This window comes from [Clostridium] fimetarium, assembly GCF_900111235.1.
GTDB classification, from domain to species: domain Bacteria; phylum Bacillota; class Clostridia; order Lachnospirales; family Lachnospiraceae; genus Clostridium_N; species Clostridium_N fimetarium.
Window position 1 is genome coordinate 1 of the sequence record NZ_FOJI01000006.1, and the last position, 115,343, is coordinate 115,343.

Sequence of the window (115,343 nt, forward strand, 5' to 3'; positions counted from 1 at the left end):
ATGAACAATGTAAGACTAACGTCCACACCGCTATTTGTAAAAATAAATTCCACTAGTGATGGTATAGGGGATGGAATTTAAAATTTCAATTCACGAACCAACAATAATATAGATTATGTCGGATAAAAAAATTGACAACTAAAATACTCCATGATAAAATTATAAAAACCGATGAAAAAGAGTAAGTATTTTTTGATATTTCTTCAAAGAGAGTCACAGGCGCTGGGATTGTGGTAAGCAAATGCAAAGAAGAATGGGCTTTTGAGGGCAAACTGAACTTATAGTAGGTACGCCGGAGAGAATACTCCGTTAACAAATAAAAACATATATTAGTATGTTTTGAGAGGACGTAAGATATTACGTCAAGCCGGGTGGCACCGCAGGAGTTAACGCTCTTGTCCCTGCAGTATTTTTAGCATGGGATAGGGGTATTTTTTATGCCTTTTTTCCCAATAATAGAAACATATTTTGATAGCCGCTAAATAATGCGAATTAAATTCGCGCGGCAGATGGGAGCTAAGATGAAAGAAAAAACAATTCCTTACAAAATTTATCTTGAAGAAAATGAGATGCCAACTCAGTGGTACAATGTGCGCGCAGATATGAAAAACAAACCAGCTCCATTGTTGAATCCAGGTACGTTAGAGCCTATGACAGCGCAGGAGTTAAGTGGAGTGTTTTGTGATGAATTAGTAAAACAAGAATTGGATGATGTCAATGCGTACATTGATATTCCAGAAGAAATAAGAGATTTTTATAAAATGTATCGTCCATCACCGCTTGTTAGAGCTTATTGTTTAGAAAAAAAGCTACAAACTCCTGCAAAGATCTATTATAAATTTGAAGGAAATAACACAAGTGGAAGTCATAAATTAAATTCAGCAATTGCACAAGCTTATTATGCAAAAGAACAAGGGTTAAAAGGTGTTACAACTGAAACAGGCGCAGGACAATGGGGAACCGCATTGTCAATGGCATGTTCTTATTTCGATTTGGATTGTAAAGTATTTATGGTTAAAGTTTCATATGAGCAAAAACCATTTAGACGTGAAGTAATGCGTACTTACGGTGCAAGTGTAACTCCATCACCTTCTACTTCAACGCAGGTTGGTAAAAGAATATTAGAAGCACATCCAGGAACAACAGGAAGCTTAGGCTGTGCTATTTCAGAGGCTGTAGAAGTAGCGGTTGGCTCTGAAGGATATAAATATGTACTAGGAAGCGTTCTTTCTCAGGTATTATTACATCAGTCTATTATTGGATTGGAAACGAAAGCTGCACTTGATAAATATGGGATTGAACCAGATATCATTATTGGATGTGCAGGTGGTGGTTCGAATTTAGGCGGATTAATTGCACCATTTATGGGAGAAGTGCTCAAAGGCGAGAAAAAATATAGATTTATTGCAGTAGAGCCATCTTCTTGTCCAAGTTTAACGAGAGGAAAATTCGCATATGATTTTTGTGATACAGGAATGGTATGCCCATTGGCAAAAATGTATACATTGGGAAGTGGATTTATGCCTTCTGCAAATCATGCAGGCGGATTACGCTACCATGGTATGAGTTCTGTGATATCACAGTTATATGATGATGGTTTAATTGAAGCTACCAGTGTAGAACAAACAGCTGTATTTGAAGCTGCTGAACAATTTGCAAGAATTGAAGGTATTTTACCAGCGCCTGAAAGTGCACATGCAATTCGTGTTGCAATTGATGAAGCTTTAAAATGCAAAGAAACAGGAGAAGAAAAAACAATTGTATTTGGCCTTACAGGAACAGGATATTTTGATATGGTAGCATATGAAAAATTCCATGATGGTGTAATGACAGATTATATTCCAACAGATGCTGATCTTCAACCAGGATTTGACGCGATTCCTAATATACCTGAAAAATAAATTTATATAAGTTTGCAAAAAAGAGCCGATTCATGAACGGCCCCTGCCAAGTAGACCGGGGTCAGTTCATGAACCGACTCTTTTTGATTACTATAGTTGGGATTACTATAGAAGGATAATTAATAATATATTTAAAGGTGTTACAAAGCGTTAGTAATGATTTATTCAAGTTGTTATTCATAAAAAGAATACCACTTGTCTAATTTTACTATTTTTTGTCAAATTATTAACAATTTATTATTGACTTTTCATATGTAAAGATATATATTTTTTATCATATAATATTTTTTTGTATACGATATACTTCATAAAAATATAAAAAAAATTAAGGTGGGGAATCATATGGAATTAAAAGTAATCGACAAAAGAGTAACCTTATCAGATCAGGCTTATTATATTATTAAAGATGCAATCATATCTAGCGTTTTAAAGCCGGGGGAAGTGTTAATAACTGAAAAACTTGGGGAAAAGTTAAATATAAGTAGAACACCTATTAAAGCTGCATTAACTCGTTTACAATATGAAAAAATTTTGTTTTTAAATGCTTCTAATAATTTTGTCGTAGTAGATATTACGCAACTAGATATTGAAGAAATAACGCAAGTAAGAGAAAAGGTTGAAGTATTAGCAGTTGAATTATTAGAAAATAAAATAACTGAAAATCAGATTCAAATATTAAAAGATATTATTGAGAAATATAATATTGCAATTGAAAATACTAGCTTTTGTGAAATGCTTGAATGTGAATATGAATTTCATAATACATTGGCTGAATTCTCAGAAAACAAATTTCTAATTGATACTATACGTACTGCAAATAATATTGTGAAAATATATTTAATGCTTTCTGGGACATATGAAAAATATTGTGATAATGCAAATTTAGAACACCAAGAAATTGTTGATTTTATTATAAATAAAAATTTTGGAAAAGCGAAGGAAGCAATGGCAAGGCATATTGGAAATCTGAAAAATAGAATGTTAAATCAATAGAAATATACATATAAAAAATCGAAAAAGAGCCCTTTACATAATGAACTGCCCCTTGTCAAAGTAGGCGGGGTCAGTTCATCATGAGAAGGAGCTCTTTTTATTGTGCGCGCGGCACGGGAGGGATCTTCTTGATAATGTATGTATTGTATTTAAGCAGTAATCCATGAAAAAATATACTCAGTTTGTTCGGGAACATCTAAAGTAGGTGTTTGTAATTTTTTGAATTCGCCCTTCAAATCTTTTTCAAGTGCTGCTAGATGAAAATGACAAGCGGCGATACCAATATCCACTTTTTGAATGTCATAACCAAAGCTCGTGCTGTATCCTTTTGCTTGTAATTCATAAAAGTGGTAGGTTGTACCATCTTGTAAGATTCTCCAAGGTTGTTTGTTAGAAGCAGATGGTGCAAGGCGTATCATTTCCAAAGGAAAAGCATAAGCACCAGCATCTGCTAGTGATAATAACTTAGTGAAGTTTTTGTTATAAAAAAGATCACTCCATGGTTTTCTATGATCAGATTTGGCAACCATACGGACTAAGGAATCTGCAATTCGCTTTTTGCTAGAAGGATAGCCAAAAGGTGAGATGGCAGGGAAAATCTCATTTTCTTTGATTTCAAATGCATTTTTGAAACTACTACGGTTAAAAGTTCCACCTAACCAACAAGTTCCTAGACCTAAGGAAGTAAGATACAATATCAGCTTTTCAAATTCGTATCCGAGTGCCTCAAGTGCAAGCTCACTTTTTTCGACCGTTGCTCCAATATAATTGTTTGCACCTTTAATTACACCGTAAGTTCCAAGCTTTTCAGAATTTGTCGAAGTATTTGACTCAAGCAGTTTAAAGCTTACCTTAACAGAAAAAGGGTTGGATAGTGTACTAATATAAGTGTTGATTTTTTCTTTCGTTTCCGAAGAAATCGGTTGATCTGTATAAGTTCTTGTACTATATCTAGTTTTTACAGTTTCTTCAATTGAAAATTCTAAATTCATATAGTTGCCTCCTAGACAAGTTTTTGATAGAAATTATTCTCACCGGGTTTCTCAGTGAAATCTGCGAGCATAGGAACTATTTCTAGAAAATGTTTTGCAGCCATATGCTGTCCAAGTGCTTCTTTACTTTCCCACTCTTCAATAATAGTTAGGATATGAGAATCTTTTACATCTTGAAATAATTCATAATGGATGCATCCTGCATCGTTTTTGTTAGTTTCTTGAACCAGTTTCGTTACCAATGAGATAAATTCGTTAATTTTATCTGCCTTCACATAATTTTTTGCTACAATTTTAATCATTGTATGTTTCTCCTTTAGTCCATTTTTCTAAATGAATTCTTTCAGCAATATATCGGTCGACAAACTCGTTTTTTTGACCATCTGGATAGCCAATAGCAATCATAGCAAATGGTTTGATATTTTCTGGTAAATTGTACAAATTTTTAATGTAATCAATTGCTACATCAGCAGTAGCGACACCTAGCCAAACTGCACCAAGTCCGAGATATGTTGCTTCTAATAAAATATTTTCAGTAGCAGCACCCATATCTTGTTGCCATCCAGTTGGTACTTTAAAGTTATTGCTGTTTGCCAAAAGTACAAATGTGACTGCAGAATCAGCAACTGGTTTTGAATAAGGTGTTGTTAAAGAAAGCGTCTTTAAATTTTCTTTATCTTCAACTACAATAAACTCCCAAGGTTGCTGATTTGCAGCGGAAGGGGCTTGCATAGCAGCGCGAAGTAGCTTATCAATCTTTTCCTTTTCAACGGGTCTGTCCTCAAATTTGCGAATGCTTCTGCGATTAAATATTTCTTTCATAGTTTTATTCTCCATATCTTTAAATTTTTGTTTGTTTTATTTACTTTCTAGTTTTGCAATAATCTTGTTTGCAGTTGAGATAAACTGCTCACTTTCCTCAATTGTTAGGATATCAGAGTAAATTTCATGTACATGTGCCCATGCCTTCTCGATTTCAGGCTGTAAATGCAAACCCTTTTCAGTCTTGAAAATATAGACATTTTTGCCCTCTGATTTACGTGAAACAAGTCCTTTGTTTTCCAACTTTTCAATGAAACGTGTGATTGTTGATGGCGTCATATGAAGTGCTTCACCGATTTGTTTTTGCCCAAGGCCGTCGCTTATATTTACAATATGAAGCAAAAATGCATGACTAGGGGATAAACCAGTTACTTTAAAATCCTCTTCAGCAGTTTTTCCTAATACTCGCGCTAATTTACATGATGAGAAAAACAGACATTCATTGAGTTGAGTATCAGTATTATCTATATGGTCCATAGTTCCTCCTTTTTGAATTTATAGTTGGTTGTACATACAACTATAATGCATTAATTAGAATTAGTCAATAGTTGTTATAGAAGTATTACTGATTTTATAATATTTTATTTGATGAATTATAATAGGAAACTTAGCCTTCCGGTTCTAATGGGTAGGCTAAGTTTATAAAGAACTATATTATTATGACAGCGGTTCCTGAGATATCGCTTAATGGAAAGATACTTATGACATTTTCTGAACAGAATTTTTTGATTGCCTCTTTTGCACCTTTAAAACGGAAATTATTGTAATCATGGATAAATATATAACCACCTTTTTTCAGCCGTGGATAAAAATATTGTAGGCCAGAATAGATTGGATTGAATAAATCGGTATCAATACTAACAAATGAAAACTGCTCATTCAAATCACATACAGTATCTGGAAAATATCCTTTTTTAACGATACAATTTTGTGGATACTTCATTCTTGATAAAACAAAATCAACACTTGTATTCGAGAAGTCAGAAGTAGCAGACTCCGAAAAAAAATTATTTCGCTCCGTAACTAAATCTTGTTCATTAAAACCTTCAAAAGTATCAAATAAATATAGGTTCCTATCGAAAAATATCTCATTTAAAACCTTTGCAAAATCACCACGAAAAACACCTAATTCGGCAATGTTACCTTCTATATGATTATTGTATATTTCTGCTGCTGTAAGTTCAAGTGAAGAGAGTCTTACATAATCACATGTTTGATAGATATCAGTTAATCTTTCACGACCTAAATTTTGCATACTACATACAGCATAGGGGTCAATAGTTCGCGAACAAAACTGATTTAATATTATGGTATGATGAAGTAACGATTCCTTTAACTGATTACTATAATATGGATTAAGTCCTATAATTATATCTTTATGAATGCCAATATTAGTTAGTTGATTAAAAATATCATCATAATATCTTGTAGTAATTATAATATAATCAAAGTCGTAATTTACTATAGCATCAGGTGCAATGATTTTTATATTATTTAGTTCTGTCCCTTGTATTGAGGTATTGTTATCAACATATGCCAGTATAGTTGCATTATTATAATCAATATTGGATAATAAATCCTTGCAAGCACTGCCGACTCCAAATAATAATAATTTGTACATATTCCTCCTTTATTCTAAAAACTATAACAATTATAAGTCTATAAATATATGTTAATATCAGCGTATTCACCAGAGGATAATATTGTGCATTTTTTAATAGGATATCAAATAGTAAGAAATGACTTTAATTAAAAAAATATAAGCATATTATAGATTAAAATGTTATATTAGTACCATATACTCTAGGAGGTGAATGATTTTTGAATCCAGCAATATGATTGTGTTGCTTTAATTTCGTTACATTATTTGTTGTGTTACGTGTATAATAAGCTATGAACAGTAAAAAAATATTAAGATACATAAATCTAATACAAAAGGAATAAATAAAAATGGATATTTTGGTTATTGGCGGTACAAGATTTTTTGGAATACATTTAGTAAACGAATTGTTGTCGGCAGGACATAAGGTAACAATCGCAACCAGAGGTAAGGCAAGTGATCCGTTTGGGGATAAGGTTACAAGATTGATTTTGGATAGAACGGACCGAGAAACGATTAAAACGGCAATATATTGGAAAAAATTCGATGTTGTTTATGACAACCTTGCTTATTGTTCTAATGATGTGAGAAATGTTTTGGATTTTGCAAAATGTGAAAGATATATTTTGATGTCAACAACATCAGTTTATGATAAACATTTAGAAACAAAAGAAGGTGAATTTAATCCAATAGATGAAACTTTAGTATGGTGTGAAAGAGACGAGTTTCCATATAATGAATCGAAACGCCATACAGAATGTGCACTATTTAAGCATTATAAAAAAATGCCATCGATGGCAATTAGATTTCCTTTTGTAATAGGAGAAGATGATTATACAAAACGACTATATTTCTATGTGGAACATGCAATCAAGCAGATTCCAATGTATATTGATAATTTAGGATGTAGGATGGGATTTATCCGTTCTGATGAAGCTGGGAAGTTTATGGCATATTTTGCTGACAAAGATTTTACAGGTTATATCAATGGTAGCAGCGATGGAGTAATCTCTATAAAAGAAATCTTAGATTATGTAGAAACAAAGACAGGTAAAGTTGCTATTCTTGCAGCGGATGGCGATCAAACACCATATAATGGCGAGCATGAATACAGTATCAATACGAATAAAGCTAAAAATCTAGGCTTCGAATTCACAACATTACAGGACTGGATATATGAGCTGGTTGATAAATATATTGAATTAGCTAAGGACTGATTTACGATAACTCATAAAGAAACAAAAAAAGCCCGCATGAAAAGAAGAATATTTTGTTAAAAAGCTTGACTTGAACCTTACGTATAGCTATATGATAAGCCATATTAATCAAAATAAAGGAGAATTGAAAAATATGCAAATCAAAGATGTTGAAAAGCATACAGGCCTTACCAAAAGGAGCATAAAGCTATACGAAGAAAAAGGGTTGCTAAAACCAGAAAAAAATGAAGAGAATGGATATCGAAATTACATTGAAACAGATGTTGAGTGTCTAAAAAAGATTAAAATGTATAGAAGTCTTGAGTTTTCACTTGATGAAATTAAACTGATATTGATGTCATCTGATAAAAAAGAAGAAATCTATAATTCACATCTAAAAGAGATTGAATTAAAAATCAATCGATTTCAAATGGCTAGAAGTTTTACTATGCAGCTTAAAGACGATGAGATAATTGAAGACACCGATTCAGTTAGAGAATTTATGGAAGACATTAGTGAAAATAGTAAAGATACATATTGGAATCCTCATATCAATCTTAGTGAACTGCCGCTTTGGACAGCTCTTTTTGGGGGAATAGTAGCATCATTCTTACCAAGTTACTTTTTTACATGGTATATTATTTTGGCTTTGACAATTGCAACTAGTTCGTTCACAACTGTATACTTTATATTAAAAAAAGAAAATAATATTGATAATAGCATGACAAAGAATATAGTGAAAACATTTGCAATGGCGTTGGGGCTTTTAGATTACGAATTTCTATTTTTTAAGTTATTCAATATTGGTGTAGATGCCTGTATAAAAAGACTCAGTGAAAGCGTTACTATAGTTACTACCATGCAACTTTTGGGACTTGGATTGGTAGCTATAATTTCTTGCATGCTTCCACTTGCACTGTATGTGCTGCATTTAAAAAAGAAAAAGAATAGGAATGAGTGACCTTACTTCTTATCTTAATGGAAATATCAGGAGAAAAAAAATGAAAGTATTGATCGTTTATTGTCACCCAAGTAATAATAGTTTTACTTATCGTTTAAAAGAAGAATTTATAAGAGGATTGGTTGCAGCGGGTCATCAGTATGAAGTTTCAGATCTATATAGAATGAACTTTAATGAAACACTATCTGAAAATGAATATCTTAGAGAAGGTTTCTATGATGATAGACTTACAATACCGGAAGATGTATTAGTGGAGCAAAATAAAATTAATACAGCCGATATGATTACATTTATTTATCCAGTATTTTGGACTGAGGCACCAGCAAAATTAGTTGGTTGGATTCAAAGAGTTTTTACGTTTGGCTTTGCATATGGAGATGCGCCAACAATGAAGCAATTAGATAAGGCTTTATTCCTGGTTTGCATGGGTGGAAATTTAAATGATACTGTTCGACAAGAACAAGTCAAAGCAATGAAAACGGTAATGCTTGGTGATAGAATTAGTAACCGTGCAAAAGAAAAAGAAATGATTGTATTTGATCAAATGACGAGAGAATATGGCAATGAAGGAAAGCACGAAGAGGGTAAGCAAGGAAAACGTGAGGAAAATATAATAACCTTTTTGAAAAAAACATATGAAATTGGTTACGGATTATAATTTGAACTTTTTATTTTCTTATTTGAAAGTGGGGGATTTAATATAAGATGGGAAAAAAAGCAAAGCGAATAAAACTTATAATTTTATTATTTATAATACTGTTCTTTATATCGATAACAGTTTTTTTCGTTTATATAAATCCCAAGATACATTCCCAAAAGGTGTATACAGCTGAAGAATTAGGGATAACAGTTATCGTGAGTGCTTACGATATAGATGGAGATGGAATAGATGACTATACTGATATATTACAAGGGGCACGACAGTATATAGCAACAAAGCCAAAGTATGAAAGCAATTACTATGATGGAGGATATCCGGATGATGGAACTGGAGTCTGCACAGATGTTATATGGAAAGCATTTCAAAATGCTGGATATAATTTAAAGGGAATGGTCGATGAGGATATAAAAAGTAATTTGAATGCATATTCTATGATTGTTAAGCCTGAACCGAATATAGATTTTCGGAGAGTTAAAACTTTGAAGATTTTTTTTGATAGAAACTCGGAAAATTTATCTACAGATTTTTCAAATCCAGAAGAATGGCAAGCTGGGGATATTGTAATATTTCCAAATCATATTGCGATATGTTCAGATAAACGCAATTCAAAAGGAATACCATTTATTATTCATCATGATGGCTTCGGTGCAAGAGAGGTGAATGAAATTGAAAACTATACAGTAGTAGGGCATTATCGCATGGTTAATCAATCATCCATAGAAACAGGTTCCACGGAATCAATAAAATGATACCTATATTTAAAACACAAATTATAGAATGTAAATTACCGAATACAAATTACGGAATACAAATTATAAAAAAAAAGCAATTGACCATAAACGGTTGATTGTTTTTTTTACGTAAATTAATCATTTTAGATATTGACAAATATCGAACTCATAGTACAATAAATATAACGACGGTATAATAAATGTAACCTAGGTAATAGAATACATCATTCTTACAAATTCAATAATAGAATTCATAAGGTAGAAAGTGTTAGGAGAAAAGAAAATATGGGAAATAAGAAAAAGGAAACATTAATTCAATTTAACAGAAGTAATATAATAGAATCCGCAAAACAACTGTTTAAAATCAAAGGAGTTGAACAGACAACCATGGATGATATTGCAAAGGAAGCCGATTATAGTAAATCAACAATATATGTGTACTTTAAAAGTAAAGAAGAAATATATAACAGTATTGCTTGTGAATATATGAATCTATTAAAAAAAGGACTAGAAGATTGTACAAGGGAGTTAGATGATTTTGAGGCTTGTTATTATAAAATATGTAATACGATTTTAGAATTTCAGGAACAATTTCCACTATATTTTGAAACTTTGATTGGGGAAATCAACGTGGATATAATACAGCTTGAAAAAGATAGCGTTTTGAAAGAAATATATAATACAGGTGAAGAGATTAATGACATAATTACTAAGCTTTTACAATTTGGTATTGATCATCAATTTATCCGTAAGGATATTGAGTTGATTCCAACCGTTTTTTATCTTTGGTCTGGTATAAGTGGAATTGTTTTATTGGCTCAGCGAAAGAAAAAATATTTAGAATTACGAATGGAACTTAGTCTTGAAGATTATTTAAACTACAGTTTTAAAATGTTACTGAAGTCAATCATAAACTGAATTGATTCAATGAATGAAACTGAATGAATGAAATCAAATTAAATTAATTCAAAGTAATCTAAGTGATTTATTATAATTTAAATTTATTTAAATAAATCTTGGATTATGAAATATAAAATATTTGTAAACTTGGATTTGAGTGCCGCAGAAGTGGCAGATTGGAGCATTATGATATTTGGAATTATAGCAGCAACAATTCTATTGATATTAATATCAAAGTTTTTCACAAAGAGGATTCCTATGAAAAAGCTAGATCGATTCATGGCGAAAATACATAGTATATTGGGATTTTTACTTATTATTGTATTACTAATACATCTGATACAGTCATTTTCATTATTTGATTCCAGACCAATTTACATATATATTTTGGGCGTCAGTTTAGTTATTTGTATAATAGTAGTGGCAGCAAGTTATTATTTTAGAAAGCAGTTAGGAAATAAATGGATTAAAGTACATAGAATATTTGCCTTGATTACAGTAATACTAGTAGTGTGCCATATAGGCAGTTGTCTTTATAGTGTTACGAGCTATCAAAAAGTAGTAAACAATATTGTGATTTCAGAAATTGATGTGACTCATATACCAGATGGAATTTATGAGGGGGAGTATGATGTTAAATACATATATGCTAAGGTTGAAGTTACAGTTAAACATGGGAAAATAGCGGATATCAACATACTTGAACATAGAAACGAACGTGGTGGTCCAGCTGAAAAAATTACAACTAATATAATAAATGAACAAAAAATTGATGTTGATGCAGTTAGTGGAGCAACAAATTCAAGCAGAGTAATTAAGAAAGCAGTAGAAAATGCATTAATGAATAGATAACTATCATTTGGCTCGTTTGTTTGTCGCCCAAATAAAAAATATTATTAAATAATATTTGACAAACGTTTATTAATAACTTATGATGTAGCTATAAATACTATGTAATATAGTAATAAAAAAGGCGGCTGATTATGATAAGAAAAATGTTAGAGCAAATGATAAATATAGAATTATTTGGAGATTCAATTTTAAAGGGAATTCAGGTAAATCCGATAAATAAAAAGTATTATATTAATAATGAGATTGATATAGAAACGTTAAGTGAAAAATACTTGCTTCATATTAAAAATTATTCGAGTTTTGGATGTACGGTTACGAAGGGGAATAATTTACTCAAAAAAAGACTAGAAAAAAATATTGCATGTGATGCAATTATAATGGACTATGGTGGTAATGATTGTGATTATAATTGGAGAGCTATTTCAGAAAATCCAGAAGGTAATTATTCGCCTAATACCCCTATTGAAATTTTTACAGAAACTTATTGTGATATTATTGATACATTAAGGAAAAAAGGTATTTTACCTATATTGACAACATTACCCCCATTACAAGCGCAAAACTTTTTTGATTGGTTTTGTAAAGATCTAAACAAAAAGAATATTTTGAAATGGCTTGGTGAAATCAAAAATATTTACTATCATCAAGAGATATACTCTAAGGCGGTCGAAAAAATTGCATTTGAAAAACATGTTCCACTAGTTGATTTAAGAGGGGCATTTCTAAAGGCTGAAAATATGAGTGAATTGTTTTGTGAGGACGGAACTCATCCAAATACAGCTGGTCAAAAAGTCATCGCATCATCATTTAATGATTTTGCAGATGGATTCTTATATGCTTAATATAAAAAAATATAACATTGGACGCACTCATTTTTATTATATGGGTGCGTTTTTACATGCATACAGAAATGTGTTATAATCTTCGAGGGATAAAATCCTTGATAAAATAAAAATAAAGTATTTGTTATATATAACAACGGAGGACTATGAAAAAAAAGAGCTCAATTAAGAAACAGCTAAATGTTTTTACAATTAGCACTTCTGTTATGATTATTGGATTGGGATGTTTAATGGCTATATATATTTTCTTTTCCATATATAAACAATCAGTAATAGATAGTACAAAAACCGCAGTTTATGGTTTGAAATCTAATGTTTTAGAAGAAGGTAAAGAACAAATTTCTTCTTTTTCTGAGAACTTAATTGTTCTATCGGAAACCACATTATTAGAGGATGTTAGTAAGAGGCAAACCATCTGGGATAATTACATTAATTCTGTTGGAAGTCATAATATTGAGTTAGTCCAAATTTGGAATGATAACACAATGGTTTTCGAAAAAAATACCTGTTTAGATAACAATATCGTAAATTTTATTGCTCCCGATGGAGATAATGGAGTTATTATGCTCAAGGGAAGTAATGATGCTGGAATTTATTTAATTTGTTCAACATTAATCAAAGATGAGAATGGTGATACAATTGGAAAAATCAAAATAGCACAGCAACTTTCAGATCAAAGCTTTATAAATGATACAAAAAGAATAACGGGATCAGAAGCAACAATTTTCATCGGAAACAAACGGTTTCTAACAACCATAAAAAAGGACGGTGTCTATCAAACAGGGACTACAATGGATCCAAAAGTTGAAGAAGCAGTATTAAATAAAGGCAATGAATATATAGGAAAAGTAAATATTCTTGGAGAACCTTATATCGTTTCTTATGCTCCTATTTTTGATATGAACAATCAACCCATTGGTGCTTTCTTTGTCGGAAAATCAGTGGCATCTGCCTACAAATTTCAACTTCATATTACAGTATATATGCTGATATTGGGAGGCCTTCTACTTTTCCTCTTTTATTATATTGCTAGACGTTGGCTTATTGAACATATAATAAATCCTATACAAAGGGTTTCTGAATCCATAAAAAAGATTGCGGAGGAAGATTATGAGCATTTACATGATATGCCAAAGACGAAAAGTATAGAGCTTGAAACACTACAGACATCAATACAAATCATGGGTGATTCAATTGTGAATCAAAAAAAGAAACTGGAAACAATAGCTTACATAGATGTGCTTACAAGCCTTCCCAATAGGGCAAGTCTATACGGAAAGTATAAAGACATTTCCTTGGTTGAAAATGAACATAGTTTATCTGTGATGTTCGATATTGATGTAGATAATTTGAAGTACATCAATCATCTATTTGGTCAAGTGGTGGGAGACAGATTGTTATGTCAAGTTTCTGATATATTGAAGATGATTATATATTTATACCCGGAGTATCAAATCTATAGGATTGCAGGGGATGAATTTGTTGTCTGCAAAGAGGGAGATTATACGCTAGATGAAATACGGACTATGGCTCAAAATATTTTGTCCCTATTTGAGAAAAGCTTTTCGGTGGACCAATATAACATTAGCATGACGGTAAGTGTGGGCGTGGCTTACACAAGTTCCTGCTCAGGGAAAAATTGTATCATATGTACAGGAGAGTGCAAAGATCGTCTTGAAACGCTTTTAAAAAAAGCAGAAGACGCAATGAATCGAGTAAAAACAAATGGAAAAAATAATTTCATTATATTTGATCCTTCAATGAATGCGCTTATTGAGCGTAAAGCCTTATTGCAGCAAGAGTTAAAGGAGGCCTTGAAAAATGAGAATTTAATGGTTTATTATCAACCAAAGTATAATATTAAAACAAGTTCCTATGATGGATTTGAAGCACTGATTAGATGGAAGCATCCCCAAAAAGGTTTTATATCACCAGTAGATTTTATTCCAGTGGCAGAAGAAACAAATCTGATTAATGAAATTGGGGCTTGGGTATTAGAAAAGTCCTGTGTCTTTATAAAAGAATTTAATATTAAGTTTGGTAAAGAATTTAATGTAGCAGTTAATGTCTCTGCAGTTCAATTACTCAGTGATGGTTTTGAAGAATATGTATGTAAAGTGTTAGAAAAATATAAGTTAGAACCTCAGTATCTTGAATTAGAAATTACAGAATCAGTTTTTGTTAATTCAATTGATATTGCATATGAAAAATTAAAAATTCTTAGAAGTATGAATATTAGCATTGCACTAGATGACTTTGGTACTGGGTATTCTTCATTTACCTATTTGAAGGCGCTTCCTATTACAACATTAAAGCTTGATAAAACATTTATAGATGATATTGTATCTGATGAAGTTGCCTTAAAAATCGCGGAAAGTGTAATCCAAATCGGAAAAAGTTGTGGTTTGGAAGTTGTTGTTGAGGGAGTAGAAACCGTGGAACAGTTCCAACTTTTATCAAAATTGGAATGTGACTATATTCAGGGCTATTATTTTTCAAAACCTGTTTCAGAACAAGCAATTTATTCGATATTTGAAGAAGAAAAGTAAAAACTTGTTTTGATATAAGAGGTTGAGGTTGATAATATTTTATATTAAACATTATTTATAGAAATTACTCTTGAAAATTATCAACAAACAAGTTATGATAGGCGAGTAATTGAAATGAAAATTAGCTGCACTTTTTTGATGTCTAATGTACTGTGATTATATACAGACATGAGGACGAAATTAAATGGTGTCAGCACATACATATTTATAATTGGACTTCATTATGGAAGTCTCATTATCAATAGGAATATTATAAATCAGACAGTCTTGACCTAAAAAACATAACAGGCAGGAACTAAAAAGAATTATTCCATTTTTAAGATTATTTTAGGCATAATTGGATAAAACTTTAATTTGGTTCGATATACAGCGCTTGTTTACTTTTTACAATAGATTTTTCTATTGTAGGTAAACAGGCGCTTTTTAATATTTTGTTGGAAGAAAAGGAGTTGGAAAGACGATGAAAAATACAGTAACTACAATACAAGAGCAAAAAATGATGAAAGATAAAATAACGATGCTTACAGCATATGATTATTCTACTGCAAAACGAATGGATGAAGCTGGAATTAATTCGATTTTAGTGGGTGATTCGCTTGGAATGGTAATGCTTGGATACGAAGATACTTTGTCCGTGACTATGGAGGATATGATTCACCATGCAGCAGCAGTTGCAAGAGGCTGTGAAAATGCACTTATAGTCGTAGATATGCCATTTATGTCATACCAAACATCTGTTTATGATGCTGTTAATAATGCTGGGCGACTTATGAAAGAAGGTCGTGCAAATGCCGTAAAGCTAGAGGGAGGGGAAAAGGTATGTCCTCAGATAAAAGCAATTGTGGACGCCTCCATTCCCGTTGTGGCACATCTTGGATTGATGCCTCAGTCTGTAAATGCATTTGGTGGATTCAAAGTACAAGGAAGAGATGAAGAGGCTGCAAGAAAGTTACTTCTAGATGCTAAGGCTGTTGAGGCGGCCGGTGCATTTGCAGTAGTACTTGAATGTGTGCCATACAAATTGGCAAGTCTGATTTCGCAATCTATTCGTATTCCGACGATTGGAATTGGTGCAGGAGCTGGCTGTGATGGTCAGGTTTTGGTATATCAAGATATGTTAGCAATGTTTTCAGGATTCAGACCAAAGTTTGTAAAATGTTTTTCCAATGTTGGTGAAGTGATGACAGTTGCATTTAAACAGTATATAGAGGAAACAAAGGCTGGTACATTTCCAGGAGAAGAACATACATTTCAAATAGCAGATGAAATCATTGAGAAATTATATTAACGAGTTATAATACTTAAAAAGATGAGCAGAAATGGAGAAAAGCATGAAGATCGCAAAGACAATAGAAGAAGTCAGGGAATGTATAAAAGAGTGGAGAAACGAGGGTCTTAGCATAGGATTGGTGCCAACAATGGGTTATCTTCACGAAGGACATCAAAGTTTAGTAAAGCGAGCTTGCGAAAATGATATAGTTGTAGTTAGTATTTTTGTCAATCCGATGCAGTTCGGACCCCAAGAGGATCTATCAAGTTATCCAAGGGACCTTGCAAGTGACATTCGGTTGTGTGAGGAAAATGGCGTGGATTTAATATTTAATCCCCAATCAGGGGAAATGTATGAATCCGATTTTTGCTCGTATGTCGATATGTCAGTGCTAACAGAAGAATTATGTGGTTTAAGCCGGCCAGAACATTTTCGTGGAGTATGCACTGTTGTTTCAAAACTATTCAATATTGTTACACCGGATAGAGCATATTTTGGCGAGAAAGATGCACAGCAACTTGCTATTATTAAGCGTATGGTAAGAGATTTGAATTTCAATGTAGAAGTAATCGGCTGCCCTATTATTCGTGAAAAGGATGGTCTTGCAAAGAGCTCTCGTAATAAGTATCTAAATGAAGAAGAGAGAAAAGCTGCGCTTGTTTTAAGCGAATCAATCCAACTTGGAAAGAAAATATTAGAAGAGGGCGAAAGAGATAGCGCAGTTTTAGTGAAAGCAATGAAGGATTACATTGAAGCGGAGCCGTTGGTTAGAATTGATTATCTTAAAATCGTTGATTCAGTGTCAATGCATCAGGTGGAAAAACTAGAAAGTCCGGTCTTAGTGGCGATGGCAGTTTTTGTTGGAAAGACCAGATTGATCGATAATTTTATATTTTCTATATCAGAAAATCGTTCAGATTCTTTTTATACATCAGAAAATCGTTCTTGACAGTAGTGCAAATCGATGATAACATAACAGTGTTATCTAAATACTATTTAAATTCTATAAACAGAAAAGATGGTGAAAATGAAACAAGAAACACAGACGCGGGAAAAACTATTAAAAGTTGCAAAAGAAGAATTCCTGGAAAAAGGTTATGCAGCAGCATCATTAAGAAGTATCTGTAAAAAAGCTGATGTGACTACTGGAGCACTGTATTTTTTCTTTCAGGATAAAGAAGACCTGTTTGGTTCATTAGTGAAAGAGCCGCTAGATAAGTTGTATGGAATTATGAAACTGCATTATCTAGATGAAATCGCAGAGACGAAAGAGTTAGTAATAGAAAACAATGATATGAAAAATGACTTAGAGGCATCAAAAATGGCCATTCACTTTATGTATCATTATCATGATGAATTTTTATTGCTTTTAACAAAGTCACAAGGCTCTAAATTTGAAAAGTGTTTTGATGAATTTGTAGAGATGTCTGAAAAACATTACCGTGTTTTGGCTGATAAAATATCTGAGATTTATCATTTACCCAGAGTCGATGATTATACAATTCACTGGTGTTCTCATGTTCAAATATTTACCTTTGCACATTTTATTACACATGGATTACCACAAATTGAAGCGGAAGCGCAGATAGAGGTAATGGTGAAATTCATGGTGAATGGTTGGCTTAGTATTTGGGAAAAAAAATAAATTATATCATCTCGGTAGCACTATAAGAAGGGGATATCAATTAATGGTATCCCTAATAAAAACCTAATAACATAACATCGTTATGCTGGTGAAGCATATTATAAAATATCAAGATATTTTAAACAATGTGATTTATATTCGAAAGGTACAGATACGACGAGAGATATGAAAGATTTGTGGTTGTAATACAAATTAAATATGCGCATTGTCTCGCAGAGTGAGCCGATAAAAGATGCGCAGGAATGAGGGGAATTATGTATGTAGAAGTAAAAGAGGTTGACAAATGTTACGGAAATGGAGAAAACCTAGTTAAAGTAATAGATGGTATTACAACTGGAGTTGAAAAAGGGGAAATGTGTGTTATTCTTGGCCCAAGCGGTTCTGGAAAATCAACTCTTTTAAATGTAATTGGTGGACTTGATAGTATAGATAAAGGCCATATTGTTGTGGATGGACTAGATATAACAGGGTTAAGACAAAATGCAGTATCAAAATATAGAAGAGATTACTTGGGATTCATTTTTCAGTTCTATAATCTTGTTCCAAATCTGACGGTAAGAGAAAATATTCAGGTATGTGAATATCTGACGAAGGAACCTCTTGATATTGATGAGTTAATCGATACGTTGGGAATGACTGAACATCAAAAAAAGTTTCCCTCACAGTTATCAGGTGGACAACAGCAAAGATGCGCAATTGCAAGAGCCCTTATCAAAAATCCAAAGCTGTTGCTTTGTGATGAACCAACGGGTGCTCTTGATTATAAGACATCAAAGGATATTTTGATGTTATTAGAAGAAGTAAATAAAAAATATGGAACTACAATGCTGATTGTTACCCATAACTCAGCAATAAAAGATATGGTACATAGAGTGATTCAAATAAAAGATGGAAAAATTAGTAAAGACTATGTGAACACTAACTTGGTATCTGCAAAAGATCTGGAATGGTAAAATTAAACTTTACATGCAAAGTTCATTTCAAAGCTTGTAGGAAACTGAATCATTGGAAGAACAAATGTGTTCTTTGAAATTTGGAGGATAAAAAGATGGTTTTACATAGAAGAATTATAAGAGAATTAAGACAAGGATGGGTAAAATATGGTGCCATGGCTTTTTTGCTTATTTTGTCATTAAGCCTGGTTGTTAGCTTAGCAGGTGGTGCCGATACGATCGTAAATACGATGGAATCAACGTTTCAAACTTCTCATGTGGAAGATGGGGAATTTCAGGTGCACGTGCCATTGAATGATAGCCAGTTAAATGAATTAAAAGACTTGGGAGCAAAAGTAGAAGAAAAATTTTACTTTGATGCACAATCTGAACAGGGTACTTCACTTCGAATTTTCAAAAATCGAGATTATATTAATCAAATAAAATTAGATGAAGGAAGTGATCCGCAAAACGATAATGAAATTATTTTGGAAAAACATCTTGCTGATAATCTTGGATTATCAATTGGCGATAACTTTGTACTTGCTGGGAATACATATCAGATATCAGGAATTGGAAGCGTTCCAGATTATTCCAATGTAGTTAAAAATATTACGGATGTATTGTCCGATATAAAAAAATTCAGTGTGTGCTTTGTTTCAACCGATCGATTTAATGAACTCACAAAAGACAATGACAATGTGGCACATGAATATTCCTATATACTTGAAAATGGATGCACACATGATAAGGTGAAAAATTATATTACGAATATGGATTTTGATAAAACTAAAATCACAAATCCTTATATGAAACAAATTGTGGAACAATTAGAGAGTGGAAAAGAAAATCTGACAAATACATCATTCAAATATTCAAATCTCACATTTTTCTTAAAAGCGAATGATAATCAAAGGATTACTAGTTGTGAAGATGACGTGGCAATTAATAAGATGGCTGCGTTAGTTGCTGGTGTGATTATCCTATTATTAATTGCTTATATGCTATCCGTATTTTCTGTTCATAATATAGAGAAGGAAAGTGCAATTATTGGCACCCTATATTCCATGGGATATGTAAAAAAAGAGTTGATCAGGCATTTTATGATTTTGCCTGTTGCATTAACAGTTGTTTCAAGTGTTTTTGGAACGGTTCTAGGATTTTTGCTGATACCTTCAAAAGTATTAAGTAGTTCAAATTATTTTTCGTTTCCAAAAGCAATTGGCACTTATCCTCTCTATTTGATTGCATTTGGAATCTTAATGCCAATTATTATTACAGCTTTGGTAAATTATTTTGTGCTAAATGGAAAGTTAAAAGCAGAGCCTCTAAAACTACTTAGAAAAGAGAAAAAGCAGACTAAAATTGCAAATGTGGATCTTAAGAATATGGGATTTATTAATCGATACCGTATCAGACAGTTGATTCGTGAAATTAGAGGTAATATTACATTGTTCTTTGGACTATTTATAGCGATTCTTCTTATGATGCTTGGATTTTGTATCTTTGGGAGTATTGATAATTATGTAAATGGAATCACGAAGGATGTAAATTATCAGTACCAGTATATATTGAGTTATCCAATGCAGGAAAGCCCTCCAAAAGCTGAAATCGCATATACAAAAGGATTAAATACAAAATTTGATTTAACAGGCGGTGATATGGGAGTGACGCTGCAGGGGATTGAAAAGGATAATGTATATTTTGATTTTGATGTAAAAAGCGAAAACAATGAAGTATTCATATCTGATTCAGCTGCATTGAAATTCAACTGGAAAATAGGAGATTCGATTACTCTAGAGGATACTACGGCAAACAGAAGTTATAAATTTAAAGTAAAAGATGTGGTACATTTTGCCAATGGACTATATATATTTATGGATATTAATAATATGCGCAAAGTATTTGATCAAAAAGAGGGCTATTTTAATACCTTATTATCCGAGGATAAGTTAGATTTAGAGTCGGGAAGAATTGCATCAGTAATTACAAAGAACGAGATGGAAGCAGCGGCACATCAGATGTATGCTATGATGTCGGATATGATTGTAACAATTGTTGCTGCTTCGGTTGTATTGTTTGTCATTGTAATGTATCTGTTGCTAAAAATGATGATTGATAAGGCAACATTTAGTATTTCATTAATTAAGGTTTTTGGATATTCTCAAAAGGAAGTGAAGAAACTATATCTTGGATGTAATCTTTATACTGTTCTAATAACAACATTAATATCATTGCCAATTACAAAAAAAATAATAAGTATGATATATCCAAGCTTTATCTCGAATGTGTCAGCAGGAATGCCAACCGTTATGCCAGTGTATCTATATCTAATTATGATTGGCATTATCATGGGTTCCTATTTGTTGGTTAATGTTTTATTGTCTAGACATTTGAAGAAAGTGTCGTTGGTTGAAATCCTCAAAGAAAGAGAATAGTATAAAAATAAAATTACAATACTTTTATTGATTTTATGAAAGGATAAAATTTTATTAATGAATAATAAGATAAAAACAATTAGCAAAAACACAAATAAAAAAAGAACAAATAACAAAAGAAAATTTAATTTTATGATAGGAATTTTATGTATATTTATAATTATAGGCGGAATAAATCTAGCTGAAGGCGGTTATGTTAGCAAAATAGTTAATGGGACTGAAAATAAACCATTTATTTTACAAGCAAATAGTGAAATTATTAAAAATGATTGGAGATTAATACTAGTAAACCATTGGAATCCTATTCCAGATAATTATAATATTTCACTCACAAAACTTAAAAACGGAGAGTCTGTGGATGAGAGGATATATAAAGATTTGCAAGAAATGTTTGATAATGCAAGAAATAATGGCTTATATCCTATGATATCTTCTGGATACAGAACGACACAAATGCAGAAAAATATGTTTGATGAAAAATTTTATGATATAAAATCTCAAGGCTACTCTACAAAAGAAGCAGAAACAATGACAGAGAAATGGGTCGCAATTCCTGGAACAAGTGAACACCAAATAGGATTGGCAATCGATGTTGTTGGAGAAAATAATCAAGATAATGCGAAAGTGCAACAATGGCTTAAGGTTAATAGTTATAAATATGGTTTTATTTTGAGATACCCGTCTGATAAAATAGAAATAACTGGTACTAATTTTGAACCTTGGCATTTTAGATATGTAGGAAAAGAAAATGCAGCCCAAATTTATATAAGTGGACTTTGTCTCGAGGAATATTTAGAATCGTTACAGTAAGTGGTGTTTTATGAAAAGAGTATGTCATAAAAGTTGACTTACTCTTTTTTTGAAAAAATTAGTAAAACATATTGACAACTATCGATATAAGTGATATCATCCATATATTGATAATAATAGATTTGAGAGGGGATAGAGTTATGACAAATTCAGATATTGCTAAAGTTTTCAAAGCTTTTTGCGATGAAAGTAGAATAGAGATATTGAAAGAATTATCAGATAGTGAAAAATGTGCATGCAAGTTATTAGAAAAATTAGAGATTGGTCAATCAACATTATCTCATCATATGAAAATTCTATGTGATTCAGGAATTGTAATTGGTCGTAAAGAGGGAAAGTGGACGCACTACTCAATTAATCCAGAAGGTATTAAAATAGCGAAAGATCTTTTGAAAAATATAACTAAAATGGAATAGTTTTTAAGATATATTAGTGCCATCGATTAGATGGCTTTAATATAGTATTACATATCTATACATGTAAATGCGTAGATATATAGATAGAGATGTAGATAAAGATGCAGATAAGGATATAGATTTAAAAGTAAACCAATAGAAACATTAATATAATAGGAAAGGTGTGTTGTAAAATGAAAATAGTAGAATCAATATGGTTATTTTTCCAAAATCAAATACTCGCAATGAAATGGTTAAACGAGGTGATAGGGAGTTTGTTGACAGTAGTAGGACTAGATATTCAAGGAAAGTTGGGAGGGAGTCTTCAGTTTTTTATATTTGATACAATTAAAATATTTGTGCTATTATCTATTTTGATATTTATTATCTCCTATATTCAAAGCTATTTTCCACCAGAACGAACAAAGAAGATACTTGAAAGATTTCATGGTGTAACGGCCAATATTTTAGCAGCCTTACTTGGAACTGTGACGCCATTTTGTAGTTGTTCTTCTATTCCATTATTTATCGGATTTAGTAGTGCAGGACTTCCAGTAGGAGTTACATTTTCGTTTCTTATTTCATCCCCACTTGTAGATCTGGGTTCATTAGTGCTATTAATGAGCATTTTCGGAGCTAAGGTAGCGGTGGCATATGTTATTGTTGGTCTTGTATTAGCCGTCATCGGAGGAACTCTAATCGAGAAACTTGGTATGCAAAAATACGTTGAAGATTTTATTACTGGGGTTAGTAGAGTTGACATTGATTCGCCTGATTTAACGAAATCTGAAAGAATCACTTATGCAAAAGAGCAAGTGCAGGCGACTGTTAAGAAGGTGTTTTGGTATGTATTAGTAGGTGTGGGAATTGGAGCAATGATACATAATGTGATTCCAGAAGCAATTATTCAAAGTATTTTGGGTACAAATAATCCATTTTCAGTAATCATTGCAACCGTAGTAGGAATACCGATGTATGCAGATATATTTGGAACGATTCCAATTGCAGAAGCACTATTTTCAAAAGGAGTAGGGTTAGGAACAATTTTAAGCTTTATGATGGGTGTTACAGCACTATCATTGCCATCTTTGATTATGTTAAGAAAGGCTGTAAAACCAAAATTATTAGTTGTATTTGTCGCAATTGTTGCAGTAGGAATTATTATTATTGGTTATGGATTTAATGCATTACAAGTGTTTTTTTAAAACTTGTTTAAATAAAGTGAAGTCACAAAGAGAAAGGAGAGATAATTATGGCAAAAAAGTGGTATCCTGTAATTGATTATTCAACGTGTAATGAATGTGGAGCATGTGTGAAAAAATGTTCTCATGGAGTTTACAATAAGGAAAAAGAATTAACTCCAATTGTTACAAATCCTGAAGAATGTATAGATCATTGTCATGGATGTGGAAATATTTGTCCTCAAGGTGCAATTACATATGTTGGTGAAGATACAGGATGGGTTCCAACAAATTTAGATAAAAAATAATATAAGAGTATTTTAATAAAAGAAAAAGGAGCATAATTATGTCATTATTTGGACTTGGAAAGAAAAAGGATGAAGTGAAAGAGGTAAATAGCAACTGTGGTTGTAGTGAAGCTTGTGCTACAGGAACTTGTGATACACAACCAATAGAAAATGTGAAACCTGATATTGTTAGTGGTGAATCAGTAAAAGTCTTAGGCTCAGGATGTGCCAAATGTAATGAATTAGAAGCAAATGTGAAAAAAGCACTTGAGCAGTTATCAATGGATACTTCAATAGAACATGTAACTGATTTTGCTCAAATTGCCGCATATGGTGTTATGTCAACGCCTGCATTAGTAGTAGATGGTAAGGTCGTGGCTTATGGTAAGGTTTTAAAAGTTGAGGAAGTTGTAAAATTATTAGAAAAAGTAAGGTAGTGTAAGAGATTAATCGTTTACGCACGATTTAAAAACACAAAAAAGATTGGTAGTGTACCAGTCTTTTTTGTTAATAACATTGACATTCTTAAAAGGCAAGGTTTATCATGGTTAAAATCATTTCAATTTACCTATGAAACATGGAGGACAAAGAGTGAAAGATACTTTTGAATTTAGATATGCGAACGACACAGATGTAAAATTAATATTGTATTTTATTAAGGAATTAGCAACATATGAGAACATGCTAGATGAAGTGGTTGCAACACCGGAATTATTGCAAGAATGGATTTTTGTAAAGAAAAAAGCAGAAGTAATATTTGCAGTGGTCGATGGAAAAGAGATAGGCATTGCACTTTTTTTCCATAACTTCTCTACATTTGTAGGTAGGGCAGGAATCTATTTAGAAGACTTATTCGTTTTACCTGAATATCGTGGTAAAGGCTATGGGAAGGCAATCTTCAAGAGACTTGCACAAATCGCTTTAGAGAGAGGCTGTGGACGTCTCGAATGGAGTTGCCTTGATTGGAATCAACCAAGTATTGATTTCTATTTATCATTAGGAGCGCAGCAGATGAAGGATTGGACGTTATATAGAGTTGAAGGAATAACTTTAAGTGATATGGCAGAATAAGATGTTTATGGAACAAATACTAAGAATAAATAAGTGGGGGAAATGTTATGAAAATAATATATGCTGATGGCTGTAATCCAGATTTTATTATATTGTGTCATATGTTAGATACTTACCTTAATCATATCGTTGGTTGCGAGGAGAATCGTTTACAGTACATACAATATAATAAGTTAGAAGATATTCATGATGTCATTATTGTTTATGATGAGGCTATACCAATTGGATGTGCCAGTTTCAAATTATTTGGAAATGATATAGCAGAAGTAAAACGAGTATTTATAAAAGAAGAATATCGTGGAAAAGGTATTTCAAAGGAACTTTTAAACCTCATAGAGGAACGGGCAAAAGAAAAGGGATTTAAAAAACTCATTTTGGAATCGGGCGAACCACTTGTTCAAGCTATGAGTTTATATAAAAAGTCTGGATACGTGATAATTGAAAATTATGGACAGTACAAATGTATGAAGGATTCAATTTGTATGGGGAAGACAATTATTTCTTGAGAAAAAAATAATGAAATAAAATAATGAATCGGAGGAATTTTAATCAAATGAGTATACAATCTAAGGAAGCAAAAGAATTATTTTTAGAGGGTTATAATTGTTCACAAGCAGTGCTCGCAACTTTTAGTGAAAAATATGGTTTGCCAAAAATACAAGCATTCAGCATTGCTTGTGGCTTTGGAGGCGGAGTACGTGCAGGAGAAATATGCGGTGCTGTTTCAGGAGCTGTTATTGTTATAGGACTGAAATATGGTGCTGATAAGATAGCATGTTATGAAAAGACAGTTGAGTTCAACAATGCATTTAAACAGAAGAACGGCTATATTGTCTGTCGCGATTTACTTGGATATGATATATCTACAGAAGTAGGAATGAATACAGCAAAGGAAAAAGGACTTTTCAAGACAACTTGTGTTGATATGGTTACGAATGCTGTAGAAATATTAGAGGAACTGGGTTATTAGTCTATCAAAAATTATTCGTAAAATAGTTTAATGAAACCGTCTATAAATCGAACAATATAGAGTGAAATACATAAGATAAATATGAAAGCTTATAAATAAATGTGGAGAATTAGCTATGCAACGTTATAAAATACAACCGAATGATAATTTGTTAAGTATAGCAGAAAGATCAGGGATTACACTTTCACAACTATTAGAAGTAAACGAACAGATTAGTAATCCGGACATGATTTATGTTGGAGAAAAAATAGATATACCAGAATATCAGTATATTGTACTTCCAGGGGATAATCTATATAAAATAGCACAGCTCTTTGGTATTCCAATTGAATTATTAATAGCAGCAAATCCTCAAATTTCAAATCCGTATAGTTTAACGGTGGGACAAGAAATCATTATTCCTAAAATGCAAATGCCAATGACTGCACCTAGGCAATTAGACACATTGGAATCGAATTTAGAGGATATAATCGATGATATTAATAACAATGATTGGCAAAAAGCTACAATTAAAATGAACGAAATATATAACAACTTTTATGTGTTAAAGCCTATGCTACAGGCACACATGATTTCGAAAGATATTATTACGAATATGGAAAATGAAATCATTAAGTTACAAAGTGCAGTAGAATCAAAAAATGCATATCAAACAAAAGTTCATGCCAATCTTATAACTGGGTATATTCCAGATATACTGGATTTTTACAAAGTTGAAATTCCAACGGATGTTCCTAGATTGGAATATTTAGGAAGAGCCATTATTTTAGATATAGAAAATAATGACTGGGATTCGGCAAATGCAAATTTTCAAAAGGCTAATAAGATATGGGATGTATTACAAACAAAATTAAATAATACGTATATTGATTTAATCAATTACGGTAATCAAATAATAAGTATTTTGAAGCAATCTATCATTAGTAAAGATGCGAAGAAAACAACAAGTATCTTAATAGATTTACTGAATAAAATTGATGCTTTAAAAGCAAAGATTAATGTACAAATGAATAATTAGTATGATTTAAGAGGTTGGCAGAACCACATCTAGCAGGTGGTGACTACCAGCCTTTTAATTATATTATTATAAACAATTACTTTAATACATTGACACACTTTTCCTATTCTGTTAAGGTATATTTTACTGTAAGTATTTAAACTTACGAAATGAAAGTTATCTTATAATTTGGGAATACTATAGCGGTGATACAAATAAGCATATCAAAAAAGAATGCGGCTTGAGACAAAAACTGTTATATAGGGAGTAAATAAATGGATTTAAAAGAAGTGATGAGTCAAAAAACATTTGCAGTAGTTGGAGATACTCTTAATGAAGAAAAATATGCTTACAAAATAAAAATGCAATTACTAGAGAAAGGATATCAAGTATTTAGTGTTGGAAAAGAATTAAGTTCAATCAATGATATATCGGAAGAAATAGATATTATTGATTTATGTATTCACCCGGTAAAAGGATTAAAACTACTTCAAGAGTGTGAGAAGTCTTTCAAATGTATTTTGATTCAACCAGGAGCAGAGAGTGAAGAAATTCTATCTTATTTGCAGGAAAACAAACTTCCTTACATAGAAGGATGTATATTAGTAGGTCTAAGGCTTTATTCATAATAATGAATATTAAGCGATTATAAATGAAAAATACAACGAGGTACAGATAGTGGAAAATTTTAAAAAAATAACTTTAGAAGATAGAGATATCATATCAAAATATTTAAGCTTTAATAAATACAATGCATGTGATTATAGCGTAGGAAATCTGGTTTTATGGTCATCGGTATACAACACCCATTTTACAGTTGCAGGGGATATGCTTTTTATAAGATTTTTAAGAGGTGAGGATGTTTATTTTTCATTTCCAATTGGAAATGGAGACTTGAAACAGGCTTTTGAGTGGATGCTTGCATATTGTGAGGAACAAAACATTAAATTTCAAATGAATATTATTGAACCGGATATGTTTGAAGAGATTGAAAAAATATATCCTGGCAAATTTGCAATTACTTATCTTAGAGATAGTGCAGATTATGTATATAACATAGAAGATTTGAAAAATCTTTCTGGGAAAAAATATCATGGAAAGAAAAATCACATCAATAAATTTTTGAATTTAAATGATGAATGGACATATGAAGCAATTTCAGATGAAAATACGCAAGAATGCATTGAAATGGTCAGAGAATGGTGTATTCAGAATGGTTGCGGTGAGGATAAGGCCAAATTAGCAGAGATTTGTGTAGTTATAAATGGACTTAAGAATAGAAAAGAACTTAATCTGACTGGTGGTATTATAAAGACAGCAAAACGTATTGTTGCACTGACTATGGGTGAAAGATTATCGAATGATACTTTTGTGATTCATTTTGAAAAGGCATTTTCAGATGTGGACGGGGCATATCCAATGATTAATCAGCAGTTTATTATTCATGAGCTTGCAGATTATACTTATGTGAATAGAGAAGAAGATATGGGAATAGAAGGATTAAGAAGAGCAAAAGAATCTTATAAACCTGTATTTATGGCAGAAAAAGGTATTCTTACTAAAAAATAAATCGTTCGATGGAGGTTGTAATCAATGATTTCGTATGGCAAGTATGAATATATACCAGCACTTAAAATTATGTGGCATAAAATTTTTGGGGACAGTGAAAGTTACTTGAACTCTTTTTTTGGTAAGGTTTATAAGGATGAAAATACATTAGTCGATATTGAAAATGGAAATGTGGTATCGGTTCTTTTTATGATTCCATATAAATTCATAGCAAATGGAAAAGAGACTAAAATCGTATACCTCTATGCGCTCGCAACGGACCCAGCATACAGAGGTAGAAAGATAATGGCTAAACTTATACAGAAGTCATTAGACTTAAGCGCTAAGAGAGGATATGCGCTATCTGTGCTTATTCCAGCGGATGATTCCTTGTTTGAATATTATAGACAATTTGGATTTGAAGAATATTTTGAACGTGTATTGATTACAAAGACAATTGCGGACATCGATAAAGAGCAAACAAATAAAGAGCAAACAAATAAAGGGTTTAAGATCCAGGAAATTGGAAATACATCGATGAAACTTGTTAAGGCAGATGCAGAACAGATTTGGGCTGCTTATTCTCATAGTGAGATTTTTGCCTCTGAAGGTATCATCTTGTCAAAAGAGCAAAATGAATATTACATTGAAGAGCTAAAAAGTGAAGGTGGACAGGCCTATGTCTTTAAAATGTCTGGAGATAAAGATGGATATGCGCTTTTACAATTAAGAGACAATAATCTATTAGTTTTAGAAACAAATGTAGATGCTAATAACTTGAAATTATTTTATGAGGCACTTTATAGATTATATAAATTTGAAGCAGTAACATTTTACCAGCCGATTTGTTTTGATGAAGCAGAAATCAAACCTTACAAAAAATCATTTGCTATGGCAAAGAGCTTAAATGGAATTAATGTGAAAGACCCATTTATTAATAGAGTTTTGATGTAAATAAATTAAATTCACATTATTATTTTTGTTAATATTTAGAAAAACATGCCGATGTATATATTAAGCTATGGAAAGCGTTTAAATCAAAGGATTGATTCTTTGGTTTAAGTGCTTTTTTGAGTTTAGAGATAGTTTAGAATACAAAATAATAAGGTAGTCTGCGGAGAAAAGGTTGAATATGACGAATTAAGAGATTCGGTTGCATCTTTAAACCACAGGGATGGAGGGAACAATGGTATTAGCAGGGGTAGGAGATATGAAGAAGTACGATAGCACAAAAATTCCACAAGGGTTAATCAGTAGTGAAAGTTTTATTGGTACAATGTCGGCAGCATCAACTCAGGTAGAAAATCAAGCAAAGGGTGATTTCTTAAGTATTACGATGGTTCCAAAACCAGGTACAAATATTTCTTATGGGGTCGTAGCCGCATATGCAAAGGAATCTACATCGAAAAATCCAATCATTAACGTTACAACCAATTATGATGGAAAAACAGTATCTTATAATATAAATGTGAATGAGGTTGATCCTAATCAGGCGTCAAGATTGGAAATGTTTGCATTATGTGCATATGCAGATGATGTAGGAACCGGTGACAAAAGTACGTTTGGGACCTATCAAACATTACGTACTTATCAAGAAATGGCGAAATATAATGGATATATTTCATCAGACTCTGAAGGTGACACACTGGAACAATTTAAAAACGCAAAATCTAATTGGGTTAATATGAGTCAGAAAGTGATGGATTTGCTATACAAATGTAATGATTTGGCTCAATATAACAAAGGGATGAGTATCATGAATTTGTTCTCTGATTACCCCAAAGTGGTGTGAGCGATTATATGAAACATATTGTAACGTCAAAGGATACAGCGAGTCAATTTAGCTATCATATCATTCGGATAGCTCCAAATAAAAGTATAAGGAATCATGTTCATGAAAAACGGATATATAACAACCTAATCATTAGATACATGTGTGCCAGTCTTGAAGACGATAAAACGACACTTTAAATCCTCATTTGTATGGTTGGTAGATTTCATATTTTCTTATATATTCGATATGTTAATATAATGATATTAAATTATGAGAGGGGAATAAATATGATTTGTCCAAAATGTGGAACAGAGAATGAAGACTGGTCGGGATATTGTTATCAGTGTAAAAAACGGTTAAAGCCAATAAAATTTGGTAAAGCAACATTATTTGGAATAATATTATGCATACTAGAGAGTGGAGCAATTTTTTTATTACAACTGAATTCAGGATTACGAAAAATAAACAGTTTTAGTATGATAAGTAAGATCGAGTTTATTTGTGTGTTAGGATGTATGTTATTGTCATTGATTGGAATGATTGTTTTATTGGCGGCAAAAAAGAAACGCGGAATTATTATTTCGGAATTATCATGGCTTGCTTTTTTGGGATTCAATATTTTTATGGGAGGTTCACCAATCGCCTCAACGGCGCTACTTCTTCCGGTGCTTGGAATAAGGGTTTCATTGATATCGGTCTGGAAGGATATGACAGTGTAATATATTAATTCATTGTGACGAATGTGGGGAGGAATATTGTATGAATTTACATAAAAAAAAACAACAAGAAGTGATACTTGTTTCTAAAGTTATAGAAGATTATCATGGGGCTACTGCATCATATACGGTTCCAGAAATTAAAGGAACGGCGCCGTGGGCAGGAAATGATGGCTGTTTGTATAAATTTTATTTTACAACCGTTTCTAAGCGTAAAAATTTGCAGTTTTCAGTAACAAGAGAACATTTTAATACCATTCAGGAATCGGAACAGGGTATTCTGGAATACAAAGGGAAAAAATTCTTTTCTTTTATTAAAAAGCAATATATAGTAGAAGAAAGTAGATAATTTGTTTTTGTTTGGAATTAAGTCATGGCGAAAAATTTAATATATTAAAGGGAAAATATGTTTGATTCAGAATATTGTAATGTACAATTAATATGGAAGATAAAGTGGTTCTTTTGACTTGGAAATAATTTTGCAATGGTCAAAATTATAGGAATCCCGTGAACTATAGTTAAGTTTGTGAATGTATGTGTGATTTTATGTTTAAATAAGATAATAAATGTGATTGAGGTGCTTATATGAAACTAATATCTTGGAATGTAAATGGAATAAGAGCTTGTGTACAGAAAAAATTCTTGGAATTCTTCCATGAAATAGATGCTGACATTTTTTCTATTCAAGAGAGCAAAATGCAGGCGGGACAACTTGTGTTAGAGTTAGAGGGATATTATCAATATTGGAATTATGCTGAGAAAAAGGGCTATTCAGGAACTGCAATATTTTCAAAAAAAGAAGCTATTTCAGTTAATTATGGTATCGGAATTGATGAACATGATAAAGAAGGAAGAGTAATCACGCTGGAGTTTGAAGATTTCTATATGGTTAATGTTTATACTCCAAATTCACAAAATGAATTAGCTCGTTTGGACTATCGAATGAGATGGGAAGATGATTTTAAATGTTATTTAAAGACATTAGAAGAGAAAAAACCAGTAATTGTATGTGGTGATTTGAATGTAGCACATAAGGAAATAGACTTAAAAAACCCAAAAGCGAACAGGAAGAATGCTGGATTTTCAGATGAAGAGAGAGAAAAGATTAGTGATTTACTCGATGCTGGATTTATTGACTCATTTCGATATTTTTTCCCTGAGCAAACGGATATCTACTCCTGGTGGTCCTATAGATTTAGTGCTAGAGCGAATAATGCAGGATGGAGAATTGATTATTTCTTAACTTCAGAATCGTTACAGGATAAATTATTGGGGGCTAAAATCCATTCAGATGTTTTGGGGTCAGACCATTGTCCGGTAGAATTGAGTATAGCATTATAGTTAAGTATGTGAACATAGATGAAAAAATATGAAGAAATGAGGGAGACTATGAAAAAGTTAATTGTATATTATTCGTTAGAAGGCAATACGGAGTTAATAGCGGGCAAGATTTTGAAGTATCTTGAAGCGGATGTGATTCGACTAATTCCAAAGAAAGAGTATCCAAAAGGAAATTTTAAAAAGTACATTTGGGGAGGAAGGAGTGCGACGTTTGGAGAAAAGCCAAAATTAGAGGACTATTCATTTGTAGCGGAAGATTATGACGTAATTATTATTGGAACGCCTATATGGGCAGGAACATTTGCACCACCAATTAAAACTTTTCTGGCAGATAACAAAATAAGTGGCAAAGATATTTATCTTTATACTTGTGGTGCTGGTGATGCAACCGATAAGTTTTTTGACAAATATAAAAGTGTTTTAAAGGATAATCAAATTGTAGATACAATCAGCTTTGTTGAACCTTTAAAAAATAAAATTAGTAATATAGATGAAAAAATTAAGGAATTCTGTGAGAAGATAAAGCATATATAATCAGAAAAATTGAAGACAACAGGTAATTAAAATAAATTATAAAAAAATCGTAAAGATTCATTTGCCAATTCAATCATAATTTAATATAATAATAAAACTAAGATAAAAACACGGTCCGGTAGGTAGTCCGGGCGCAATATAATATATTGTCAGTAACCTGCCTCCTTGGTTGTCCATTCTTTGTTCATTAATTTTTTAAAGGAGGGATATTAATGAACAATGAATTAAAGACTGAGTTGAATTCTGTAAAGTTACAGGTATTCTTTGAAGGGCAATTTTGGATTGGTGTTTTTGAGCGACTATATGATGGGAAATTATCTGTATGTAGGGTGATTTTTGGACCGGAGCCAAAAGATTATGAAATTCTAGAATTTATTTTAGAGAATTACTATAACGTTAGATTTAGTCCGGCTGTTGAATCAGATGTAGTGGTAAAGGAGAAAATAAATCCGAAACGTTTGCAAAGAGATATTAAAAAACAAGTTCAGAATGTTGAAATTGGAACAAAGTCTCAGCAAGCATTAAAACTTCTACAAGAAGAAAACAAATTTATTAGAAAAATTCGGACTCGTGAACAGAAGGAAGAAGAGAAAGAATTCCAATTTGAATTGAAAAAGCAAAAAAGAAAAGAGAAACATAAGGGCAGGTAGGAGTATAGTTGCATCCTTAAGAAGGATGAATTTACTTTATCTGAAAGGAGAAGCGTGCTTCTCCTTTTTTTTATATAAAATAGTAAAGAAATTGAAATAATCAATCATAATCCAAATGTTTTCATGGGATATTCTGATACTACAACAACAGAACTGAAGTATTTCCAAAACTTGAGAATTTTAAAGATTCTTTCTTAGCATTATGAAGAATAAAATAATTCCAATATGATTTGGCATATGGTATAGTAAAGGAAATATTAGTAAGAAACGAAAAATATTAACGTTATTACAAAAGCCATAATAAATTGTCATGTTTTAGGAATTATCATACCAATACTACCAGCCTTATTACTTGATCCAATTGGTGGTATTTTGCCAATGGGCTATTCTTTTTCAACAAGAACTCTATTGTAAGAAATACCATTTGTGTTGTAATTAATTGCAGAAATGAGGAAGATTATGAAAATTGATTCCATTTTCAAGAAGAAAAAACCAATACTGTCCTTTGAAATATTTCCACCCAAAAAGGAAATAGCGCTATTAAATATTGATGAGACCTTGAAAAGCCTAAGTGAATTGAATCCAGATTTTATAAGTGTAACCTTTGGGGCCGGTGGAACTACAACGAATAATTCAACGGTGGAAATCGCAAAAAAGATTAAACATGAATATAATATTGAGCCATTGGTACATTTGACATGTATAAATTATAGTAAAGCCGAGATTTGCGACATTTTAGAACAGCTTAACGACGCAGAAATCAAAAATATATTGGCGTTGCGTGGAGATATTAATCCTGAATTCCCAAGAAAAAATGATTTTACATATGCAAGTGATTTGGTTTCATTTATAAAACAATATGGCGACTTTTGCATTAGTGGTGCTTGTTATCCAGAATCTCACATCGAGGCAAAAAATGTTTCGGAAGATATTTTGAACTTGAAGAAAAAGACTGATAATGGTGTAAGTCATTTAATATCACAATTGTTTTTTGATAATAATCTGTTTTATAGTTTTAATAATAAAGTTAGAGTTGCAGGAGTAAATGTTCCTATAGAAGCAGGAATTATGCCAGTTATTAATAAAACGCAGATAGATAAAATGATTTCTTTGTGTGGTGCATCTTTACCAACAGACTTAAGAAAGATGATTCAAAAACATGAAAATAACTGTGATGCATTATTTGATGCAGGAATTGAATATGCAATTGATCAGATAAAAGATTTATTGGAACATGATGTAGAAGGTATTCATATATTTACAATGAATAATCCTATCGTAGCTAGAAAAATCTGCGAAGGAATTAGGCCATTATTATAAATTTAAAAAATCGGAGGAAATTAAAATGAACATAGGAATTATTGTACATTCTCATACAGGAAATACACTTTCAGTTGCAGAAAAAATCAAAGAAAAATTTATAGCAGAAGGACATTTGGTGACTTTAGAACAGGTGATTGCAGTAAACGAGGATCCTGGCGCCGCTGCAAATGTTGAACTAAAGACGATTCCGGACATCACAGGATATGATATGATTATTTTTGGTGCACCAGTGCGGGCCTTTTCATTATCACCAGTTATGTTACTTTATTTAAATCAATTGTCATCACTTCAAGGCAAGAAGATTAGCTGCTTTGTTACTCAGCAACTTCCATTCACCTGGTTGGGTGGAAACAGATCCATAAAACAAATGAAAAAAGCTGTAATTGCAAAAAAAGGAACTGTTAATGAAACTGGGGTTGTGAATTGGTCTAGTAAAAATCGTGAAGATTTGATTACGGATTTCATCAATAAGCTGGCAAAATAACTATAAAAGCGATTCGACCAAAAGAAGGGAATAGCTTTATACGCACATTTGCGATATAATATAATAGTTAGTACGTGAATATGTTCCAAAAGAGAGGTTTAATCTATGAAATGTTTGATTTTACATAATGAAGAAATATCAGAAGAAGATTGCAAAATTGTAACGGTTGAGTCATATAATGAAAAGTGGGGTAAGTTACTGCCAAAGAAATGCAAAAGGATTGCAGGATGGAACTGGATTTGCAAGAATTGCGCATATCATAAAAAACCTGAAAATGCAAAGAAAGCGAAATACTTTAATTATTAATAAAGGAAAAAATTAGTTGAACATTGGCAGAGGCTGATGTTCATTTTTTTGCATCAAGATTTATGTTAAATAGTATCACGGATAGTAACGAATGCCAAACATATTTTATGAAGCATAATGAATAATTCAGGCTCCATATTGTACATATTAAAGATATGCAAAGTTGACTTGATTTTTAATTTCATCTATACTATACAAATTAACACTATGAACATTCATAGTAAGGAGGAAGTATGATTTTCGAAAATAAGATATTTGAAGCGGCTATATTTGATATGGACGGAACGATGTTTGATACAGAGAAACTAAGATTTAAGATGCTAAAAGAGGCATCTTATGAACTTTATAATGAAGAGATTCTTGATTCTATACTTTTTGATTCATTGGGCATCAGCGCTGTTAATGGAGAAATTTTGGCCAAGAAGTATTATGGAGAGGAATATCCCTACAAGGAAATTCGTGAACGGGCTGATAATTTGGAAAGACAATATGTACGTGAAAATGGTGTTCCGGTAAAGGATGGTCTATACAATCTTTTGGAACGATTGAAGAAAAATCATATATTTATTGCTTTGGCAACCTCAAGCAGACGAGAAATCGCCGAAGAATATCTAATAAGGGCAAAGGTTTTACGATATTTTGATATCCTTGTTTGTGGTGATGAGGTGGAGAATGGGAAACCAGATCCAGAAATATTTATAAAAGCTGCAAGTGAATTAAGTTGCGATCCATCTAATTGTTTGATCTTTGAAGATTCGGAAAATGGTATTTTAGCTGCATCTGCTTCTGGTGGTATGCCCATTTTCATTAAGGATATCAAGGATATCAGCGAAAGCACTAAGAAATTGGCATTTAAATCTTATCATGATATATCTGGATTTGTGGAGGATATTATCCCACTTACACACAAATTCCCCGTTCCCGATCTAAATGAACAGTTTCCGTTTAGTCAGGATCATATAATCGCTGGAATTCATGGGTTTGGTGCAATTGGCGGAGGTTATTTGGCTCAGATATTTTCACATTGGGACGGTTATACAAGACCATACCAGATTATTGGTGCAACCCGAAATGAAGCTCTGCGCCAAGTAGTAAATTCAATTGGTAAATACAGTATAAAATTTGAAAGCCTTGCTTACTTTCAAACAATTGAAGATATCCATTTGATTGATATTCAAGACAACGAAGAAGTTATTAAAATGTATGAAGTGTCTAAAATAATTGGTATATCACTTCCTGAATCGGCTATTCGTTTACAAGCAAATGTCATCGCAAAGGGGCTTCTGAATCGCTACGAGAAGGAATTGGAGCCACTTACAATATTGATTATTATGAATAAAATCAATCCCGGTCGCTTCGTTAGAACGCATGTAATGAATGCTTTAAAAACAATTACGGATGAAAAAACTGCAACTGCAGTAATAAAGAATACGTATTTTTGCGAAACAGTAGTGAATCGAATGGTTTCTGCAATACCTTATGAGGTTATCATTGAAAAACTGCAGAATAATATTCAGAATCTTCATCGTAATATATTTCAATATTCTGATGATTTAAAGAAATTATTTGAATTTTCGCAGGTTTATCATGATGATGAATATTTGAAAAATGGAAAACGAAGAAAAAAGAGAACTAAAAATGCAATTTACGATATTAGTAATTTCGAAAATTTCTATGCTGTTTCCAAGTTTGCAAATGAACTTACAGATTTAAATGTAACATTGTTTAGTTCCGAACCGGATATGCCGCTTTTCGCAAGTAATAGTAGTCCTTTACTTTCTACGCTTCGACAGATAGTAGTAATTGATGATATTAAATCAATGCAGGAGATAAAAAATAAATTATCCAATGGGACTCATGCAATTATAGCTTGGTATTCTAGATTGCTAGGATATAATAGTATCGGTCAGGGGATGGGCGATATCCGCGTTGAAAAATTAGCACTAAATATTATGAAATCTGAGATTAAGCCTGCCTTATTAATAGAAAATCCTGATTTTCAAAAGTATATCACTTCATTTATCACTAATTTTATTAAACGTTGCCGCATTTCATTCAATGATAAATGTTCTAGAGTTGGCAGAGACCCTCTTCGTAAATTACAAAATGGTGAACGTATTATAGGTGCAATCCAATTAGCACAGAAATATCAAATATCAACGAAAAATCTCGAGTTTGGCGTAGCATGTGCCATTCTTTATTCCATCCGATTTGCGACGGGTAATAATACGGAAGCGGGAAAAGTGAAAGAGCTTTACGAAAAAAATCATACTGTAGCTGATATCTTAACCTACAGCGGCGATTACAATAAGTCAAAATATCCAGGCCTAGATTTAGAACAGAATCGTGAACTGATAGATCGAATACAAGAGATATTCAACAGAATCGAAGTCGAAATCCCTATAATAATTGATTGATTACAGGAGGGGTTTATGCAATTATCAACATTATGTTATATAGAACAAGATGGAAAATATCTTATGCTTCATAGAACCAAGAAAGCCAATGACCAGAGCCATGACAAATGGCTTGGTATAGGCGGCAAGTTTGAAGCGGATGAAAGCCCAGAGGACTGTCTTCTTCGTGAGGTAAAGGAAGAGACAGGCTTAACATTAATGGATTATAATTTCCGTGGAATTGTCACATTTATTTCAGATGAATGGGAAACAGAATATATGCACTTATTTACAGCAACAGGATTTCAAGGTGAATTAATAGAGTGCGATGAAGGTAAGCTTGAATGGATTGATAAAACGGAAGTTTTAGCGCTTAACATATGGGAAGGTGATAAGATATTTTTAAAACGCCTGAATGGCAATAAAGAATTCTTTTCATTAAAGCTAGAATATCGTGGGGATATGCTCATAAAATCAATAATGCAGGATTCAAACGATGCAAAGAACGAGAAAAATAATTTGCTTGGATATGAACGTATGTACCGAGAATTGAAGCAGTCTCAGGTCAAAGTCATAGCCGATATGGCAGATTTAAAGGCAAAAGGCAAGACCAATTCCGTTACTTATAAACAGCTCATGGTAAAGAAACTGAATAATCAAAGTATTATATCAATGATTGAAATATATGTTTCTTACTAGGCCAATCTTTGCTTTTTTAGAGGATATTATATTGTACATGAAATATTTTAATGATATAATTGGTAAAATATAGAATTATAATTTCGTTAATTAGTTTGAATTCGATACTAGAAGGGGGCAATTATGTTCGGAATAAAGTCTGTTAAGTTTCAACCCAATGAGTATGTGTTAATGTACAGGAATGGGAAAGTAGTAAAGGAGGGTGCAGGCATTTCGCTTTATTATTTTGCACCAACTACGTCTATTGTAGTGGTACCAATTGGAAGTGTGGATGCTCCATTTATTTATGAGGAAGTTACGTCTGATTTTCAGACAGTTACTGTTCAAGGTCAGATTACATATCGTATTGTAGATCAAAAGAAAATTGCATCATTACTTAACTACTCATTAGATTTAAAGGGAAATGGATATTCATCTGATGATTACAAAAAGCTTCCACAAAGAGTTGTAAATATCGTAAGAGTATTGACTAAAAAAACACTTGAGGCATTACAATTGAAAGATGCTATTAAATCAAGTGAGGTTTTAGCAAAGGAAATATTAAATGATATTAAACAAAACGAAGAAATTAATCTACTAGGAATTGAGATCCTAGGGCTTTCCATTCTTGCAATTCTTCCAAATAAAGAAACTGCAAGGGCATTAGAGGCACAAACGAGGGAGCAAATTCTAAAACTTGCAGATGAAGCTATTTATGTAAGACGCAATGCCTCGATTGATCAGGAACGAGCTATAAAAGAAAATGAATTTAATACAGATATCGCTGTTGAAAACAAGAAAAAACAAGTAAGAGAAACAGAATTAGAGACAGAAAAAGCTGTTCAGGTTATGCAAAATCAACTAAAAAAAGATCAATTGAAGTTTGATATTGTATTAGAAGAAGATAGAAAGAATCTGATAGAAATATCTGTTGAAAATTCAAAAACGGAAGCAGATTTAAAAGCTTACGAATTATCAGCAATTATGAAGGTACTTGAAACCATCAATCCAAATATTATTCAGTCCCTTGCAAGTATTGGTATGAAACCGAACCAACTGATAGCCTTAGCATTTAATGAATTGGCTGGAAATGCAGAAAAAATTGGGCAACTTAATATTTCACCTGATTTATTACAGGAGATTATTAAGGAGAATAGATAATAATGGAACGATTAACGGAGAATAAGATTGTTATTATTAAAAGAAAAACGCGACTTGAAGATTTGATTTCAAGATATAATACAATTGAACAAGCAAAGTTTTACATAGAACATTTAGGAAGCGATTTTTCAGATTATATGAAAGAAGATGAACAATACAAAAAGGTACTAGCAACTGCAACAAATGATTTGGAATCATTAGGCAGATTGCAATTAGTTGATAGAGAGTATGTATCTAATTTTATATTTGGTGCAGATGATATCGTGATTGTAATTGGCCAAGATGGATTAGTTGCGAATACATTAAAATATCTGTCGAACCAACTTCTGATTGGTGTTAATCCTGATCCAAGAAGATGGGATGGTGTTTTACTACCTTTTGAAGTAAATGATTTGAAATTAGTTGTCCAAGATGTGATGAAGAAAAATAGACGTATCAAAGAAGTTACAATGGCAAAAGCAACGTTAAATGATGGCCAGAGTATTTACGCGGTGAATGATTTATTTATAGGTCAAAGAACACATGTATCTTCAAGATATCATATACAATTAGGTAATCAAAACGAATATCAATCTTCTAGCGGTATTATCGTATCAACAGGACTTGGCTCAACCGGATGGATGAAGAGTGTACTTTTAGGTGCCACTAGCATAGTAAATCAAATGTCAAATAAGCTAATTTGCGAACCGCAACAAAATAATCAAAACTGGAATGCGGATTACCTGTATTTTTCTGTTCGTGAGCCGTTTCCTAGTAGAATCACGAAAGCAAATATTGTCTTTGGTAAAGTTACAAATCAATGCCCGATGAAAATCTCATCACAAATGCCTGAAAATGGGGTTATATTTAGTGATGGTGTGGAAAATGATTTCTTGAATTTTAATTCTGGAATCGAGGTTACAATTACCATGGCTGAAAAAATTGGCCATTTAGTAGTTTGATGAAGTATTAAATTATATGGAAAAGAGACAGCTGACAAAGTAGTCTCTTTTTCATATAATAAGCTAGCTGACATTTGCAAAAATGCAGTTTAGCAGCGAAGAAATATATCAATTTACAAATGCTTCTACATAGAAGAAAATGCTTGTAATAACGAATAAAAAGTTATAAAATTAATACAAGTGTAAAATATTGGGGAATACTTTGCCGTAAGGAATATAAGGGTTTGTTTTATCATAATAGGAGTGGATTTTCACTGCAGGTTTCCCCAAAGAAGTCTGCAGCCTTTTTAATATATTAGCGGATATTAAAGTAAAAATATCAGAATAAGTAAAATAAAAATCTCTAATAATAGGAGTGAATTATATGAAATTTCGCGTATTGATTCCACAAGATATAACGGAACCAGGAAAAAGATATCTAGAAGAAAATAATTGTGAAATATCCATTTTAGATGATTGTTCAATAGAAAATATTTGTAAGAACATTGTAGATTGTGATGCGATTTTGACACGAACAGCTATGCTTACGCAGGAAGTGTTTGAAAGTGGAAAAAAGTTAAAGGTAATTGCAAAACATGGCGTCGGTTATGATAATGTTGATGTAGAAGCGGCTACGCGACATCATATACAGGTCTGCTACACGCCTGAGGCAAATGCAGGATCAGTTGCAGAACATACGATGGCTTTGATTTTAGCTTGTGCAAAGAAGCTTGTTTATATGAATCGGATAACAATAAATGGTCAATGGGAGCAACGTAATAGGGTACGAACGATGAATGTGGCTGGAAAAACACTAGGCATTATTGGATATGGAAGAATTGGACATCTTGTTGCAAAGGCGGCTGCTTATGGCTTTGATATGCAAATATTAGTATTTTGCCATCATCCTGGAAAGAATAATTTGCCAGATTATGTGACTGAATGCAGTGATATTAACGACATATTTAAGAAATCAGATTTTGTATCTATCCATTCGTCTTTAACAGAAGAAACAATCAAACTGGTAAATAAAGAACGGCTACAGATGATGAAAAACACTGCATTTTTAATTAATACAGCACGTGGAGGGGAGGTGGATGAAACGGCACTGTATGAGGCGCTATATAAAGGAACAATTGGGGGGGCAGGATTGGATGTTTTCGAAGAGGAACCGGCTTCAAAAGAAAATCCACTTTTTACGTTAGACAATGTAATCGTTTCTCCACATAATGCTTCACTGACACAAGAAGCTATGGATCAAATGGGTCTTGATGCAGCAAAAGGAATTATAGAAGTGCTGTATGGGAAAAAGGTTACTTGGCCAGTGAATTAAGAATATCTTGAAGGTTTAATTCAATGTTGGAAGTACAAAAAAGTATTTTGGGGAACAACAAATATGAGAAAGAAGATTTGAAAGAGATAGGGGAATGTAAATGAATAATAGGAGAATGTTTTTTACGTTAATTATGATTTTGTGTTTTTATGTAATAGCAATTCAAATGGTTTCCATAGGAAAGACTGAGGTTTTGACAGTTATATATGGAAAAGAGTTTGATGAAATACTATTGAATGGAAAAATGTCTGATGGAGCCCACAAAGGAACGATAACAAAAATAGATTATATGAAAGTACTAGACTATTCGTATGATAAAGCCACTATCTATTGTGTGAATAGAAGTGGTAGCGGCAATGTTTGTACTTATGAAAAAAATCAAGATGACTGTTGGACGGAAACAAAATGGAAAACGGTATGGTCAGTAAGTGGAAGTGATTCCGATATGATATGGCCTTATTGGTGGGATACTATATTGAATTGTGGGTTATAAGAATAATAATGATAAAATATCATTTTGAAGCTAGGTAATATTTCAGTTAAATATTGAAAGGATATTAGTAAATGCATGATTCTATAAATGTTATTAGAAATATTTTTTTGATAATATGTTTAATGGTACCAGTTATATTACCATTACTACTCGTTGTATTTAGCTATAAATGGTATAAAAAATTATTGCAAAGAGGGATTATTGCAATTATTTTACTTATTCCAATATATGGTGGACATTTTTATGTTTATTCACAAATGAATGGCATAAGTCGTTTTGATATCACTGATTTGACTTTTCTATTAGCATATTTTTTAATGAACTGTATAATTGCAATACCTGTAAAGTCGAAAAGCACTTACATCTTAACATTATCAATCTGGGGCTGTTTGAATGGAGTGTTTTATTATGAATCGTGGAAAATCCTATCATTTTCTAATGGTTGCACGAGTGGTGATCTGAATAGAAAGGTTCTATTTGTTATGCTGTTGTGGTTCGTTTTGTCAATCGTATATACCTTTAAAAGGTACAATAAATTAAAAGAATTTTTTGAAAGTAAAGTAGTAGCGTAAAGAAAATTAATTGGAATTTAGCAATATAAAAAGGAGAACAGTTATTGAACAAACAAGACTACATAAAATCCAAACCAGTCCAATCCTTTGTAGAATGGATTGCTCCAATGCTAGACACCCCCGATTCCTTCAACCACAAATATTTCTTAAAGAAGCAAAAAAGGGACTGGGAGTGCGATTCTATTTTCTGTGCATATGAAAACTACTCATGGCAATTTAAATATACGGATGAGTTCCAAAAAGAAATCAAAGGCACTAGTTTTTGTGAGTGTGAAGAAGTATTACATTCATTATCAGTCAAACTTAGGAATGGTGTAACTCAAGGAAATAATAATATATGCAAAGAAGTAAGTCGTCAAATACTACAATGGGGTGGCGTTACAAATAGAAATATTGATAAAATAGAAAATATAGAAAACATGGGACAAGAATGGTTTCTCTATTTATTGCAGACAAAAGAGCAATTCGAAAGAAATTTGGATTCAAATGAATATTTTAGAAGTGAGATTATAATGAATTCAGGATTCACTAAAATCTATTCTTTGTTAGTGGATGATTTCTTGATATATGATGGAAGATTGGGCGCAGCGTTAGGCCTTTTGGCACGCGGCTATTGTGAAGGAAAAAAATTAGAAACAATACCGGAGGAACTCCATTTCTGTTGGGGCGCAGGAAGAGAATCTATTATAAATAGTAAAGAAAAAAGTAGACGTAATCCAAGCAGTGATAAATATAGATTCGGATCGTTATATTCACCTAAAGTACATTTGGAAAATAATATCAGAGCAAATTGGATCGTGCAAGAAGTACTATGCAATACAAAATCTAAGTTTAATTGTTTAGAAGAATCAAAGAAAATGCGGGCTTTTGAATCCGCATTGTTTATGATAGGATATCATGTGAAGGATCATCTCTTCCAGTGAAAAATCGAGATATTCTATAACCAGCTGTATTGTAATATAATGGCAGAAGAGTATGGAAAATCCGTGTCACTAATTAGAATGAATAGCATTCTATAAGCTTAATTATTAAAATTTAATGGAGGTACAGAAAAATGAGGTTATTAATAAAACAGAGGGTGTTCTCATGGACGGATACCTATGATGTGTTCGATGAAAATGAGAATCCAAAATATTTTGTAAAATCAGAGTTCTTTTCTTTGGGACATAATATTCACATTTATAACGCCGCTGGAAATGTAGAAGTAGGGGCAGTACATCAAAAACTCTTTTCATTTCTGCCGCAGTTTGTAATTGAAATAAATGGAAGCACAGTAGGAACGATTCAGAAGAAATTCTCGTTTTTTAAGCCCAGTTATCAAATTGATTGTAACAACTGGAGAGTAGAAGGCGATTTCTTCGGATGGAACTATGAGATAATGAGTCCATACGCACCAATCATGCAAATTTTTAAGGAACCATTTCACTGGGGTGATACATATGTACTAGATTTCCAAAATCCAGAGGATGAATTAATGGGATTACTTCTGGTTATAGCAATTGATGCAGCAAACTGCTCAAACGACAGATAGTCGGAGGCAACAATTATGACAAAAGAAGAAGCAATCAATTACGGGCTAACGATGCCTGATTCATATGAAGATTACCCATTCCATGATTCAAACTGGGCAGTTATTCGGTGTAAAAGTAATAAAAAGATATTTGCGTTTATATTTGATAGGGAAGGATATACCTGGGTCAACGTAAAATGTACACAAGAATGGCGTGACTTTTGGAGATCTGCGTTTGAATCCGTCATTCCAGCATATCATCTGAGTAAGAAACATTGGAATTCTATCATACTTGATGATACTGTTCCCGATGTGGATGTGAAGAGAATGATAGCAGAGAGTTATGATTTGGTTAAGGGTAAAAGCAAAATATGAAGAGCAAAATTTGCTGATTAATACATATATTCTTATTATAACTCATATGATATAAAAAAATCTATATCAAGGTATATATGGAAATCTATGTGGTTCAAGAAGGCGATGATATCTATTCAATTGCAACAAAATATATGATTTCAATAGATAGATTAATACAAGAAAATGGTTTGGTTTATCCATTTGATTTAATAATAGGGCAAGCTTTAGTGATCACATACCCTAAACAAACTTACACTGTACAACAAGGAGATACATTACAAAGTATAGCCGATATGTATAATGTAAAACTTATGCAGTTATTAAGAAATAATCAATCTTTATTAAATAGAAAGTATCTATATGTTGGTGAAACGTTAGTAATAAGCTATGAAACACTCGGGAATATTGCAACAAATGGATTTGCTTATCCTTTTATCTCAAAGGAAACACTTATTAAAACATTACCTAGCCTAACCTATTTGACCATTTTTAATTATTCTACTACAGAAAAAGGTGAAATAAAAACATATTACAATAATGATGCAGAAATTATAAAAATATCAAAAGAGTATGGTGCTATTCCGCTCATGATGATAACTACGCTAGATCAACAAGGAAAGAAAAATGAAGAAATAGCATTTGAAATTTTAAATAATGAAGTATATCAAGATAACCATATCAATAATTTCTTATCTATAATTAAAATTAAAGGTTACCAAGGTATAAATATTGTTTTTAATTATTTAAATATGGATAATCAATTTATTTATGAAAAATTCATAAATAAAATAGCAAATAAAATGAAAACTGAAGAACTATTATTTTTTATTACGATTAATTATCAATCGCAAGTGAATGATGGTAAAATAGAATTAGGGAAAATAGATTATGCAAAATTAAGTACTTATGCGAATGGCTTGATATTTTTAAAGTTTGAATGGGGGTTTAATAATTTTCCACCTGCACCTGTTATCAATATTAATAATATGAAGGTATTAATTGATTATGTCATACAAGACGTTACACCCGATAAAATCAATATTAGTATACCGATAATAGGCTATGATTGGAGTCTCCCTTATATTCCTAACGAATCAGTTGCCAACTCTCTTTCGATTAATTCTGTTTTAGAGGTCGCAAATAGTAATGATACAAAAATTGAATTTGATGAAATTTCTCAAACTCCATTTTTTTATTATACCTCTTTTAGCTTAGGTGAATCTTCTGAAAATATAATATGGTTTGTTGATGCAAGAAGCATGAAAGCAGCTTTGAAACTAATTTTTGATAAGCATATTAATGGATGTGGTATATGGAATATTATGATATATAATGCTCAAGTATGGACTGTTATTAATTCTCAATTTGACGTAGTAAAATTATAATGAATTCACATTAAAGTCGTTTTACACATAAAATATATCTACCAGAGAAAAAGGCATATAAAATCAGGAGATACCTACTCTAGATTTTATATGCCTTTTATCGATTCACTATTTCATTATGAATTAGGTTGGAGAATAACAATATTTATTATGCGCTTACCTTTTTAAATTTATAATGGAGAAAATCGGAAAAATGATTTATAATAAGCAAGATATGATTATAGTTAACAGCACATTTTGGAAAACTTAATTAGCGGGGGGATTCTATGTCATTGATACTATCACTTCAAGGATGTATGGCGGTTGGAAAAACGACTGCACTAAACTATATATATGAAAATGTTCCTTACGTAAAGATAAGCTATGATATCAATACTGATATTATGGAACAGATCAAATCGAGAAAATTAAATAAAAATCAATATGAGGATTATTTAGAGATACAAAAATTTTGGATTAACAAAGAAATTGAAAGATGGAAAATGGCGCAAAAAAATGAGTACACCTTAATGGATTTTGGCGCTGCAGAAATCGAATTTTATTCTTTGAATTATCCAAAAACCATTGGTAAAGATTGGAAAGTTGAAGGCGAACTATATAAGGAACTGATTAATCTGAGAAAGTGTATGCCTGATAGAACACTGTTCTTGGATGCAAGTGAAGATACTTTAAGAAGAAATAAAGAACAGGATACTAGATTGCCGCGGAATTCTTTTGAACATCATTTAAAATATTTGCTTCCACTGAAAAGAGAATGGTTTATAGGAAGAAAAGATGTAGATGTATTAAACGTTGATACATTAAGTCAAAAAGAGGTAGGTGTCAAGGTTAAGGAATGGATAGATAAATGCATTTATGAAATCAAGTCTTGTTATTGAACCCAGTGCTACTCCACTAGGTAAATTGTGTATTCCTATTTCAATACTCTTCCTGCTTCAAAAGCATCAGGTAACAAATCAAAGCAAACAATGCCTAGTGTAAAATCACCTAGAAGACCCAAAACAGTTCCTTTAAATCTTCTTTCCTTTGATTTCATAAAAGAGGAAGACAGAATTCCTATAAAAAGGCCAATCCAGCTAGTTAGAAATCCAGAAACACCCGAAAAAAATATTGAATTTATAAAACTACTCATGGTTACTCCTTGATAATATACTACATTTAATAGTATATTAATGGTAACTACAAAAATAGAAGAAAAAACTAAATTTAAATAGGAGTGAAGAAAATGATTAATCCAGCTAAATTATTAAAATTAAAAAGTGCATGGGATGTGTTCGCACAAAATCATCCGAAGTTTCCAAAATTCATGAAAGCGATTCATCAAAATGGTGTGCAAGAGGGGACCATCATTGAAATAAACGTCACTACGGCAGATGGTAAAACACTTAGCTCAAATATTAAGCTTAAGGAATCGGATGTAACGCTTTTTAGCGAATTATCAGAGCTATTAAACAATTAATAGGGGAAAACATGGAAAACCAGATTGAAATAACAAACTTAAAGAAAAGCTTCGGGAAAAATATAGTTCTCCAAGATATCAATCTAACCATATCAAAAGGTCAATCTATTGCATTGATTGGTCACAATGGGTGTGGAAAAAGCACATTGCTGAAGATTTTGTGTGGATTGACAACCTATCAAAAAGGGAAACTTGAATATACACAAAAGTTGAAGTTCAATTATGTGCCAGAAAACTTTCCGAAAATGGCAACAACTGCAAGAGAATATATTAATAGCATCGGTATGATAGAAGGACTATCAAAGGAGTATGTTGACAAAAGAAGTGATGAACTATTTCATGCATTTTTTATGGAAGAAATGGTTGATAATTCGATTAAAAACCTCTCAAAAGGAACCATGCAAAAAGTAAGCGTTATTCAAGCAGTCTTGTCAAAGCCAGATATCCTTCTTTTAGATGAGCCTTTATCTGGACAAGATGTTGATTCACAAAAGGTATTTATTGATCTGATAAATCATATGAATGAAAATGGAACAACGATTGTAATGTCTTGCCATGAAGATTTCTTGATTAATGCAGTAGCTAAAATTGTATATGAAATTAAGAATAAAAACATTTACAGGTCAGATAAGAAAGAAATTAAAGACAGAAGTTACGATGTTATGATTTTTAGAAAGAAGCAAGAAAAAGTAGAAGCCAAGCAAACAACCAGGCTAGATGAAATCAGAGTAGATGAAACCAATATCCAAATAGAACATATCCAAACAGAAACGTTCAATATCAAAGAGATGGTCATGAAACTAGAAAAAGTTGGTACTGATACTAAACTTTATGTAAAAAATGAAAATAGCGATATGGTACTCAGGAAAATGTTGAGTAAAGGTTATGAGCTTAGGAGGATGTACGATGAAAATATTTAGTAGTCTTATAAGATACCATTACCTCTTATATGTAAAAACAAATAAATTCATTATGCCCGCATTGATATGGTTCGTATTTATTAATTTTTTATATTCACAACAAAAACCTGATATCATGTCAAGCACGTTACTTTCTATTTCACTTCTGTTTTTTATTATGTTATGGGTAGGAATTTCGTATATGGAAAGTATTGATCCAGTATCTGAGCAGATATTATTATTGAAAGTTGAAAATCGTAATACATATTATCGTAGTAAAAATGCATTCGTATTTTTGTTAGGAGCAGTACTTGGATTGGTGGGCGTTGCGCTTCCAGTATTGAAAAACATGGCGAGTGGATTTGAAATGTTTACGAGGCCATTAACAGTTGGGGATATATTTTGCACTTTTATTTTACATATTATAGTTGCTACTTTAGGAGCTTCATTGGGAATTGTTTTTCAACCAAGGTGCATGAAAAACAGGAAAGAAGCGTTGATGCTTGTGACGCTTATTGCGATCATTAGCATAACTAAAGCTGGTATTAATCATGCATTTTTATTTGCAAAATATATTACGTGGCTGTTTCCACCATTAAGTGATATTACATTATATTTTAACAGTAGTGACTATTTTAGCGCAGCAGCTATGGGAAAAGCGGTTTTGTTTGGCTGTGTATATAGTGCGATTTTATTATTTATCAGTAATCAGTTATTAAAAAGAAAATTATTTTAGAATAGATTCGTTTGTACAAACTTAATATGCACATTGTCTCGCTACGCGAGCCATTAAAAGCAGTGCGAAAATGAGGAGAAATATGTTTGCGTTTCAATATAACACATCGAAAATAGAATATAATTTAATTAAAAGTAAGAGAAAAACCATCTCGATTTCTGTGGATTCCAAAGGAAATGTATTAGTGAAAGCCCCATTAAGGTTGTCAGATGAGAAGGTGTTAGAACTAATTAAGAACAAATCAAGTTGGATTGAAGAGAAGCTTCTTTTAGTGCAGGATACAATTGGACAACAACAAGAAAGACAATATAAAAATGGCGAAACCTTTTACTATTTGGGTAATGAATATGTTTTAAAGATAATAGAAGATACAGTAAAAAAGAGGTTATCTGTAAATATATATGACGATAAACTAGTTGTTACAATACCAACAAGTAAAGCAGATTTTATTCACGAAGGGATTGGTAATGAAACAATTATTAAATTAGCAATTATAAAATGGTACAAACAGATGGCAAAGGTTAAGATTTTAGAGCGCGTTAATTCTTATGAAAATTTGTTCGCAAAAAAACGAGGCCCGGTCATAGTGAAAGAGCAGAAAAAAAGATGGGGAAGCTGTAGTCAGGACGGAACGCTTCGCTTCAATTGGAGAATCATAATGGCACCAGAATATATTATTGATTACATAGTTGTCCATGAACTGTGCCATTTAAAATACATGAATCATGCAAGGGAATTCTGGAATCTAGTTGAAAGCATACTGCCTGATTATAAAATCAGGAAAGAGTGGCTAAAAAAGAATGGGATTATGCTTGAGTTGTAATTATAAGTAATAAAATAGATTACTATTAAAAACATAGCAATCTATTTTATTTGGATAAGAAACCTGTGCAAAGTAGGAAATATTTAGTAGGAAACAAATCGTATTATATCGATAACGCATTTTTAGCCCAATTAGAATCATTCATAATAGCCCTATCAACACCAATTAGATCGGCTTTTTTCTCTGAAAGGAGTTTTTCGGCAACTTGTGCTTGGGTAATTCCACCAGTTAGGATCCACCATTGATATAATCACAAGCACCTAAACGTAGAAGTATGGGGAAATGTTCACCAACAGCTTCTAGAACTGATTTGATTACTTCGAGATGAATATTAATCCTATTTGATAAATCTCCTCCATATTCATCAGTTCTCTTATTCGTAAGTGGTGAAAAAAATTGATTTAAAAGATATCCATGTGCGGAATGAATTTCCACTCCATCAAAGCCAGCTTCTTTTACTCTACGTGCTGCACTTGCAAACGCATGAACAATATCTTTTATTTCTTTAAGGGTTAGTGCTTTTGGTATCAATTGATCTTGATGAAATGGATTAATAACTAAACTACAATATCTATTATAAAAAGGAGAAGATGAAGATGAAGATAATACCAAAAGAAGATTTGATTGTCAGAGAATCTATGTCATTGTTTTTTGGAGGAGGCGAAATATGGTTTGAACAGTTAGACGCCCTTTCTATACACAAAGATATTATATTAGATAAATTCATGAAGGATATGGAAACAATCAAAAGGCCATCATCGCCGGCATTAATAGGAATAAATTTAGATGAAACATTTGTTAATAAAGAAATAGCAGATACAATTATTAGTAATCTATCTCAAGCCAGTCAATTTGTGAGAAAAGTAGTCTTTGTTGGATTGGATAGCAAGGGGAAAAAGCAAATGAAGAAATCAATTGATAACAATCTTGTGCCAATTAGATTTGTATATACATTTATCAATGATTATGAATTGGCAAAGGAATGGTTGGTTAATATTGAATAGATAGACAATTATTATTTTTCAAGGTATAATTTATGTATACTAAGATGAGGATGTGGGGGTGTACAATCGTGAAAAATAGAGAGTATAGGACGATAGATGATAAACAAATGAAGGATAATTATGAAGATTTCACACAGATGAAGAAAAAAGCTCGACCTGAATTGACTGCATTAAGAATTATAGGCCTTTACGTAATGATTGGAAGTCTGTGGATATTATTATCAGATAAAGTATTGGTAATGTTTCATGTAAGTGATTCTGTATTTAAGGAAATATCGATTTATAAGGGATGGTTTTATGTAATCATTACAGGACTCATCTTTTTTTTGATTATATATAGATCACTAAGATTATATAAAGAATCTATTGATTATGTATTAATGAGTTACGATGAATTAAACTCAACCTATGAGGAAATTATGGCTATGAATGAAGAACTTGATCAACAAAATTCGGAACTTCAGAGACAAACAAATGCATTAATGATTAGTGAACAAAGAAATCAGGTCATTGTGGATGGATCTTATGATGGGATTTGGGATTGGGATATTTTAAATGATATCTATTTTATACCGGATAAGTGGAAAAAGGAATTTGGATATGAACCAGATGAAATAGGGAAGAAAATATCCCAAATCAAAGAATTATTTTATCCAGGAGACTGGGAAAAAGTAAAAGAATCAATGGATAAATATCTGATTGAGGAAAACGGAATTTTTGAATCAATTTGCAGGATTCGTAAGAAATCAGGAGAATATAGGTGGATTCTTACAAGGGGAAAAGGGGTGCTAGACGAAAATGGAAAACTTCAACGTATAGCAGGTTCACATACAGATATTACAGAAAGAAAAAAAATGGAGGAAAAACTGGAATCTTTGGCATACTATGATACATTAACCGGTCTTCCCAATCGTATTCTTTTTGAACGAAAAGTAACAGAATATATAGAACAAAATCAAAGGTTAGCAATCATTAATGTAGATATTGATGATTTAAAACGTATTAATGATTTATTTGGACAGGAAGCAGGCGATAAATATTTGAATTATATTGCCAATTCACTCACTGCGGTGATGTCAGATACAGATATCATTGCACATTTAAGCGGTAATCAGTTCGCAATTGCACATGTGGTAAATGAAAAGTACGATGATACCAAAGATACATTAGAATTATTATTTCGCCAGATAAGAATACCATGGGAAATTAATGAAGACATATTATTCGTAACATCAAGTGCTGGATTGGCAATGTTTCCTGAGCATGGTACTACTTTTGCAACGTTAATGCAGAATGCAGAGATTGCTATGTTTAATCAGAAGGATAAGGGAAAAGATGGTTATACCTTTTTCCAACCAATTATGTATGAAGAAACATTAATGATTGGACAGATAAATACGCAACTAAGGAAAGCAATTGAAAATGAAGAATTTGTGTTACATTATCAACCACAGTACGATCTAAAAACAGGGAAAATGATTGCAATGGAGGCATTGATTCGTTGGAATCATCCTGAAAAAGGTATTATTCCACCAATGGAATTCATTCCATTTTCAGAAAAAACAGGCCAAATCATTCCAATTAGTATATGGGTATTTAAAACAGCTATTATGCAAAAACGAGAATGGGTGAAAAAGGGATATGAGCCTTTGAAAATCGCTGTAAATATGTCTGGGCATGTTATTGCTGACGAATCTATCGTTGATATTTTGTGTGAGATGTTGCAAAATTACGAGATTAAGCCTGGAGAGATTGAAATAGAAGTGACAGAGACTGCAGTTATGCTTGATTTGGAGAGGGCAAAAGATAGTCTTAAACGATTGCGTTCTTATGGTATTTCAATTGCAATGGATGATTTTGGTACAGGTTATTCTTCACTGACTTATCTACATTCACTTCCCTTCGATATTTTAAAAATGGACAGAGAATTTATTAAAAACATTAAAACAGAAGATGAAGACAGCTTTATATATAAAACAGTAATTGATTTAGCACATAATATGGATTTGATTATTGTTGCAGAGGGAATAGAGACAAGGGAGCAAAGAGACTTTTTACTGAAATATAATTGTGATATAGGTCAAGGATACTATTTCTCGAAACCAATACCAGCGTCTGAAATCGAGAAAATGTTAGTTTGAAATTTAAATATATCTGAACGGATTACTGATTTGAAGCATAAAATAGTAGTGGGGTGAGAAATATGCTGACAAAAGTTACTTATAACCGAGAAGCAGCAACTCAATACGCTATTAAATGGGCGCTTGCACGTAATCCTATTTATAATGATTTCGATGAAAATGGCAGTGACAGTACAAATTTTGCTTCTCAGAGTATTCAAGCAGGAAGCGGTATTATGAACGATACACCTGTTATGGGTTGGTATTATAATAATAAAAATGACCTTACTTCGTCATGGTCAGAGTTACAGTATCTTTATAATTTCTTGATTTATAATAAATCGGTGGGGCCTTACGCAGAAGTGGTTGATAAGCGCAGAATGGAGCTGGGTGATATCGTACAATTAAAAGATGAATCCGGTAGATTTTATCATTCACTTGTTGTTGTCTCGATTGATCACGATATATTAGTAGCTGCACACACGTTAGATGTACTCTATAAACCACTTTCAAGTTATGAATTTGCTCAGATTCGTTATATCCATATTAATGGGGTTCGAATATACACCTGATACATGTAGCAATACTTTTATAACATCCATATATTAATTAATATGATATTATGAAAGCAGTGATTACTATGCACCAATGTCCTATGGATATATTTCAATATACAATTGAGCCAGGCGACTCATTGGAGAAAATAGCAGGGCAATTTAATACTTCAGTTAATTTGATTGCTAGCGGAAATCCTAAAATCAGCTTAGATAATCTGAGTATTGGGCAAGTGATTTGTATACCATCATGGTTTGCACATCATTATAATATTCAAAGTATTTCTAATAATACAGAATATAGTAGACAAGAAATCGATATAATGAATGAAATGCGTAGGCTTTGGGAAGAACATATTACTTGGACCAGAATGACCATTATAAGCATGGTAGAAAACTTAGCAGATGTAGACCTTGTAACGAAACGTCTTCTTAGAAATCCTTCTGATTTTGCAACGCTATTAAAGGCGTTATATGGAGATGAAGTAGCCTCAAAATTCGAAGAATTATTTACAAATCATCTAGTTATTGCAGCACAACTTGTAAAAGCATCGATGTCTGATGATAAAACAGCCGCTTTGGATGCAGAACGAAGATGGTATGCAAATGCCGACGAAATAGCTGCATTTCTTGCGAGTATAAATCCATATTGGTCAGAAAAAATATGGAAAGAAATGATGTATGAACATCTTGCACTTACAAAATCTGAAGTCGTCAATAGAATTAATAAATACTATGCGGCAGATATTTTGGTCTATGATAAAATTCAAACGCAAGCATTGAAAATGGCAGACATAATGTCAGAAGGCATTTTACGTCAATTTCCAAATAAGTTTTGATATAAATCATAAAAAGCACTATCTTAAATATAAATAAGATAGTGCTTTTTATGATTTATTCAGAAATAAAATAATTACAGATAAAATAATTATAAATGAATATAACTTGTAAAAGCCTCTAAATAGTGATATTATAAACGATAATAATTACTAAGATAACTCGTAGTAATTAACATAAATACTGACAGATAAAAGGAGAATCACATATGAAAGGAACCGTAGTTTCATCATGGATTGAATCTAGCAAAATACTATTTGGAAAGAGTGTTGTAGAGAAGGTTTTACAAAGTTATAACTTTCCAATTGATTATATTTTTTCACCACTAGAGGATGTAGAGGATAAAACAGCAACAGGTTTGATAGATGATATTGGAAAGGCTGTAGGAAAGAGTCATATTGAAATATGGGGTACAATGGGTGAAGAAAATATTAAGACATTTAGTAAAAATTACCCTGGATTTTTCCGTCATGAATCAGCTTATCAATTTTTGAAATCAATGAATGATGTACATGTTATTGTAATGAAGAGATTTAAAGGAGCGGTCCCTCCAATTTTAGATATGAAACCAATATCTTCACACGAAGTGCTTTTTACATACCGTTCCAAAAGAGGAATGGGTGATTACTTAAATGGACTAATCATCGGGGTGTCCCATTATTTCAAGGAAAAAATCATAGTTGAAGTACTTAATCATACCCAAGCAGAAATTCAAATGAAGCTAACCTTTGAAAATGAAATACAATTCATTAAAAAATATAGATTGAATCAGATACTTTCGTTTGGAATTCTTAAAAATGTAACTTTAAAGTCAGCCGTTTTGAATACAGTTTTAGTTGGATTGGCCTCATTGATCGTTCTTTCCAATCCAATACAATCATTACTGATTAGTGGAATTACGTTAGTCGTTTCATTATGTACTTCATATATTTTCCATAGGCCACAAAAACTTATTTCACAAGAATTATTAAAACTAAGTAATAGAAATTTTGTTGAAACTATGCATATTCGCTCTAATGATGAATATGAAACAATCATGGAGATGCTAAACGAAGTAAAAAGAAGTGTTCAAAAGGATTTCATTGGTTTTAATGCGATAGTAGATGAGATGTATACATTCAATAATTCGGTTTCTGATATAGCAAATACAATGCAAGCGACTTCAAATGATATTACAGGTGTCCTTGATGAAGTGGCGATAGCAGCAACAACACAAGCAGAAGATACAGAAAAAGTTGTTTATGTGCTAAATGATAGTATTAAGAGTGTGACAAGAATTTCAGGTGAAAGCCAGAAAAATAAGAATGAAATTGAAAATGCTGTAATCAGCATTGAAAACAGTTTCCTCAACGTGCAAAATACGGCGTCTCAAATTAATTCAGTGCTTACCAAATTTGGTGAAATTAAAAATAATAGTAATGAGTTACAGCGTAATGCCGCTAATATCACTCAGATTGTATCCATAGTAGCTGGAATTGCAAAGCAAATTAATCTTTTGGCGTTGAATGCATCTATAGAAGCTGCAAGAGCAGGAGAGGCAGGTCGAGGTTTTGCAGTTGTTGCTGAAGAAGTTCGTAAGCTTTCAGAAGAAACGAATCACGCAGTTCAACAAATTAATGGTAGTTTGACAAGTTTTGTATCTAGTGTAGGAGACGTTGTAGAAGGCATTGATACCCAATACAGTGTCCTTGAAACCGAAAATGCGAATTTGACAGGAGCTGTACAAACATCAAGTCAGTCAAATGAAAACTTAAAAGGTGTTTCAAGCTTGATGATTAAAACATCACAAGAGCTTCAAATGGAAGCTGATAATATCTCCTCATTATTTGACAATATTCAGAACTTAGCTTCAATTGCCGAAGAGAATTCAGCAGCAACAGAGGAAGCAAGCTCAAATGTAGCTGTATATGTGGATCAAATCAGTGAACTAACTGACCAGATTTCAGTATTTGATTTGATGATTAAAAATTTCCAAGATGATTTAAGTAAGTATAAGGTATAAGGTATAATAGCTATTTGGATTCGCATTACTTAAATGTTGCGAGTTAAAGTGATTTTGAAAAAAAACATAGGTTGCGTTCAGGAAATAAATGCCTGAAAGCAATCTATGTTTTTTCTTAATGTAGAAAATGCAGTTATGTAGAATGTGATTTAAAATGTTATGGTTATAGGAGCTCCTGTAAAGGAATAGATGGTGGCAGTAGCATCCTTAAGATAAAGAACTTCGCAATTCCCGTCGTCAGCTGCGTACATCCCTTTGATGCTTGGATTTTCATCAATCATATATTGTCTAGCTTCAATTCTATCATCTTGTACAACAGTAGCCTCGATACGAATCCAAGTCCCATCTGAATACATAGCACAGATTTCTGTTTTAGGATCTTTTTTTATTTGTTTAAATACGTTCTTAATATTTCCGGTTTGGATATAGAGTTTATTCTCAAAAATACCCAAGGCTCCAAATGGTCTTACACGAGGCTGGTCACCTTCTGTTGTAGCAAGATAGAATACGCCACATTTCTTTAAATATTCATATACTTCGTTCATTTAAACGTCCTCCACTAAATCTCAATATTGATTTCAAGTTACCTTGATGGTATAATTATATATAGTTAGGCGTAATTATACAAGTACGATGTTTTAGTGTACTAAGTATCTTTTGTGATACTAAAGGAGGAATATGGAGAAAGATTTATATGGAGTTTGTCCGTTTGTGACAGCTCAAAAGATACTCACTGGAAAATGGACGTTACTTATAATGCATCATTTAAACTTGAAAACGATGCGATTCAGTGAACTACAGAGAGCACTTCCGCATTTAACACAATCAACATTAACAAAACAACTTCGCATGATGGAGGGAAATGGGCTAGTCATTAGAACTGTGTATAGTCAGATACCACCAAAGGTAGAGTATTCATTAAGTGATTTGGGTTATGAGTTTAAACCTGTTTTAAGTACGCTTGAAACGTGGGGAAATAAATATTTAGATTTTCTGAAAAAAAATTAACCTAATTGAATTTGTATTGACACAAAAATTTTATTACAATATAATTCAAGTTATAGAGTGAATATGGGAAAAATTGTATAAAGATAGGTTGTAAAAGTAGAAGTTAAAGGGGGCGTTTATATGTATGAAAACAAAAGAACAATTTGGAAATTCTATACTTCAATAGATGCAGAAGAGGTATTTATTAATGAAATGTGTAAAAAAGGCTGGAAGCTTTGTGGTATTATTTTAGGTAGTAGGTTTGAATTTATCAAATGTAATCCAGGTGAATTTATATGTAAAACTTATTTTACGGTTGATAAGAATGGAAATACGGATAAAAGAAAAAATGCAGTAATGCGGAATAATCTGATTACCATAGGTGCTGAGATCATTGAAGAACGTTTCAATATGGAGACAAAAAGCCATATTTATGCATTACGCAAGGCTGAATTAGGAGCATTTGAAATCCGAAATGACTTGAATGCCAATATAGAAGAGGTCGAATCAAGAATGAAGTATCATACTAATTATGGTGTTATTTTTATAGCGCTTGGAGCAATGATATTGACGATGGGAAACGTATTTGTGGCAATTCTTGAAATGTTAGCAGCTATGTTTATGCTGTTACCTGTTTCGAAATATAAGAAGAAGTTAATTGAATTAAAGAAGCAAAGAGAAATCATCTGGCAACATAAAATTCACTCAGAAGAATCGACAAAGTAATCGACGTGGCAGTTCTTAACTTCTTTCTGATGTGATAAGGATAATAAAATAAGCAAAGTAACAGACAAAATCACGGAGGAATCCTATGAATATACAAATATTTGGAAAGGCAAAATGTTTTGATACGAAAAAGGCCGAACGATATTTTAAAGAACGTGGAACTAAGTTTCAATTAATTGATTTGAAAGAAAAAGGTATGAGTAAAGGTGAATTTAACAGTGTAAAGCAAGCAGTCGGTGGTTATGAAAAGTTGATTGACCCAAATTGCAAGAACAAAGATATCCTTGCTCTAATCAAATATATTTCAGAGGAAGATAAGGAAGAGAAGATATTAGAAAATCCACTTATAATATTAACACCTGTAGTAAGAAATGGTAAACAGGCTACTGTAGGTTATCAGCCAGATGTGTGGAAAAACTGGGATTGATTTACAGGAAATACAAGAGAATTATCTTCTCAAAGCATAAGCAAAGAAGTGACTTTATGTGAAAAGTGTAACGAGATATTTGCATATACTAGAAAACATATTGAGAAATAAGAATTTGGAGGAAGAAAATGACTCATATTTACTTTGTAAGGCATGCACAGCCTGAACATGAGTGGCAAGAGGATCGAACACGTCCTTTAACCGAAGAAGGAAAGCGAGATAGTAAAAAGGTAACTCAAATTTTAAGCGATATTCATATTGATTGTGCCTTTTCAAGTCCATATCAGCGGAGCATAGATACAATTTTTGAAAGTACGACAACCCATTGTTTAGAGATTGTAACAGATGAGAGATTTCGAGAACGCGAAAAGGGACAAAATGGAAATGATTTCGGAATATTTCAAAAAAGATGGAGCGATTTTGATTTCCATGAAGAAGGTGGAGAATCACTTAATATGGTTCAGAAGCGTAATATCGAAGCATTTATGGAAATATTACGTGACCATAGAGATGAAAATATACTAATTGGAACACACGGTACAGCTTTGAGTACTATTTTGAATTATTATGAACCCACCTATAATTGTGACAGCTTTCTTAGAATTATTGATTTTATGCCTTATATAATTCGTTTGGATTTCGATGAGCTAAGATATTTTAAAAAAGAAGAATTGTTATACGTTGAAAAAGAGTTCAAAGGTGCTATAAGAGCAGATAAAAAGTAATTTTGATAAATTTTAAAATATGTAAAATATAAAAATAAGGAGGACCAATATATGAACACACCTAATTTTTTTGCATAGCAAAGGCTATTGCATATAAATACGATAAATAGCCTCTGCTATTCCTAAAAAGAAAAATTAAATTAGGAGAGCAAAATGAGCTATAAGAAAGCAAATAAGGTTCTGCCAAATGAATTGGTAGAAATCATACAACAATACATAGATGGTGAATATATCTATATTCCACGAAAAGAAACAACAAGAAAGAAGTGGGGAACAGATACGTCCACTCGTAAAGATTTATTAGAAAGAAATAATCGAATTTATGAAGATTATCAAAACGGTATCTTGGTATCTGATTTAGTAGAAAAATATTATTTGTCGTTAAAGAGTATTCAACGGATTCTTTTGCAAGAGAAAAGAAGATGAGCATAAAGATAGGCCGATGTGGTTTAAAAACCTCATTGGCTTATCTTTTTTTCTGAGAGAAGTATGAGGTTGGAATATGTAAAATCCTCACGTATAATTTTACATATAATAGAACTTCAAAAAAATCATGAAAGTAATTCTATTTTATGAATTTCAATTATAAATCATATTAGGAAAATATTAAAAACGCTATTAAATATTCTAATAAAAGGAAGGCGGAATGTATATGAAAAACCCACAGTTTAATGCATAGCAGAGGCTATTGCATTATGAAAACAATATAGTGAATAGTCTTTGTAGCTCTTATGAATGATTTGAAATTTTAATAAGAAGTTGGAGATGCAAATGAACTATCATAAAAGAATTGAATTAGAAATCAAACCAGTTTCCAGTCCACAGATAATAAGAAATTGTTCAAAATGTGGAGGGAAATCATATTTTAGCAATACAGGAAATTTTAGAGTGAATGCAAATGGAAATTGTATTGACATATGGTTGATTTACGCATGTTGTCAATGTAAAACCACTTACAACATGACATTATTTGAAAGAATATCACCAAATGAATTAAGAAAAGAGGCTTATGAACAATTTCTAGCCAATGATAAAAGCCTTGCTATGAGTTACGGTTGTGATAATCAGATATTTAAAAAAAATAAGGCAGAAGTAGATTGGGAGAATATTACGTACATAATATCTGAAAAAATATTTGAAGAAGAGTATCAGGAGGATCAAGCGTTTCAAGAACATCAAAAAGTTCTTAAAATCAAATGTATCTATCCATTGAAGATAAGGATTGATAAGTTGTTTGCAGAATATTTTAACATTTCTAGAACGAAGGTAAAGCAACTTATAGATGAAAAGATGATTAAGGAATTGCATTTTGGTAACACAGGTAAAAAATATATTATAGATGGTATGGAATTCATAGTGGAACTACGATTTTAAATCAATCAAATAAATCCATATCATAGAAATAGATATAATAGTCTTTCAATTAATATAATAAAGTTAATGAAGCGATTAACTTTATTATTATCATTCGTTATTATATAACTTGAAATAGGTCTGTTTTATAAGTATATTTATATGATGAATTTATAAAATAAATATACTTATAAAATATAAACATGGAGCCTTAATACTTATATGAAATCATTCCATTTAGAGAAACAGTACAAATATGTTGCAGTACCAATATTATTTTGGGGAACGTTAGCTACGCTAAATAAATTACTGCTAAAATCATTGGATGCCATGTTCGTTTTGGCTGTAAGTAGCATTGTGGCATTCATTTTTTTATTTATCTATAATTTTTTCACTGGAAAATTAAAGAAAATGAAGACTTATAACCTGGCTGATATTATTAGAATGGTAGTTTTGGGTATTTTAGGATTCTTCTGTTATAATCTTTTTTACTTATTAGGGATTGATGTTTTTCCAGCGCAGGAAGCAATGATTTTAAATTATATGTGGCCTGCTATGATAATTATTTTTTCTTGTATTATTTTGAAAGAGAAAATGACCTTTAAAAAGATAATCGCTACGATGATGTCTATTGTAGGAGTAGTTGTAGTTGCATCAGAAGGAGATATTTCAAAAATCGCCTCTGGTAATTTGAAGGGAATCATTTTTTGTCTGTTGGCAGCTGTTTCGTATGGACTATATTCCGTGCTTAATAAAAAAGAAATCTATGATAAAAGTATTGCGATTATGATTGGATATTTATCAACGGCCATTATAGCTTTTGTATGTATTGCAATAACGGGTACGGATTCAACTTTAAACCCAGAAAATATGATTGGACTACTATACAATGGAATCGCTTGCAATGCTATATCATATCTGTGTTGGGTGTTAGCATTAGATTATGGAAATACTGCTATCATTTCGAATTTGGCATACTTGACGCCGTTTATTTCACTTATCATATGTGCAGTAGTATTACATGAAAATATTAGTTGGTATTCAATTATTGGGCTAGTGATGATAGTTTCAGGAATTATTGTACAGTCGGCTGGAAAAAAGAAAAATGAACTAATAGATAAGAAAGTATTGAAGCATGAACTATAAGAATATAATGAATTTCGAGAGACCCAGATATTAAATATGGGTCTCTTTTTATATCTAAATATAATTTTAAAAATCAAATATATCACGTACTATACAATTCCCATTGACAAAGTATAGTATAAAGGTTATAATTCAAAAAATAAATCATATCGTTATAGTATGAAATAAAAACAGGAGGAGAACAATTATGAAGAGAAAGAGGCTTTTAGTACTAGGTTTGATTTTATCTATGATAGGGGGAACATTTGCTGGTTGTGGGAAAGCAAAGAGCTCAGATGCAGTAACCGCATATTCAGATCCCGTATCTATTACAAATGTTTCTTATGATCCAACAAGAGAGTTATACGAAGCTTATAATTTGGAATTCGCTAAGTATTGGAAAGATAAGACAGGCCAGGTTGTTACTGTTACACAGTCACATGGTGGTTCAGGAAAGCAAGCACGTTCAGTAGTTGAAGGAAATGAAGCAGATGTGGTGACATTGGCACTTGCACATGATATTACTTCAATTGAAGAGGCTGGTCTTATAGACAAAGGCTGGATTGATGAGTTTAATTTGAATAGTTCACCTTATACTTCAACAATAGTATTTTTGGTCCGTAAAGGAAATCCTAAAAACATTCTGGACTGGAATGATTTAGTAAAGAGTGGCGTAAATGTAATAACACCAAATCCAAAAACTTCTGGTGGCGCTTGCTGGAATTTCCTTGCAGCTTGGGCTTATGCAGATAACTTATATGCAAAAGATGGAACAAAGACAAAAGATTTTGTCAACAAACTTTATAAAAATGTAAGTGTACTTGACTCAGGTGCAAGAGGCGCTACAACAACATTTGTAGAAAATGGCCAGGGCGATGTTTTGCTTGCATGGGAAAATGAAGCATATCTTTCATTAAAAGAACATCCAGATGAATATCAGATTGTCATTCCAAGTATCAGCATATTGGCAGAGCCATCAGTTGCAGTTGTTGATGAAGTTGCAAATGACAGAGGAACAGCAGAAGTGTCAAAGGCTTATCTTGAATATCTATATTCAGATGTAGGTCAGAGAATTGCAGGAGATAATTATTATAGACCATCTAATAAAGATATTTTAAAAGAGTATTCAAAAGTTTTTGACCTTAATCTTAAAATGGTTACCATCGCTGATTTTGGCGGATGGGATAAAGCTTATTCAGATTACTTCAAGGATGGCGCTATATTTGATCAGATCTATGGTAAGTAAATTTTAAAATTTGATTTTATAATTATATTTGTATTAAATATATGCGATGACAGATGGAGATTACTTTCAATACTTCTGTCGGAGTATATATTTATTTAGAAGGAGAGTGATTATTTTTATGAAGAAGATAATTTTAAAGAAGAAAAGCGGCCGTGGAAAGCGGGTTATTCCGGGATTTGGAATATCAATGGGAGTAACGATGACTATGATGAGTCTGATTATTTTGATTCCTATGGCATCCATTATTATTTCCACCGCTGGACTTAGTTTTCATGAATTCATAGAAATAGTAACAGCAAGGGATGTCGTATCAGGATACAAAGTAAGTCTATCATGCGCTTTAGTAGCTGCACTGATTAATTGTGTGTTTGGTGTGATTTTGGCCTGGGTACTAGTAAGATATGAGTTTCCAGGTAAAAGAATATTAGATGGTCTTATTGAACTACCATTTGCACTTCCAACAGCAGTTGCTGGTATTTCTCTCACTTCGTTATATTCGGATAAAGGATGGATAGGAAGTATTTTTGCAAATGCAGGAATTAAAATTGCCTATACAAAAATTGGAATAACAATTGCCATGGTATTTATTGGAATTCCATTTGTAGTAAGAACGATACAACCCGTACTTGAAAAACTTGATAAACAGTATGAAGAGGCATCTTACTTGCTTGGAGCTAGTGGAGCAAGAACTTTCCTGAAAGTTGTGTTCCCAGAGATATTGCCAGCAATGCTTACGGGGTTTGGGCTAGCGCTTGCAAGAGGAATTGGTGAATATGGAAGTGTTGTATTTATTGCAGGAAATATTCCATATAAAACTCAAATTGCACCACTTCTGATTATGTCAAAACTGGAACAGTTTAAATATACAGACGCAACTGCAATTGCACTGGTTCTACTTTTGATTTCATTTTCGGTTTTACTATTAAACAACTTAGTTCAGATGTATATGAACAAAATTACAAATAACAACTAGGAGGTAGCCATGAGTCAGACAAATAAGAAACTCAAACAAAAAAATATCAATCAAGGCTCCAAAGTCGTTAAGGTGATTTTGATCACAGTTAGTATTTTGTTTATTTTTATAATGCTTATAATGCCAATGGCAGTTCTAATTACATATGCATTACGAAATGGTTGGGAAGCCTATAAAAAGGCTATATTTGATCCATATACGATAAAAGCACTATGGCTTACGTTGACAGCAACACTTGCAGCCGTGCTTGTAAATACAGTCTTTGGTGTATTTGCAGCTTGGACTATAACAAAATTTAAATTTCGCGGAAAACATTTTTTGACAACATTGATAGATATACCATTTGCTATATCACCTGTTATCGCTGGACTTGTATTTATAATGACATTCGGACGAATCGGTTGGGCCTATGATTATATGAAGGCAATTGACATAAAAATTGTGTTTGCAGTTCCAGGTATTATTCTTGCAACCATATTTGTAACCTTTCCATTTATTTCAAGGGAACTTATTCCTGTATTAAATGCACAAGGAACCGATGAAGAAGAGGCAGCCGCTCTCATGGGCGCTAGTGGATTTAAAATATTCAGAAAGATTACCTTTCCTCACATTAAATGGGCCTTACTTTATGGCATTGTATTATGTACTGCAAGAGCAATGGGTGAATTTGGAGCAGTTTCTGTTATCTCAGGACATTTAAGAGGGAAAACCAATACGCTACCTCTTCATGTAGAGATACTATATAACGAATTTAAGTTGTCATCTGCATTTGCAGTATCATCTATTTTAGTTATTATGGCAGTCATCATTTTAATCCTTAGAAATATCATTGAATACAAAGCAAAAAGGGCAGGTGAATAGAGATGTATGTAGAACTTAAAAATATAAATAAACATTTCGGAAGTTTTAAGGCATCTGATAATGTTAGCTTTGGAATTGAACAGGGAAAATTAATTGGATTATTAGGGCCAAGTGGAAGTGGAAAGACTACAATCCTTCGTATGATTGCAGGACTTGAGTCCCCTGACTCAGGAGATATCTTTATTGATGGAGTTCGAGTAAATGATATTCCAGCAGGTAAAAGAGGAATTGGTTTTGTATTTCAAAATTATGCATTATTTCGCTATATGACTGTTTTTGATAATATTGCATTTGGACTTGAAGTTCAGAAAAAGACTAAGAAAGAAATTAAGGAACGAGTATTAGAACTGATCAAACTAATTGGATTGGAAGGTATGGAGAAACGATATCCAAGTCAACTTTCGGGTGGGCAACGACAAAGAGTCGCATTTGCAAGAGCGTTGGCTCCAAATCCACAGCTTCTTTTGTTAGATGAACCATTTGCGGCGATTGATGCGAAAGTAAGACAGGAACTAAGAAGCTGGCTTAAGGAAATGATATATAAGGTTGGGGTTACAAGCATATTTGTGACACATGATCAAGACGAAGCCATTGAAGTTGCAGATGAAATTATCATTACTAATAATGGAACAATTGAGCAAAAAGGCTCACCACTTGATATTTACAAGAATCCTGAAACACCGTTTGTGGCACAGTTCATTGGGCAGTCAACTGTCTTGGAAGATTGTTCAAAACTAAAAGGTTTTGAGTCGGTTAAAATAGGCGAGAAAGCGGTCATTAGACCCGAATTTATTAATATATCAAGAAAAGATAAAACAAAGCAGTACATAAGTGCAGCAGAAGAAGGCATTATAGAACAGATATCATATAGAGGCAGTTATCTGCAATTAAAGGTAAATGTAAAAGGGATTATATTGACGGCAACAGGGTCTTTGGAAGATGTGATGGAAGTCGGAGATATTGTGAGTGTATTGATTTATCGATTATATATTTTTGATGAAAATAATGCTTACTTACTTGAAAATGAAGAGATGAAAGATAATAACTCAGTATTCATTTAATAAAATTTAATAAATGCTGACCTAAAAGATAGGAGGCTCATATGAAAAAAGAAATACAAGTAAAACAATTAGAAACAGATGTTTTAATCATAGGTGGTGGAACAGCGGGGTGTTATGCTGCATTAACCATACGTGAAAATTCAAAGGCTTCTGTAATTATAGCTGAGAAGGCTAATATTAAGAGAAGTGGATGCTTGGCAGCTGGCGTCAACGCAATTAATGCATATATTGTAAAGGGAAGAACCCCAGAAGATTATGTGGACTACGCGAAAAAGGATGCAGATAATATAGTGAGGCAAGACTTGCTACTTTCAATGTCTCAAGGATTAAACCGAGTGACAAAAAAATTAGAAGATTTGGGCTTGGTCATATTAAAGGATGAAAACGGAGAATATGTAGCAAGAGGAAATCGTAATATTAAGATTAATGGTGAGAATATAAAACCTATTTTAGCGACGGCAGTGAATACATTAGATAATGTGACTGTCTTAAATCAGGTTAATGTTATAGATTATATTGTAAAAGACAACCAAATTCTAGGAGCCTTTGCAATAGACGTAAACAACGAAATATTATATGAAATAAAGGCAAAATCTGTTATTTGTGCAACTGGTGGAGCGTCAGGCTTATATAAGCCAAACAACCCAGGATTTTCAAGGCATAAGATGTGGTATCCGCCGTTTAATACGGGTGCCGGTTATGCGATGGGGATTCGTGCCGGAGCAGAAATGACAACTTTTGAAATGAGATTCATTGCACTTCGATGCAAGGATACAATCGCACCAACAGGTACAATTGCACAAGGCGTTGGCGCAAAGCAGATCAATTCAAAAGGTGAAGTCTATGAAACCAAATATGGAATTACAACTTCTGAACGTGTTTATGGAACAGTTAAGGAAAATCAAGAGGGTCGTGGACCTTGTTACCTAAAGACGGAAGGTATCAGTCCTACACAAGATGAGGAATTAAAGAAAGCTTATTTGAACATGGCACCTAGCCAGACTTTAAAGTGGGTTGAGGCAGGTAAGGATCCTAGTGAGCAAAACGTCGAAATAGAAGGCACGGAACCTTATATAGTAGGCGGTCATACAGCAAGCGGATACTGGGTTGATAATAATCGTGAAACAACGATCAAGGGTCTTTTCGCGGCAGGCGATGTAGCGGGTGGATGTCCTCAAAAATATGTAACAGGAGCCTTGGTAGAGGGCGAAATTGCAGGTAAAGCAGCAGTGGTTGAAGTTGAAAAACAAACACGTTTACAAGAGCAAATACATTTGCAAAGCCAATCACATTTACAAGAGCAATCACATTTGCAAAGCCAATCACATTTACAAGATCAATCACACTTGCAACAAGATCAATTAGAGGAAGAACCTCTAATAAAAGTAAAAAAAGAAGAAGTTGAAGGTATTTTAAACTTTGTAAATCCAACTTTTACAACACAGCAACTTGAAGAAGCCATGCAAAAAGTAATGGATGCATATGCAGGTGGTATCGGAAGCAATTATTCGTTTAACGAAAAGCAACTTGAACTGGCAGATGAAAAAATCGACCAGATCATAAAACTAAGTGATGGTTTAAATGCAGCCGACATGCATGAATTAATGTTTGTATATGAGTTAAAAGAGAGATTAACGCTCTGTAAATCAGTAATTGCACATCTAAGAGCCAGGAAAGAGACCAGATGGCATAGCTTTGCAGAAAATCTGGACTATCCAAATAAAAGCGATGAATGGCTCAAATATGTGAATTCAAAGGTCGTGAATGGAAAACTTACCATTTTGTACAGAGATTTAGTGGAAAGAGGTGAGACATATGAGCATAGCAATTAATAAGGAAAAATGTGTTGGCTGTAAAAAATGTTTTTCTGTTTGCCCTGGAAGTCTAATTCAGGAAGACGAAAACGGCAAAGCATATGTCAAATATCCAAAAGACTGCTGGGGCTGCTGTTCTTGCGTCAAAGAATGTAAGGTGAAAGCAATATCATTGTATTTAGGTGCAGATATTGGCGGAAGAGGAAGCCAGATGACAGTGGAGACAAAAAAAGATAACGTCAATCATAAGCAAATTATGCATTGGGAAATCACTGAAAGTGATAAAACAGTGCATGCAATTGATATAAACCCCAAGTCATCCAATCAATATTAGAAGATTTTAATTTGGGAGTTCAATCATATTCAAAATAGAAAAAGAAAACAGGAGGAATGAGAAATGAGTGAATTATCACATCTTGATGAATTAGAAGCGGAAGCAATTTATATTATTCGCGAAGTGGCTGCAGAATGCGAAAAACCGGTAATGTTGTATTCAATTGGAAAAGACAGTTCCGTAATGCTTCACCTTGCAATAAAGGCATTTTACCCGGAGAAACCGCCATTTCCTTTTATGCATATAGACACGACATGGAAATTTAAAGAAATGATAGCGTTTCGTGACAAAAAAGCGAAAGAATTAGGAATAGAAATGCTTGTTCATACAAACCAAGAAGCTGTAAAACAGGGAGTGAATCCATTTGATTATGGTTCTTCTTATACCGATATCATGAAAACGCAAGCATTAAAAGAAGGACTTACAAAATATGGATTTACTGCTGCTTTTGGCGGTGGACGTCGTGATGAAGAAAAATCACGTGCAAAGGAAAGAATCTTTTCTTTCCGTAATGAGGCACAGGCGTGGGATCCAAAAAATCAGAGACCGGAGATGTGGAAGCTTTATAACACAAAGATAAAAAAAGGTGAAAGCATGAGAGTTTTCCCTATTTCTAATTGGACAGAAAATGATATTTGGCAATATATAAAACGTGAGGCTATTGATATCGTTCCATTGTATTTTGCAAAAGAGAGACCATTTGTTAGACGTGATGGAAATATTATAATGGTGGATGATGACAGATTAAAGATTCTTCCAGGTGAAAAAATAGAGCACAAAAATATACGTTTCAGAACACTTGGATGTTATCCATTGACAGGCGGAATTGAGTCAGATGCAAATACACTTGATGAAATCATAGAAGAAACACTCAGTGCAGTATCTTCTGAGAGAACAACAAGAGTCATCGACAGTGAAGAAGTCGGAAGTATGGAAAGAAGAAAGAGAGAGGGGTATTTCTAAGATGAAGAGATTATTAAAGTTCATAACATGTGGTAGTGTAGATGATGGAAAATCCACTCTGATCGGACATATTTTATATGATGCAAAGCTTTTGTATGCAGATCAGAAAAGAGCATTGGAATTAGACAGTAAAGTGGGAAGTCGTGATGGAGCAATTGACTATTCCTTACTTCTTGATGGTCTGATGGCAGAACGTGAACAGGGTATTACAATTGATGTTGCCTACCGTTATTTTACAACAGATAGCCGAAGCTTTATCGTAGCTGATACACCTGGTCATGAGGAATATACAAGAAATATGGCAGTTGGTGCCTCATTTGCGAACCTTGCCATTATATTAGTAGATGCAAAACAAGGAGTTCTTGTTCAAACAAGAAGACATGCAAGAATTTGCACCTTAATGGGTATCAGACATTTTGTGTTTGCAGTGAACAAGATGGATTTGATTGGATTTGACGAAGGAAAGTTCTTAAAAATAACAGAGGAAATCAACACACTCTCAAAGGAGCTTGCGCTTGAAAATGTGGCAATCATCCCTGTTTCTGCAACAGAAGGAGATAATGTTACAAAAAGTTCCGTCAATCTTCCTTGGTACAGTGGACAACCTCTTTTAACTTATCTTGAAGAGGTGGATGTGGAAAGCACCTTAGAAGAAGATGAATTTTACATGCCAGTACAAAGAGTCTGCCGTCCAAATCATACATTTAGAGGCTTCCAGGGACAGATTGAAGCAGGTGATGTGTCTGTAGGTGATGAAATAACCACGCTTCCAAGTAACGAAGTGGCAATCGTAAAGAGCATACATGTGACAGATAAAGAAGTACAAAGTGCAGGAAAGAACCAGCCAGTTACTATACAATTAGACAAGGAAGTGGATGTTTCTAGAGGCTGCGTAATTGCAAAAGAGGCGAAACTGATTGTAGGTAAATCATTTACGGCAACAATTCTTTGGATGGATGATTCGCAGTTAACTGCAGGAAAGAATTATTTTGTGAAACTTGGAACCAAGATGCTTCCAGGTGTTGTTACAGAAGTTAAATATAAGATAGATGTAAATACGGGCGAGCATTTGGCAACAGACTATTTAAACAAAAATGAAATCGCAGTTTGTGAAATTTCACTTGTCGAAAAGATTGTATTAGATCAATTTGACACCCATAAAACGCTTGGAGAACTAATACTCATCGATCGTATCAGTAATATGACATCAGCATGCGGTGTAATAGATACTATTTTGGATGATGACAGAAACAAAAATGATCGTGTGTCTTTTGCGTATAATGACATAAAAGCCAGAGGCGATATCTTTGAAGAATTCTATTACAACACAGAAAGTCTGTCTTTATCAAAATATAAACCAGCAGGACATACCTATACAATTGGAGATGAAATCCCTATAAAGGGTGAGAGCTACCAATATCCTGAGAATTTTGATATTTTGGTACTTCGTGACTGGGTAGCAATTAAAATCGAGAACAAAAAGATCACTAAGATAGAATCAATCGATGATTACAAGTATGCTGACGTTCCAATTGCGAATGGAAGAGGATTCGCTGTCAAAGTGAATTCTATTGAAAAATTGATTACTTTTTTGGAAGAATATAAGAAAATAAACAATGAAAATGAAGCAAAATTTCTTAATGATTGGGTGAACTTTGAAACTTATCGAAAAGTTATATTCCATAGTAACTATTGGGTAATATAATTTCCAAATATAAAAGCTCTGATAGATGATTTAGAACATGTGATTAATGCATAATAAATAATAAAATATATTAAATATTAGGAGGTATTCTTTTGGCAGTAGATTATTCGGCATTAAAAAAAGGTGGTTTCATGAGACAGAAGCAAAAAAATACGTTCTCACTCAGACTTCAGGTAGTCGGCGGAACGATAACATCAGAAAAGTTAAAGAAAATATATGAAGTCGCTGATAAATATGGTCAAGGATATGTACATTTAACATCAAGACAGAGTGTGGAGATACCATTTATTAAACTCGAGGATATTGAAGAAGTTAAATTGGAATTGGCAAAAGGCGGAGTTAATCCTGGTGTATGTGGTCCAAGAGTTCGTACAGTAACAGCATGTCAAGGCAATACCATTTGCCCAAGTGGTAATATTGATGCTACGAACATTGCAGAAGAATTAAATACAAGATATTATGCAAGAGAGTTACCTCATAAGTTTAAATTTGGAGTGACAGGATGCCAGAACAACTGTCTAAAGGCTGAAGAGAACGATGTAGGTATTAAAGGCGTTTTAGATGTCCATTGGAACAAAGAAAAATGCATCTTTTGTGGAGTATGTGTAAAAGCTTGCCGATCAGGAGCACTCAAGATGGAAGACAATCAGATTCTGTTTGATGAAAGTAAGTGCAATTATTGTGGACGTTGTGAAAAATCATGCCCAACCTCAGCTTGGGAAGGTGAAACTGCATACATAGTATCGTTTGGTGGTCTATTTGGAAATACAATCAATAAAGGTGATGCGTTCCTACCACTTGTTAAATCCGAAGAACAGCTTTTTCATATAACGGATACAGCAATTCAGTTTTTTGATGACTTTGGAAACGCTGGAGAACGATTTAATTTTACGATTGATAGAATTGGTCGCGATAAATTTAAGAAAGTAATAGAGGAGGCATATAATGGCGGATTTTAAAATAGATGAAACGATAGACATAACAGATGTTGTATGCCCAATCACATTTGTAAAAGCAAAGGTTGCTTTAGAAGAGCTAGAGCATGGCCAAATTATATCTATCAGAATGAATGATGGAGAACCAGTTCAGAATGTTCCTAGAAGTATAAAAGAGGAAGGCCATCAAATATTAAAATTGATTGACAATCAAGATAATACTTATAGTCTGATTGTCAAAAAAGTAGAAGATTAATATCGGAGGTGAATCTATTGGCTTTAAGAGTAAATGAAGATAATTTTAATAAAGAAGTATTAGAGGCAGAGGTGCCTGTGCTAGTTGAGTTTTATTCAGATTCTTGTGTCCCATGTAAACAGATGTCTCCGATTCTTGGAGATTTAGAGGAGGAGTACGAGGATAAGTTAAAAATAGTGAAGATTAACGTGAATTTTGATTTACAACTCGCAGAAGCCCATATGGTAATGGGATCTCCAACCTTTTTGTTTTTCAAAAATGGAGAAGAAAAAAACCGCCTCAGAGGAATAACGAAGAAGCCTGAGTTAATTGAGATCATAAATAGCATTCTATAGGAGGTATAGCCATGTTTATAACAGTAGCAGGAAATAAAAAAGAAGTGAGTGACAAAATAACAGTTACTCAATTAATCGTAAGTGAAAAAGTTGAAAATCCAGAATATGTATCAGTATCATTAAATGATGATTTCGTAAAATCCGGAGATTTTAATAGCACAATAATAAATGAAAATGATATCGTAGAATTTTTGTATTTTATGGGAGGAGGAACAATCTAAATGGCATTTACAAATGAACAGCTAGAAAGATATTCCCGGCATATTATTTTAAAGGAAGTTGGAGCAAAGGGACAAAAGAAACTTTTGAATGCAAAAGTACTTATTATTGGTGCAGGTGGCCTTGGTGCTCCAGCAGCAATGTATCTAGCAGCAGCAGGTGTTGGTACTATTGGAATTGCAGATGCAGATGAAGTAGATTTATCCAATTTGCAAAGGCAGATTATTCATGGAACTGCTGATGTAGGCAAAGCAAAAGTAAAGTCCGCAAAAGAGACAATGAATGCAATGAATCCCGACGTAGTAGTAAATACATATCGTATATTTGTAAACGCTGATAATATCATGGATTTGGTTAATGAATATGATTTTATTATTGATGGAACAGATAATTTTCCTGCAAAGTTTTTGATTAATGATGCCTGTGTAATGGCGAAAAAGCCATTTTCACATGCGGGAATTATTCGATTTGCCGGTCAACTTATGACATATGTTCCTGGTAAGGGGCCTTGTTATAGATGTGTATTTAAGAATCCACCACCAAAGGATGCAGTTCCGACATGTAAGCAAGCAGGAGTTATCGGAGCGATGGGTGGTGTAATTGGTAGTCTTCAAGCTATGGAATCGATTAAGTACATTTTAGGAGTGGGAGATTTGTTGACAGGATATTTGCTAACATATGATGCTCTTAAAATGGAATTTAGAAAAATAAAACTTCCAAATGTCGATAATTGTGCAGTATGTGGGGACCATCCAACTATTACAGAATTAATTGATTATGAAGAAACAGAATGTGATGGAAAGTAGGTATAAAGTGTGTTATATTTAAGTAACCAAGATTATATCGCAATATTGAATCATGCGCTACTGGGTCTTCCCAATGAGGCTTGTGGCCTAATTGCAGGAAAAGTTGAGGCAGATAAGAAATATATAAAAAAAGTCTATATGTTAACGAACATTGATGAGAGCAATGAGCATTTTTCAATGGAGCCCAAAGAACAATTAGCGGCGGTAAAAGATATGAGAGCCAACAATTTCACATTGATTGGTAATTTTCACTCACATCCAGAATCACCGTCAAGACCTTCAGAGGAAGACAAACGTCTGGCTTTTGACTCAACGGTCGATTATCTGATTTTATCACTAGAAAATATAGAAACACCTATACTAAAAGCATTTTTGATTGATGAAGGTAAGAATGTTAGAGAAGAACAAATTGAAATCGTACAATAAATTATAGCGAAAGGGCGGACTTATTGTTCGTCCTTTCATAAATATTTGAGGACAACGTGAATAATTATCATTCACATCCCTGATTTGAGTGTTGTGTACGCAACAGAAATGAGGATAATATGTATTGTATTAGTATCAGCCATAAAACGACTCCAGTTAGTGTTAGAGAATTATTTGCTTTTTCAAAACAAGAGCAGTTAGAATTTGGAAAACAAATCATGATGAATGAGGATATTACAGGCCATGTGATCGTATCAACATGTAATAGGAGTGATGTATATTTTAGTGGTACAAAGAACGCAATAACCATAATGGAAAAGGCAGTATGTCAATATAAGAACATTTCGTTGGTTCAAAATTTGAAATATGTTAATGTGTTTAGCAACGAAGGTGCGCTCAGACATTTATTCAGAGTGGCAAGTGGTCTGGATTCCATGGTAATTGGTGAAGATGAAATTTTACGTCAAGTGAAAGAAGCATATCAACTGGCGTTAGAAAATAGATTTACAAATCAGGAATTAAACATCGCTTTTCAGAGTGCAGTAAGCAGTTCAAAGTTAGTGAAAACAGATACAAACATTTCAAATATTCCGGTTTCAATTGGAACACTGACAGCAAACTGTGTTACTGATTTCCTTAAGAAAAACAATGGATGCAATGTCCTGATTATTGGAATTACGGGTCAAATGGGTAATATTGTTGCTAAAAACTTAAGTTGTAAAGGCGATTTGAATATTATTGGAATCAGTAGAAAGCATAATGCTGCAAATGATTTATTCCAAAATTATAATAATATTGAAGTGGTGGCGTATAAGGATAGATATCAATACTTGGAACAGTCAGACGTAATCGTAAGCATGACAACAAGTCCACATTATACTTTTACATTTAATGAGGTATCAGAAAACTTAGGAAGTAACAGGAAAAACAAATTATTTGTTGACCTAGCGGTACCAGGGGATATTGATAAAGAGATAGCAATGATATCACAATGCGAAATATTAGATATTGATTTTTTTGAAAATGCTTCAAAAGAAAATAATTTAACAAAGCTGCAGGAATTAGATAAAGTAGAATTGATTTTGGACAGGCGTATAGATGAAACATTAAAGACTATATATGTTCAGAAATTTCAGCCAACGATTGAAGCGGCGGTAAATACAGTGAAAATGAAAGGTTTTGATTATATTTTTTATCATTTAAAGGATGCATTGAATAGTGATCAGCTAAAAGCAGTACTTGAAGCATTGAGTAATATTGAAAAAGGAGAACAATGATGGCATATTTCCCAATCTATATTGAATTAAAAGATAAAAAATGTGTTGTTGTAGGCGGAGGCAAAGTCGCTCTTCGAAAAATAGAAATTTTACATCAATTTGGTGCAAAAATAACCATTGTTGCACCTTTTATTTGTGATGACATTTATAAAATAGAAGACAATACCCATTTAGAAGATAACGGCCCATTAGAAGATAAAGACATACATATTACCTTGGTGAAGAGAAAATTTGTCGATTTGGATATAAGTGAGGCTGAATTGGTAGTTGCGGCTACAGACGATGAAAAACTGAATTCTTATATTTCAGCAATTTGTAGGGATAAGAATCTATTGGTAAATGTTGTTGATGTAAAAGACGAGTGTAGCTTTATATTTCCAGCGATTTATAAAAAAGGGGAACTGGTAATTTCAGTTTCAACAGGTGGTAGTAGCCCTTTAATGGCAGCTAAAATCAGAGAGAATATTGAATCAGTAATTCCAGATTATTATAGTAGTTTAATTGAATTTTTAGGTGACCATAGAGATTATATAAAACGCGAAATTCATTCACAAGAACTAAGAAAAAAAGTGTACAATGAATTCATAGAAATAGTTGAAATAAACCAAGGATATATGTCTTTAGACATGATAAATAAAGTTATCGATAAGTATAAAATATTACAAGAAGGAGATTGCTGACTAAATGGACTATAATTATATTGTAAAGATAGGAACGAGGGGAAGCAGGCTTGCACTTGTTCAAACAGATTTGGTGATAGACGCAATTCATAAGCATGATCCACAGCTTCAATGCGAAACTATAGTTATAAATACATTAGGTGATAAAATACTCGACAAGCCATTGATTGAATTTGGTGGAAAAGGTGTATTTATTTCAGAATTTGAAGAAGCCTTGATGAGTAGAGAGATTGACCTAGCAGTGCACAGTGCAAAGGACATGCCAATGGAATTATGTGAGGGATTAGAGATTGCTTGCGTATTAAAAAGAGAGGACCCAAGAGATGTTCTTATTACAATGAAGCCAGTCAAAATACAGGAGCTAGAATCTGCTATTATAGGGACGAGCAGTTTGCGAAGACAACTTCAAATCGAACAACTCTATGGAAATATAAAGTGTACTTTACTTAGAGGAAACGTAAATACTAGGCTTAAGAAGCTTGCCGATGGCATATATGACGGAATTATTCTAGCAGCTGCAGGAATCAAAAGGCTGGGACTTGACAATGAACCAGAATATAATTATCGCTATTTTGATTTTGATGAGATGATACCAGCTGGTGGACAAGGTATTGTAGCAGTTGAAGCAAGAGTAGATAGTGAATTAGGTCAGATGCTGCAAAATATTTCAGATCAAGTGTCAGGAATGGAACTAGAAATTGAACGTAAGGTACTCCATTTATTTGAAGCGGGATGCCATGAACCGATTGGCGTGTTTTCAGAAGTAAAGCAAGGTGAAATTAAGCTTCGTATTATGAAAGAAGTGAATGGAAAAATATTAAAGCAGACTGGAAAAGTTGACATCGAGAATCGATTGGAACTTGTAGAACGTCTAGTGAAAAATGTTTTGGAGGAAATATAGATTGGGAATGGTATATTTTGTTGGTGCAGGGCCCGGTGATCCTGGACTTATAACATTAAAAGGAAAAGAACTCCTGCAGATATGTGACGTTGTTATCTATGATAGATTGGCTTCGTTTCAGCTTCTTGCGTATTTAAGAGATGATTGTATCAAAATATATGTAGGCAAAGAACCAGGACATCATTCAAAAAAGCAAGAAGAAATTAATCATATAATTGTTGAAAATGCGCAAAAGCATAAAATTGTAGTACGATTAAAAGGTGGTGATTCCTTTGTTTTTGGCCGTGGTGGGGAAGAAATCGAGGAATTGTTAAAATATAATATTCATTTTGAAGTGATACCTGGTGTTACCTCTGCTATTTCAGTTCCAGAAAGCGTTGGAATACCAGTCACGCATAGAGGTGTTAGCCAGAGCTTTCATGTGATTACAGGGCATACTGGTTCAGGTGGAAGTACATTGACTGAAAACTATGAAACATTGGCGAAACTTGATGGTACTTTGGTGTTTTTAATGGGGTTGTCAAATCTTTCCGATATAGTTGAGAAATTAGTCTTAAATGGAAAAGATATTAATACACCAATAGCAGTTATTTCAAATGGAACTATGAATAATGAAAAGACAGTTCGTGCTACGTTGGCTGACATTGTATCTCAAGTAAATAGCGCAAAGGTGGTGTCTCCAGCAATCATTGTAATAGGCAACACCGCAAAACTAAATTTTTCTTCACATATCCAAAGCCCTATTTTAAACTTGAAAGTTGGAATTACTGGAACGAAAGAAATTCGAGAAAAACTTGAACAGGGATTATCAAAGCTTGGGGTAAAACCTTATTCACTTTGCGACATGCATATTGTTGAAACCCCTTCCATAAGAGAGCTAAAAGAAGAACTGTCATCTATTGAACATTACCAGTGGGTATTATTTACTAGTAAAAATGCAATAAAGCTTTTCTTTGAAAAGTTGAAAGACGCAAAGATTGACAGAAGAAGATTAAATAATATACAATTTGCAGTGATAGGCCTTGGAACAAAGCAAACATTAGAAAATTACGGGTATTTTGCAGATTTTATTCCCAGTAAGTTTAATTCGGTTGCTTTGGCAGTTGAATTTTCTCAAATCATTAGTAAAAATGAAAGAGTACTTATACCACGGGCATTAAGAGGAAGCGAAGAACTTACAGATATATTAAATGAAAATAAAATATTATTTAAAGAGATTTTTATATATGATGTAATAGGAAAAATCACAGAAAATATAGAATATATTGCTGAAATGGATTGTCTAGCATTTGCTAGTGCATCAGGCGTTAGCTCTTTTTTTGAAGGAATTAAGGAAAAAGGAATAGAATTGCCAATAGGCATTCAGATTGCTTGCCTTGGAGATGTTACAGCAGAAGCTGTAAAGAAATTTAATTGGGATGCAGATATTATTGCAGATGTTAATTATACAGATGGGTTAATTGAAGCGATTGGAAAATTCAAATGGAATGACCGCTAAAACTAGGCATAATGAGTAAAATCATGCATGGAATGACCACTAAAACTGAGTAGAAATGAGGAAAGTTATGAATCGAATGAGAAGATTACGCGTTAATGAGACTATGAGAAGCTTAGTTAGAGAAACAAGTATTGAAAAATCCGACTTGGTTTATCCAATATTTATTATAGAAGGGCACAACATAAAAAATCCAATTGATTCCATGCCAGGAATCTTTCAATATTCCATTGATCGATTTGAGGAAGAGCTGGATCGAATCATAGGTGTTGGTATTCATGCTATTTTAATATTTGGAATTCCTGAACATAAAGATGAAGTGGGCAGTCAGGCCTATGATGATGAAGGAATCACACAGAGAGCAATTCGGTTCATTAAGGATAAAGCACCAGATTTGTTAGTGATTGCAGACGTTTGCCTTTGTGAATACACCTCTCACGGCCATTGTGGCTTAATATGCGACGAGAAAATCATGAATGACGAAACATTGCCACTGTTATCTAAAATGTCAGTCAGTATGGCAAATGCCGGAGCTGATATTATTGCACCGTCAGATATGATGGATGGACGAGTAAAGGTTATTAGAGAAGCTTTGGATGAAAATGGATTTAAGGATTTAATGATTATGTCATACAGTGCAAAATATGCATCCGGGTATTACTCCCCATTTAGAGATGCCGCACATTCTGCTCCAAGTTTTGGAGATAGAAAAACATATCAAATGGATCCAGCAAATATAAAAGAAGCGATTAGGGAATGCCTATCAGACATAGAAGAAGGTGCGGACGTTATTATGATTAAGCCAGCCCTTGCTTATTTAGATGTTATCAGGGAAGTGTCAAACCGTACAGATTATCCAATTGCAGCCTATAATGTAAGTGGCGAATATTCTATGGTAAAAGCGGCAGCCATGAACGGTTGGATTGATGAAAAGAGAATCGTTATGGAAAATATGATAGGAATAAAACGTGCTGGTGCAAAAATCATTATTACATATCATGCATTAGATGTTGCAAGATGGCTTGATGAAAAATGATAAAGAGGAGCAACAAAATGAATTCAAAAATATCGAAAGACCTATTCGAAAAATCTAAAACTTGTATTCTAGGAGGCGTTAATAGCCCTGTCAGAGCATTTCAGGCAGTAAATAGAACTCCAGTATTTATAGAAAGAGCAAAGGGCTCAAAAATCTATGACGTGGATGGAAATGAATATATTGATTATGTTTGTTCATGGGGACCCTGTATTTTAGGGCATTGCGAAAAGGGAGTCATTGAAGCTGTACAAAAAGCCTGTGAAAATGGGTTGACCTTTGGTGCACCGACTAAAAATGAGTACATATTAGCGAAGCTGATTCGTGAGTTAATACCATCTATGGAGATGACGAGACTAGTTAGTTCTGGAACAGAAGCTGTTATGAGTGCTATTCGTGTTGCAAGAGGTTATACAAATCGTGATATGATTGTAAAATTTAGAGGTTGCTATCATGGACATTCTGATGGATTGTTGGTGAAGGCAGGTTCTGGAGCGTTAACACAATCAGTGCCAGATAGCAAAGGAGTTCCGGCTGATTATACAAAAAACACACTAATTGCAGACTATAATAATGAAAAGTCCGTAGAAGACCTATTTGAAAAATATGGTGATACAATAGCAGCAATTATAGTGGAACCAGTTGCTGCCAATATGGGGGTTGTACTTCCTAAAAATGGGTTTTTACAATATTTAAGAAACATTACTACAAAGTATAATTCATTGTTAATTTTTGATGAAGTGATTACTGGATTTCGTTTAAGTATTGGTGGGGCGCAAGAATATTATGGAGTTATTCCTGATTTGACAACTTTGGGGAAAATAGTAGGCGGTGGAATGCCCGTAGGCGCATATGGCGGAAAGAAAGAGATCATGGATATGGTAGCTCCCATTGGACCAGTTTATCAAGCGGGCACATTGTCTGGTAATCCAATCGCAACGGCAGCAGGAATCTCAACACTGACAACTCTAAAGAATAATCCAGATATTTATAATAAAATAGAATTACAGACAAACAAGCTTGCAAAGGCGGCAAAAGATAGATTTGGGGATCAGGTTTCGGTAAATCATATTGGATCCTTAATGAGTATATTCTTTACAAATCAAGAGGTAGTTGATTTTGACAGTGCAATGACATCAGATACTGAAAATTTCGCGAAGTATTTTGGATATATGTTAGATCATGGGATCTATCAAGCTCCTTCTCAGTATGAAGCCATGTTTATTTCTAATGCACATAGTGATGAAGATATAGAAAAAACATGTGAGATCATAAGAAATTATACTCAAATCGAAGGCTAGTTATTTTTTGAGCTAATAAGAAAAAAAATTAAGTGATAAAATATAATACAAAAAGGAAATCGGTAAGGATTTAAATACAGCTTTCAGAATAAATACAATCTATATTTCATAAGATGTATACAAATAAGATGTGCGCAGAAGATGCGCAGAAATGAGGGCTGTTATGAAAATAAATATTAGTAATGTTAAGTGGAAAGAATTAATCGTTAGTGTTGCAATCAGTCTAGGGGTCGGTGCGTTATCGGGATATTTGACTAAAAACAGCATGTCCTTGTATCAAGAATTAGTAAAACCTCCATTGACTCCACCTGGATGGATTTTCCCCGTTGTATGGACAATCTTGTTTGCTTTGATGGGGATTTCTGCATATCTAATCTATATTTCGGATTCCAAGGATAAGGTTCAAGCATTACAAATATATGCAATTCAGTTAATGTTGAATTTTTTTTGGTCCTTGGTATTCTTTAACATGCAGGCATACTTATTAGCATTTTTGATTTTAATATTCCTATGGATTTCTATTATTGCTATGATCAAAATATTCTATGAAATTAATCCAATTGCAGGGAAACTTCAAATTCCATATTTGTTGTGGGTTACGTTTGCAGGTTATTTAAATTTGGCAATATATTTTTTGAATAGGTAACTTTATGAGGGTGAGTTAAGGATGAATTGTAATAATTTACAAAAAATATACTAGCTAAATCTTATGAAAAAGAGTATAATTAGTATAACAATTGGAGGTGAATATTATGGGAGACAAAAGTCCGAAAAATAGAGAGCAAAAAAAACCAAAAGCTGACAAAAAAGTTAGCTCTATTATCTCTTCAGCAGTAGCACCAGCAAAAAAATCTAAATAATAAGGATACAAGAATATTTTATAAGTGTTTTTAATAGGGATAAGTTAGAAAACCTAGGGTACATTATAGGTCTTACTAATTTTATCCCTATTTTTTTGCCTTTTTCATCAAAGGTGAATTGAAATAATAAAATCCACAATATAAGAGAGTTGTAACGGCGGCGCCGATTAAAAGTCTAATCATTTCAGATGAAATCTGGCTTTCCCGTAATGGAAAATATACAATTAAAGAGATTCCAATCGATAATATCACGCATAAAACTGGAATGATTATAGAATGAAATGGGTTAAAACTAATTTTGTAGTTTCGAATGATATAGATAATATGCGCAGAGCATACATAAACTTGACTTAAAAGTAATCCCCACATATATCCGACAATTCCATAATGAGGAACAAATATGATCAAAAAAACAATTCGAATTAAAATACCAATTGTATTTTGAATACAAGTTATGGTAGTTTTACCAAGACCATTTAAGATACTACCTAAAGTTGTTGCGATATACAAGAATGGACATAGCCATGCAAGAACCGTAACAAAATATCCTACACTTTGATTGTGAAAAAGTAATGCACCAATACGACCACCATAGACAATGAACAAGGCAGTAAAAAAGAAACCCATTATAAGACTATATTTCAATGAATTGCTGATGGTATATGAAATTTTCTTTGCGTTATTGTCTGCTTGCGCTTTTGATACGGTAGGAAGCAAGAAGACAGAGACAGAGTTCGTAATTGTTGAGGGAAAGAGAATGAGAGGGAAAGCCATTCCTGTCAGCACTCCATATACGCTTAAAGCTTCAGAAGTATTTAGTCCATATACAATAAGTTGAGCTGGTATAAGAATTGCCTCACCACCTTGTAGAAGTGTTAATAATATTCGATTTGCGGATAAGGGAAGTGCCATGGTTATAATTTTTTTTATTTCCATGAATATTCCATTAAAAACAAAATTGAAATTCTTTCTGAATATCAAAGTGATGGAAACAAAGATGCAAGAAGCCATTTCGCCGGCTACTAGCCCATAAGTAGCGACAATTGCTGTTATTGGTCTATGTATGCTGATAAAATATGCGATTATGAAATATACAATACCAACGCGTAGCGTTTGCTCAATAAGTTGAGATAATGCAGGAACTGCAGCTTTTTTTAGCCCATAGTAATATCCATTAATACAGTTTTCAATACAAATAAAAGGTACTGCGAAAGCAATAATTCGAATTAAATAGGAACAAGAAGAATTAAGAAAAATATTTGTGGCGATATAGTCTGCATTTATATAAATGATAAAGGTCATAAAAATTGATAATGAACAGGATAAAATAATGCCAGATATTAAAGTAAGGCTAGAATTTCTACTGGTAGCAACATATTTTGATATTGCAGTTTCAATTCCTCCGACGCAGATTGCAAAGGACAAACCTACAATAGGAAGTACTAGCTGATATAATCCCATTCCCTCGGAACCAATTGCATTCGAAAGAAATATTCTGTAATAAAAGCCGATTAATCGGCTTATTAGTCCAGCTACAGTTAATATAAAAGTGCCTCGGATAATCGAACTTTTCATAGTATCTCCGAAAAAATAATATATATATCATTATATTGATAGACTGCATATTATATTATAGGTATTTTAAAATTAATTTTTTTCGTTTTTTTGAAATATATACTTGACATATGTATGACCTAAGTGTAGACTAACAATTAAATCCCGACTAATTTGGTGGGGTATTGAAAGTAGGGGTGAAAAAACTTATGAAAATGTCTACAAAAGCTAGATATGGACTAAGAGCATTGATTGATTTGGCGAGTAATAGTCAAGAAGGTCCTGTATCCATTAACAGTATTGCTGAAAGACAGAAAATTTCAGAAAGTTATCTGGAACAGCTGTTAGCAAAATTACGTAAAGCAGACATTGTGAAAAGTGTAAGAGGATCACAAGGTGGATATGTTTTAGCCAGAGATGCAGAAAATATATCGGTTGGAGATGTTTTACGAACACTGGAGGGCAATTTGAATCCAGTTGAGTGCCCGTTAATTAATGATGAAGTTGATTGTAATGATGAAGATAAATGTGTAAGCAAGTATGTTTGGAAAAAGGTTAATGATAGTATTAATGAAACAGTTGACCACATTACAATAGGTGAATTATTACGTCGTTGAAAATAATGTTAAATTATTAATATATTTTTATAAAGGAGAAAAACTATGGAGAAAAAAATTATTTATTTGGATAATGCAGCAACCACAGCTGTAAAACCAGCAGTATTAGAGGCTATGATCCCATATTTTACAGAAAAGTTTGGTAACCCTTCAAGTATTTACAGCATTTCTGCAGATAATAAAAAGGATATTACTGAGGCAAGAGAGACAATTGCAAAAACAATTAATACAGAAGCAGAAAACATATATTTTACTGCCGGTGGTTCAGAGTCAGATAACTGGGCACTTAAGGCTACTGCAGAAGCTTATGGAAATAAGGGTAAGCATATTATTACAACTAAGATAGAACATCATGCAATACTTCATACTTGTGATTATCTTGCAGAAAAAGGATTTGAAATCACCTACCTAGATGTTGATGAAAATGGTTTAATTAAACTTGACCAATTGAAAAAAGCAATAAGACCAGATACAATCCTTATTTCAATTATGTTTGCCAATAATGAAATCGGTACGATTCAGCCAATTGCTGAAATTGGTAAGATAGCAAAAGAAAATGGTATATTGTTTCATACAGACGCAGTTCAAGCATATACACAAGTGCCAATAGATGTTGATGCGTTGAATATCGATATGTTAAGTACGAGCGGACACAAAATCAATGGCCCTAAGGGAATTGGTTTCTTATACATCAGAAAAGGTGTTAAGATACACTCATTTGTACATGGTGGAGCGCAGGAAAGAAAAAGAAGAGCTGGTACTGAAAATGTTCCTGGTATTATTGGAATGGCTAAAGCAGCTGAAATTGCTACAGGTAATATGAAGGAAAGAACAGAAGAAGAAATAAAACTAAGAGATTATTTAATTGACAGAGTACTTTTAGAAGTTCCATATGCTAGATTAAATGGTGACAGGTACAAGAGACTTCCTAATAATTTCAATGTAAGTTTCCAATTCATTGAAGGCGAGTCACTACTCATTATGCTTGATATGGAAGGAATATGTGGATCAAGTGGTTCCGCTTGTACATCAGGCTCACTAGACCCATCACATGTGCTTTTAGCAATTGGACTTCCTCATGAAATTGCACACGGTTCATTAAGACTTACGTTGAGTGATGAAACAACAAAAGAAGATATTGATTTTGTAATTGAAACAATTAAAAAAATTGTGGAAAGACTAAGAAATATGTCACCACTTTATGAGGATTTTATGAACACCAATAAATAAGATAAATCCAGACGGAGGATAAATTATATGTATAGTGAAAAAGTTATGGACCATTTCCAAAACCCAAGAAATGTTGGAGAAATAGAAAATGCAAGTGGTGTAGGTACAGTAGGAAATGCAAAATGTGGTGATATCATGAGAATATATTTGGATATTGATGAAAACAATATCATAAATGATTGTAAATTCAAAACATTTGGATGCGGAGCAGCAGTTGCAACAAGTAGTATGGCTACAGAATTAGTGAAGGGTAAGTCGATTAATGAAGCCCTTGAGATTACAAATAAAGCGGTAATGGAAGCACTTGATGGACTTCCACCAATTAAAGTACACTGCTCCCTACTTGCAGAAGAAGCAATCCATGCAGCACTTTGGGATTATGCTGAAAAGAATGATATTAAAATTGAAGGTCTTACGAAACCCAAATCAGATATCGGTGAAACTGTAGAAGAGGAAAATTATTAATGAAAAAAGTCGTAGTTGGGATGTCAGGTGGCGTTGATTCTTCGGTAGCAGCATATTTATTGAAAGAACAAGGATATGATGTAATCGGAGTAACAATGCAAATCTGGCAGGATGAAGACAATGTGGTAGTGGAAGAAAATGGTGGATGCTGTGGTCTTAGCGCCGTTGAAGACGCTAGGCGTGTAGCTAACCAACTAGGAATCCCATATTATGTAATGAATTTTAAAAATGAGTTCAAAGAAAAGGTAATGGATTATTTTGTTGCAGAGTATTTAAAAGGGAAAACCCCTAATCCTTGCATAGCATGTAATCGTTATGTAAAATGGGAATCACTTTTAAAGAGAAGCTTGGATATTGGTGCAGATTATATTGCAACGGGTCATTATGCAAGAATCGGTCAGTTACCGAATGGTAGATTTGCTATTAAAAATTCAGTTACTGCTGCAAAAGATCAAACATATGCATTATATAACCTGACTCAGGATCAACTGGCACATACACTTATGCCAGTGGGTGAATATGAAAAAGATCATATAAGGAAAATAGCACAAGAAATAGGCCTTATGGTTGCAAATAAGCCAGATAGCCAGGAAATATGTTTTGTTCCAGATGATGATTATGCAGGATTTATAGAACGAGAAACGAATATTAAGAGCATGCCAGGGAATTTTATCAACTCAAAAGGTGAAGTTTTAGGCAAACATAAAGGGATTGTTCATTATACAGTTGGACAGCGAAAAAGGTTAGGAATTGCTTTGGGACATCCTGTATTTGTAACCAAGATTTGTCCGGAAACGAACGAAGTTGTATTAGGTGAAAATGAAGATGTATTTACACAAAAACTCTATGCAAATAACTTGAACTTTATGTCTGTTGAAAAGTTAGAAGGGCCAATGCGTGTTAAAGCTAAGATTAGATATGGCCATGCTGGTGGAGCTTGTACAATTAATTTGGTTGACGACGATACAGTAGAATGCATATTTGATGAAAAGCAAAGAGCTATAACACCAGGACAAGCAGTCGTTTTTTATGATGGCGATTATGTACTTGGTGGAGGAACTATCCTATAAATCTCAATTTAAAATACACATTACATCACAAAATCTCGCGGACGATAAGGTCAGCGAGATTTTGTATTATAAGCTTGGAATTTGAACGAATGAGCAAATCCTTACCTAAATTTTAATGAATTCAGGTTTCCTATTTTTGAAAATTGTATAGTAGTCAAAACCACTAGACTTCAGGATTTCAGGGACTTTTTCAAAAGCATACGCCAAATGTTCTGGTTTGTGTCCGTCAGAACCAATCGTAATGATTTCACCACCTAATTCTTTGTATTTTTTTATGATATCGCTACTAGGATGAGTTTGATCTAGGCCATATTTAAATCCTGAGGTATTCATTTCAATGCCTTTTCCCTTTTGAATCAAAAGTGATAATGCCTCATCAATAATGTCAGAATAATCTAAATATTTATAAACGAAATTCTTATCAGGGATGTATCTTTTAATATAATCAATATGACCATAAACATCAAACTTGTCACAAACCTTTATGTTTTCTAGGATACTTAGAAAGTATTGCGCAATCCCTTCTTTAATCGTAATTCCATCCCAATAACTCTTGAAATATGGATCAGTACCATTTACAAGATGAGAAGAACCAATAATGAAATCAAAATTGTATTCGTTGCCAAAATTATTAATTATTGGTGCTAAATGCTTTTGAAGTCCTTGTTCTAGACCAATGTATATAGGGAAAATACCTTCATAGTGGACTTTCAGTTCAATCATTTCTTTCATATAAGAGGGTAAATCTAATAAAAACTCTACATTTCCATTTTCTGATGGATAATCAAAGTCATTGTGATCTGTAAAACATATTGAAGAAAGTCCAAGTTCTATCGCTTTTGTGACCATACTTTCGGGAGTTGATTTTGAATCAGAAGAAAAATAGGTATGTAGATGAAAATCAGATAAATTTAAAAATTGATTCATAAAAGCACCTCCAAAAATCTCATTTATAGTTAGTTGTTTGTATTATAGATTAATCCGATTTTATAGTCAAATATTAAAATAAACAAGAGACGTTAGCTTGCGCAACGTCCCTTGCAGTTAAATAATACAAATTACCTGTTTAATAAATATTAAAGTAAATTTCACCTGGTATAATGTTACTTTTACATTTTGTGTTAATGGTATTAACAGTTGCTGTAACTGTACTTCTTGTCGTTGACTGAACTGTTGTGGTTGGAGCAGTTACGCTGTATCCACTTGGTAATTTATCTGCTGAACTACCTGAAAACCCTCGTATATTACTGAATGCTGTAAGTGTAAATGGTAAAATATTATAATTATAAGCATTGTCAAAGGCAACGCAATTCGTAAAGGATGCTGTACAAGCACTATTGTTATTATCAAAGCCTTTTGATTTATGACCAAATGTGAGGCAGTTCTTTATCGTTCTTACACAACTACTGGTAGTATAGGTAGAACCAAATTTGAAACCGTTTGAATTACCTTTATAATTGCTAACCCAGCTTGCAGGACTATAAGCAACGGTAGATGCAGATGTTACTATAAAACTGCTTGTTGGCAGTGTAAATGTACCACTTGCATATAGAGTAGCAAAAGTTGAATCTTTAGCATTAATTAATTCAACTAATAACAGATTTGAATCTAATGCAGCACCTTTATTAAAATCATATAGGCCAGTAAATACGGTTGGATCACCGTTGTTCCAGCAAGCACACTGCTCGTATGATAAATCATAGGTTAATACGTCTTTATTATCATATGAATCCCATCCATCATCTGAATTTTCCCAAGAATAGCAGCCGTAGAATGTGTTTCCGATACCTGCTCCAAGTTTAGGTGCAAACCCATCTGCATTTCCGCCTAATGTATATACGTCACAGTTGCGGTAGCTATAGACAGATTTGATTGTATTGCTATATGCTCCACTAGTTATTTGAAGGCCTGCATCATTATTATAACGTGTAATACAATTATAGATTGTATTGTTGCCTGCAGCGGTTCCTTTGATTTGTATTCCATTATCAGGCGCTTTCTCAATAATCAAATTTTTGATCGTATAATTACTTCCTGTGATTCTAACTCCAACTTGGCTATCACTGGATGCTTTGTCAATATAACTTGAGCGGAAAGAACTAAAGTCGAGTACAGGATATGTACCATCACTGTTTGGAACTCCTATGATTGAAATGTTTGAATTTAAGCCAGATAGTGAAATCTGTCCAGTGCAAGAAATAGTTGTTCCTTCAACATATATTTTACCACCGCCACTTTGTTGCACTCGAGTAACAGCTGCTAAAAGTCCTGAATAAGAAGTTACAATAGTTCCATCGCTTGTATCTATGGTGTTAGTGTTCGTTGTGCCTAATATACTTCTTTGAATATTAAGGATATCAAAGATATCAATATTATTATCATTGTTAGTATCTGCAGCTATTTGATTATCACCCGATAGGGTAGTAGTTCCTAGTATATGATATTGTATTGCAAGTATATCAAAAATATCTACGATACCATCGTTCGTGACGTCATAGGTCAGACGAATAGATGAATCAGCTGCAAACGTACTTTGCGTAACCATGCTGACTAAAACAAATGCCATAAATAAACTTAAAATCTTTCTTAAATTTTTCAAAATCATTTCTCCTTAAGTGTTTTTCTATTAGTATTTTGAATTTTGAAATGCAGTACTTTGATTTTTTGTTTGGAACCATTATGGATACATAATTTGAGAAGTAGAATATGTAGTTAAACTACTAGACTTTAATAATAAATCCACCTATATTTTCTGAAATCAATGTAATATATATATAAAATTAATTTTATGATTTTTAACAAAATATGTCAATATATAAATGCAATATATATAGAATGTAAAGAAAAATATATGATTAATAGTTTCAAAAGTGTGGTCCTATATTTAAATTACGATAAATCAACTTAAAAAAAGATTCAGTATATAATTAAAAAATATGATAATAATAAATATGCAATATATTGCTCTTAAGCTTAAATTTATCACATTACTTTATATAATTTGAAAAAAAAGGGAAATAAGACTTGAAATTTCCTCGTAAATTATGTAGAATGTAATAGGTTGATTATAAATTAACAATCTTTAGAAAATTTTATTATACTTAATACTAGGAGGAATTATAATTATGTCAGTAAAAGTAGCAATTAACGGATTTGGACGTATCGGTAGACTTGCATTTAGACAAATGTTTGGTGCTGAAGGATACGAAGTAGTAGCAATTAACGATTTAACTAGCCCAGCAATGTTGGCGCATTTGTTAAAATATGATTCATCACAGGGTAAATATGCATTAGCTGATAAAGTAACAGCTGGTGAAGATTCAATTACAGTTGATGGAAAAGAAATCAAAATCTATGCAAAAGCAAACGCTGCAGAACTTCCATGGGGAGAAATCGGTGTAGATGTTGTTCTTGAATGTACAGGATTCTATACTTCAAAAGCAAAATCTATGGCACATATTACAGCAGGAGCAAGAAAAGTTGTTATTTCTGCACCAGCTGGTGATGATCTTCCTACAGTTGTTTTCAATGTAAATCATGATATATTAAAAGCAGAAGATACAGTTATCTCAGCTGCTTCATGTACAACTAACTGTTTAGCACCAATGGCTAAAGCTTTAAATGATTTAGCTAAAATCCAATCAGGTATTATGACAACAATTCACGCTTACACAGGAGATCAGATGACACTTGACGGACCACAAAGAAACGGTGATTTCAGAAGATCTCGTGCAGCTGCAGTTAACATCGTTCCTAACTCAACAGGTGCTGCTAAAGCAATCGGTCTTGTTATCCCAGAATTATTGGGCAAATTAATCGGTTCTGCTCAACGTGTACCAGTTCCAACAGGTTCAACTACAATTCTTATCGCAGTTGTTAAAGGCGCAGTTACAGTAGATCAAATCAATGATGCAATGAAAGCAGCAGCAGATGAATCATTTGGATATAATACAGACCTTATCGTATCAAGCGATATTGTTGGTATGAGATTTGGTTCTTTATTTGATGCTACACAGACTTTGGCATCTAAATTACCTAATGGTGATACACAAGTTCAAGTTGTTTCATGGTATGATAACGAAAATTCATACACAAGCCAGATGGTTAGAACAATTAAGTATTTCTCTGAATTAGCTTAATTGTAATTTCAAATAAAAGGTCCTAATCTTTCGGGGTCCGCTCTTGTAGGTTAGACTATAGGACCGGGCCTTGAATTTTATAAATGGATAAAACAATATAAAGAGTAATATTAAATGTAATATAAATAAGAGATGGAGGTATTTATTAAATGCTTAACAAAAAATCAATAGATGATATCAACGTAATGGGTAAAAGAGTATTGGTCAGATGTGATTTTAATGTTCCATTGATTGATGGAAAAATCACAGATGAGAATCGTCTTGTAGCCGCACTTCCAACAATCAAAAAACTGATTAAAGATGGTGGGAAAGTTATTCTTTGCTCACATCTAGGCAAACCAAAAAACGGACCAAGTCCAGAATTTTCATTAGCACCAGTTGCTAAGAGATTAACTGTACTTTTAGGTCAAGAAGTAAAATTTGCACCAGATGATTCAGTGGTTGGCGAAAATGCAAAAGCTGCAATTTCAGCAATGAAGAATGGCGATGTAGTTTTACTTGAAAATACAAGATTTAGACCAGAAGAAACAAAGAATGGTGAAGCATTTAGCAAAGATCTTGCTTCTATTTGTGATATATTTGTAAATGATGCATTTGGTACTGCTCATAGAGCACATTGTTCAAATGTTGGAGTTACAAAATTTGTTGATACCGCAGTCGTTGGATACTTAATGGAAAAAGAAATTAATTTCCTTGGAAATGCAGTAAACAATCCAGTTAGACCATTTGTTGCAATACTTGGTGGTTCTAAAGTTTCATCAAAGATTTCTGTAATCAATAATCTGTTAGATAAAGTTGATACAATAATCATTGGCGGTGGTATGTCTTATACATTCCGTAAAGCTTTAGGCGGAAATATTGGTAAATCACTTGTTGAAGAAGATTATCTATCATATGCATTAGAGATGATGGAAAAAGCGAAAGCGAAAAACGTTCAATTTTTAATTCCTATCGATGAAGTAACTGTAAAAGAATTTAAAAATGAATCTCCAATCAAAATAGTTGCATCAGGAGAAATGGAAGCTGATGATATAGGCGTTGATATTGGACCAAAGACTTGTGAATTATATACAAATGCATTAACAGATGCAAAATTAGTAGTATGGAATGGTCCAATGGGCGTATTCGAATTTCCTAACTTTGCAACTGGTACAATTGCAGTAGCTAAAAAATTATCAGAAATCGATGCTATTACAATCATCGGTGGTGGTGATTCTGCATCAGCAGTTAATAATTTGGGTTTTGGTGATAAGATGACTCATATTTCTACTGGTGGTGGCGCATCACTTGAATTCCTTGAAGGAAAAGAACTTCCAGGCGTTTTAGCTGCAAATGATAAATAGTATTAAATAATAATATTCTGGATTTGTGTTATAATTACAATAACACAGGTTCAGAATATTAGTTTTTGTCTATATAAATTTACAATCAATATAATTTGAATCTAGAAAAATGATAATGATATAATTACCTGAATTTAAAGGGAAAACGAATATGTATTATAAAATAATAAGCAAATAATGGCTTATATTAGGAGGATTTAGTTATGAGAAAGAAGATTGTTGCAGGAAATTGGAAAATGAATACGACTCCAAGTCAAGCGATTGATTTGATAGAGAAATTAAAACCATTGGTTAAAAATGATGATGTAGAGGTTATATTTTGTGTACCATATGTATCATTGATGTTAGCCGTGGATGCTGTAAAAGACACGAAAATCGGAATTGGCGCTCAAAATTTCTACTTTGAAGAAAGCGGTGCATACACTGGTGAAATATCAGCATCAATGTTAAAAGATATCGGAGTAAAATATGTAATTATAGGACACTCTGAAAGAAGACAATATTTTAATGAAACAGACGAAATTGTTAATAAAAAATTATTAAAAGCATTTGAATATGAAATCACTCCAATTGTTTGTTGTGGAGAAACTTTAGAACAAAGAGAAGCTGGAGTTACAATAGATCATATTACAACACAAATTAAAAATGCATTTAGAAATGTTAGTGATGATTTGGCAAAAAAAGCTATCATAGCATATGAGCCAATATGGGCTATTGGTACAGGCGTAGTTGCTACGTCAGATCAAGCTGAAGAAGTATGTGCCTCAATAAGAGCATGTATTAGCGAAATTTACGATAAAGAAACGGCTGAAATAATTAGTATTTTATATGGTGGAAGTGTTTCATCTGCTAATGTAAAAGAACTTTTTAAAAAGCATAATATAGATGGTGGATTGGTTGGCGGTGTCAGTCTTAAACCTGAATTCGGCGATGTGGTAAATTATAAATAAATTTAGAACTTAAGGAGAAAAAAGTTATGAACAAGAAACCAACAGTTTTAATGATACTTGATGGGTATGGCTTGAATGATGAAAAAAGAGGAAACTGCGTTGCAAATGCAAAGACTCCAGTTATTAATAATCTTATGAAGGACTATCCATATGTAAAAGGCTATGCAAGTGGCTTAGCAGTTGGACTTCCAGATGGTCAGATGGGTAATTCAGAAGTTGGTCACCTAAATATGGGTGCTGGTAGAATTGTATACCAAGAACTTACAAGAATTACGAAAGAAATTAAAGATGGCGATTTTTTTAACAATGAAGAGCTACTTGCTGCAATTAAAAATTGTAAGAAATACAACTCTGATTTACATTTATTTGGATTATTATCTAATGGTGGTGTTCATAGTCATAATACTCATTTATATGCATTACTTGAGCTTGCTAAAAAAGAAGGATTTAATAATGTATATGTTCATGCTTTTCTTGATGGACGTGATACTGCTCCTGATTCAGGGAAAGAATTTGTTGCTCAATTATTAGATAAGATGAAAGAAATTGGCGTAGGTCAGATTGCATCCGTTATGGGACGTTACTACGCAATGGATAGAGATAACAGATGGGATAGAGTCGAACTTGCATACAATGCAATGGCAAACGGTGTAGGCGAAAAAGCGGAAAATGCTTTAGCTGCAGTTGAAAAATCTTATGAAGCTGGTAAGCAAGATGAATTTGTTGCTCCAACAGTTGTAGAAAAAGATGGAAAACCACTTGCAACAATTAAAGATAATGATTCTGTTATTTGTTTTAACTTTAGACCAGATAGAGCTAGAGAAATCACAAGAACGTTTTGTGATGATTCATTTGCTGGATTTGAAAGAGGAGCAAGAAAGCTAACCAAGTTTGTATGTTTTTCAGAATATGATATCACAATTGCGAATAAGTCTGTAGCATTCAAAAAGGTTGCAATTTCTAATACATTTGGTCAATTCCTTGCAGCTAACAATAAAACGGATGCAAGAATTGCAGAAACAGAAAAATATGCGCATGTTACATTTTTCTTCAACGGTGGTATTGAAGAGCCGAACAAGGGAGAAGATAGAATTCTTGTAAAATCACCAAAGGTTGCGACCTATGATTTACAGCCTGAGATGAGTGCTATTGAAGTATGTGATAAATTAGTTGAAGCAATCAAAGCAGACAAATATGATGTGATTATAATAAATTTTGCAAACGCAGATATGGTTGGTCATACTGGAATCGAAAAGGCTGCTATCAAAGCGGTAGAGACAGTAGATGCTTGCGTTGGAAGAGCTGTTGCAGCAATTAAAGAAGTTGATGGGACAATGTTTATATGTGCCGATCATGGTAATGCGGAGCAACTTGTTGATTATGTTACAGGTGGAAGCTTTACAGCACATACGACGAACCCAGTACCATTTATTCTTGTCAATTATGATGAGGCTTATAAACTTAGAGAAGGTGGGTGTCTTGCAGATATTGCACCAACACTTATTGAAATAATGGGGTTAGTACAACCAAAGGAAATGACAGGAAAATCACTCCTTATTAAAAAATAAATTGAAATTTGGAAAAACTTGTGGTACAATCAATCCTATGTGGATTATAGGAGGTGTATGTATGTCAGTAGCAGATATTGTAAGATTAATAATTATAGGTATTTTTATTTTAATTTGTATAGCATTAACAGTAATCGTTTTAATGCAAGAAGGTAAGTCAGCAGGGCTTTCAGGAGCTATTAATGGTGTCGCAGATACTTATTGGGGCAAAAACAAAGGTCGTTCAATAGAGGGAAAACTTGTAAAGTTTACTAAGTTTCTTGCTATAGGATTTATTGTACTTGCAGCTGTTTTGAATATTAAATTCTAATAAAGGAAACACTCTTTTGTGGAAGAGTGTTTTTTTGCTTTTAAAGTTTACAAAAATATAATCACAAAATAAGAAATATGGGAGGAATATATGGATAAAGATTTATTTAATAAAAGAAAAAAAACAATTACAGAATTAATTAGTGATGAACATTATGTTCCTATGAAAATAAAAGAAATAGCAATTTTACTTCAAATTCCAAAAGAAAATAGAGCAGATTTGCAGGCAGTTATGGATGCATTAATGGATGATGGAATAATAAGTATTTCAAAAAGAGGAAAATATGGTAAGGCAGAGGCAACTGCAGTTATTGGTAACTATATTGGTAATAAGCGCGGTTTTGGTTTTGTTGAAGTAGAGGATATGGAACAAGATATATTTATTCCAGAAAGTCAATCTAACAATGCATTTCATCAGGATAAAGTGAAAGTAGTTGTTACATCTTCAAGCCAGAATGGAAAGAGATGTGAAGGACGTATTGTTGAGGTTTTAGATCATGGAATAAAAGAAATCGTTGGTACATTCCAAAAGAATAAGTCATTTGGCTTTGTTATTCCGGATAATGGGAAGTTAGCATTTGATGTATTTATTCCAGAAGAAAACACAATGGGTGCTGTTACTGGTCACAAAGTAGTCATTAAGATGGTTAATTATGGACAAAATGGTAGGAAACCAGAGGGTAAGGTTATTGAGATAATTGGACATATTAATGATCCTGGAACGGATATTATGTCAATTGTCAAAGGCTATGAATTACCAGTCGAATTTCCAGATGAAGTTATGAAATTTACAAACAACATTACAAATGTAGTAGATGAAAAGGATAAAGCTGGAAGATTAGATCTGCGTAATGTTCAAACAGTTACGATAGATGGAGAAGATGCTAAGGATCTAGATGATGCAATAACAGTTACAAAAAATGGAGACATTTATCAGTTGGGCGTTCATATTGCAGATGTAAGTCATTATGTAACTGAGTATAGTCCTCTCGACATAGAAGCATTAAGCAGAGGGACAAGCGTTTATCTTGTTGACCGAGTTATCCCTATGCTTCCACATAAGCTCTCTAATGGCCTCTGTTCGTTGAACCAAGGGGAAGATAGACTTGCACTGAGTTGTATTATGGATATTGATGAAAAAGGTACTGTCTTAAGTCACAAAATTGCAGAAACTGTGATAAATGTTGATAGACGAATGTCTTATACAAGCGTGAAAAAGATACTTGTTGATAAAGACGAAGAGCAGATTAAAGAATACGAAGCACTTATTCCAATGTTTAAATTGATGGATGAATTAGCTGAAATCCTTCGTGCAAAACGTAAGACAAGAGGTTCAATTGATTTTGACTTCCCTGAAACTAAGATTACACTTGATGAAGAGGGTCATACAATTGATGTTAAGCCATATGATAGAAATGCTGCAACTAAGATAATTGAGGACTTTATGCTTATTGCAAATGAAACAGTTGCTGAAGATTATTTCTGGCAAGAGATTCCATTTGTATATAGAAGTCATGAAAATCCAGATCCAGAGAGAATTATGAAGCTCTCTACGTTTATTAATAATTTTGGATATTCTCTTAAAGTAACAGCAGAAGATATACATCCGAAGGAACTTCAGAAGCTTCTAACAAAAATCGAAGGAACTGACGAGGAAAATCTAATTAGCAGATTAACACTTCGTTCAATGAAACGTGCTCAATATACAACAGAGTGTATCGGACATTTTGGACTTGCTGCTAAGTATTATTGCCATTTTACATCTCCAATTAGAAGATATCCTGATTTGCAGATTCATAGAATTATTAAAGAATCTCTTCATGGCGGGATGAAAGAAAAAAGAATTAAACATTACACTGAAATTCTTCCAGAAGTTGCTACACACACAAGTACAACGGAAAGACGTGCAGATGATGCTGAAAGAGATACAAATAAATTAAAGATGGTTGAATATATGCAAAAATATATTGGACAACAGTTTGACGGCGTTATTTCAAGTATTACAAGTTGGGGAATTTATGTGGAATTACCTAGTACAATTGAAGGTATGATATCGATTGCAACACTAAAAGATGGCCCATATTCTTATGATGAAAACCATTATGAACTAAATAATCAAACAACGAATAAGACATTTAAACTTGGACAAAAGGTTAAAGTTGAAGTTGCTAAAACAGATAAGATGCTTCGCACTATTGATTTTGAGTTGATCGAAGACTGAGAGATGTTGGTGGTGAATATGAATTTGCAATGAATCATTTTGCTTGCCTTTCCTTCAAGTAGCATGCTTTTTGCAAGCCTCAGAGATGATGAAAAGTCTCACTTCGTTCGATTTTCATCTGAGTCTTGGAAAAAACATAGGCGCTACTTTCAGCCGGTCTGCGCAAAATGAGTCATTGCAAATTCATATTTACTATTCACATTTTGTGGGATGGGCGTGAAGAGCAAGGGCAAAGGGCAAAGAGCAAAGGGCAAAGAGCAAAGGGCTAAGAGCTAAGATCGAGGGCAAAATTAGACGCTTAAGCATGCGAATGAACAAAATAGTAGCAAAACCAAGATAAAAACAAAAAATTAATGACAAAGTTTAATGAAAAGGCTAATATAGAAACAGAAACAGGAACAAACATAGAAATATAACAAAAAAAATAATAACAAGTAAGATATATTAGGATGGGGAGGAGAGAATTATGGCAGAGGAAGCTCGAAAACTGGTTGCCAATAACAAAAAGGCTAGATTTGATTATTTTATAGAAGCTGAGTATGAGGCGGGAATGGTGCTTCATGGTACAGAAGTGAAATCTATTCGTATGGGTAAATGTAGCATTAAAGAGGGATTTATTCGTATCGAAAATGGTGAAGTCTTTATATATAACATGAATGTTACTCCGTATGAAAAAGGTAATATATTTAATAAAGATCCTTTGAGGACGAAAAAATTATTACTTCATCAATTTGAAATCAATAAGCTTGCTGGACAAATGGCAGTAAAAGGTTATACTTTGGTCCCTTTACAGTTATATTTAATAGGTAACCTTGTTAAGTTGCAAATCGGACTTGCTAAAGGTAAAAAGTTATACGATAAACGTCACGATATAGCTAAAAAAGATCAACAACGAGAGATACAAAAAGATTTTAAGGTACAGAATATGTAAAAATAAATGCACTCACATTGCTATGTGGAATTAATACTTGTTATTGTTGATGAATAATGATAAAATTAATTAGAAGTTTTTAGCGGTGGAGTGCTTTCGTATTTTCACAGTTAATATTATACATAGTTAAGGAGAATATTTTATGTCAGGACATTCAAAATTTGCCAATATTAAGCGCAAAAAGGAAAAAAATGATGCTACTAAGGGCAAAATATTTACTAAGATTGGTAAAGAACTAATGGTTGCTGTTAAAGAGGGCGGATCAGATGTAAGTAATAATAATAAGTTAAGAGATGTTATTGCAAAAGCAAAGGCAAATAATATGCCGAATGATTCAATTGATAGAAATATTAAAAAGGTCGTTGCTGATGCCAATGCAGCCAATTTTGAAACAGTCGTATATGAAGGTTATGGACCTAGTGGAACTGCAATTATTGTTGAGGCACTTACAGATAACCGAAACAGAGCTGCTTCAAATATACGTAATGCATTTACAAAAGGTGGCGGTAATGTTGGAACACCTGGTTGTGTGTCATTTATGTTTGATAAAAAAGGTCAGATTATTATTGATAAAGAAGACTGTTCAATGGATGCTGATGAATTAATGATGATATCACTTGATGCAGGAGCAGATGATTTTGCAGAAGAAGACGATAGCTTTGAAATATTAACAAATCCAGATGATATCGGGATTGTAAGAGAAGCGTTAGAAGCAGCTAAAGTCAAGATGGTATCAGTAGAAGTAACAAGGATTCCTCAGACATGGGTTGAAATCTCTAATGAAGGTGATGTCAAGAGAATGAACCGTATTATTGATTTACTAATGGAAGATGATGATGTTCAAGATGTATTCCATAACTGGGAAATGCCTGTTGAAGACGAAGAGTAAAGGGATATTAATTATCCTGTATTTATCACAGCTTATATAAGTGTGATAAATACAGGATTTTTTTGTTTGGTAGCAATTATAAAAATGAATATAATTTAGTAAAATAAGTGAATGTATGCAAAAACATATTCCATAATAGTATGATTAATGATATGATTAAAATATATATTAATGTATCCATACCAAGGAGGAAAATAACAAATGCGCTTGTCACAACTAGTTCAAAATAGCAATCTTGTACTTGAAATTAATATTAATAATCAGCATTTGGAATTCGAGTCAACTGTTATTACAAAAATCGGAGATTATATATTAATTGAGCCTGTTAGGGTTAGTGGGAAAGTTGTGAATTTTGAGATAGGCAATGTCTTGGTTGATATGCTTCTAATTCGAAGAGATAAAAAACCAGTTGCTTGGAAACGCGTTTTATTAAAAAATGTAATATATAAAAACAAGACTTATTACAAAGTTATTCCTACAGGGGATGGCTTTGAAATTAATAGAAGAAATGCATTTAGATTATCTGTTGAAGTGAAAGGCGTTGTTCAAGTTGGCACGAATAGTGTGCCAATGGATGTAATTCTTAAGGATATTAGTCAAAATGGATTTTTATTTGTCAGCAAAGATATTATTGACAGACCGCTCAAATCTATTGTTAGATTGGTATTTATTGACCTCAATAAATCTTTAAATCTTAATGGATTGTTAGTAAGGAAAGAAAGAATTAACCAATCAAAGTATTTTTATGGTTGTGTGCTTAATATTAAGAATCAATTTCTTAGTCAATATATGAATGATAAGAATGCAGATATGTTATCAAAACAGAGTATTGTTATAACGAATCGAAAGACCTTTTAAAAGGGTTTAATTAAAAGAAATATGTTGGAAAATTTATTATGATTGGTTTAGGAGTAAAAAATGGAAAATGATAAAAGAATAAAATTATTAGAAAATGCTAAGGTTTGTTCAAAATGTGGTGTTCAAATGACATATATATATGGTGAGATGTTTGAGTGTAAGAGTTGTGGTAATAAGGAACTTTCGGATTTTGGCATAATCAAAGAATTTTTAGAAAAAAATGGACCTCGACCAGCAATCGTTATTCATGATGAAACGGGCATTCCAGTAGATTATATAAATAAGTTGTTAAGAGAAGGCCGAATGGAAATTCCGGATGGTTCTGATTCATATATAAAATGTCAAAAATGTGGTACAGATATTCGTTATGGGAAATATTGCCCGGATTGTATGATTACGCTGACTAAAAATGTGAGTCAGGCATTGTGGATGCCTGAGGTCGGAGAAAAGCCTAAAATAATAAGCAAAAAAAACAGTGAAATCTCATTTGCCTCTTATATTAAAAGAAAAGAAGACAGATAACAAGAAAAGATATAGCCTATACTATTGTAACAATCGTTCTAGAGTGCTATAGTGTAAGTAATGCTATTTATTATGGCGACAAAAGAAAGAAGGCATACTATGTTTGGTTTAGGTGTTAAGATGTCACAGGAAGAGAAAATGATTAAATTAGTTAAGAAGGGAGATTGGGGATCACTTAGTAATTATATGGAAAAAGATACTGAGACTAAGGTGAACTTATCTAAGGCATGTGCTAATTCTTCTTCTAGCGACTGCATGAATATATTACTTCTTTTGATTGAAGAGCCAGAAATCGAAGTTAAACTTGCAGCTGTAAAATCATTATCAGTAGTGGGAACAGATCATGAAACTGCAGCATTACAGCAGTTACTTATGAAGACTCCAAAAGAAAATGAAGAGTTAAGAGGCGCAATCACTTCTGCAGTTCAAGTAATGAGACATAAAGCGTAATTATATAATGAAATAATATTAAAATAAGGGCCCGCTGATGCGAGGCTTTTATTTGTGTATAGAAATAATTCAGTAGCACGCTTCCGTTACTTAATATATATATATATTAATAATAGTTTGCTGTAAATTGTTGTAAATTGTTGTCTTTTGGCAGAAAATTTGTTATAATTACATTTATAAAACGGTATCTTTTGGAGGGCAATAATATGGAATCTAATATTTTAATGGAAAGTGGTACAAATGAACTTGAAATACTTGAATTTATGATTGGAAATAACCACTATGGAATTAATGTGGCTAAGATCAAGGAGATAGTTCCCTTTAATATTGTAACACCTGTGCCTAATGCGAATCCTTCGGTAGAGGGTATTTTTATGCCAAGAGATTTATTGATTACTGTTATTGATTTAGCGAAGGTAATTCACAATGCTGCTTCCGAAGACCCTAGTAAAGACATGTTTATTATTACGAATTTTAACAAGTTAAATGTGGCATTCCATGTACATAAAGTTGTTGGTATTCATAGAGTTTCATGGGTGGATATTATTACCCCTGATTCTACAATTAATACTGCAGAAAACGGAATTGCAACAGGTATTATTAAAATCAATGGTCAATTAATTGTTATATTGGATTTTGAAAGAATTGTTTCTGAGATTAGTCCGGAAACAGGACTGAAAGTTTCTGAAATAGATAAGTTAGAAGGAAGAATCAGAAATACTTCTCCGATTATTATAGCAGAAGATTCCCCATTACTTAGTAAGATGATATTAGATTCATTACAGAGGGCTGGATATATTAACCTTATATTATTTAAAAACGGTAAAGAAGCTTGGGATGAACTTACTAACATTAAGAATAAAGGGACAATTGCCAAAGATGTTCACTGCGTAATTACTGATTTGGAAATGCCATTAATGGATGGACATAGGCTAACAAAATTAATTAAAACAGATAAAGAATTACAACATATTCCTGTAATTATTTTTTCCTCTCTCATTAATGATCAGATGAGATTAAAGGGCGATTCGGTTGGAGCTGATGTTCAACTTTCAAAACCAGAAATCGGATTATTAGTTCATGAGATTGATAAGTTACTAGCATAATTGTTTATAATGCTGGAATCATAAATTTATAAATTAGAGGTGCCAAACTTGAAAAACTTAAATGAAGAAGAATATTTGGAAAGTTTGCTTAAGACTATGGATAATAATACTGAAAAATCTGACGAAGAATCTAATGAAGATCTCGATTCTGAATTAGGTTCAGTACTCAAATCAGGACTTGGTTCAGAACCTAATTCAGGATTTGATTCAGAACTCAATTCAAAAATTAATTCACAACCTAATTCAGAATTCAATTCAGAACTTAATTCAGAGATTAATTCACAACTTAATTCAGAATCAATTAAACCGATGAATAACTATAATGAAAATACAGAGTCTGATGTATTAGAAGAATTAGCAGTTTCGGAAGAATCTGATAACAGCAGTATGGATGTTACCAACGAAATTGGTGAAGCGAATACTGGTGTTATTTCTAATGAAAAAATCGCATCAAATGATTTGGGCGAAGAATATAATGATATATTTGAACCAGAAGATAGTGATTTTAAAATCTCCGATATTCCTGATAGAGAAGCTGCTGAGCTGACTCAAAGTGAAATGGACAGACTGGCTGATATGAATTCAGAGGAGTTAATTGATGACGTAACGAATGAAAGTATTTCTATGGATCAGTTGAGTGAAAAAAAAGAAAATAATAATTTAAAAGAAAATAATATAAGTGAATTTGATTTAGCGAATAAGGCAAGTGATCTTGTACTTGATAATGATTTTTCTGAAGCAGAAGCAATAGCAGCGGCAGGAAGAGCAATAACGAATGGGCTAACAAGTGCTGCTGGTGTTATAATTCCAAAAGAAAAGCTAAAAAAGAAGAAAAGTGTTAAGAAGAAAAGTGATAAGAAGATAAGTGATAAAAAGGAAAGTCGAAAGAAGAGAAGCATTTTAAAATTTATTAAAAATATTTTCTTTGAAGATTTAGTACAAACAGAACATTCAGAACAAACAGAACAAACAGATCAAACAGATCAAACAGATCAAACAGAACAAACAGAACAAACAGATCAAATGAAACAAGAGTCAAAAGATATTACTGAAGAACCGAAAGATGAAAATCAGAGAGTTTTAGAAGAATTATATGGAAATAATTCACAAGAAGAATTCATCAATGATAGTGATTATAAAGGTGATAATGATTTTAAAAGCAATAATGAAATTAATGATAATATTGTAACTGAAAAGAAAGGTTTTTTTGCTAAAAGAAAAGCAAAGGCAGTTGCAAAAAAAGCGAAGTTAGCTGAAATGGCAAAAGCCGAGGATGAAGCAGAAGAATTAGAGTATAATAAAAAAAAGAATGCAAAAAATGCAAAAAAATTAGCGGCTAAGAACAAGAGTGATGAAGTTAAAGCTAAAAAAGTAGCATCAAAAAAGCCAAAGGTTGAGAAAGTTAAAAAACCTAAGAAAGAAAAGAAACCAAAAACACCAACAAAGCCTCAGGATATGTTAAAGATTAAACCATTGTCATTGGTTCTACTGGTATCGTTTGTTGCTGGTATCGTTGTGTTAATAGAGATTGGCAATACTGCTTTTTATTATAATAATGATATTAGCCAAGCAAAGTTGTACTATCAAAATGGAAATTATCAAACAGCATTTGATTCATTGCAAGGGGTTGATTTAAAGCCAGTTGATGAGGAATTATATAATCAGATTAATACAATCATGTTTGTACAGAAACAATATACGTCATATCAGAATTATGTTAAGTTAGGAATGGGAGTTGAAGCTCTTGATTCATTAATTAAAGGTATTCAACGTTACTATACATATTATCCAACAGCAAAAGAACTTGGCGTTACTGAACCATTAGATGCAAATAAAGCGTTAATTATAAATGCATTGAAGACAACATTTTCAATGTCAGAGGAAAAGGCAATTAGTTATGCTTCTTTGTCAGATTTGGATTTTACGCAATATTATTTAACATTGGAAAGCTATGGAGGAATGGTAACGAAATGATAGCAATAATTGATTATGATGCAGGTAATTTAAAAAGTGTTGAAAAAGCATTGATTTTTTTAGGAGAAGAAGTTATTGTCTCTAGGAATCCTGAAGAGATTCTAAGTGCGGATAAAGTTATATTACCAGGAGTAGGTTCATTTGGTGATGCAATGGAGAACCTTAAAAAATTTAATTTAATAGATACAATTCACCAAGTGGTTAAGAATAACACGCCATTTCTAGGGATTTGTTTAGGACTTCAACTGATGTTTGAGAGTAGTGATGAAACACCAGGTGTTGAAGGCCTTGGAATCCTAAAAGGGAAAATCCTTAAGATACCACCATGTGAAGGACTAAAGATACCTCATATGGGATGGAATTCAATAGAAATCAACCCTAAATCAAGATTGTTTGCAGGTATTCCAAATGAACCTTATGTGTATTTTGTACATTCCTATTACCTTTTGGCTGATGATGAAGGTATCGTAGCTGCAACAACAGAGTATTCAACGCATATTCATGCAGCTGTTGAAAGTGGTAATATATTTGCTTGCCAGTTTCATCCTGAAAAAAGTAGTAGCTTAGGGCTTAAGATATTGACTAATTTTGCTAATTTAGGCAAGGAGGTAAATTAATGCATACGAAAAGAATTATACCATGCCTGGATGTTAAAAATGGAAGAGTTGTTAAAGGAACTAATTTTATTAATTTAATAGATGCAGGGGATCCTGTGGAAGTTGCAACAATGTATGATAAATCTGGAGCAGATGAAGTCGTTTTTTTAGATATTACGGCTTCTAGTGATGGAAGAAATACTACGATTGATTTGGTTCGTAAAGTTGCAGAGAGATTATTTATACCATTTACAGTTGGCGGTGGAATTAGAACCGTTGATGATTTTAAGGTTTTGTTAAGAGAAGGTGCTGATAAAATTTCAATTAATTCAGCAGCTATTATGAATCCTAACTTAATTAGCGAAGCAGCTGATAAATTTGGAAGCCAGTGTGTCGTTGTTGCAATTGATGCTAAGAGGCGTGCAGATGGTTCTGGCTGGAATATATTTAAAAATGGCGGACGAATAGACATGAACATGGATGCCGTTGAATGGGCTATGAAAACGACTGAACTTGGTGCTGGTGAAATCCTTCTTACAAGTATGGATTGTGATGGAACCAAAGCCGGCTATGATAATGAACTTACTTCTATCATTGCAAGAAATGTTTCGATACCAGTAATTGCTTCAGGTGGTGCGGGCAACATGGAGCATTTTTATGATGCTTTTACAGTGGGTAATGCAGATGCAGCACTTGCAGCCTCACTTTTTCATTTTAAAGAATTGGAAATAAGCGAGTTGAAACAATATTTGAAGGAAAAAGGGCTTCCAATGAGAATTGTGTAAGCAATGTTAGTTTGGAGATGAATGTATGGCAGCAATTAGTAATGACTGGCTAGAACCATTAAAACCAGAATTTGATAAATCATATTATAAAGAATTATACAAAAAGATTGTGAATGAATATGATAACAAAATACAGATATTTCCTAATTCTGATGATATATTTAATGCATTTCACTTTACACCGTTGAGTGAAGTGAAGGTTGTGGTTTTGGGACAAGATCCATATCATAATGTTGGACAGGCTCATGGATTGTGTTTTTCAGTAAAACCAGAGGTCTCTATTCCACCATCACTTGTTAACATCTATAAAGAGCTTAGAGATGATTGTGGCTGTTACATACCGAATAATGGATACTTAAAAAAATGGTCTAATCAGGGCGTACTAATGCTCAATACAGTGTTAACTGTTAGGGCACATGAAGCGAATTCACATAAAGGATGGGGATGGGAGCAATTTACAGATGCTGCTATTGAAGTCCTAAATAAGATTGATCGACCTATGGTATATATTCTTTGGGGAGCTCCGGCACAGAAAAAAAGGTCTATGCTGAATAATCCAAAGCATTTAATTTTAATGGCACCACATCCCAGCCCATTATCATCTTATAGAGGATTCTTTGGTAGTAAGCCATTTAGTAAAACGAATGAATTTCTTAAGAATAATGGCATTAAGGAAATTGATTGGCAAATTGAGAATATTTAAGCGCAAAACATATGAGGACTAATCAATAGATTAGTTCTTTTTATTGTGTTATTGATACTAAATCGGTAATGTGTTATAATTCGATAATTATCGAAATGAGGTATGTATGAATACAAAACAATTAGCACGAATTCATAAGGCTTTATCCAATGAAAATAGACTGGAAATATTCCTAAGTATTTTGGAGTATGAACAAAAAGATTTCGAAGCGACACCAGATTGTATCATGCAAAAAATCAGAAGAAATCTTTGCATTGGAGCTCCAACAGTATCACATCATTTAAAAGAACTTAGTGATGCTGGATTAATTAGTACAGCGAAAGACGGTAAGTATTTAGTAGCAACTGTTAATAAGGATATTATAAAGGATTTAAGTAATGAATTTAACTTCTCGGGAATGAATCAATAGAGTATTTGAGGATTTTCTGAAAAAAATACCATGTTAATTCGATACATATCGAATTATAAAAGAAATGGAGAGAATAATGAGTAAAGTAATATATTATTTTAGTGGAACTGGAAACAATATAGCAGTTGCTAAAGGGTTATGTGAGAATATTCCAGATATGGAGATGTATCCAATTACTGATTTACTTGAAAATAAGGTGATAAATGAAAAGTATGACTTGGTTGGATTTACAGTGCCCTCCTATTATTCACATATTCCACCGATAGTAGCTGAATGTATAAAAAATCTCCATTTTTCCAATAATCAAAAAGTGTTCTCTATTATTGGATGCGCAGGAAATAGGGGACATGCAACAGAGGATATAAGGCATTTAGTTAAAGCGTGTGGAAAAGAAGTCGATTATGAATATATGATATTTTTTGCAGGCAATTACATCCTGTCATATAATGCCTTTCCAAAGTGGTATCAAAACTTAGTACTGAAACTTTCAAAGAAAAAGATAACGAAAATCGCTAAGCAATTGTTAGAAGCTAAAAGAGCTAAACCACTTGGAAAAGGCTTGTTCTATAGTGCTAAATATGAAGAGGCTCTGCAAAAAAGCATTCGTAAATACAGCCAGACAGGTCTTGAATATACGGTTAGTAATGAATGTTCAAAATGTTCACAATGCATACAGATTTGCCCTGTAAATAATATTACTATGGAAAGCGGACTGATTAAATTCGGTTCTAATTGCCAACAATGTATGGCATGTATTCAGTGGTGTCCCAATAAAGCAATTGATTATAAGGGCATTGCGAAAGACAGAATACGCTATCATCATCCCGATATTTTGGTTAAAGATATGATCGATTAATTCAAGAATAGTGAGATATAGTGATATTTCATAGAATATAGTGATATTTCATAGAAATTTAATTGACTTATAATAGTTAGTCATATATAGTTGGAAAAAATGGGTAATACTTTATAAGGAAATTACCAAAAATTATATTGTTTAAAAAAGTTAACTTGTTTAAAAATGAAAGAGTGGAGTGAAAGAATAAAATGCTTGAATTAAAAAATATAAAAAAGACCTACAAGATTGGTGATATTGAAACGAAAGCCTTAGATGATATTAGTGTCGCATTTAGACAAAAGGAATTTGTTGCGATTCTTGGTACAAGTGGTTCGGGTAAGACGACATGTCTTAACATTATTGGTGGACTAGATAGATATGATTCTGGTGAATTGATTATAAAGGGTAAGAAAACATCAGATTTTAAGGATAAAGATTGGGATGCTTACAGAAATAATTCAGTGGGTTTTGTATTTCAAAGTTACAACTTGATTTTACATCTTAGTATTGTTGCAAATGTTGAACTTGGTATGACGCTAAGTGGAGTTTCTGCTGAGAAGAAACATAAAAGAGCAATAGAAGTGTTAGAACAAGTTGGCCTAAAAGAACATTTACACAAAAAGCCCAATCAATTATCTGGTGGACAAATGCAAAGAGTTGCAATTGCTAGAGCGCTAGCAAACGATCCAGAGATTCTTCTTTGCGATGAACCAACTGGAGCACTTGATACGACTACAAGTATTCAGATTATGGACTTAATCAAGGAAGTTGCAAATGATAGGCTTGTTATTATGGTAACACATAATCCTGATATTGCTGAGCGATATGCAGACAGAATTATCAATTTTCAAGATGGAAAAATCATTTCTGATAGTAATGTTTATCAGGAAGAAACGAAAGATGATCAATTTGATTTGAAGAAAACAAGTATGAGTTTCTATACAGCTCTAAAACTTTCATTTAATAATATTAGAACGAAAAAAGGTAGGACATTCTTGACAGCATTTGCTTCAAGCATTGGTATTATCGGAATCGCTGTTATTTTGAGTCTTTCAACTGGATTTAAAACACAAATTTTAAAGTTTCAAAATGATGCTTTGGCAGAATTTCCAATTATGATAACGCAATCAACGACTCAAATGAGTACAGAAGATATCAAGAGTATGAAAGAAGAGATGAAAAATAAAATGATGGGTACGGTTGAATACGAAAGTACTGATAAAGTATATTTGTATGACTCTACACAAAATAATTTCATCCATAAAAATGTATTCACAGATGAATACATGAAATACTTATATGATATTGATCCAGCCATTTGTAGCAGTATCGGTTGTACAAGAATTGTTTCTATGAACTTAGTACGTAAAGTGGATGGAAATGTAGTACCTGTAACGCTGAAAGCTTCTGGCTCTGAAGTAAATAATAATAATAGTAATAACAATAATCAAGGCTCAAATAATACAATGACAAGTACTGATGGGATTGGACTTACATCATATCCAGAAGTATTAAAACAAGGGGAAGAACCTTATTTGAAAAAGAATTATGATTTGCTTGAAGGGGCTTACCCTGAAAGCGTTTCTGATTTAGTACTTGTTATTGACACAAAAAATCGTGCGGATTATACGATTTTAAAAGCATTGGGATTTGATACGCAAAACGTTGATACAATCAAATTAAGTGATATTATTGGTACTGAATTTAAAATAGTTACAAATAACGACTTTTATGTAAAGACTGCATTTGGCTCATATCTACCAGGTACAGATTATAATGCGATGTATAATTCTTCAAACAGTATCACCGTCAAAGTAACAGGTGTTGTTCGTTTGAAACCAGATGTTAGTATCGGTTTGCTAGGCACTGGAATTGCATACAGTGATGAATTATCAAAGTTAGTCATTAACAGTGCAAAGGATTCTGAAATTGTGAAGTCACAAGAAGTCAGCAGTAAAAATGTTATGACGATGGAAGACTTGGATGCAGATAAAAAGAGTACATTTTTATCATATCTTGGAGGAAATGCAACTCCTTTTATGGTCATGGTATTTCCAAATGATTTTAATGACAAAGATGCGGTAATTGCCTATCTAGATGCATATAATGCAGATAAAGATATCAAAGATCAAGTTGTCTATACTGATTTAGCTAGTTCAATGTCAAATATGACCGGTGGAATTATGGATGGTATTACAATCGTTTTAGTTGCCTTTGCAGCAATTTCGCTTGTTGTAAGCTTGATTATGATATGTATCATCACTTATACCTCAGTATTAGAACGTACAAAAGAGATCGGTATTCTTCGTGCTTTAGGTGCAAGAAAGAAGGATATTACTCGCGTATTTGATGCTGAAACATTTATACTCGGAATATTCTCTGGAGTACTTGGAGTATCTATTGCATGGGCGCTAACATTTCCAATTAATGCAATGTTATATAAAATGACCGATTTAAAAAATGTTGCAACATTGCAGATAGATCACGCCATTATTTTAGTATTGATTAGTACATTGCTTACGGTTCTAGGTGGACATATTCCAGCGAAGATGGCTTCAAGAAAAGATGCTGTTGAAGCATTGAGAAGTGAGTGATTTATAATTATATTTTTCATAAGTAGGGCAAGGAAACATTTAAACAGCTGTTTCCTTGCCCTACTTTTTTATGGACAAATATAAACATAATATTTATGTTGACATACTATACGTCGTATAGTATTATTCTAAATAGATACTATACATCATATAATATTATAGATTGAAAAATCGTAGCTCAAATATATTGAAAGGAGGTAGTGAAATGGTATTTCAATTAGGTTCAGCGTTGCTGGATGCATGTGTGCTTGCAGTACTTGACAAGGAAGATACTTACGGATATATACTTACTCAAAATGTGAAAGAAGTAGTTGATATATCGGAATCAACAATGTATCCTGTTCTTAGAAGACTTCAAAAAGAAGAATGTTTATCAACTTACGATCAACCATTTAGTGGACGAAATAGAAGATATTATGCAATCACAGATAAGGGGAAAGATAAGCTCTGTCTTTATAGAGATGATTGGTCTGAGTATAAATTAAAGATTGAAAAGATTATGATGGGAGGAATTAATAATGAATAAAGATCAGTATTTGGAATGCTTAAAAAATAATCTTCGTAATATTCCAGTTGAAGAAGTCAATAATATTATTGATTATTATATGGAATATTTTGAGGATGCAGGAGTTGAAAATGAACAAATAGTCATAGCAGAGCTAGGTAAGCCGGAGCTTGTTGCAAGTAAGATTTGTGCGGATTATGTAATCAAAGATATCGAAAGTCACAATGAACCAATTAAAAATGTAGCACAAGTAAAAAAGGGGCTATCTGATATATGGATAATGATACTTGCAATATGTGGATTTCCAATATGGTTTCCGCTTGTAATTGCAGTTGCGGCTGTTGTATTTTCATTAGTAATTGCAGTGTTTAGTGTTGTAGTTGCATTTGTAATAGCATCAATTGCTATCGTTGGAAGTGGTATATTAGCACTCATAGTTGGAATCTGTGTCTTATTTATTCATATGCCAACTGGTCTATCGACACTCGGAATGGCATGTGTTGCCATTGGTCTTGGCTCTTTATTTTTAGTTGCTACGGTTTGGTTGGGAAATTTATTTAAAAGTTTCATACTTAAAATTGCTAAGATTAGAGTTAAAAAGGGGGTAAAGAATAATGAACAAGCTAACTAAGAATGCATTACGCATGGCAGCAATTTTTATTCCAATCGGAATTTTATTAATTATAGTTGGAGTATTTACAGGTGCAAAAAGAGGCGTATATATAGAATCAGGTAGAATTAATTTAAATGGAGATAAAGATTATAACAATGAGAATTATGATATTACAGATATAAAAAATATAATTGTAGATGTCAGTAATGCTAAAATTGTTATAAAAGAATCCACAACTGATAAATTTGGATTTGATGTCAATCTGACATCGATAGCAGAAGACCCAACAGTGAGCTTTGATAATAATATGATTAAGATTGAAAAAAACGCAAAATTTGGATTCAATATCTTTTCTTGGGATTTTGGTTCATTATTTGATGGAACGAGTAATGAGGTTATCATATTTGTTCCAAAGGGAACTATATTAAATGAGGTAACACTCAATACAGATAATGGAAGAATTGAAATTACAAACTTGAATGCGGACACTCTCAAAGCAGATACTTCAAATGGAGCCATTACTACAACGAATGTAGTGATTAGTAATAATACATCACTTAAAACGAGCAATGGAGAGGTGGATATATCCGGAACGTTTTCCAATACGACATATGCGAAGTCTTCTAATGGAAAAATAATCGGTGATGGACTATTTAACGGGAAAACTACAGTTAAGACTTCAAATGGAGCTATATCATTTAAAAATAATATAAAAAGAAGTGATTGTAATATTGCCGCCGAAACAAGCAATGGTAGTGTTAGAATAAATGATTCTAAAGTTGGTGATGAATTCAAGGAAAATAATGGAGCGAATAATTCGATTGATCTTGATACCTCGAATGGGGGAATTACAATAGAGCTCGAATGAAATACTACAAGCAATACAACACCACGCGTGCTGCTACAAGCAATGCAACAACAAAACAAGAAGTCTGTGGAGGTGAACTTGTTCACCTCCACAGACTTCTTGTTTTGTTGTTATGTGGCGCCAGCCACGGGCTTCTAGATATTCCTTGATGTTATTTATCAAGGAATATCTAGAAGATGAGCCTTGATGTTATTTATCAAGGAATATCTAGAAGATGAGCATGAACATATATGTATGTATAGTGATTGCTAAAAGTAGCTACTAGGTATAAAAATTACTATATGCAGTTTATTGACTTTATGGACATTCCTTATATAGTTTGATATAATAAAACAAACAACTGTTCGCAAAGGAAAAATAATATTGTGGGGTGCAATAAGTGAAAGAACAAGATAAAATGGATTTATTATTATATCAAACAGAAGACGAGATAATTAAGATTAATGTAGGGGTAGAAAATGATACAGTTTGGTTGACTCAGGCCCAAATGAAGGAATTGTTTGAAAGAGACAGAACCGTAATAACTAGACATATTAATAATGTATTTAAAGAAAATGAGGTTGATGAAAAAAGCAATGTGCATTTTTTGCACATTGCAAATTCAGACAGACCTGTAGCATATTATAGTTTGGATGTTATCATTTCAGTTGGGTATAGAGTAAAGTCAAAGAGAGGCGTGGAATTTCGTCGTTGGGCTAACAGTATTTTAAAAGATTACATAATCAAAGGATACACAGTCAATAATAATCGTATCAGCCAGTTAGGAGAGGTGATACGAATATTGAAACGTACAGATAATCAGATAGATTCAAAACAGGTATTAGAAGTCATCGAAAGATATACGATAGCCTTAGACCTGTTGGATGATTATGATCATCAAAGGATTCAGAAACCAAAAGGAAATGAAAATGCATATATTATGACTTATGAAGAATGTAAGAATGTGATTTCAGGCATGAAATTTGGTTTGAATAGTAACTTGTTTGGGAATGAAAAAGACGATTCTTTTAAATCTAGTATTAGTACAATTTATCAAACCTTTAATGGTAAAGATGTTTACATGACTATTGAAGAAAAAGCTGCTAATCTTTTATACTTTATAACAAAAAATCATAGCTTTAGTGATGGGAATAAAAGAATTGCTGCGACCATGTTTTTATATTTTCTAGACAAAAATCAAATGCTTTTTGACGAGGGGCGAAAAATTATTGACGATTATACACTGGTTGCCATTACGATAATGATCGCGGAATCAAAGTCTGAGGAAAAAGAAATTATGGTAAATCTAGTAATGAACTTTCTTGTATAATAACCTTTCTTGTGTAATAACCAAGATAAGCATTATGTTGTGTAATATAAAATTAATTTTAAATATTTATAAAAAAAAGCTCCGAACCCTAGTATTTATACAGGATTCAGAGCTTTTGCTTTCGTATGTATATTAAATTCATATTCAATTTAGCAATTAGGTGACCTACCCTTTAGCAATATTCTTTTCCGCCGTAGCCAACATCAACTTAATTCGATTCAATTGATTTACTTCACTAGCGCCTGGATCATAATCAATCGCGATGATATTTGAATCAGGGAAAGCAACTCTAATTTCTTTAATAACACCTTTTCCAACAATATGATTAGGCAAACATGCAAATGGTTGGCAGCATACGATATTGCTGGCTCCGTTATGTATTAACTCAATCATCTCACCAGTTAATAACCAACCTTCACCAGTTTGATTACCAAGAGATACTAAGTCTTTTGCAAGATTCGCAGTTTCGCTGATCTTGGCTGGTGGTGTAAATCGATTACTTTGTTTAAGCGCTTTCTTAGCACCGCCTCTAAACCATTCTAAAAGCATGATTATTATATTGCTCTTGATTTCGGATTTTTTACTTGCACCTAAATATTTGGTTTTGAACTTTGCATTTTCTGCGCAATAGAGTAAAAATCCCATTAAATCAGGCATCACAGCTTCTGCACCCTCGGCCTCAAGTAAATCTATTATATAGTTATTTGCGGATGGTAGGAATTTTACTAGGATTTCACCTACGACACCAACGCGAGGTTTGATAATATCTAAGAGTGGAAGTTGATCAAATTCACTTATGATATCTTTAATGTTCAAATTAAATTCATGCATACTAACCTTTTTTTGCGTTAATTGTGCAATACAGATTTTACGCCACTTGTCATGAAGTGCATTTGCAGAGCCTAGAGTAGCCTCATAAGGTCTGGTTCTGTATAATACGTTCATAAATACATCCCCATACACAACTGCCTGCATAGCCTTTTTAAGCATCATGAGGTCATACTTAAAACCTGAGTTCGTTTCGATTCCACTTGCACTAAGAGAGATTACTGGGATATCACTATGTCCTGATTTTTCAAGCGCACGGCGAATGAAACCAATATAGTTAGATGCACGGCATCCACCACCTGTTTGACTAATGACAATTGCAGTTTTCGTTAAATCATATTTGCCAGATAAAACAGCACTCATAATTTGTCCAACTACCATAAGAGATGGGTAGCAAGCATCATTATTCACATATTTCAAACCGATGTCTACAGAAGTTTTGTTGTCATTATCAAGTACTACGAAATTATAGCCACAGGATGAAAGTGCTGGTCCTAATAAATCAAAGTGAATAGGAGACATCTGTGGACAAAGTATCGTATAATTTTGTCTCATTTCATGAGTGAATTCAACTCTTCTAAAAGCTGAAGATTCGATTTTTCTGTGGAAATGCTTCTGATCACGGACACGAAGTGCAGCTAGAAGAGAACGAATACGTATTCTAGCCGCTCCAAGGTTGTTTACTTCGTCTATTTTTAGTACAGTGTATATTTTGTTGGCTTTGTTCAAAATGTCGCTTACAGCGTCTGTGGTGACGGCATCAAGACCGCATCCAAATGAGTTGAGCTGTATTAAATCAAGGCATTCTGTGTCTCTTACATAACTAGCTGCTGCATATAACCTAGAGTGATACATCCATTGATCCATGACAATAAGAGGACGTTCTACGTTTCCAAGATGTGATATGCAATCTTCAGTAAGAACAGCGATTCCATATGAATTAATCAATTCTGGTATTCCATGATTGATTTCTGGGTCAATATGATAAGGACGTCCCGCGAGAACAATACCGCGTCTTCCGGTTTCCTTTAAATATTTGATCGTTTCTTCACCCTTTTTACGAACATCTTCACGTGTAGCTTTCATTTCAGACCAGGCAGCACTTACAGCGGCCTTGATTTCTTTTGCAGGAATCTCGGTCTGGAATTCTTCAACTAGACGTTTTGAAAGCAAAGCTTCAGTTTCAAATGACATAAATGGATTCCTAAAGTCAATATTTTCAGTCTTTATTTCCTCTACGTTATTTTTGATGTTCTCTGCATAGGAAGTAACGATAGGACAGTTGTAATGATTGTTGGTCTTATTTATTTCTTTTGTCTCATAAGGAATACAAGGGTAGAAGATAAACTTAACATTTTGTTTGA

The 115,343-nt window shown here is 32.8% G+C and carries 124 protein-coding genes and 1 other annotated feature (1 of these 125 running past the window's edge); of the genes, 112 read left to right on the forward strand and 12 right to left on the reverse strand.

Going from position 1 to position 115,343, the window contains the following annotated elements; translation table 11 throughout:
• Positions 1-162: 162 nt before the first annotated feature.
• Positions 163-406: a binding site (T-box leader), on the forward strand.
• Between the two features lie 115 nt (positions 407-521).
• Together BMY18_RS08685 and BMY18_RS08690 are read left to right on the forward strand one after the other, a co-directional pair.
• Positions 522-1,901 (forward strand): TrpB-like pyridoxal phosphate-dependent enzyme, encoded by a 1,380-nt coding sequence (locus tag BMY18_RS08685; RefSeq protein ID WP_092452947.1) that lies wholly within the window; start codon positions 522-524, stop codon positions 1,899-1,901.
• Positions 1,902-2,243: 342 nt separating this feature from the next.
• On the forward strand, positions 2,244-2,894 hold the full coding sequence (locus tag BMY18_RS08690; RefSeq protein ID WP_092452950.1) for a GntR family transcriptional regulator: 651 nt from the start codon (positions 2,244-2,246) through the stop codon (positions 2,892-2,894).
• Positions 2,895-3,043: 149 nt separating this feature from the next.
• On the opposite strand, the gene BMY18_RS08695 is transcribed toward BMY18_RS08690, so the two are convergent.
• From BMY18_RS08695 to BMY18_RS21270, 5 genes are all read right to left on the reverse strand, one after another.
• A complete protein-coding gene (locus BMY18_RS08695) occupies positions 3,044-3,886 on the reverse strand; it encodes a nitroreductase family protein (protein ID WP_092452953.1) in 843 nt (280 codons plus the stop codon).
• 11 nt (positions 3,887-3,897) lie between these two features.
• A complete protein-coding gene (locus BMY18_RS08700) occupies positions 3,898-4,188 on the reverse strand; it encodes a putative quinol monooxygenase (RefSeq protein ID WP_092452956.1) in 291 nt (96 codons plus the stop codon).
• Positions 4,181-4,708: a nitroreductase family protein gene (locus tag BMY18_RS08705; RefSeq protein WP_092452959.1), complete on the reverse strand. Its 528-nt coding sequence runs from the start codon at positions 4,706-4,708 to the stop codon at positions 4,181-4,183. Before BMY18_RS08705 ends, BMY18_RS08700 begins: the two co-directional genes overlap by 8 nt.
• A gap of 36 nt (positions 4,709-4,744) precedes the next feature.
• Positions 4,745-5,185: a MarR family winged helix-turn-helix transcriptional regulator gene (locus BMY18_RS08710; RefSeq protein WP_092452962.1), complete on the reverse strand. Its 441-nt coding sequence runs from the start codon at positions 5,183-5,185 to the stop codon at positions 4,745-4,747.
• A gap of 172 nt (positions 5,186-5,357) precedes the next feature.
• Complete coding sequence (locus BMY18_RS21270; protein ID WP_207647439.1) at positions 5,358-6,329, reverse strand: TylF/MycF/NovP-related O-methyltransferase; 972 nt, start codon at positions 6,327-6,329, stop codon at positions 5,358-5,360.
• A 329-nt stretch (positions 6,330-6,658) separates the two neighbouring features.
• Here BMY18_RS21270 and BMY18_RS08720 point away from each other — a divergent pair, with 329 nt between their 5' ends.
• The 46 genes from BMY18_RS08720 (at position 6,659) to BMY18_RS08945 (ending at position 47,355) form a co-directional block, all read left to right on the forward strand.
• A complete protein-coding gene (locus BMY18_RS08720; protein ID WP_092452964.1) occupies positions 6,659-7,525 on the forward strand; it encodes an NAD-dependent epimerase/dehydratase family protein in 867 nt (288 codons plus the stop codon).
• 133 nt (positions 7,526-7,658) lie between these two features.
• Positions 7,659-8,465 carry a MerR family transcriptional regulator gene (locus tag BMY18_RS08725; RefSeq protein ID WP_170841354.1) on the forward strand — a complete coding sequence of 269 codons (807 nt, stop codon included), beginning with the start codon at positions 7,659-7,661 and terminating at the stop codon, positions 8,463-8,465.
• A 40-nt stretch (positions 8,466-8,505) separates the two neighbouring features.
• The gene (locus tag BMY18_RS08730) at positions 8,506-9,123 is read left to right on the forward strand and encodes an NAD(P)H-dependent oxidoreductase (protein ID WP_092452970.1); all 618 of its coding nucleotides are present in this window, start codon (positions 8,506-8,508) and stop codon (positions 9,121-9,123) included.
• A 47-nt stretch (positions 9,124-9,170) separates the two neighbouring features.
• Entirely contained in the window at positions 9,171-9,875 is a 705-nt protein-coding gene (locus tag BMY18_RS08735) for a DUF1287 domain-containing protein (RefSeq protein ID WP_092452973.1), read from the forward strand.
• A 267-nt stretch (positions 9,876-10,142) separates the two neighbouring features.
• Entirely contained in the window at positions 10,143-10,775 is a 633-nt protein-coding gene (locus BMY18_RS08740) for a TetR/AcrR family transcriptional regulator (protein ID WP_092452976.1), read from the forward strand.
• A gap of 105 nt (positions 10,776-10,880) precedes the next feature.
• On the forward strand, positions 10,881-11,609 hold the full coding sequence (locus tag BMY18_RS08745) for an FMN-binding protein (RefSeq protein ID WP_242940997.1): 729 nt from the start codon (positions 10,881-10,883) through the stop codon (positions 11,607-11,609).
• A gap of 131 nt (positions 11,610-11,740) precedes the next feature.
• On the forward strand, positions 11,741-12,451 hold the full coding sequence (locus BMY18_RS08750) for an SGNH/GDSL hydrolase family protein (protein ID WP_092452979.1): 711 nt from the start codon (positions 11,741-11,743) through the stop codon (positions 12,449-12,451).
• Positions 12,452-12,597: 146 nt separating this feature from the next.
• Entirely contained in the window at positions 12,598-15,000 is a 2,403-nt protein-coding gene (locus tag BMY18_RS08755; protein ID WP_092452982.1) for an EAL domain-containing protein, read from the forward strand.
• 460 nt (positions 15,001-15,460) lie between these two features.
• On the forward strand, positions 15,461-16,288 hold the full coding sequence (gene panB, locus BMY18_RS08760; RefSeq protein ID WP_092452985.1) for a 3-methyl-2-oxobutanoate hydroxymethyltransferase: 828 nt from the start codon (positions 15,461-15,463) through the stop codon (positions 16,286-16,288).
• Positions 16,289-16,331: 43 nt separating this feature from the next.
• Positions 16,332-17,219, forward strand: coding sequence for a pantoate--beta-alanine ligase (gene panC / locus BMY18_RS08765; protein WP_092452988.1), 888 nt, complete (start codon positions 16,332-16,334; stop codon positions 17,217-17,219).
• 78 nt (positions 17,220-17,297) lie between these two features.
• Positions 17,298-17,915 (forward strand): TetR/AcrR family transcriptional regulator, encoded by a 618-nt coding sequence (locus tag BMY18_RS08770; protein ID WP_170841355.1) that lies wholly within the window; start codon positions 17,298-17,300, stop codon positions 17,913-17,915.
• A 254-nt stretch (positions 17,916-18,169) separates the two neighbouring features.
• Positions 18,170-18,868, forward strand: coding sequence for an ABC transporter ATP-binding protein (locus tag BMY18_RS08775; RefSeq protein ID WP_092452994.1), 699 nt, complete (start codon positions 18,170-18,172; stop codon positions 18,866-18,868).
• 95 nt (positions 18,869-18,963) lie between these two features.
• Complete coding sequence (locus BMY18_RS08780) at positions 18,964-21,285, forward strand: ABC transporter permease (protein ID WP_092452997.1); 2,322 nt, start codon at positions 18,964-18,966, stop codon at positions 21,283-21,285.
• A 57-nt stretch (positions 21,286-21,342) separates the two neighbouring features.
• Positions 21,343-22,095, forward strand: coding sequence for a M15 family metallopeptidase (locus BMY18_RS08785; RefSeq protein ID WP_092453000.1), 753 nt, complete (start codon positions 21,343-21,345; stop codon positions 22,093-22,095).
• Positions 22,096-22,235: 140 nt separating this feature from the next.
• Positions 22,236-22,511 (forward strand): ArsR/SmtB family transcription factor, encoded by a 276-nt coding sequence (locus BMY18_RS08790; RefSeq protein ID WP_092453003.1) that lies wholly within the window; start codon positions 22,236-22,238, stop codon positions 22,509-22,511.
• Positions 22,512-22,684: 173 nt separating this feature from the next.
• Complete coding sequence (locus BMY18_RS08795) at positions 22,685-23,695, forward strand: permease (RefSeq protein WP_092453006.1); 1,011 nt, start codon at positions 22,685-22,687, stop codon at positions 23,693-23,695.
• 47 nt (positions 23,696-23,742) lie between these two features.
• Positions 23,743-23,979 carry a 4Fe-4S dicluster domain-containing protein gene (locus tag BMY18_RS08800; RefSeq protein WP_092453009.1) on the forward strand — a complete coding sequence of 79 codons (237 nt, stop codon included), beginning with the start codon at positions 23,743-23,745 and terminating at the stop codon, positions 23,977-23,979.
• Positions 23,980-24,017: 38 nt separating this feature from the next.
• Complete coding sequence (locus tag BMY18_RS08805; protein WP_092453011.1) at positions 24,018-24,395, forward strand: thioredoxin family protein; 378 nt, start codon at positions 24,018-24,020, stop codon at positions 24,393-24,395.
• A 133-nt stretch (positions 24,396-24,528) separates the two neighbouring features.
• Positions 24,529-25,029 carry a GNAT family N-acetyltransferase gene (locus BMY18_RS08810; RefSeq protein ID WP_170841356.1) on the forward strand — a complete coding sequence of 167 codons (501 nt, stop codon included), beginning with the start codon at positions 24,529-24,531 and terminating at the stop codon, positions 25,027-25,029.
• Between the two features lie 47 nt (positions 25,030-25,076).
• The gene (locus tag BMY18_RS08815; RefSeq protein WP_092453017.1) at positions 25,077-25,535 is read left to right on the forward strand and encodes a GNAT family N-acetyltransferase; all 459 of its coding nucleotides are present in this window, start codon (positions 25,077-25,079) and stop codon (positions 25,533-25,535) included.
• A gap of 47 nt (positions 25,536-25,582) precedes the next feature.
• Positions 25,583-25,999, forward strand: coding sequence for a C-GCAxxG-C-C family protein (locus BMY18_RS08820; RefSeq protein ID WP_170841357.1), 417 nt, complete (start codon positions 25,583-25,585; stop codon positions 25,997-25,999).
• Between the two features lie 115 nt (positions 26,000-26,114).
• A complete protein-coding gene (locus BMY18_RS08825; protein WP_092453019.1) occupies positions 26,115-27,017 on the forward strand; it encodes a LysM peptidoglycan-binding domain-containing protein in 903 nt (300 codons plus the stop codon).
• Positions 27,018-27,271: 254 nt separating this feature from the next.
• Positions 27,272-27,625: a CoA-binding protein gene (locus BMY18_RS08830; protein ID WP_092453022.1), complete on the forward strand. Its 354-nt coding sequence runs from the start codon at positions 27,272-27,274 to the stop codon at positions 27,623-27,625.
• Between the two features lie 49 nt (positions 27,626-27,674).
• Positions 27,675-28,565: a DUF2156 domain-containing protein gene (locus tag BMY18_RS08835; protein ID WP_242940998.1), complete on the forward strand. Its 891-nt coding sequence runs from the start codon at positions 27,675-27,677 to the stop codon at positions 28,563-28,565.
• Between the two features lie 24 nt (positions 28,566-28,589).
• Entirely contained in the window at positions 28,590-29,498 is a 909-nt protein-coding gene (locus BMY18_RS08840) for a GNAT family N-acetyltransferase (RefSeq protein ID WP_092453027.1), read from the forward strand.
• Positions 29,499-29,730: 232 nt separating this feature from the next.
• Positions 29,731-30,336 (forward strand): hypothetical protein, encoded by a 606-nt coding sequence (locus BMY18_RS08845; protein WP_092453030.1) that lies wholly within the window; start codon positions 29,731-29,733, stop codon positions 30,334-30,336.
• 269 nt (positions 30,337-30,605) lie between these two features.
• Positions 30,606-31,037 carry a hypothetical protein gene (locus tag BMY18_RS08850; RefSeq protein ID WP_092453033.1) on the forward strand — a complete coding sequence of 144 codons (432 nt, stop codon included), beginning with the start codon at positions 30,606-30,608 and terminating at the stop codon, positions 31,035-31,037.
• A gap of 40 nt (positions 31,038-31,077) precedes the next feature.
• Positions 31,078-31,383 (forward strand): DUF2500 family protein, encoded by a 306-nt coding sequence (locus tag BMY18_RS08855; protein ID WP_092453036.1) that lies wholly within the window; start codon positions 31,078-31,080, stop codon positions 31,381-31,383.
• 236 nt (positions 31,384-31,619) lie between these two features.
• On the forward strand, positions 31,620-32,375 hold the full coding sequence (locus BMY18_RS08860) for an exodeoxyribonuclease III (protein WP_092453039.1): 756 nt from the start codon (positions 31,620-31,622) through the stop codon (positions 32,373-32,375).
• A 48-nt stretch (positions 32,376-32,423) separates the two neighbouring features.
• Positions 32,424-32,909, forward strand: a complete 486-nt coding sequence (locus BMY18_RS08865) for a flavodoxin family protein (protein WP_170841358.1) — start codon at positions 32,424-32,426, stop codon at positions 32,907-32,909.
• A gap of 212 nt (positions 32,910-33,121) precedes the next feature.
• Entirely contained in the window at positions 33,122-33,559 is a 438-nt protein-coding gene (locus tag BMY18_RS08870; protein WP_408645024.1) for a YjdF family protein, read from the forward strand.
• A 459-nt stretch (positions 33,560-34,018) separates the two neighbouring features.
• Positions 34,019-34,879: a methylenetetrahydrofolate reductase [NAD(P)H] gene (gene metF, locus BMY18_RS08875; RefSeq protein ID WP_092453045.1), complete on the forward strand. Its 861-nt coding sequence runs from the start codon at positions 34,019-34,021 to the stop codon at positions 34,877-34,879.
• A 25-nt stretch (positions 34,880-34,904) separates the two neighbouring features.
• Entirely contained in the window at positions 34,905-35,366 is a 462-nt protein-coding gene (locus BMY18_RS08880; RefSeq protein WP_092453048.1) for a flavodoxin family protein, read from the forward strand.
• Positions 35,367-35,471: 105 nt separating this feature from the next.
• Positions 35,472-35,672, forward strand: coding sequence for a hypothetical protein (locus BMY18_RS08885; protein ID WP_092453051.1), 201 nt, complete (start codon positions 35,472-35,474; stop codon positions 35,670-35,672).
• Between the two features lie 233 nt (positions 35,673-35,905).
• On the forward strand, positions 35,906-38,089 hold the full coding sequence (mtlD, locus tag BMY18_RS08890) for a bifunctional mannitol-1-phosphate dehydrogenase/phosphatase (RefSeq protein ID WP_092453054.1): 2,184 nt from the start codon (positions 35,906-35,908) through the stop codon (positions 38,087-38,089).
• Between the two features lie 15 nt (positions 38,090-38,104).
• The gene (locus BMY18_RS08895; protein ID WP_092453057.1) at positions 38,105-38,767 is read left to right on the forward strand and encodes an NUDIX hydrolase; all 663 of its coding nucleotides are present in this window, start codon (positions 38,105-38,107) and stop codon (positions 38,765-38,767) included.
• A 123-nt stretch (positions 38,768-38,890) separates the two neighbouring features.
• The gene (locus BMY18_RS08900) at positions 38,891-39,907 is read left to right on the forward strand and encodes an SPFH domain-containing protein (RefSeq protein WP_092453060.1); all 1,017 of its coding nucleotides are present in this window, start codon (positions 38,891-38,893) and stop codon (positions 39,905-39,907) included.
• Between the two features lie 2 nt (positions 39,908-39,909).
• Entirely contained in the window at positions 39,910-40,848 is a 939-nt protein-coding gene (locus tag BMY18_RS08905; protein ID WP_207647440.1) for a diacylglycerol kinase catalytic domain-containing protein, read from the forward strand.
• Positions 40,849-41,212: 364 nt separating this feature from the next.
• On the forward strand, positions 41,213-42,160 hold the full coding sequence (locus BMY18_RS08910) for a hydroxyacid dehydrogenase (RefSeq protein ID WP_092453066.1): 948 nt from the start codon (positions 41,213-41,215) through the stop codon (positions 42,158-42,160).
• Positions 42,161-42,260: 100 nt separating this feature from the next.
• Positions 42,261-42,653, forward strand: coding sequence for a hypothetical protein (locus BMY18_RS08915; protein WP_092453069.1), 393 nt, complete (start codon positions 42,261-42,263; stop codon positions 42,651-42,653).
• Positions 42,654-42,724: 71 nt separating this feature from the next.
• On the forward strand, positions 42,725-43,225 hold the full coding sequence (locus BMY18_RS08920; RefSeq protein ID WP_092453072.1) for a hypothetical protein: 501 nt from the start codon (positions 42,725-42,727) through the stop codon (positions 43,223-43,225).
• Between the two features lie 44 nt (positions 43,226-43,269).
• The gene (locus tag BMY18_RS08925; protein WP_092453075.1) at positions 43,270-44,148 is read left to right on the forward strand and encodes a hypothetical protein; all 879 of its coding nucleotides are present in this window, start codon (positions 43,270-43,272) and stop codon (positions 44,146-44,148) included.
• A gap of 131 nt (positions 44,149-44,279) precedes the next feature.
• Entirely contained in the window at positions 44,280-44,756 is a 477-nt protein-coding gene (locus tag BMY18_RS08930; protein ID WP_092453078.1) for an LURP-one-related/scramblase family protein, read from the forward strand.
• A gap of 15 nt (positions 44,757-44,771) precedes the next feature.
• Positions 44,772-45,110, forward strand: coding sequence for an MmcQ/YjbR family DNA-binding protein (locus tag BMY18_RS08935; RefSeq protein ID WP_330385967.1), 339 nt, complete (start codon positions 44,772-44,774; stop codon positions 45,108-45,110).
• A gap of 77 nt (positions 45,111-45,187) precedes the next feature.
• Positions 45,188-46,477: a LysM peptidoglycan-binding domain-containing protein gene (locus BMY18_RS08940; protein WP_092453085.1), complete on the forward strand. Its 1,290-nt coding sequence runs from the start codon at positions 45,188-45,190 to the stop codon at positions 46,475-46,477.
• 266 nt (positions 46,478-46,743) lie between these two features.
• A complete protein-coding gene (locus BMY18_RS08945; RefSeq protein WP_207647441.1) occupies positions 46,744-47,355 on the forward strand; it encodes a hypothetical protein in 612 nt (203 codons plus the stop codon).
• 35 nt (positions 47,356-47,390) lie between these two features.
• On the opposite strand, the gene BMY18_RS08950 is transcribed toward BMY18_RS08945, so the two are convergent.
• On the reverse strand, positions 47,391-47,609 hold the full coding sequence (locus tag BMY18_RS08950; protein WP_092453087.1) for a ZIP family metal transporter: 219 nt from the start codon (positions 47,607-47,609) through the stop codon (positions 47,391-47,393).
• Positions 47,610-47,702: 93 nt separating this feature from the next.
• Between BMY18_RS08950 and BMY18_RS08955 the strand changes: the two genes are divergently transcribed.
• The 4 genes from BMY18_RS08955 to BMY18_RS08970 all read left to right on the forward strand — a co-directional run bounded on the left by BMY18_RS08955 (position 47,703) and on the right by BMY18_RS08970 (position 50,394).
• Positions 47,703-47,936, forward strand: a complete 234-nt coding sequence (locus tag BMY18_RS08955; RefSeq protein ID WP_170841359.1) for a hypothetical protein — start codon at positions 47,703-47,705, stop codon at positions 47,934-47,936.
• An 11-nt stretch (positions 47,937-47,947) separates the two neighbouring features.
• Positions 47,948-48,856: an ATP-binding cassette domain-containing protein gene (locus BMY18_RS08960; RefSeq protein WP_092453090.1), complete on the forward strand. Its 909-nt coding sequence runs from the start codon at positions 47,948-47,950 to the stop codon at positions 48,854-48,856.
• Positions 48,843-49,571 (forward strand): hypothetical protein, encoded by a 729-nt coding sequence (locus BMY18_RS08965; protein ID WP_092453093.1) that lies wholly within the window; start codon positions 48,843-48,845, stop codon positions 49,569-49,571. Before BMY18_RS08960 ends, BMY18_RS08965 begins: the two co-directional genes overlap by 14 nt.
• Positions 49,572-49,653: 82 nt before the next feature.
• Positions 49,654-50,394 (forward strand): M48 family metallopeptidase, encoded by a 741-nt coding sequence (locus BMY18_RS08970; RefSeq protein ID WP_170841360.1) that lies wholly within the window; start codon positions 49,654-49,656, stop codon positions 50,392-50,394.
• A gap of 228 nt (positions 50,395-50,622) precedes the next feature.
• On the opposite strand, the gene BMY18_RS08975 is transcribed toward BMY18_RS08970, so the two are convergent.
• The gene (locus BMY18_RS08975) at positions 50,623-50,925 is read right to left on the reverse strand and encodes an oxidoreductase (RefSeq protein WP_330385968.1); all 303 of its coding nucleotides are present in this window, start codon (positions 50,923-50,925) and stop codon (positions 50,623-50,625) included.
• A 65-nt stretch (positions 50,926-50,990) separates the two neighbouring features.
• On the opposite strand from BMY18_RS08975, the gene BMY18_RS08980 reads away from it, so the two are divergent.
• The 5 genes from BMY18_RS08980 (at position 50,991) to BMY18_RS09000 (ending at position 56,911) form a co-directional block, all read left to right on the forward strand.
• Complete coding sequence (locus tag BMY18_RS08980; protein WP_092453101.1) at positions 50,991-51,398, forward strand: hypothetical protein; 408 nt, start codon at positions 50,991-50,993, stop codon at positions 51,396-51,398.
• A 68-nt stretch (positions 51,399-51,466) separates the two neighbouring features.
• Positions 51,467-53,539: a bifunctional diguanylate cyclase/phosphodiesterase gene (locus BMY18_RS08985; RefSeq protein WP_170841361.1), complete on the forward strand. Its 2,073-nt coding sequence runs from the start codon at positions 51,467-51,469 to the stop codon at positions 53,537-53,539.
• A 62-nt stretch (positions 53,540-53,601) separates the two neighbouring features.
• On the forward strand, positions 53,602-54,090 hold the full coding sequence (locus tag BMY18_RS08990) for an amidase domain-containing protein (RefSeq protein WP_092453105.1): 489 nt from the start codon (positions 53,602-53,604) through the stop codon (positions 54,088-54,090).
• Positions 54,091-54,140: 50 nt separating this feature from the next.
• Positions 54,141-54,911 carry a LysM peptidoglycan-binding domain-containing protein gene (locus BMY18_RS08995; protein WP_242940999.1) on the forward strand — a complete coding sequence of 257 codons (771 nt, stop codon included), beginning with the start codon at positions 54,141-54,143 and terminating at the stop codon, positions 54,909-54,911.
• A gap of 206 nt (positions 54,912-55,117) precedes the next feature.
• Positions 55,118-56,911, forward strand: coding sequence for a heme NO-binding domain-containing protein (locus tag BMY18_RS09000; RefSeq protein ID WP_092453107.1), 1,794 nt, complete (start codon positions 55,118-55,120; stop codon positions 56,909-56,911).
• A 149-nt stretch (positions 56,912-57,060) separates the two neighbouring features.
• On the opposite strand, the gene BMY18_RS09005 is transcribed toward BMY18_RS09000, so the two are convergent.
• A complete protein-coding gene (locus BMY18_RS09005; protein ID WP_092453110.1) occupies positions 57,061-57,456 on the reverse strand; it encodes a pyridoxamine 5'-phosphate oxidase family protein in 396 nt (131 codons plus the stop codon).
• A 133-nt stretch (positions 57,457-57,589) separates the two neighbouring features.
• On the opposite strand from BMY18_RS09005, the gene BMY18_RS09010 reads away from it, so the two are divergent.
• From BMY18_RS09010 to BMY18_RS09145, 28 genes are all read left to right on the forward strand, one after another.
• Positions 57,590-57,919, forward strand: a complete 330-nt coding sequence (locus tag BMY18_RS09010; RefSeq protein ID WP_092453113.1) for a winged helix-turn-helix transcriptional regulator — start codon at positions 57,590-57,592, stop codon at positions 57,917-57,919.
• Between the two features lie 120 nt (positions 57,920-58,039).
• Positions 58,040-58,624, forward strand: coding sequence for a DUF2812 domain-containing protein (locus BMY18_RS09015; RefSeq protein WP_092453116.1), 585 nt, complete (start codon positions 58,040-58,042; stop codon positions 58,622-58,624).
• 85 nt (positions 58,625-58,709) lie between these two features.
• Complete coding sequence (locus BMY18_RS09020; RefSeq protein WP_092453119.1) at positions 58,710-59,051, forward strand: arsenate reductase family protein; 342 nt, start codon at positions 58,710-58,712, stop codon at positions 59,049-59,051.
• A gap of 128 nt (positions 59,052-59,179) precedes the next feature.
• Complete coding sequence (locus BMY18_RS09025; protein ID WP_092453122.1) at positions 59,180-59,776, forward strand: histidine phosphatase family protein; 597 nt, start codon at positions 59,180-59,182, stop codon at positions 59,774-59,776.
• Between the two features lie 153 nt (positions 59,777-59,929).
• Positions 59,930-60,202 (forward strand): CD3324 family protein, encoded by a 273-nt coding sequence (locus tag BMY18_RS09030; protein WP_092453125.1) that lies wholly within the window; start codon positions 59,930-59,932, stop codon positions 60,200-60,202.
• A gap of 345 nt (positions 60,203-60,547) precedes the next feature.
• Complete coding sequence (locus BMY18_RS09035; protein WP_170841362.1) at positions 60,548-61,150, forward strand: DUF1062 domain-containing protein; 603 nt, start codon at positions 60,548-60,550, stop codon at positions 61,148-61,150.
• Positions 61,151-61,351: 201 nt separating this feature from the next.
• Positions 61,352-62,275 (forward strand): DMT family transporter, encoded by a 924-nt coding sequence (locus BMY18_RS09040; RefSeq protein WP_092453131.1) that lies wholly within the window; start codon positions 61,352-61,354, stop codon positions 62,273-62,275.
• 187 nt (positions 62,276-62,462) lie between these two features.
• On the forward strand, positions 62,463-63,500 hold the full coding sequence (locus BMY18_RS09045) for a sulfate ABC transporter substrate-binding protein (RefSeq protein WP_092453134.1): 1,038 nt from the start codon (positions 62,463-62,465) through the stop codon (positions 63,498-63,500).
• A 118-nt stretch (positions 63,501-63,618) separates the two neighbouring features.
• The gene (cysT, locus tag BMY18_RS09050) at positions 63,619-64,473 is read left to right on the forward strand and encodes a sulfate ABC transporter permease subunit CysT (RefSeq protein WP_092453137.1); all 855 of its coding nucleotides are present in this window, start codon (positions 63,619-63,621) and stop codon (positions 64,471-64,473) included.
• A gap of 9 nt (positions 64,474-64,482) precedes the next feature.
• Positions 64,483-65,334: a sulfate ABC transporter permease subunit CysW gene (gene cysW / locus BMY18_RS09055; protein ID WP_092453140.1), complete on the forward strand. Its 852-nt coding sequence runs from the start codon at positions 64,483-64,485 to the stop codon at positions 65,332-65,334.
• Positions 65,335-65,336: 2 nt separating this feature from the next.
• The gene (locus BMY18_RS09060) at positions 65,337-66,395 is read left to right on the forward strand and encodes a sulfate/molybdate ABC transporter ATP-binding protein (protein WP_092453143.1); all 1,059 of its coding nucleotides are present in this window, start codon (positions 65,337-65,339) and stop codon (positions 66,393-66,395) included.
• A gap of 41 nt (positions 66,396-66,436) precedes the next feature.
• Positions 66,437-68,227, forward strand: coding sequence for an adenylyl-sulfate reductase subunit alpha (locus tag BMY18_RS09065; RefSeq protein WP_092453146.1), 1,791 nt, complete (start codon positions 66,437-66,439; stop codon positions 68,225-68,227).
• The gene (locus tag BMY18_RS09070; protein ID WP_092453149.1) at positions 68,211-68,543 is read left to right on the forward strand and encodes a 4Fe-4S dicluster domain-containing protein; all 333 of its coding nucleotides are present in this window, start codon (positions 68,211-68,213) and stop codon (positions 68,541-68,543) included. Before BMY18_RS09065 ends, BMY18_RS09070 begins: the two co-directional genes overlap by 17 nt.
• A 63-nt stretch (positions 68,544-68,606) precedes the next feature.
• Entirely contained in the window at positions 68,607-69,506 is a 900-nt protein-coding gene (gene cysD / locus BMY18_RS09075; RefSeq protein WP_092453150.1) for a sulfate adenylyltransferase subunit CysD, read from the forward strand.
• Position 69,507: 1 nt separating this feature from the next.
• Complete coding sequence (locus tag BMY18_RS09080) at positions 69,508-71,211, forward strand: sulfate adenylyltransferase subunit 1 (RefSeq protein ID WP_092453153.1); 1,704 nt, start codon at positions 69,508-69,510, stop codon at positions 71,209-71,211.
• Between the two features lie 131 nt (positions 71,212-71,342).
• The gene (locus BMY18_RS09085) at positions 71,343-72,170 is read left to right on the forward strand and encodes a 4Fe-4S binding protein (protein ID WP_170841368.1); all 828 of its coding nucleotides are present in this window, start codon (positions 71,343-71,345) and stop codon (positions 72,168-72,170) included.
• Positions 72,157-72,402 (forward strand): sulfurtransferase TusA family protein, encoded by a 246-nt coding sequence (locus BMY18_RS09090; RefSeq protein WP_092453159.1) that lies wholly within the window; start codon positions 72,157-72,159, stop codon positions 72,400-72,402. Before BMY18_RS09085 ends, BMY18_RS09090 begins: the two co-directional genes overlap by 14 nt.
• Positions 72,403-72,410: 8 nt before the next feature.
• A complete protein-coding gene (locus BMY18_RS09095) occupies positions 72,411-72,737 on the forward strand; it encodes a thioredoxin family protein (protein ID WP_334292365.1) in 327 nt (108 codons plus the stop codon).
• A gap of 11 nt (positions 72,738-72,748) precedes the next feature.
• A complete protein-coding gene (gene thiS / locus BMY18_RS09100) occupies positions 72,749-72,958 on the forward strand; it encodes a sulfur carrier protein ThiS (RefSeq protein WP_092453165.1) in 210 nt (69 codons plus the stop codon).
• Positions 72,959-73,762 carry a HesA/MoeB/ThiF family protein gene (locus BMY18_RS09105; RefSeq protein WP_092453170.1) on the forward strand — a complete coding sequence of 268 codons (804 nt, stop codon included), beginning with the start codon at positions 72,959-72,961 and terminating at the stop codon, positions 73,760-73,762.
• A gap of 9 nt (positions 73,763-73,771) precedes the next feature.
• Positions 73,772-74,188, forward strand: a complete 417-nt coding sequence (locus BMY18_RS09110) for a M67 family metallopeptidase (RefSeq protein WP_092453173.1) — start codon at positions 73,772-73,774, stop codon at positions 74,186-74,188.
• Positions 74,189-74,307: 119 nt separating this feature from the next.
• Positions 74,308-75,465, forward strand: coding sequence for a glutamyl-tRNA reductase (gene hemA / locus BMY18_RS09115; protein ID WP_092453176.1), 1,158 nt, complete (start codon positions 74,308-74,310; stop codon positions 75,463-75,465).
• A complete protein-coding gene (locus BMY18_RS09120) occupies positions 75,462-76,145 on the forward strand; it encodes a precorrin-2 dehydrogenase/sirohydrochlorin ferrochelatase family protein (RefSeq protein ID WP_092453179.1) in 684 nt (227 codons plus the stop codon). The genes hemA and BMY18_RS09120 overlap by 4 nt, the downstream gene beginning before the upstream one ends.
• 4 nt (positions 76,146-76,149) lie before the next feature.
• Positions 76,150-77,046 carry a hydroxymethylbilane synthase gene (gene hemC / locus BMY18_RS09125; protein WP_092453182.1) on the forward strand — a complete coding sequence of 299 codons (897 nt, stop codon included), beginning with the start codon at positions 76,150-76,152 and terminating at the stop codon, positions 77,044-77,046.
• Between the two features lie 7 nt (positions 77,047-77,053).
• Positions 77,054-78,544: a uroporphyrinogen-III C-methyltransferase gene (gene cobA, locus BMY18_RS09130; RefSeq protein WP_242941004.1), complete on the forward strand. Its 1,491-nt coding sequence runs from the start codon at positions 77,054-77,056 to the stop codon at positions 78,542-78,544.
• Between the two features lie 67 nt (positions 78,545-78,611).
• Complete coding sequence (hemB, locus tag BMY18_RS09135) at positions 78,612-79,577, forward strand: porphobilinogen synthase (RefSeq protein WP_092453187.1); 966 nt, start codon at positions 78,612-78,614, stop codon at positions 79,575-79,577.
• Between the two features lie 17 nt (positions 79,578-79,594).
• The gene (gene hemL / locus BMY18_RS09140) at positions 79,595-80,875 is read left to right on the forward strand and encodes a glutamate-1-semialdehyde 2,1-aminomutase (RefSeq protein WP_092453189.1); all 1,281 of its coding nucleotides are present in this window, start codon (positions 79,595-79,597) and stop codon (positions 80,873-80,875) included.
• Between the two features lie 163 nt (positions 80,876-81,038).
• The gene (locus tag BMY18_RS09145) at positions 81,039-81,521 is read left to right on the forward strand and encodes a TspO/MBR family protein (RefSeq protein ID WP_092453192.1); all 483 of its coding nucleotides are present in this window, start codon (positions 81,039-81,041) and stop codon (positions 81,519-81,521) included.
• 301 nt (positions 81,522-81,822) lie between these two features.
• Here the strand turns inward: BMY18_RS09145 and BMY18_RS09150 are convergent, their stop codons facing one another.
• Complete coding sequence (locus BMY18_RS09150; protein ID WP_092453195.1) at positions 81,823-83,310, reverse strand: putative polysaccharide biosynthesis protein; 1,488 nt, start codon at positions 83,308-83,310, stop codon at positions 81,823-81,825.
• Between the two features lie 188 nt (positions 83,311-83,498).
• Between BMY18_RS09150 and BMY18_RS09155 the strand changes: the two genes are divergently transcribed.
• The 4 genes from BMY18_RS09155 to mnmA are packed head-to-tail and all read left to right on the forward strand — an operon-like array spanning position 83,499 to position 86,671.
• Positions 83,499-83,906 (forward strand): RrF2 family transcriptional regulator, encoded by a 408-nt coding sequence (locus tag BMY18_RS09155; RefSeq protein ID WP_092453197.1) that lies wholly within the window; start codon positions 83,499-83,501, stop codon positions 83,904-83,906.
• 45 nt (positions 83,907-83,951) lie between these two features.
• Positions 83,952-85,136, forward strand: a complete 1,185-nt coding sequence (nifS, locus tag BMY18_RS09160) for a cysteine desulfurase NifS (protein WP_092453200.1) — start codon at positions 83,952-83,954, stop codon at positions 85,134-85,136.
• 27 nt (positions 85,137-85,163) lie between these two features.
• Positions 85,164-85,601, forward strand: a complete 438-nt coding sequence (gene nifU, locus BMY18_RS09165; protein WP_092453203.1) for a Fe-S cluster assembly scaffold protein NifU — start codon at positions 85,164-85,166, stop codon at positions 85,599-85,601.
• Complete coding sequence (gene mnmA / locus BMY18_RS09170; protein WP_092453206.1) at positions 85,601-86,671, forward strand: tRNA 2-thiouridine(34) synthase MnmA; 1,071 nt, start codon at positions 85,601-85,603, stop codon at positions 86,669-86,671. The genes nifU and mnmA overlap by 1 nt, the downstream gene beginning before the upstream one ends.
• A 105-nt stretch (positions 86,672-86,776) precedes the next feature.
• Here mnmA and BMY18_RS09175 read toward each other — a convergent pair whose 3' ends face one another.
• A complete protein-coding gene (locus BMY18_RS09175; RefSeq protein ID WP_092453209.1) occupies positions 86,777-87,598 on the reverse strand; it encodes a histidinol-phosphatase HisJ family protein in 822 nt (273 codons plus the stop codon).
• Positions 87,599-87,737: 139 nt separating this feature from the next.
• Entirely contained in the window at positions 87,738-89,270 is a 1,533-nt protein-coding gene (locus BMY18_RS09180) for a dockerin type I repeat-containing protein (RefSeq protein ID WP_170841364.1), read from the reverse strand.
• A gap of 526 nt (positions 89,271-89,796) precedes the next feature.
• Between BMY18_RS09180 and gap the strand changes: the two genes are divergently transcribed.
• From gap to rhuM, 23 genes are all read left to right on the forward strand, one after another.
• Positions 89,797-90,810, forward strand: coding sequence for a type I glyceraldehyde-3-phosphate dehydrogenase (gene gap, locus BMY18_RS09185; RefSeq protein ID WP_092453211.1), 1,014 nt, complete (start codon positions 89,797-89,799; stop codon positions 90,808-90,810).
• Positions 90,811-90,995: 185 nt separating this feature from the next.
• Complete coding sequence (locus tag BMY18_RS09190; protein WP_408645053.1) at positions 90,996-92,153, forward strand: phosphoglycerate kinase; 1,158 nt, start codon at positions 90,996-90,998, stop codon at positions 92,151-92,153.
• A gap of 203 nt (positions 92,154-92,356) precedes the next feature.
• Positions 92,357-93,103, forward strand: coding sequence for a triose-phosphate isomerase (gene tpiA, locus BMY18_RS09195; RefSeq protein WP_092453217.1), 747 nt, complete (start codon positions 92,357-92,359; stop codon positions 93,101-93,103).
• A gap of 26 nt (positions 93,104-93,129) precedes the next feature.
• Positions 93,130-94,671, forward strand: a complete 1,542-nt coding sequence (gene gpmI, locus BMY18_RS09200) for a 2,3-bisphosphoglycerate-independent phosphoglycerate mutase (protein ID WP_092453220.1) — start codon at positions 93,130-93,132, stop codon at positions 94,669-94,671.
• Positions 94,672-94,732: 61 nt separating this feature from the next.
• Positions 94,733-94,981: a preprotein translocase subunit SecG gene (gene secG / locus BMY18_RS09205; RefSeq protein WP_242941000.1), complete on the forward strand. Its 249-nt coding sequence runs from the start codon at positions 94,733-94,735 to the stop codon at positions 94,979-94,981.
• A gap of 90 nt (positions 94,982-95,071) precedes the next feature.
• A complete protein-coding gene (rnr, locus tag BMY18_RS09210; RefSeq protein ID WP_092453222.1) occupies positions 95,072-97,201 on the forward strand; it encodes a ribonuclease R in 2,130 nt (709 codons plus the stop codon).
• A gap of 466 nt (positions 97,202-97,667) precedes the next feature.
• Positions 97,668-98,132 carry an SsrA-binding protein SmpB gene (smpB, locus tag BMY18_RS09215; RefSeq protein ID WP_092453225.1) on the forward strand — a complete coding sequence of 155 codons (465 nt, stop codon included), beginning with the start codon at positions 97,668-97,670 and terminating at the stop codon, positions 98,130-98,132.
• Between the two features lie 142 nt (positions 98,133-98,274).
• Entirely contained in the window at positions 98,275-99,021 is a 747-nt protein-coding gene (locus BMY18_RS09220) for a YebC/PmpR family DNA-binding transcriptional regulator (protein ID WP_092453228.1), read from the forward strand.
• 201 nt (positions 99,022-99,222) lie between these two features.
• Positions 99,223-99,879 (forward strand): PilZ domain-containing protein, encoded by a 657-nt coding sequence (locus tag BMY18_RS09225; protein WP_092453231.1) that lies wholly within the window; start codon positions 99,223-99,225, stop codon positions 99,877-99,879.
• Between the two features lie 60 nt (positions 99,880-99,939).
• Positions 99,940-100,401: a hypothetical protein gene (locus tag BMY18_RS09230; RefSeq protein WP_092453234.1), complete on the forward strand. Its 462-nt coding sequence runs from the start codon at positions 99,940-99,942 to the stop codon at positions 100,399-100,401.
• Between the two features lie 99 nt (positions 100,402-100,500).
• Complete coding sequence (locus BMY18_RS09235; RefSeq protein ID WP_092453237.1) at positions 100,501-100,851, forward strand: HEAT repeat domain-containing protein; 351 nt, start codon at positions 100,501-100,503, stop codon at positions 100,849-100,851.
• Between the two features lie 206 nt (positions 100,852-101,057).
• The gene (locus BMY18_RS09240) at positions 101,058-101,957 is read left to right on the forward strand and encodes a chemotaxis protein (protein ID WP_092453240.1); all 900 of its coding nucleotides are present in this window, start codon (positions 101,058-101,060) and stop codon (positions 101,955-101,957) included.
• Positions 101,958-102,005: 48 nt separating this feature from the next.
• On the forward strand, positions 102,006-103,931 hold the full coding sequence (locus BMY18_RS09245; protein WP_092453243.1) for a midas domain-containing protein: 1,926 nt from the start codon (positions 102,006-102,008) through the stop codon (positions 103,929-103,931).
• On the forward strand, positions 103,928-104,548 hold the full coding sequence (gene hisH / locus BMY18_RS09250) for an imidazole glycerol phosphate synthase subunit HisH (protein WP_092453246.1): 621 nt from the start codon (positions 103,928-103,930) through the stop codon (positions 104,546-104,548). Before BMY18_RS09245 ends, hisH begins: the two co-directional genes overlap by 4 nt.
• A complete protein-coding gene (gene hisF / locus BMY18_RS09255) occupies positions 104,548-105,312 on the forward strand; it encodes an imidazole glycerol phosphate synthase subunit HisF (RefSeq protein WP_092453249.1) in 765 nt (254 codons plus the stop codon). The genes hisH and hisF overlap by 1 nt, the downstream gene beginning before the upstream one ends.
• 25 nt (positions 105,313-105,337) lie before the next feature.
• Positions 105,338-106,015 carry a uracil-DNA glycosylase gene (locus BMY18_RS09260; protein ID WP_092453252.1) on the forward strand — a complete coding sequence of 226 codons (678 nt, stop codon included), beginning with the start codon at positions 105,338-105,340 and terminating at the stop codon, positions 106,013-106,015.
• Positions 106,016-106,121: 106 nt separating this feature from the next.
• Positions 106,122-106,424, forward strand: coding sequence for an ArsR/SmtB family transcription factor (locus tag BMY18_RS09265; protein ID WP_092453256.1), 303 nt, complete (start codon positions 106,122-106,124; stop codon positions 106,422-106,424).
• A gap of 76 nt (positions 106,425-106,500) precedes the next feature.
• Entirely contained in the window at positions 106,501-107,280 is a 780-nt protein-coding gene (locus BMY18_RS09270; RefSeq protein ID WP_092453260.1) for an EFR1 family ferrodoxin, read from the forward strand.
• 191 nt (positions 107,281-107,471) lie between these two features.
• A complete protein-coding gene (locus tag BMY18_RS09275) occupies positions 107,472-109,856 on the forward strand; it encodes an ABC transporter ATP-binding protein/permease (protein ID WP_092453263.1) in 2,385 nt (794 codons plus the stop codon).
• A 205-nt stretch (positions 109,857-110,061) separates the two neighbouring features.
• Positions 110,062-110,382 carry a PadR family transcriptional regulator gene (locus tag BMY18_RS09280; RefSeq protein WP_092453265.1) on the forward strand — a complete coding sequence of 107 codons (321 nt, stop codon included), beginning with the start codon at positions 110,062-110,064 and terminating at the stop codon, positions 110,380-110,382.
• The gene (locus BMY18_RS09285) at positions 110,375-110,992 is read left to right on the forward strand and encodes a DUF1700 domain-containing protein (protein ID WP_092453268.1); all 618 of its coding nucleotides are present in this window, start codon (positions 110,375-110,377) and stop codon (positions 110,990-110,992) included. Before BMY18_RS09280 ends, BMY18_RS09285 begins: the two co-directional genes overlap by 8 nt.
• Complete coding sequence (locus BMY18_RS09290; RefSeq protein WP_092453272.1) at positions 110,976-111,842, forward strand: DUF4097 family beta strand repeat-containing protein; 867 nt, start codon at positions 110,976-110,978, stop codon at positions 111,840-111,842. Before BMY18_RS09285 ends, BMY18_RS09290 begins: the two co-directional genes overlap by 17 nt.
• Before the next feature lie 379 nt (positions 111,843-112,221).
• Positions 112,222-113,151 carry a virulence RhuM family protein/type II toxin-antitoxin system death-on-curing family toxin gene (gene rhuM, locus BMY18_RS09295; protein ID WP_242941001.1) on the forward strand — a complete coding sequence of 310 codons (930 nt, stop codon included), beginning with the start codon at positions 112,222-112,224 and terminating at the stop codon, positions 113,149-113,151.
• A 165-nt stretch (positions 113,152-113,316) separates the two neighbouring features.
• Here the strand turns inward: rhuM and BMY18_RS09300 are convergent, their stop codons facing one another.
• Positions 113,317-115,343, reverse strand: partial view of a 2-hydroxyacyl-CoA dehydratase gene (locus BMY18_RS09300; protein ID WP_092453275.1) — the 3' end only. 2,203 nt of this gene lie beyond the right edge of the window; 2,027 of the gene's 4,230 nt are visible here — the last part of the coding sequence; the start codon falls outside the window, past its right edge; it ends in the stop codon at positions 113,317-113,319.

Coding starts and splice junctions, on each gene's coding strand:
- BMY18_RS08685 (WP_092452947.1), top strand. CDS start 522: ATGAAAGAAAAAACAATTCCTTACAAAATTTATCTTGAAGAAAATGAG.
- BMY18_RS08690 (WP_092452950.1), top strand. CDS start 2,244: ATGGAATTAAAAGTAATCGACAAAAGAGTAACCTTATCAGATCAGGCT.
- BMY18_RS08695 (WP_092452953.1), bottom strand. CDS start 3,886: ATGAATTTAGAATTTTCAATTGAAGAAACTGTAAAAACTAGATATAGT.
- BMY18_RS08700 (WP_092452956.1), bottom strand. CDS start 4,188: ATGATTAAAATTGTAGCAAAAAATTATGTGAAGGCAGATAAAATTAAC.
- BMY18_RS08705 (WP_092452959.1), bottom strand. CDS start 4,708: ATGAAAGAAATATTTAATCGCAGAAGCATTCGCAAATTTGAGGACAGA.
- BMY18_RS08710 (WP_092452962.1), bottom strand. CDS start 5,185: ATGGACCATATAGATAATACTGATACTCAACTCAATGAATGTCTGTTT.
- BMY18_RS21270 (WP_207647439.1), bottom strand. CDS start 6,329: ATGTACAAATTATTATTATTTGGAGTCGGCAGTGCTTGCAAGGATTTA.
- BMY18_RS08720 (WP_092452964.1), top strand. CDS start 6,659: ATGGATATTTTGGTTATTGGCGGTACAAGATTTTTTGGAATACATTTA.
- BMY18_RS08725 (WP_170841354.1), top strand. CDS start 7,659: ATGCAAATCAAAGATGTTGAAAAGCATACAGGCCTTACCAAAAGGAGC.
- BMY18_RS08730 (WP_092452970.1), top strand. CDS start 8,506: ATGAAAGTATTGATCGTTTATTGTCACCCAAGTAATAATAGTTTTACT.
- BMY18_RS08735 (WP_092452973.1), top strand. CDS start 9,171: ATGGGAAAAAAAGCAAAGCGAATAAAACTTATAATTTTATTATTTATA.
- BMY18_RS08740 (WP_092452976.1), top strand. CDS start 10,143: ATGGGAAATAAGAAAAAGGAAACATTAATTCAATTTAACAGAAGTAAT.
- BMY18_RS08745 (WP_242940997.1), top strand. CDS start 10,881: ATGAAATATAAAATATTTGTAAACTTGGATTTGAGTGCCGCAGAAGTG.
- BMY18_RS08750 (WP_092452979.1), top strand. CDS start 11,741: ATGATAAGAAAAATGTTAGAGCAAATGATAAATATAGAATTATTTGGA.
- BMY18_RS08755 (WP_092452982.1), top strand. CDS start 12,598: ATGAAAAAAAAGAGCTCAATTAAGAAACAGCTAAATGTTTTTACAATT.
- panB (WP_092452985.1), top strand. CDS start 15,461: ATGAAAAATACAGTAACTACAATACAAGAGCAAAAAATGATGAAAGAT.
- panC (WP_092452988.1), top strand. CDS start 16,332: ATGAAGATCGCAAAGACAATAGAAGAAGTCAGGGAATGTATAAAAGAG.
- BMY18_RS08770 (WP_170841355.1), top strand. CDS start 17,298: ATGAAACAAGAAACACAGACGCGGGAAAAACTATTAAAAGTTGCAAAA.
- BMY18_RS08775 (WP_092452994.1), top strand. CDS start 18,170: ATGTATGTAGAAGTAAAAGAGGTTGACAAATGTTACGGAAATGGAGAA.
- BMY18_RS08780 (WP_092452997.1), top strand. CDS start 18,964: ATGGTTTTACATAGAAGAATTATAAGAGAATTAAGACAAGGATGGGTA.
- BMY18_RS08785 (WP_092453000.1), top strand. CDS start 21,343: ATGAATAATAAGATAAAAACAATTAGCAAAAACACAAATAAAAAAAGA.
- BMY18_RS08790 (WP_092453003.1), top strand. CDS start 22,236: ATGACAAATTCAGATATTGCTAAAGTTTTCAAAGCTTTTTGCGATGAA.
- BMY18_RS08795 (WP_092453006.1), top strand. CDS start 22,685: ATGAAAATAGTAGAATCAATATGGTTATTTTTCCAAAATCAAATACTC.
- BMY18_RS08800 (WP_092453009.1), top strand. CDS start 23,743: ATGGCAAAAAAGTGGTATCCTGTAATTGATTATTCAACGTGTAATGAA.
- BMY18_RS08805 (WP_092453011.1), top strand. CDS start 24,018: ATGTCATTATTTGGACTTGGAAAGAAAAAGGATGAAGTGAAAGAGGTA.
- BMY18_RS08810 (WP_170841356.1), top strand. CDS start 24,529: ATGAAACATGGAGGACAAAGAGTGAAAGATACTTTTGAATTTAGATAT.
- BMY18_RS08815 (WP_092453017.1), top strand. CDS start 25,077: ATGAAAATAATATATGCTGATGGCTGTAATCCAGATTTTATTATATTG.
- BMY18_RS08820 (WP_170841357.1), top strand. CDS start 25,583: ATGAGTATACAATCTAAGGAAGCAAAAGAATTATTTTTAGAGGGTTAT.
- BMY18_RS08825 (WP_092453019.1), top strand. CDS start 26,115: ATGCAACGTTATAAAATACAACCGAATGATAATTTGTTAAGTATAGCA.
- BMY18_RS08830 (WP_092453022.1), top strand. CDS start 27,272: ATGGATTTAAAAGAAGTGATGAGTCAAAAAACATTTGCAGTAGTTGGA.
- BMY18_RS08840 (WP_092453027.1), top strand. CDS start 28,590: ATGATTTCGTATGGCAAGTATGAATATATACCAGCACTTAAAATTATG.
- BMY18_RS08845 (WP_092453030.1), top strand. CDS start 29,731: ATGGTATTAGCAGGGGTAGGAGATATGAAGAAGTACGATAGCACAAAA.
- BMY18_RS08850 (WP_092453033.1), top strand. CDS start 30,606: ATGATTTGTCCAAAATGTGGAACAGAGAATGAAGACTGGTCGGGATAT.
- BMY18_RS08855 (WP_092453036.1), top strand. CDS start 31,078: ATGAATTTACATAAAAAAAAACAACAAGAAGTGATACTTGTTTCTAAA.
- BMY18_RS08860 (WP_092453039.1), top strand. CDS start 31,620: ATGAAACTAATATCTTGGAATGTAAATGGAATAAGAGCTTGTGTACAG.
- BMY18_RS08865 (WP_170841358.1), top strand. CDS start 32,424: ATGAAAAAGTTAATTGTATATTATTCGTTAGAAGGCAATACGGAGTTA.
- BMY18_RS08870 (WP_408645024.1), top strand. CDS start 33,122: ATGAACAATGAATTAAAGACTGAGTTGAATTCTGTAAAGTTACAGGTA.
- metF (WP_092453045.1), top strand. CDS start 34,019: ATGAAAATTGATTCCATTTTCAAGAAGAAAAAACCAATACTGTCCTTT.
- BMY18_RS08880 (WP_092453048.1), top strand. CDS start 34,905: ATGAACATAGGAATTATTGTACATTCTCATACAGGAAATACACTTTCA.
- BMY18_RS08885 (WP_092453051.1), top strand. CDS start 35,472: ATGAAATGTTTGATTTTACATAATGAAGAAATATCAGAAGAAGATTGC.
- mtlD (WP_092453054.1), top strand. CDS start 35,906: ATGATTTTCGAAAATAAGATATTTGAAGCGGCTATATTTGATATGGAC.
- BMY18_RS08895 (WP_092453057.1), top strand. CDS start 38,105: ATGCAATTATCAACATTATGTTATATAGAACAAGATGGAAAATATCTT.
- BMY18_RS08900 (WP_092453060.1), top strand. CDS start 38,891: ATGTTCGGAATAAAGTCTGTTAAGTTTCAACCCAATGAGTATGTGTTA.
- BMY18_RS08905 (WP_207647440.1), top strand. CDS start 39,910: ATGGAACGATTAACGGAGAATAAGATTGTTATTATTAAAAGAAAAACG.
- BMY18_RS08910 (WP_092453066.1), top strand. CDS start 41,213: ATGAAATTTCGCGTATTGATTCCACAAGATATAACGGAACCAGGAAAA.
- BMY18_RS08915 (WP_092453069.1), top strand. CDS start 42,261: ATGAATAATAGGAGAATGTTTTTTACGTTAATTATGATTTTGTGTTTT.
- BMY18_RS08920 (WP_092453072.1), top strand. CDS start 42,725: ATGCATGATTCTATAAATGTTATTAGAAATATTTTTTTGATAATATGT.
- BMY18_RS08930 (WP_092453078.1), top strand. CDS start 44,280: ATGAGGTTATTAATAAAACAGAGGGTGTTCTCATGGACGGATACCTAT.
- BMY18_RS08935 (WP_330385967.1), top strand. CDS start 44,772: ATGACAAAAGAAGAAGCAATCAATTACGGGCTAACGATGCCTGATTCA.
- BMY18_RS08940 (WP_092453085.1), top strand. CDS start 45,188: ATGGAAATCTATGTGGTTCAAGAAGGCGATGATATCTATTCAATTGCA.
- BMY18_RS08945 (WP_207647441.1), top strand. CDS start 46,744: ATGTCATTGATACTATCACTTCAAGGATGTATGGCGGTTGGAAAAACG.
- BMY18_RS08950 (WP_092453087.1), bottom strand. CDS start 47,609: ATGAGTAGTTTTATAAATTCAATATTTTTTTCGGGTGTTTCTGGATTT.
- BMY18_RS08955 (WP_170841359.1), top strand. CDS start 47,703: ATGATTAATCCAGCTAAATTATTAAAATTAAAAAGTGCATGGGATGTG.
- BMY18_RS08960 (WP_092453090.1), top strand. CDS start 47,948: ATGGAAAACCAGATTGAAATAACAAACTTAAAGAAAAGCTTCGGGAAA.
- BMY18_RS08965 (WP_092453093.1), top strand. CDS start 48,843: ATGAAAATATTTAGTAGTCTTATAAGATACCATTACCTCTTATATGTA.
- BMY18_RS08970 (WP_170841360.1), top strand. CDS start 49,654: ATGTTTGCGTTTCAATATAACACATCGAAAATAGAATATAATTTAATT.
- BMY18_RS08980 (WP_092453101.1), top strand. CDS start 50,991: ATGAAGATAATACCAAAAGAAGATTTGATTGTCAGAGAATCTATGTCA.
- BMY18_RS08990 (WP_092453105.1), top strand. CDS start 53,602: ATGCTGACAAAAGTTACTTATAACCGAGAAGCAGCAACTCAATACGCT.
- BMY18_RS08995 (WP_242940999.1), top strand. CDS start 54,141: ATGAAAGCAGTGATTACTATGCACCAATGTCCTATGGATATATTTCAA.
- BMY18_RS09000 (WP_092453107.1), top strand. CDS start 55,118: ATGAAAGGAACCGTAGTTTCATCATGGATTGAATCTAGCAAAATACTA.
- BMY18_RS09005 (WP_092453110.1), bottom strand. CDS start 57,456: ATGAACGAAGTATATGAATATTTAAAGAAATGTGGCGTATTCTATCTT.
- BMY18_RS09010 (WP_092453113.1), top strand. CDS start 57,590: ATGGAGAAAGATTTATATGGAGTTTGTCCGTTTGTGACAGCTCAAAAG.
- BMY18_RS09015 (WP_092453116.1), top strand. CDS start 58,040: ATGTATGAAAACAAAAGAACAATTTGGAAATTCTATACTTCAATAGAT.
- BMY18_RS09020 (WP_092453119.1), top strand. CDS start 58,710: ATGAATATACAAATATTTGGAAAGGCAAAATGTTTTGATACGAAAAAG.
- BMY18_RS09025 (WP_092453122.1), top strand. CDS start 59,180: ATGACTCATATTTACTTTGTAAGGCATGCACAGCCTGAACATGAGTGG.
- BMY18_RS09030 (WP_092453125.1), top strand. CDS start 59,930: ATGAGCTATAAGAAAGCAAATAAGGTTCTGCCAAATGAATTGGTAGAA.
- BMY18_RS09035 (WP_170841362.1), top strand. CDS start 60,548: ATGAACTATCATAAAAGAATTGAATTAGAAATCAAACCAGTTTCCAGT.
- BMY18_RS09040 (WP_092453131.1), top strand. CDS start 61,352: ATGAAATCATTCCATTTAGAGAAACAGTACAAATATGTTGCAGTACCA.
- BMY18_RS09045 (WP_092453134.1), top strand. CDS start 62,463: ATGAAGAGAAAGAGGCTTTTAGTACTAGGTTTGATTTTATCTATGATA.
- cysT (WP_092453137.1), top strand. CDS start 63,619: ATGAAGAAGATAATTTTAAAGAAGAAAAGCGGCCGTGGAAAGCGGGTT.
- cysW (WP_092453140.1), top strand. CDS start 64,483: ATGAGTCAGACAAATAAGAAACTCAAACAAAAAAATATCAATCAAGGC.
- BMY18_RS09060 (WP_092453143.1), top strand. CDS start 65,337: ATGTATGTAGAACTTAAAAATATAAATAAACATTTCGGAAGTTTTAAG.
- BMY18_RS09065 (WP_092453146.1), top strand. CDS start 66,437: ATGAAAAAAGAAATACAAGTAAAACAATTAGAAACAGATGTTTTAATC.
- BMY18_RS09070 (WP_092453149.1), top strand. CDS start 68,211: ATGAGCATAGCAATTAATAAGGAAAAATGTGTTGGCTGTAAAAAATGT.
- cysD (WP_092453150.1), top strand. CDS start 68,607: ATGAGTGAATTATCACATCTTGATGAATTAGAAGCGGAAGCAATTTAT.
- BMY18_RS09080 (WP_092453153.1), top strand. CDS start 69,508: ATGAAGAGATTATTAAAGTTCATAACATGTGGTAGTGTAGATGATGGA.
- BMY18_RS09085 (WP_170841368.1), top strand. CDS start 71,343: ATGAGACAGAAGCAAAAAAATACGTTCTCACTCAGACTTCAGGTAGTC.
- BMY18_RS09090 (WP_092453159.1), top strand. CDS start 72,157: ATGGCGGATTTTAAAATAGATGAAACGATAGACATAACAGATGTTGTA.
- thiS (WP_092453165.1), top strand. CDS start 72,749: ATGTTTATAACAGTAGCAGGAAATAAAAAAGAAGTGAGTGACAAAATA.
- BMY18_RS09105 (WP_092453170.1), top strand. CDS start 72,959: ATGGCATTTACAAATGAACAGCTAGAAAGATATTCCCGGCATATTATT.
- hemA (WP_092453176.1), top strand. CDS start 74,308: ATGTATTGTATTAGTATCAGCCATAAAACGACTCCAGTTAGTGTTAGA.
- BMY18_RS09120 (WP_092453179.1), top strand. CDS start 75,462: ATGATGGCATATTTCCCAATCTATATTGAATTAAAAGATAAAAAATGT.
- hemC (WP_092453182.1), top strand. CDS start 76,150: ATGGACTATAATTATATTGTAAAGATAGGAACGAGGGGAAGCAGGCTT.
- cobA (WP_242941004.1), top strand. CDS start 77,054: ATGGTATATTTTGTTGGTGCAGGGCCCGGTGATCCTGGACTTATAACA.
- hemB (WP_092453187.1), top strand. CDS start 78,612: ATGAATCGAATGAGAAGATTACGCGTTAATGAGACTATGAGAAGCTTA.
- hemL (WP_092453189.1), top strand. CDS start 79,595: ATGAATTCAAAAATATCGAAAGACCTATTCGAAAAATCTAAAACTTGT.
- BMY18_RS09145 (WP_092453192.1), top strand. CDS start 81,039: ATGAAAATAAATATTAGTAATGTTAAGTGGAAAGAATTAATCGTTAGT.
- BMY18_RS09150 (WP_092453195.1), bottom strand. CDS start 83,310: ATGAAAAGTTCGATTATCCGAGGCACTTTTATATTAACTGTAGCTGGA.
- BMY18_RS09155 (WP_092453197.1), top strand. CDS start 83,499: ATGAAAATGTCTACAAAAGCTAGATATGGACTAAGAGCATTGATTGAT.
- nifS (WP_092453200.1), top strand. CDS start 83,952: ATGGAGAAAAAAATTATTTATTTGGATAATGCAGCAACCACAGCTGTA.
- nifU (WP_092453203.1), top strand. CDS start 85,164: ATGTATAGTGAAAAAGTTATGGACCATTTCCAAAACCCAAGAAATGTT.
- mnmA (WP_092453206.1), top strand. CDS start 85,601: ATGAAAAAAGTCGTAGTTGGGATGTCAGGTGGCGTTGATTCTTCGGTA.
- BMY18_RS09175 (WP_092453209.1), bottom strand. CDS start 87,598: ATGAATCAATTTTTAAATTTATCTGATTTTCATCTACATACCTATTTT.
- gap (WP_092453211.1), top strand. CDS start 89,797: ATGTCAGTAAAAGTAGCAATTAACGGATTTGGACGTATCGGTAGACTT.
- BMY18_RS09190 (WP_408645053.1), top strand. CDS start 90,996: ATGGGTAAAAGAGTATTGGTCAGATGTGATTTTAATGTTCCATTGATT.
- tpiA (WP_092453217.1), top strand. CDS start 92,357: ATGAGAAAGAAGATTGTTGCAGGAAATTGGAAAATGAATACGACTCCA.
- gpmI (WP_092453220.1), top strand. CDS start 93,130: ATGAACAAGAAACCAACAGTTTTAATGATACTTGATGGGTATGGCTTG.
- secG (WP_242941000.1), top strand. CDS start 94,733: ATGTCAGTAGCAGATATTGTAAGATTAATAATTATAGGTATTTTTATT.
- rnr (WP_092453222.1), top strand. CDS start 95,072: ATGGATAAAGATTTATTTAATAAAAGAAAAAAAACAATTACAGAATTA.
- smpB (WP_092453225.1), top strand. CDS start 97,668: ATGGCAGAGGAAGCTCGAAAACTGGTTGCCAATAACAAAAAGGCTAGA.
- BMY18_RS09220 (WP_092453228.1), top strand. CDS start 98,275: ATGTCAGGACATTCAAAATTTGCCAATATTAAGCGCAAAAAGGAAAAA.
- BMY18_RS09225 (WP_092453231.1), top strand. CDS start 99,223: ATGCGCTTGTCACAACTAGTTCAAAATAGCAATCTTGTACTTGAAATT.
- BMY18_RS09230 (WP_092453234.1), top strand. CDS start 99,940: ATGGAAAATGATAAAAGAATAAAATTATTAGAAAATGCTAAGGTTTGT.
- BMY18_RS09235 (WP_092453237.1), top strand. CDS start 100,501: ATGTTTGGTTTAGGTGTTAAGATGTCACAGGAAGAGAAAATGATTAAA.
- BMY18_RS09240 (WP_092453240.1), top strand. CDS start 101,058: ATGGAATCTAATATTTTAATGGAAAGTGGTACAAATGAACTTGAAATA.
- hisH (WP_092453246.1), top strand. CDS start 103,928: ATGATAGCAATAATTGATTATGATGCAGGTAATTTAAAAAGTGTTGAA.
- hisF (WP_092453249.1), top strand. CDS start 104,548: ATGCATACGAAAAGAATTATACCATGCCTGGATGTTAAAAATGGAAGA.
- BMY18_RS09260 (WP_092453252.1), top strand. CDS start 105,338: ATGGCAGCAATTAGTAATGACTGGCTAGAACCATTAAAACCAGAATTT.
- BMY18_RS09265 (WP_092453256.1), top strand. CDS start 106,122: ATGAATACAAAACAATTAGCACGAATTCATAAGGCTTTATCCAATGAA.
- BMY18_RS09270 (WP_092453260.1), top strand. CDS start 106,501: ATGAGTAAAGTAATATATTATTTTAGTGGAACTGGAAACAATATAGCA.
- BMY18_RS09275 (WP_092453263.1), top strand. CDS start 107,472: ATGCTTGAATTAAAAAATATAAAAAAGACCTACAAGATTGGTGATATT.
- BMY18_RS09280 (WP_092453265.1), top strand. CDS start 110,062: ATGGTATTTCAATTAGGTTCAGCGTTGCTGGATGCATGTGTGCTTGCA.
- BMY18_RS09285 (WP_092453268.1), top strand. CDS start 110,375: ATGAATAAAGATCAGTATTTGGAATGCTTAAAAAATAATCTTCGTAAT.
- BMY18_RS09290 (WP_092453272.1), top strand. CDS start 110,976: ATGAACAAGCTAACTAAGAATGCATTACGCATGGCAGCAATTTTTATT.